Genomic DNA, 84835 nt, shown 5'->3' with positions numbered 1-84835 from the left:
AGCACGCCCCGTTTCGATCAAAGCCGAAACGGGGCGTGTTTACTTTCAATGACGGTCGATTATTAACTGCTTACAAATAAACAACTTTCATCAGATTAGAACAAACAAAAAAGCCTATCCGCACCAGCAAAATGCTGGATAAAGTCGGATGGGCTTTTTTGAAACTGTTTAAATTTTTATTGTTCCTCGTACCACTTGTAATGGAAAATTCCTGGGCGGTCAGTTCGCTCGTATGTGTGAGCACCGAAATAATCCCGTTGTGCTTGGATAATGTTCGCTGGCAATACCTCTGCACGATATGAATCATAATAAGAAATCGCGGCACTAAAGGCAGGTGCTGGGATACCATTCTTAACTGATAAAGCCACGACGTCACGAACTGAGTCTTGATAGTTCTTGGCAATATCCGTGAAGTATGGATTCAATAACAAGTTTTGTAAGTTGGCATCTTCGTCATAAGCATCCGTAATTTTTTGCAAGAATTGAGCACGAATAATACAACCTGCACGCCAAATTGAAGCAATCTTACCATAGTTCAAATCCCAATCATAATGCTTAGCAGCAAACAACATTTGTTCGAAGCCTTGCGCATAACTCATGATCTTACTGAAGTACAAAGCACGACGAACTTGTTCAATCACTGCTTCTTTATCCCCAGTGAATTCTGGTTTAGGACCGGCAAGAATCTTACTTGCCTCAACCCGCTCTTCTTTCATCGCTGAAATATAACGTGCGTAAACAGATTCAGTAATTAATGACTGGTTAACACCAACTTCAAGTGCTTCTTGTGAACTCCATTTACCAGTTCCTTTGTTGCCTGCAGCATCAAGAATGACATCGACAATTGGTTTGCCAGTGCCCAAATCATCTTTACGAGTTAAAATCTCAGCCGTGATTTCCATTAAGTAGCTTTCAAGCTCGCCTTTATTCCAGTCGGCAAAGATTTTAGCAATCTCTTCAACAGAAAGACCTAGTAACTTACGGAGAATATTATAACTTTCGGAGATTAATTCCATGTCGCCATATTCAATTCCGTTATGGACCATCTTGACATAATGACCAGCGCCATTTTCGCCGATGTAAGTAACACACGGTGCACCATCAGGAGCTTTGGCAGAAATTTGTTCCAAAATCGGGGCAACTAAATCATAGGCTTCTTTTTGACCACCCGGCATTAATGAAGGGCCTTGTAATGCGCCAAGTTCACCACCGGAAGTTCCCATGCCAATAAAGTTAATTCCAGATTTATCTAATTCAGCATTACGACGCATGGTATCTTTGAAGAAAGTATTACCGCCATCAATTAAAACATCGCCTTTATCTAATAATGGCAATAATTCTTTAATAACAGCGTCAGTACCAGCACCGGCTTTAACCATCATCAAAATCCGACGAGGTTTCTCCAATGAACCGACAAAATCTTCAATTGTATAGCTAGGAACGAGATGTTTGTCACCATGTTCTTTGACAACATCTTCAGTCTTGCTGCCAGTACGATTATAAATGGCAACAGTGTAGCCGCGACTTTCAATATTTAAAGCTAAATTCTTACCCATGACGGCCATACCAATAACGCCGATTTGTGGTTTATCCATTCAAAATGCCTCCAATAAAATAGTAGAACGTGACACTAAATTATCTGAAATCATATTCTGCTTAATATATCGGAACCGGTGCAAAAATACCAGTTCCTTTTGTTTACTGTTGTCGTGAAACGAAAACCTGAGCAAAACCACTTTAACGACGTGGTCAATCAGTAAATTCAACTCAACTTTCGTTCCACTGCCAATATATTTATACTATCAAATAACACGTCCAATTTAAAGCAAAGTGTCCGCTAAGAATCAAACCAATTCAACTAGCGAACTTGTGCAAGCCAACCTAACTAAGTCGTAACTAACTTTATTGATCGTCCTCTTGGTCGTCACCAAATAAACCTTTTAACTTTTCAAATTCAGGATTGGGTTGCTCTTTTTCTTTATCCAACTGATCGGCGTACTCATCTTCAGAAATTACTGACCAACCTTCGCCTGCAGGCATGGTTTGATTGGCTGCTTCATTAGGTGTAAAGATTTGTGTCGGAATTGCTAAAATAATATGATCTTCGATTGCTCTTTGCAAATCAATTTGATCATCCTCAATCACAATAACCGTCTCATCCATCTCATCTTGAACCTCTTGAGTTGGTTGCGCTTCTTCAAGAACATACAATTCTTCAATTGCTAAATCCACTGGTAATTCTACCGGTGCCAAACTACGCGTTGACGGCAACGTTAAGGTTCCGCTCACATGTAGATAGCTAACCCACCCTAAATTATCATTACGGACCGTTCCTTTCACCACAAATGGTGTGGCTGCGATTAATTCTGGTAATCGTTTCTGTAATGATTCGAATAAATCATCAGTTTCATCAAGTTTGATTGCTTGGTGAAGATGACGCTGTAATAAGTCTAGCGAAAGTTTTAATGCCATTGTGTGACTCCTTATTTTTAATTGATGATCGTTGATACTTAATCTTCAATCAACACTTGACGATGAAAATTCTGATCTTGCCCGGTTAATTGTTCAACTAATCGGTCAACGCGCACTTGTAGACCTAGCGCACCATCAGGTTTACCTAAGTCTGCTGTAACTTTGGTCAACACCTTAACGTCATTTTGATGATGTGCCTGATGCAAATAAGCCTGCCCAACTTGATTAAATCCTAACACACGGATTTGTGGTAAATGACGCTCGGCAGCAAGCACTTCTGAATGACGGACATTCAACAAAGTGTACAAGGCTAAGCGCCGTAGCCGTGCATAAGTATAGCGTTTTGATTTCACTTCTTGTAGAAAGTCTCTGAAATTATTGCTGGTTTGATTTTGTTGCCAGAAACGATATTCAAGCCCTTCAGACATTTGATAAATATCCGTCAATGATTCCGGCCAATTAACCGTCAATTGATAATGTAACAATGGCCACAGATCAGTCCAAGACAAGTATCTACGCGGCAATTTTGTTAAATCATCCGGAACATATTGCTGGGCCGTAGTAAAGTCACCGGCTATGAGTAATTCACGAATAGCCGTGGCACTGGCAAAACGATCACTGTTCGTTTGTAACTCATCATGAGCGGCGCCAACACGTTCAATCGGCACAAAAGTTAATGGCTGCGCCAAACGACTATTTGCCAACGCATAACTTAGCGCTAACAATTGATTAGGCTGCGTTACGCGCTGACCTAATTCTCTCTCCAGGAAATCATTCCACTGAGTAGCGTAAGTCTTCGTGTAATCAACCGTAAATTGTTGCTGCTGCAAATCTGGCGCAACTTGTTGACTAAACTTCTGATAATTAAAGTTATCTTGTTCCACGCCAAAAGCCAAATAGTTGCAACCTAATTGTTCAAGAATCGCTAAAGCACCATTTGCAAAACGATCAGCTGACTGACACGCCACGACAAAAGGTAGTTCAATCACCAAATCAGCGCCATGATTTAAAGCCATCTGGGCACGCTGCCATTTGTCCATGACGGCAATTTCACCACGTTGAACATAATTACCTGACATCACCACCACAATCGCGTCAGCACCTGTTTTTTTGCGTGCTTGAGCCAGTTGATAGGCATGGCCATTATGGAACGGATTATATTCGGCAATAATGCCACAAGCTTTCATCCTTGCTCACTTCTTTTAGCTTGAAACAACCAGCGCGGCGTTTCAGCTTGCAAGGCCTCGTCATTAAAACCACCATAAACCGCCACATCAGTAAAACCGACTTTTTCTAAGAGTTGCTGATATTGAAGAACCGGATAAGTTCGCTCATGGTGTTCCTCATGCAAGGCCTCATAACCCTCAAGTTCATCACGCCAAACAAAAAAAGTTAGATCATGCAAAACACTGTTCGGTTCGTCATCGCTGTAGCTAGACCACATAAAGGCCCAGTCTTCATCATGTTCATTATACATATACCCAGGGAAAACCTCGTTAACTTGATATAACGAATGCACATCAAATAAAAACGTACCACCAGGCCTTAAAGTTTGAAAAACCTCACGAAAACATTGTTCAACCGCACTTAAATCCGGCAAATAACACAACGAATCATCAAAACAAGTGATCAAATCAAAATCACTGACACCAACCTCAGTTAGCTTGGTCATATCACCTTGCAACCACGTAACGGCCGCTTCAGCTTGTATCCCCCGCGTTGCTGCCAATGTCAACATTTCTTCAGATAAATCAACGCCATAAGTATCCGCTTGTTCTTGTGCAAATAAAACAGCCAGATCCCCTGTTCCACAGGCAAGATCCAGCACTCTTTTATCTTTAAACGGCTGTTTAAAATGACGCCGCGAAAATTGTAACCATTGTGGATATAATGATTTGTCCATCAACAAATCATAGTAATAGGCAAACGTTTGATACATTTTACTTAATTAACTCGTGGATATCGACCATTGGTGCATCTGACCACAGTTTCTCCAAGTTATAGAATTCGCGTTCTTCTTTCAAGAAGACATGAATCACCACGTCTTTGAAGTCAATCAAGATCCATTTTGAACCTTTCTTACCTTCGACATGACCTTCAACACCTAATGCTTCAACTTGTTTTTCAATTTCTTCAACGATCGCAACAACTTGACGTTCAGAACTGGCATCCATGATCACAAAGTAATCGGCCAATAAACTAACATTGCGCATGTCAAGTGCAACAATATTTTCAGCGCGTTTATCGTCTCCTGCTTTAACGGCTGCCTCTAAAATTTCTTCGCTTTTATCCAAAAATTAATCCTCCTTGTGGATTCCTAATACATTATAAGTTTCAAAAGTTCTTGGAAAAATCTTAACTTGTTTCTCAACTAAATACAAGATCGTATGCTGCAACTCATAGGCAACAGCGGCGGCTAAACTAATCTTTAAAGCTGCGCGTGCTTCATTAACGCCTGGAAAATCGCGACCGGGTTCAACAAAATCAGCGACAAAAATAATCTTATCCAGAGTGGTCATTTCTGGATCGCCGACTGTATGTCGAGCAACAGCCTGTAAAATAGCTTCATCATAAATATGCAATTCTTGCTCGATAAAGTAGCGTCCCACCACACCATGCCAAATTGCGTTACCATAATTCAATAAGTCAGGGTCAAGATGTTCTTGCTTGATCAACGCCACAAACTCGGCATTACTCCGTTCCTTGGCATAGTCATGTAGCAGACCAGCAATACCAGCCTTGGTAACATCAGCACCGACTTCATACGCAATTGCCATCGCTTGTTGTTCAACGCGTAAACAATGAGCAGCACGCTGATCACTAAGATGTTCATGTAAAGCAGCAACTAATTCTTCTCGAGTATGAGGAACCAGTTTTTTAAATTCAAGCGGATCATATTCAATGCTCAAGATAAAGCCCCTTTTCTTTAATATAGGCTTGTACTTTGTCTGGAACTAAATAGTTAATGGGACAATGACGAGCAACTAATTGACGGATCTTGGTCGAACTAATGGCAACTTCTGGTGTATCGACCCAAATCACTGGATATTTAGCCTTAGTCGGATAACCGGGACGCTTAACGCCTACGAAAGTAACGAGTTTAGCTAAGTCATCAATTCGCCGCCAAGTCGGCAAGTAGTCAATCATGTCTGCACCCAAAATTAAATAATAATCTGCTAAAGGATGGCGTCGTTTCAATTCAACGATGGTATCATAGGTGTAACTTTTACCGCCACGAGCAACTTCCAATAAGTCCAAATCAAAACCGGCATGACCAGCAAGAGCTAACTCTAACATTGCGACGCGGTCTTGGGCGGCAATTGTCTCCTTCTCATCTTGGTGCGGTGGCTGTGCGTCAGGTATAAACGAGACTTTGGTCAACCTTAATTGAGCCATCACTTGATCCGCCATAATTAAATGACCGATATGAACCGGATTAAACGTCCCACCCATAATGCCAACAGCATGTCGTTGTAAATTAGGCGTTTGGATTTGTACCTTAGTTTGCAGCGGCGTTTTTAGTTCTGTTTGTTTCATTGGATTGCTTTCACTTCTTCAGAGAGCTTGCGATTTTTAATTTTGCTGGCGGGACGATACAAGGTTAAAACTCGTCCTAAAGATTGAACAACCGTCAAATTCGGAATAGCTTCTGTTAAGGCCTCGCCTAATTCAGGTGCCGTGGCATCTGAATTTTGCAAAATGTTGATCTTCAATAACTCATGTGTCTCTAACGTATGCACTAAATCGCTGACTAATGCATCATTAAGGCCGTTTTTACCAACGTGTAAAATGGGACGGAGCCGATTAGCTTTGGACTTCAAAAAACGTTTCTGCTTACTTGTTAACATTCAAATTCTCCTATCTAAACAATCGGTGTCCGCAAACTATAACTTACACCTTCAGGTAAAAACAAACGATACTCACTACCGGCTGGCAAGCGGAGCCAACCTAAACCAGCAATGACTAAATCTTGAGCCTCTTTAGTATGGAAGTCATGTTGCTTAAATGGTGGAAACTTATCAGGATCAGCTGGTGGTACTAATAAGTTACCCCGTTGCCGTTGGTAAAAGTCGTCTGCAGTGGCCGTCTTAGTCCGATGAACTAATAAATTATTCTCCACATAAACCACGATGCTGCTACGCTTGCCTTTCAAGAAGTCTAAGCGAATTAAACCACCTAAGAATAAAGTCTGGGGAGGATTTAATTGGAAGATTCGTGGCCGTAACTCATTTTGCGGGCTAATGTACCGCAACTCTTGGGCGCTCAAATAATGAGCCATTTGCGTGCCGTTAATAATTCCGGGGGTATCAATCAATGACTTGCCGTCAGCAAGCGGAATTTGAATTTGATCAAGTGTTGTTCCGGGGAAACGCGACGTGGTAATCACATCTTCTTGCCCAGCAGTTTGTTTAATAATTGCATTGATCAACGTTGACTTACCAACATTAGTGGTCCCGACAACATAGACATCGCGGCCTTTGCGTTCTTTTTCAATGACTGCTAATAATTCGTCAACCTGATACAACTTTTTCGCACTAGTTAACATTGTTGCAACTGGATGCAGTCCTTGGAGCGCGGCTTGTTGTTGCAGCCACGTGGTCACCTTAGTTCGTCGCACACTCTTAGGCAATAAGTCAGCCTTGTTACCCACAAGAATGACTTGATTGGTACCGACAAAACGATGTAAGCCAGGAATCACACTCCCATCGAAATCAAACAGATCAACAACATTAACGATTAAAGCATTCTGTTTAGCCAATGAATTCAATAAAGCAGTGAACTCGTTGTCATCGATGGCAACATCAGTAATCTCATTATAATGCCGCAACCGGAAACAACGTTGGCAATAAAACATGCTATTTTCTGCAGCTAGCTGTTTCTTTAACGAGCTAGCTGGGATATAGCCTGCTTCATCGGGATCGTCGCTTTGTAACTTTGCACCGCAACCGATGCAATATAAATCGTCTGTTTCAACTTCAGTCATGTAAATGCTCCTGCCAAGTGGCCTGTGGATTTTTTTGATAATAACGGTTCATGATAATATTTTCGAAGAAACGATTGAGCTTCGTCGTCCAACTATCTGTTTCAACGAATGGTCGTACCATGACTGTCCGCACGCTAGCCAAGTGACCAGCCTGAACGTCAGTCAATAATTGATCGCCCACCATAATGGTTTGTTGGGGATCTAACTTGAACTCCTTTAAGGCCCGCTCAATGCCAAAGGGCAATGGTTTCAAAGCGTTCCAAATAAACGGAATGTTTAACTTTGCCACGGCCCGTTGAACGCGTTTCTTGCGATTATTTGAAACGACAATAACTTGAATATGGTTCTTCTTCATTGTCTCCAGCCAAGCAAGCAGCTCTTCAGACGAATCCGGATCGTGCCAAGCAATCAATGTATTATCCAAGTCAGTTAAAATGGCATTGATCCGATAGCGCTTCAGCTCGGTTGGCGTTAAATTATAAATTCGATTAATTAACCAGTCAGGTTTAAAAAAAGCCATGCTCCACCTCGTTCATATCCTTTCATTATAAAAGAAAAGCGCACCAGAAACAACGGCTGGCAACCGAAGATCACAAAACGACTGATTAATTGCCAAAATAAAGCTCGTGGTATCATTCTAGACCACAAATTAATCAACACGCCGCATTAGGTTAAAATTGCCGTCATCGTCCAAAACTCGGCGCTATCAAAAAAGCAATCATGAATCAAAATTGAGCAGTTATCCGTTCAATCTAAAGTTCTTGATTGCCTTTTTAATTAAAAGTTAGTGGTATCGGGGTCTGTTGCCAACCCTGCTTGTCCTTGCAAGCTGTCGATAATCTTGATGTCAGCAGCGCTTAATTCAAAGTCAAACAATTGAGCATTCTCTTTAATACGATCAGCGTGAACTGACTTAGGTAATGGTAAGAAACCATGTTGTAAACTCCAACGCAAAACAACTTGCGCAATCGTCTTACCGTAATTATTCGCAATCTCTTGAAGCTCAGCAATTTTGAAAATCCGACCGGTACCAAGTGGGCTATAAGCTTCACTTAGTAAATTATGAGCTTCATTATAAGACGTTACTTCAGGTTGTAAGTCGCTAGGATTTAAGTAAATCTGATTGACAGTTGGTTTGACTGTCGCCGTCTTGTACAACTCATCCAAATGCTTCGCCCGGAAATTCGAAACACCAATCGCGCGAATTTTACCAGCATTAACAGCTTCTTCCATTGCACGCCAAGAATCAGCATTCGTTTCTTGCCAATGTTCTCGGAAGTCAACTGGATTAGGCCAATGAATGAGATATAGATCTAAATAATCTAAACCTAACTCCATTAACGAACGATCAATCGCTTGTTTAGCAGCTTGATAACCATGATCTTTATTCCATAATTTCGTTGTCACGAAGATTTCCTCACGACTAACGCCACTCTTGCGAATACCGCGGCCAACACTCTCTTGATTACCATAGGCAGCAGCCGTGTCAATGTGGTGATAACCAGCATTTAATGCGGCAAGTACAGATGATTCTGCAATATTTCCATCAGGTGTTTGCCAAGTTCCAAACCCGACGACTGGAATTTTAACACCATTATTTAAAGTATAAGTATCTGTCAAACTCACGCTAATTCCTCCTTACAAACGCTGAAACCGGGATAGGCTTCCAATTCCGTTCATTCATGTTGTCGTGAAATAAAGAACTGAGCTTAAACACCTGCATAACACCATTAAATTCAACCAAAAATTGCTGAAACAAAACAATGTTATTAATCAGAAAGCTCAATCCAACTTTTTCCACTTGCTATTAATAAGATTGACTTTGTCATGCTACTTGTGAACTTAGCCATTAGTCAACAAATAAGTATAGCAGACTTTCTGAAAAATGATTTAAAATTTGCAACAAATTTCAGAATTATTTAAAGATTTGGTTAGCGATTAAGCTGGTGGAACTGTTCATCCAGCCATTGCAAACAAACTGGCAAATAAGTGTCCCAAAAATCCCAGTCGTGACGACCCGTTTGTTCACGATAATCAAGCTTGTCCAAATACTGGCGCGCAAAAGTATGGAAGGTTCGATTACTCTCCAATAATTGATCTTGACTACCAATAATCTGAAATAGTGGCAACTGAGCGACACGCCGATCAGCTACGACGTTCAACAAGTTGTTGTGACTCTTCTCAAAAGTCTCGCGGGTACCAAAAACTTGTTCAAATTCTGCCGCACGATCATGCCAAGTTGAATTAATATCCAAGCGACCGGATAAACTTGCCGCGGCCCCAATGCGATCCGGATAATTCAAGGCCCATTTAAAAGCACCATAGCCACCCATGGACAAACCGGCCGCAAAGGTGTTTTGTTTCGTTAATGCCACACTAAACCAAGTTGTCAAATATTCGGGTAACTCTTTGGTCAAGTAATCCCAGTAATGATCCCCATAAACTGTATTAGCATAATAACTCCGGCCCACATCAGGCATCACGATCACAAATGAATATTTGCTGGCATAACGCGCTAATGAGCTATTCGTTAGCCAAGCGTTTTGATTATCACCTAAGCCGTGTAGTAAAAATAAAACTGGTTGATTCTTAATTCGATTAGCAGGTAAATACAGCTTAAAATCTGTGGTTTTTCCTAAACTTTTTGAAAAAAAACTAAACGTTGAAATAGCCATTGAATCACTCCCATTTGTTCTCAAGTATAGCATAAACCATATCTATTGCCGATCAAGAACCACCCACATAAAAAGCCTCCAACGTTAGAATTTTAGTCCAACATGAGGAGGCTAGTTCAAGTACCTTTATCTTTTCATCATTTAAAATATTTGCAAAATTGCCAGAACACCAAAAAGTCCTAAGTAAACATAAGTCCATGTGCGATTCCTTATGAAGAAGAAAGAAGAACCATCAACCACTTCCATGACTTGACCGGTTTCAACATCGATGTATGTTTTCTTCTTCGTGGAGATGAACCACCGACAAAATAGATAATTAATTCCTGCAGCTGCTAATCCCCACACAATCCACATCAAAAAGAACCTAATTGTTTTAGGAAACCCGATTCCCTCAACAACGCCTGATATAAACGCACCTAATACCCCCGCAAGAAGCACTAGCGCACCTTTCCCACGCCAAATTAACATTGTATTATCTCCCCCTAATGCGACTATTAATGAATAATATCTTACCCTCCCCACAAAAATATTACAATAACTTTTTTTCACCAAGATTATGTCAGCGTCATTATAACCGAGTCAACACTGATTTTGGCAAAAAAAAATAAACCGTGATCGCAATCCCGGTTTATTTTTTACGTCACTTCTTGAATCAATTAACGTCTTATTTTAAAGCAGCTTTTGCTTGATTAGCAACTTCTGTAAATGCTGCTGGATCAGTAATAGCAATGTCTGCTAACATCTTACGGTTAATATCAATACCAGCAAGCTTCAAACCATGCATCATTTTGCTGTAACTTAAGTCATTCATACGAGCTGCTGCGTTAATCCGTGCAATCCATAACTTACGGAATTCACGTTTAACGGCGCGACGATCACGGAATGCATAACGATATGAAACCATGAGTTGTGTGTGAGCTGACTTGAACAGTAAATGCTTAGCACCGCGATAACCTTTGGCTAATTTAAGAACTTTCTTACGACGTTTGCGAGTAACAGTACCGCCTTTTACACGTGGCATATTAATTTCCTCCTTGAGAACTAACTATCTTAATTTAACAGGTCACAAGTATTAACGAACTTGTGAAAGCATCTGACGAATACGACGCATGTCGCTGTTTGAAACCAAACCTGATTTACTTAATTGGCGACGTTGCTTCTTCGTCTTACCATGGAAACGGTGACTTGTGTAGGCGTGACCCCGTTTTAATGCGCCGCTTGCCGTCTTCTTAAAACGCTTAGCAGAAGCGCGATGTGTTTTTTGCTTTGGCATGATAAAATCCTCCTAAATTAATCTAATGTCGAATCAACTATTTTTTCTCGGCCTTTGGAGCTAAAATCAAGAACATGCTACGGCCATCCATCTTAGGATGAGCTTCGACGTTAGCAACGTCAGCGGCTTGTGTAGCGAATTGTTCTAACACTTTACGACCGACATCCTTATGAGTGATTGCGCGTCCTTTAAAGCGAATTGAGACTTTAACTTTGTCACCCTTAACTAAGAACTTCTTAGCATTGTTGAGCTTCGTGTTAAAATCGCCTTCACCAATTGCAGGACTTAGACGAACTTCTTTGACGTTAACCACTTTTTGCTTCTTACGAGCTTCACGGTTCTTCTTCTGTAATTCGAACCGATATTTGCCATAGTCCATGATCTTTGCAACTGGCGGTTTAGCATTAGGTGAAACTAGAACTAAATCTTGGTTCGCCTGGTCTGCTAAACGTAACGCTTCAGCCTTTAGCTTAACGCCAAGTTGAGCGCCATCTGCACCGATCAGTCGAACTTCACGTGCTCGAATGTTTTCATTGACTATTAAATCTCTTGCTATGGGAAGTCACCTCCAAAATGTAATTGATGATCATTATCATCAACCCCATGCAAAAACTGCGGGCGCAAAAGCACCCGCAGTATAAATTCATCAGCAAATTAACTAACGTATTAACCCAGAGGCTTAAAAGCATAGGTGAGAAGCGGGAACTTCTGCTTAATTCAACTTTGTTAGTATAGCAACTAACAGATTTGTTGTCAAGCGTGAATCTCGAAAAGCGCGTGGAGGGCAAACTGGGTGTCGTGTATTTAAGCGTGAATCTTGCTGCGTTGACACGCATCAATCTTCCCGTTTAAATACAAACACCCAACCCGTTGTTTTCCGCGCTCTGATTTGAAATGTGCTACGAACAACTGATGGCTAATAATTTAAGTGAAAATCTTGCTGCATTAACATGCATCAATCTTTCCACTTAAATTAATGCCATCAACCCGTTGTTTTCCGCACTCTAGTTTAATTTCTTTTCAATCCCTGAATTAGCGGCGTCTGATGAAACGCGGCTGTAGTTCGCAACGTCTGCTTCAGCGCTTTGAATGAATTCTTTCAATGGTTCATCAGCGGCATCTTGTTCACCATAGCGACGAACAGAAACGGTTTGATCAGCTAACTCTTGATCACCAACAACTAACGTGTAAGGGACTTTTTGGGTTTGTGCTTCACGAATCTTATAACCCATCTTCTCGTTACGTAAGTCAATTTTAACTCGTAAACCTTTTGCGGCCATTTGTTTTTGGATATCCTTAGCGTAATCTGAATGCAAATCTAAGTTAACTGGAATGATTTCAACTTGAGTTGGTGCTAACCAAGTTGGGAAGGCACCCTTATACATTTCCATCAAGTAAGCAATGAAGCGTTCCATTGTGCCGACAATCCCACGATGCATCATGACGGGACGATGTTCTTTGCCGTCAGCACCTGTGTAAACCAAGTCAAACTTTTCAGGCATCATGAAGTCTAATTGAATCGTTGACATGGTTTCTTCGCCGCCAAGTGCTGTTTTTGTTTGTACGTCTAACTTAGGACCGTAAAAAGCAGCTTCGCCTTCTGCTTCATAATAATCTAAGCCTAAGTCATCCATGGCGCTCTTCAACATTGCTTGGGCGTTATTCCACATCTCATCATCATCGAAGTACTTTTCAGTGTTAGCTGGATCACGATAACTTAAACGGAAAGTATAGTCGGTGATATTGAAATCATCGTAAACTTCCATCATCATCTTTAAAACGTTCTTGAATTCATCTTTGATTTGTTCTGGTGCTAAGAAAGTATGACCATCATTCAACGTCATTTCTCGAACCCGTTGCAAGCCAGATAAGGCACCTGATTTTTCATAACGGTGCATCATCCCTAATTCGGCAATCCGCACTGGTAATTCACGGTATGAACGGTTGTGATGGTTGTAAATTTGAATGTGTGAAGGACAATTCATTGGCCGTAATTCCAAGAACTCGCCATCACCCATGTCCATAGGTGGGAACATATCTTCACGGTAATGAGCCCAGTGACCAGAAGTCTTGTATAAGTTCAAGTTAGCAAGCACAGGTGTGTAAACATGTTGATAACCGTTGGCAACTTCTTTATCAATGATGTAACGTTCGATCACGCGCCGAATTGTTGCACCGTTTGGCATCCAGTATGGCAAACCAGCGCCGACTTCAGGATCAACGAAGAAAATATCCAAGTCACGGCCAATTGTCCGATGATCCCGTTCTTTAATCTCAGCACGACGTTTCAAATCCGCATCAAGATCAGCAGCCTTGAAGAAAGCCGTCCCGTAAATCCGTTGCAACATTGGATTGCTTGACTTACCTTGCCAATAAGCACCAGCAACTGATAACAATTCGTAATGCTTAAGTGGTGCCATACTCTTTAATAAAGCACGATCACCGAAACTAATATAATCGCCTAATTGATAAACGGCAATTTGGACACTATCAATGGCATTAAGCAAGGATTCTTGATAGGGATCATCTTTGAATTGAGCCAACAAATCTGATTTATCAACTAATTGACGTTCGATGGGTTGATTAGCAGAAATAATTTTTTGCATTGCTTTTTTAAGATCAGGCAATTCACTGATGGCAATCTGACCAGCGGCTCGATCAGTGTCTAAATAAAAGCCATCATCATTTGATTGATGCTCGCCAAAATGAACATCTGCATGTAACTTCTTAATTGCTGCACCTAAGACAAAAGCAGCCGTGTTCCGCAAAACTTGTAAACCTTCAGCATCGTCTGTTGTCAAAATTTTGAAGTCGCCATCTTGGTTAAGTGGTTGTTCAATATCAACCAGCGTGCCGTTTAATTCACCGGCAACGGCTTTTTTAGCTAGGCTGCTGGCAATACTCTTCGCAACAACTAGAGTTGAAACACCAGCGTCGAATTGACGAACGCTATTATCTGGAAATGTTAAAGCAATCTGTGCCATATTTTCTTCCTCTATTCTTTTTCCCACAAAAAAATCCCTAGGCAATCTAAAAATCACCTAGGGACGTTTATTTAAACGCGGTTCCACCCGAATTCAATGTACATCACTGTACATCCTCTTGACGATCGTTAATGAGATCAACCAAAATCAATTCGAAGTGGTCGCAAATTTTGAAACGGAAAAGCTTACAGCCAAGGCTTTTCTCTCTGAGCATTCCAACTAAACTTGTGGTATCTTCAAGCGTTATTAAAACACAAATATTAAATCAGTGCAAGTATCTTATCAAGATTTTTCACGATCGCTTGAACTTTTGATCAAAATACAATGATCGATCAATTAAAAATTAATTCAAGGTATTTTGACGTAAGTTAGGTCCATCCATTTGATATTCGGTCGCTAAGAATTGAATTCGTTCCATAATGCGCGCCGATTTAGTGGCATCAATTCCTTGTCCAGTTTGACTTAAGTAAGTTGCTAATTCAGTCATCGCTAAATTAGACGTGAAGCAAGTCGTCAATCTTTCCTGCATGCGATATTGTAAAATGACCCCTAAAACTTCGTCACGCACCCACGGGCTTAAGGAATCCGCGCCAATATCATCAATCATCAGGACCGGTGTCTTTTCCAAAGCTTCTAAACGTTGCCAAACTTGATGGTCATTAATCGCTTGCTTCATCTGCACGGCAAAGGTGGGAAAGTGAACCAAGGTGCTGACAATATTATTCTGCGCTAAGTTGTTGGCAATCGCACCTAATAAATAAGTCTTACCAATTCCAAACGGGCCGCACAAATATAACCCTTTAACATAAGTATTATTGTCAGGTCGTTGAATTAATTGCGTTGTCAAATCAATGGCCGCTTCAAAAGCTGGCAAACGTCCGGGAAATTGTTGATCATAATCATTAAAGCTAATATTAGCCAGATCCTTCGGCAGATTTACGGTCGTTACTCGGCTTGCTTGTTGACTGGCTTGCTGTTGAGCAACTAATTTAGCATCAGGCTGATAAACGACTTCCACGTAACCATTATTGACCCGCAAAAACGATTCATAACCAGCTGCAGAAATCGCTCCTTTGCCAGTTTGAGCATTTTTATTCGCAACATATTCGTAAATTGCTGCTGCCGATTTTTCCACGCCTGCTTCATTCAACTCACCACTGTGCGCTGCTAAAAAGGTTTGGACATCAGAATCAGCCAGTGCCTTACTAATTAACTCGCGGTAATTATGATTTAATTCTTGACGATGCAAATATTTAGTAAAGAAATCACTAATTGAGCGCATTTATTCACCCCGCTTTTGGCTGGCCTTATTTAACTCAGCCAGCTTCTTGGCAATGTTTCGTTGCTGTTTAGGATCTACTTTAGCGTCCTTCACAACTGCTGTTGTTGGTTGGTTGGCCGCCTGCTGCTTCTTCAACCAATCTGGTGTTACACCAGCTGGCTTCTGCCGTGAAGTTGCTCGCGATTTTTGTTGCAACGGTTTCTGGTCGCGTTGTGACAAATATGTGATTGCGGCTTCCGGCGTATTAATGCCTTGCTTCAACCAGTTTTGTGCCACCGTATCAATTGGTGCCATTGTCACCGTCGTATAATCGCGCACCACGACATAAATTAGAATGTTAATAGTGGCATCATTTAAAACACCGCGTTGTTGCAATTTTTTAACGTTGCGATACTCATTTTGCGCCACATAGGAATGTTGTTGCTGTTTCAAATCCCGCAAAAAATCAGCCGGTGCTAATTGTTTAGCTTGTGTTAATAAATTCTGTTGTGCAGCTGTGAAGTTCTTGGAAGTCGTATTTTGCGTTGGTGTCTGATCAGGCTGTGCTACTGCTGTTTGATCCGGATTTAATTGTTGGTAAAGCGCTAATGCCCGCTCCTCCAACATACTGAAGTTAATACGATTAGTCGCCACATTAATGCTGCGACTAATCAAACGCGCGATATCTGTTAACGAAAAGCCATAAAAACGTTGTAGACCAAAAATATCGGACTTATGCTGCGTAATTTCTGCTTCCGGAATTTGATTGCGCCCGACTAAGGCGATTAAAGTTTGCCAATCAAACGCCGCCAATTCTGCCGGACTAATTTCAGAAACAGCTGCGGTTGTTTGCGCTTGTTTAAACTTCGCGGCACCAGCCTTAACTTCCTTGGGTGGTGTTAACAAAGCGGAATCAGCCATGTGGAAAACGTCCAAAAAGCCGACGGTTAATTCCTGAGTATTACTGAGGTCAACGTCTGGTAATTGAAATTCTCGTTGTAAAGCCATGAACTTCTTACGCGAAACACGGTCCAACAAATACGTTGCTAAAATTTCTTCTTGGAAGAATTTCTCTGGTGCTAATGGTGCTAACAAGCGATAAATTAAATATTCACCCAAGGTGTCACGTTTCTGATAGGTTTTTAATAATCCACATGCTTCTAATTGTTGTCGTGATTTCAAAAAAGTCTGTGCATCCTGATCCATCAAATCAAATAATTCAAAATGAACCGAGCGTTGTGAAATTAATTGATGATCATCAACTTCATGCCAGAGGGTTAAATAAAGTGCGAATGCTTGAGCCGACAAAATGGGTTGATACAAAGCTGTAAAAACTCGCTGATTAAGGTCACTCCAGTTGGCGCCACGGACTAAAAAATAACCTAATTGAGGATCAACATTGGTTTCAGTCTTCATGCTGCTCATCCTTATCGCTTTGACCAGACTTATTCTGTTGGTCGAGATCATTTTCACGTGCCATCATTTCTTGAACTTCTTCCATAAAGACACTCATATCTTTAAATTCCCGATAAACACTGGCAAAACGAATATAAGCCACATCATCAACGCCAGCCAAATATTTCATTACTAACTCACCAATATCTTCAGAACGAATTTCATTCTCACCAGTTTGACGAATATCATGTTCAATCTTATCAACGATATCTGTCATTTGATCCATGGTCACTGGGCGTTTTTCGGCTGCACGTACTAAACCACGCATAATCTTTTTGCGGTTAAATTCTTCACGCGTACCGTTTTTCTTAACGACTAATAATGGTGTCTGTTCAATTCGCTCGAATGTGGTGAACCGATAACCACAATTCTCGCATTCGCGCCGACGCCGAATAGCACGTCCTTCATCTGCTGGACGACTATCAACAACTTTTAATGAATTATGGTGACAACGTGGGCATTGCATTCAATAAGCACCTCGATTTAGACTTTCTAACTTGTTTTCATTATACCTTAAAAAAGAAATGTGTACCAATAGCGAAACAACCACCTTCGCCATTGATACACACGTTTATTGATTTAAGAAATTTTGAAAGGCAGCACTCTGCCACAATTTAGTAAAAGTGAACGGTAATTCTGCAGTCGTCTTAGATGTGTCTAGCACAAAATCGGCTCGTGCTAATCTTTCTTCACGATCCATTTGCGCTGCAATTCGCGCCTGAGCAGCTTTTTCATCAAGATGATCACGATATTCCACCCGTGCCAATTGAACCGCTGGTTGAACATCAACGACCAACACCGCATCACATAATGGCTGATAGCCTGTTTCAAACAGCAAGGGAATATCATAGACGATTAAACACTGACCACTAGCTCGATAAGTAGCGGTTTGCCGCAAGATTTCCTGACGAATTAAGGGATGCGTCAACTCATCTAGTTTGAACAAAGCTTGAGGATCATTAAAAACCAGCTGGCCTAATTTTTGTCGATTCAAATGACCATCCGCCAATAAATAATCTTGGCCAAAAGTCGCGATGATTGCTGCTAAACCTGGTTGCTGCGGTTCCACAAGTTGATGCGCAATCAAATCAGCGTCAATCACAGCCGCACCCTTTTTTTTAAATAGGGCTGCAACGGTTGACTTGCCGGAAGCAATGCCGCCAGTTAATCCCAGGACTTTACTCATTTAGACTGCTCCTTAGCCACAGGAATCGGCTGACAATGCGGACAAAAATGAGTGCCGCGACCACCAAGTTTAATTTTTTCAATAGCGGTTCCACAACGTTCGCAAGGCTGACCGGTGCGACCATAAACATGTAGCTCGAATTGAAACTGACCGCTGTTACCATTGGCATCAACATAACTACGAATTGTCGTGCCACCATGTTCAACCGCCATTTGCAATTCGTGAATCGTATTATCATGCAGAACTGCTGCTTGTTCACGAGTAACGTCACTAGCTGGTAAAAGTGGGTTAATCTTGCTCAACCATAAAACTTCGTCAACATAAATATTGCCGAGACCAGTCACCGCATGCTGATCAAGTAAAACTTCCTTAATGGCTTTGTGATGATGCTGTAGGGCTGTATAAAATGAATCTACTTGAAATTCTGGACTAAACGGTTCTGGTCCCAAAGATTTAATTCCTGAGACTTGATTCTCTGTGCCAGTTTTAACCAGCTGCATTCGACCAAATTTACGCACATCCTGATATTGTAAAGCACTACCATCTGTTAATTCAAAAACCACGTGAACATGCTTATTCTCTGGCTCCGCCGTTTGCCGTACAAAATATTTGCCTTCCATCCGCAGATGACTGATCATCGTCAAGTTATGGTCAAATCGGAATAACAAATACTTACCGCGGCGATCAATCGTCTCAATTTTTCGTCCTCGCAACATGCTCACAAAAACTTCTGGATCACCAACAATAATTTTCCCATAATAAACATGAACATCTTTAATCGTTTTATTTTGAATGATGCCTAATAATGAACGACGAACTGTTTCAACTTCTGGTAATTCTGGCACAATTATGATCCCCTATCTCACTGCTAATGATAGTTTCTTAGCCAAGCCCGCTAAGAAACTCTGATGTTCGTGGCGGCGTCCATTCAACTGCTACTCCGCAGCTAAGGTTAACTATTTGCGCAAATCGCAAATAGTTTTGATGCTACGGACGCTGTCTATTCTTGTGGCAAAGTACGTGCCGCAAGAAACATAGCTCGACGAAGTTCGCCTAGTTGAAGCATGGCCCTATCTCACTTTTATGATAGTTTCTTAGCTAAGCCCGCTAAGAAACTTTTGTTGTTCGTGGCGGTGTCCATTCAACTTAGGCAAAATGCGCCTAGTTGAAACATGGCCCTATCTCACTGCTAATGGTGACAACGTTAATCTCACTTTTTTTACTTGGCGTCATACCAGGTTTTGCCATGGGCACTTTCGACAATTAGCGGTACATCCAAGCTGACGGCCGAATCCATGACACTTGGTACCAACTTTTCTAAAATCGGAATCTCTGTAGTTGGAGCTTCAAAAATCAACTCATCGTGAACTTGTAACAACATCTTAGCTTGTAAATTTTCTGTTTGTAGTCGCTTTTGCATATTGATCATTGCAACCTTAATAATATCGGCGGCACTACCTTGAATTGGGGTGTTCATCGCCGTTCGTTCTGCAAACGAACGTAAATTAAAGTTTTTGGAATTAATATCTGGTAAATAGCGACGTCGGTGCATAATTGTTTCCACGTACCCTTGCTGCCGCGCCAACGCAACAATATTATCAATATAAGTCTTCACGTCTGGATACTGCTCGAAATAGGCCGCAATAAAGGCCGCTGCCTGCTGCCGCGAAATGCCAATATTTTTCGACAAACCGTAATCACTAATGCCATAGACAATCCCGAAATTTGTTGCCTTGGCTTGCCGCCGCATGTCTGGCGTCACTTCACTAGGATCGCTCAACCCGAAAATTTTCATTGCCGTGTGGGCATGGATATCATAACCACTCTTGAAAGCTTCCTGCATACTTTTATCGCCAGAGACATGGGCCAAAACTCGCAACTCAACTTGAGAATAATCACTGGAAAAAATTTCCCAATCCGGATGGCTAGGTACAAACGCCTGACGAATCTTGCGGCCCTCTGGTAAGCGCACAGGAATATTTTGCAAATTAGGATCAACTGATGATAACCGACCTGTCTGGGTCAATGTTTGTAAATAACGGGTATGCACTTTATGATCCGGATGAATCACCTTCAGCAAACCTTTGATGTAAGTTGATTGCAACTTCGAAATTTGGCGATAAGTCAAAATTCGTTGCACAATTGGGTGCGCACTTTGTAATTGTTCCAACACTTCAACTGAAGTGGAATAGCCGGTTTTATTTTTCTTAATGATCGGTAAATTCAACTCGTCAAATAAGACCGTTCCTAATTGCTTCGGTGAGTTAATGTTAAATTCGTGCCCAGCATCCTCATAAATCAATGCTTCAATTTCAGAAAGTGTCTTACTAAAGTCTGCCTGCATTTGTTTCAAACGTTGGCTATCTACTGTGATTCCTGCCAGTTCCATTTGAGCAAGCACAATCGCCAACGGTGCTTCAATTTCATCATAAAGTTGATCTTGATCGTTCTCTTGTAACTGTTTCAATAATTCTGAACGTAACTGATAAATTGCCCGGGCTTTTCGTGCCAGATGCTCGCCTAACACCGCCACATCGGTTGGTGCCGCGCGCTTAGCTCCTTTACCATAAACCTCCAAGTCAGTTTGCACATCAAAATAATCATATTGTTGTGCTAAAATTCCTAAATCGTTGCTGTTATCATTGGTGTCCAGCAAATAAGAAGCCAATAATAAATCAAAGGTCATCGCTTTTATTGGAGCGCCTAACCGTTCCATTAATACCATCGTTTTTTTACTGTCAAAGACATCTTTTTCTTGTTCAGGATCTTGGAGCCAATCTTTCAACGTCGGCGTTGTCAACAGGCCTAAGTCCGTACTGTAATACCATTGTTCGTCCGTACCAAAAGCAAAACCAATCGGCATTTCCACATGATAATTATCGCCTAAAATATCAATCACAAAACTACGCCGCATTTTTTTGGCTAAAGCCGCAGCTAAATTTGCAGCTGTTAATTCCGTAAACGAAATAGCTATCATTGCGGGTGCCGTAACCTCACCATCAGTGCCAGTTTGCGGCAATTTTGCTAGTTTCGACTTAAAATTCATTTGTTGATAAAATTGCACCAGTGCGGCTTCATCAACCGGCTTGCGCTCAGTATCGGCCAAAGAAACCGTCAACGGTGCATTCACATTAATTGTGGCTAACTTTTTACTCAAGAAGGCTTGTGCTTTATCGTTGATCAAATTTTCTTTTAATTTACTCTGCTTCATTTCGTCGACATGTTCGTATAAGTTCTCAACACTGCCATATTCGGTCAGTAATTTTAGCGCTGTTTTCTCACCAACTTTAGTAACACCAGGATAATTATCTGAGGTATCCCCCATTAGCCCCTTCATATCAATGATTTGATCAGGTACTAGGCCTAACTTTTCTTGTAAGTATTCTGGCGTGTAGGCTTCGACATCGTTAACCCCTTTGCGATTAACTTTAACCGTTGTGTTGGCACTTGTCAGTTGCGTTAAATCTCGATCACCAGTCACCACAACTACCGGCATTTCACCAGCGGCCTCTTTAGCCAAGGTACCGATAATATCATCGGCTTCATAATCGGCCAGTTGATAATGGGCAATGCCATAAGCATCTAACAATGTGCTGAAGTAAGGCATTTGCTCCGAAAGTTCAGCGGGTGTTTTACTACGTGTTCCTTTATAATCATCAAACATCTTCGTTCGGAACGTGGTTTTACCCGCATCAAAAGCAACCAACACATTAGTTGGCTGCTCGCTGGCTAATAAATTATCCAACATATTGCTAAACGTGTAGAGTGCATTAGTGTGCAATCCTTCTTGATTAGTAAATTTATCCAAAGAATTGTGTAAGGCAAAAAAAGCACGAAAGGCTAAACTATTGCCGTCTAATAATAAAAGTTTTTTGGTCTGATCAGTTTGTGACATAAGAGCCTCCAAGATATTGCGTTAACTTTATTCTAGCAGAGAAAAGAATGAAACAAAAATAAACGGGCTAATTTTCTAGTTTACTTCTTCGCACTTACACAAAGTTACTCTATGCATTGCTGATAAACTAAAACTATTATTTTGTGGTTCTCCGCGCTTGCGCAAAGGTTGCTTATGGAACGTACGCGTTGCCGTGGCGGCGAAGAAATACTTTCGCTGGAACGTAGTGGGCGTCGATTTGAGCCGATTAAAAAGCGAATCGTCTCAAATGCGAGCCTTAATGTAAGCAATAAATTGCCAACATTAATGTCACTACTGAGCGGTATTTCTTCGCCGCCACTTAACAAGCAAGATGGCAACCTTTGCGCAAGCGCTGAATTGACGAGTAGTTAGATTACTCCCAAGTTTTAGAGATGTAAATTTGTAGTTAATTCGCACTAACGCACATTTATCAGTGCCGGAGGGAAATCGCGGTCAGCAGCGGCATTCTTGTTAGTGGTTTACCATTTACAAGAATGCTCGTATTTAAGACGAATGGGTTTTGATTCGGCTTAAATCGACGCTCGCAGCGTTCCACCAGCGTATTTCCCGTAGGCACGGAGAATCGCAACATCATAGTTCTAGGATTTACCGCCCTCAATAAAGCTCACATTCAAGACGAATTGTTTTTGATTCGGCTCAAACCAATGCTCGCAGCGTTCCACCAGCGCATTTCCCGCAGGCACGGAGAATCGCAACATCATAGTTTTAGCAATAACTTCCTCACAAAACACCAAATAAAAAGAATTGAAGCAACAACATACTTCAACTCCACTTGATCAGTTATTTTTCTTGATTTTTTGCGGCCCAGTAAATCTGTTTAGCTTGTTCCCACTTTTGTCGGTCTTGATCGTTAATCATGCGAATTACCTTTGCTGGATTACCACTAACAATGCTATTGGCGGGCACGTCTTTTGTCACAACAGCGCCACCACCGACGATTGAATTCTTACCAATTGTGACACCGGGTAAAATCACAGCACTGCCGCCGATCCAAACATTATCTTCAACGACAATTGGCAAACCAAATTCCAAATCTTCAATCCGAATCTCGGCAATCGTTGGATGACCAGCGGTGTAAAACCCAACTCGCGGTCCCACCATCACATTATCACCGATAATAATTTTATTCACATCGAGAAAGATGCAATCCATATTGGCGTAAAAATTCTCACCAACTTCGACATGACGCCCATAATCCACATTCAGTGGTGGATTGACATAAAGCTGGGTACCAGTTTTACCAAATAATTCCTTTTCTAGACGAATAATTTCTTGCGTGTTTTCAATTGGTGTTTGATTAATCTTCTGTGCAATTACTTTTCCTGGTTGTGAACCATGCTCTGGGAAAATATCGCGGGCCAGATATAATTGCCCAGCTAACATTCGTTCATATTCGAAATCTTGTGTCATCGCTGCTCTCCTGTTTACAATTTCAAATTTAATCCGTCGTTAATTCGATCAAGTTGCCTTCAGGATCTTGAACCACCGCTTCATAATAACCATCGCCAGTCGTTCGTGGCCCGCTCAACAAAGGATAACCATCCGCCACAAAACGAGCTGCGAGATGATCAACTGCTTCTTTATTGCCAACTGCGAGCGCTAAGTGACAATAACCTAATGTTTCGCCTGGTTGCAAGTCAACGAATTTTTTATAACAAATTTCCAAGCGACTACCTGAAGTAAATGTTAAAAAATATGACTGAAATTTTGTCTTCGGATTTTCGTACTTAGCACCACTTTTAGCATCAAAGTAATCCTCATAAAATTCACGCATCTTTTCTAAGTCGCGGGTTAAAAGAGCGACATGTTCAATTTTCATTTTAAGATACCCCATTCAGTTTAAATTCAGGATCGGACTTTCTTTTATCTTAACATGTTGCCGATTACTTTGAGAACTCAATATCGATTGATTTAATTGTCATGATAAAAATAGAACTGAGATAAAAATCCCAGTTCATTTTTTGGTGATGTTATGCGCTAAAAGTTTGAACTAAAATGCCCTAACTCAGTTTTTGTCTTGCTTTCAGCACTAACTTTATTTAATTAAATCTTTGAATGCATTCTCGTATTTTTGAATGTCGCCAGCACCCATAAAGACAATGACAGCACCCTTTTCGTTAACGAGCGGCGTCAAATCATCAAGATGAATAACTGAACCGCCGTGTTCAATCTTAGCACCCAAATCCGCACTAGAAACACTGCCTTGATGTTCACGGACAGACCCAAAAATTTCAGTCAGAAAAACTTCATCCGCTAAATTCAAACTCTTTGCAAAGCCAGGCATTAAAGCTTTCGTCCGACTATAAGTATGCGGCTGGAAAACAGCAACAACTTTCTTGTTCGGATATTTCTGCCGAGCAGCATCAATTGTTGCTTTGATTTCGGATGGATGGTGAGCGTAATCGTCAATCAATGTGTATTGACCAATATCAGTCTCACTGAAACGACGTTTAACACCTTTAAAAGTCAATAATTCAGCAGCAACTTCGGCCATGGACAAGCCTTCCAAATAGCTCACACCCACAACAGCGACACTGTTTAAAATGTTATGTTCACCAAACAAATGGATTTCAAAATGACCTAAGAGCTTGCCCTCGTGTTTGACATCGAAAGCCGAACCTAAATCAGTCCGCTGAATGTTAACAGCTTGAAAATCATCGCTATCATTCGTCCCGTAATAATAAATTGGGACATTAGCTTTGATTTGACGAACATTTTGGTCATCGCCCCAAGCAAAGATACCCTTTTGCGTCTGATCAGCTTCTGATTGAAAAGCACTAATCACATCATTAACATCTTGATAATAATCAGGATGGTCAAAATCAATGTTTGTCATAATTGTGTAATCAGGATGATAAGCCAAGAAATGGCGACGATATTCATCAGCTTCATAAACGAAGAACTTTGCATCTTTAACGCCTTTACCAGTACCATCACCAACTAAGTATGACGTTTTAGCGACACCGCTTAAAACATGTGCTAACAAACCGGTAGTACTTGTTTTACCGTGTGTACCAGAAACACCAATACTAATGTAACCCGTCAACAATTCACTCAAGAAATCAGGATAGCTGACAATTTTATCGCCTTGTTCCTGTGCAGCCACAACTTCAGGATGCGTCTTAGGAAAGGCGTTACCTTTAATATACGTCCAGCCTGGTTTAATGTTGTCCGCACTGAAGGAGTACATGGGAATACCAGCTTCTTCAAGTGGTGTTTGGGTGAAGGTGTACTGATCAATATCAGAACCTGCGACTTCATAGCCAAGGTCATTTAAAATCAAAGCCAAGGCACTCATGCCTGACCCTTTTATGCCGATGAAATATACTTTTTTATCTGCAGCCGTCATCTTATATCTATCTCCAAAAATTTATCATTATTATTTAGTAATTAGCGGAATAATCGCCGGCAAAATCAAAGGCCGCTCCAGTTTCAGTAGCTGCATCTAAGACTAAAATACCATGACGTTGAGGTGCATTCGGCAAACCTAATTCATGCGCACTGCAAATCATTCCGTAACTTGCAACACCACGTAATTTACCGGGCCAAATAATCTTACCATCAGGCATCATCGCGCCAATCCGCGCAACAACGACTTTTTGACCGGCACCAATATTAGGTGCACCACAAACAATCTGTTGTTGTTCAGTGCCCAGGTCAACTTGCGCAATGTGCAAATGATCTGAGTCAGGATGTTCAACTAACGTTTCCACATGACCAACGACAAACTTCGGTTGATTGTCAAAAGAAACAACGAAATCAAAACCAGCTTGTTGCAGTGCCGCATTAACTTCAGCGATTTGTTCCTCACTGAGAAAGATCTGACCGTTAACTGTCAACTCATGGACATGTTGGGAAGCATTAAACAAATTGACGCCAACTAATTCATCACGATCTTTTCTGATAATGCAAGTAACATCGCCTTGACTCACAACATTTTGTTCTGCGTTAGTTGCTTGTCCAGTCACCATAATTAAAACATCGCCTAAGGCCGTGGGATTGTAGCTTGAGATCAGCAATCGAAAAACTTCCTTTTCATTAATTTTCAAAAAAATAAAGCTTGTTGAAGAATCGCGGAAGATGAACTTCAACCGGACTTCAGCACGCTTTATATTGTAAGATAGTTCGCAGGTTTTTTAAAGTATTACTTCGTAAAAGCTAAACCATTAATGAAATTTTCAATTTCTTGCTTGGTTTTACGATCTTTATTTACAAACCGGCCGACTTCCTGACCATCTTGATAAGCAACAAAACTAGGGATTCCCATAATGCCAAGTTCTTGGGCTAATTCCAAATATTCATCACGATCAACTTCCACAAAGGTAATGTCAGGATATTCCGCCTCAACAGCAGGCATCGCTGGTTTAATAAAGCGACAATCGCCACACCAAGTTGCCGTGAAAAATAAAATTGTTTTGTTATGAGCAGTGACAGTGCTTAAATCTTGTTGATTAAATTCAGCTAATTGTTTCATGAAGTACCCTCCAAATCATTCTGTGATTATAATAAGCTATCATTTAGTAAGCGTCAATCAATTCGTTTCAAAATCAGAGCGCTGAGAACAACGAATTGACTGTCTTAATTTAAACGAAAAGATCAATGCGTGTTAACGCAGTGAGATTCACGCTTAAATTATGCGCAGTCAGTTGTTCGTAGCACGTTTCAAAATCAGAGCGCGAAAAGCAACGGGTTGCTGGTCCAAATTTAAGTGGAAAGATTGATGCGTGACAACGCAATGAGATTCACGCTTAAAATCACTGTCGCCAGTTGCTTTGAGCACGTTTCAAATCCAAAATACCCAAAGTCAAAATTTTTATCCCAACGTCATTATTTGCCCCCAAACGCAAAACAGCGTATCCTAGAAGATAATAATACCATTGTTGGCGGAGGAATTATCTCATGGATGAAACTACTAAGAAAATTGTCAAATATGCTAGCTTCGGATTTGTACAGGGTTTAGCAATCGGCTTAACTAGTGCCTTTTGCTGGCATCGTTACATGAAACGTCTACCTGATCAATTATTAAGCGAATTAAAACGATTATTCTTGCAAGAAGGCCCAATCGAAGGTGCTTGGATTGAATCAGCCCCGCGTTTAACAACCTTGCATAACGAACGTCGTGTTGTTTACGTCGGTGGAATTACGCGTAAAGAAAATGACAAACTGGTTCAATATCAATTCATTTTTGATGCTAAAAGCAAAGAATTACTAGAACTCGAACAAGTTAAATAGTACAGTGGCATCAAAAAAAGCGTGCGAAATCTACCACGCTTTTTTGTGTGTCTAAATAATTTATCACGTATTCACTATTTTACTGTGGATAGTGCTTCTTCGTGCCTGCGGGAAATACGCTGGTGGAACGCTGCGAGCTGACCGCAATTTCCCTCCGGCACTGACAAAAGTGCGTTAGTACGACTAAACTCCAAATCTATACTTCTCAAAATTAGTGTTCATTTAACCACTCGTCATCTCAGCGCTTGCGCAAAGGTTGTCCTCTTGTTTGTTTAGTGGTGGAAAATAAATACCGCTCAGTAGTGACATTATTGTTGACGATTTATCGACTACAATAAGGCTCGTATTTGAGACGATTTGTACTTCAATCGGCTCAAATCGACGCCCACTACGTTCCAGCGAAAGTATTTATTTTCCACCACGGCACCTCACACGTTTTATATGCAACCTTTGCACAAGCGCGCAGCAATAGTTTGATACTTTAACGCACTAAAACAGTAGCAGCAAAAATACGCGACACTTCATAAATGCAATCTAACAATTTTACTTTTCATTCACTTTAATCAATTCCACTTTTAGCGGTGTTTCCACGATAACTTCGCGGCCATCAATTAATTCGCGAATCTTTTGAAAGAGTAGAATCACCCAGCCAAATGCAGCCACAAAAGCAATAATTTCGAACGCGGTTAATGACAAATAACCGATCACTTGAAAAGCAATCTCACAAACAAACAAAAACGCACCAATAATATACGATGCAATCAAAAACTCCCGTGAAACATTGGGTAATAACCAACGAATACCAATAATTAAAATCAGAATTGAATACACCATAAACCCAGCAATTTGATCATGCAAAATATGGAAATTAGCATTATTAGGAAAAACACCGACTGCACCCAAGTTGATTGCTGCAAAAGTTAATAACCAACGCAACGTCGTCAGTCGCCAGTTCTTTGGATAAACTTGCTGCAACGAGACAAATAGATAATCAATCAAAGCGACCATAATCAAAGCAGAGAAAATCAACGTGAAGTTGAACTGCCAACTATTTTTGGCAACACTCGTTCCTAAAAAACTTAAGTTATACTGCCACCAATGATTGGCACCATTCGTAGCCATGGAAATAAACATGCCGCCAACAATCGTCACCGTAAATAGCGTCGTCAACATTTGCGAATTCAAATTGATTGCCGCTAATGCCATTAAATAATTGGTCATATAACAAAAAATTAGAAAAATAAAACTTGATGTCATTAAATCGAAAGAAACATCTGTAAAGACTTGCCCCATTAACCAAGAAATGCCAATCAAAGCCAATCCCAAGATTAGCCAAAAAGCGACCACGATTACCGGAAAATTACGCCAATAAATACGCTCTGGAGCCGCGCCACTTTTTGAACGCCGACTTTTAATAAAAAATGCCGTAAATACGAGTGTCCCCACCACGGCGTTGGCAATGATCAACCACGTCGCAATCGAATTATCACCACTAATCGGAATTTGTTTAGCCTGTTGAACCGTTCCAACAATGAAAAAAACAATTGCCGTGACAATCGCCGTAACAATCGACCACAATTGCACTTGTCGTTGCACGGCCTCACGAATTTGCGATACTGGTTCAATCGTTGCGACATCATCCTTAACCGAAATACGCACTTCTTGCCCTGGCTCTAATGACATACTTTCAACTACTTCAGGCGGCAATTCAATTTGATACTTGTTTTTTTGTTTCACTGTTATCTCCAACCCCTTTGATGCCTTTGCTAATTAATTACTGAGACCCATTTTCACCATAATCTTTATTTAGACTCTGGAAAATGTGCATCTAATGCGTAGATGACTTGCCCTTTTGCCGCAAACTTTTGCTCATATTCTGTTTCGACGTTAGTTGCCTGTCGCTCACTGTGATGTAAATCTAACGAAATGAAATCAAACAACCAATCACTAGCGTTCAAACTTTGTAACGAATATTCAAATAAGCCTTGATTATCGGTCTTAAAACGTAGTTGCCCGGCTACTAGCAGAATTTGCCGATATTGTGCCAAGAAGGTGGGATAAGTCAGTCGGCGTTTAGCGTGCCGGGTTTTCGGCCAAGGATCAGAGAAATTCAAATAAAGATTATTAACTTCCCCTGGTGCGAAAAAGTCGGTCACTACTGCACCATCACCAAGAAATAATTGTAAGTTTGGCAATTGTAGTTCAATTTGCTTTTGTAAAATCATGCCAATTGCGGCGGATTGTAATTCCATCGCAATATAATTAATTTCCGGATGAGCCTGAGCCATCCCAATAATGAATTGTCCCTTGCCAGAACCAATTTCTAATTCAACTGGTAAGTCAGAATTGGTAAACCGTGCTGCCCAATTTCCGGCCAAATTATCCTGTGGTGCTTGCACGATCATTTCTGGATGAGCTGCCATTAAGTCGGGAACCCAGGATTTATTACGTAGACGCATTATTTAATTCCTTTCTGACGCTGTTTTAAGCGTAATGGTAAATACAAACGCAATAATAAGACAAGTAATGCTAAGGATACAAGCACAATCGCAACACTCCATAAATTAACGCCTAGGCTTATCAGAACAGCCACATTATCAATGACCCATTCAACCGCCAATACTCGTGTCATAACTTGAATAAAAGCCGCTTGCTTCGTCGCAGTGGTGGTCGGAAAGATTGCGATCAACGCGTTGTGGTCAAAATGTCGGTAGAGCGGCAACAACTGATAACCGGTTAAGAACAAGAATAATAAGACGATAATCAGCAAAACCAATGGTTGTTTCACAGCGAAGATTAAGACTAGTCCGACAATACAGAAACGTAACCAAATATTGCTGTATTCTGATCGACGCATAAATGTCCGACTGAATAAAAAACGAAACGCATTATTTTGTCGACCAGCTAGCAGTTTTGTAACCGGGTCAAGCCACTTACGACGATGAACCGAGCTGCTAATTCCAGGCACATCAACAAACAAATTGTAAAAGCGATTAATGACTTCCTGCCGGCGATTTTCTTTAGCAATGGCTGCTCGCCAAACTAAACGTTGTGCTGATAATAATTTTTTAGCTTGTGCCATCAGTAAAATATCCAAGCCTAATGCCAACAGTACTAATAGCCAAGCATAGCCATAGACGCTTAGTAATAGACCAACAACAGCAATTCCCCAAAACAACGCCACTAACTGCTGTTTCTGGCGACCAGAAAAATCAAACAGTTGCAATAATTGCAGCCACAACTGAATATCTTTCAAAATGAGCAACCCAACTAGCGTCAATCCCCAGTTAATACCCGTCAATCGCGTCGCGCGCAAGGCAAAAGGTGTCAAGACACCCACCACAGCGATTAAAACAAACAACGGCAATAATAAACTGTACCGACGTGCTCTCACTAAATAGCGCTGCATTTCCTTTTCTGCCGGTAATAAGAAGATTTGATCGGCTGGTCGTAACAAAGTCGCCAAATGACCAAGAGTTAAACTAATTAATAAAACAGCAGCCACTAATAGCTGCGCCCACCATAACGGTTGCGTAATTAAACGCAATTGTTGACTATACCAATAGGCTAACGCACCAAATAAAAAAATCACGGCAATCATCAAATGATCATTAAAAACATAGCGTAAATATTTACTCTGCTCCAGCAAATGCAATCGTTGCCGCGTATGCCACAAATCGTCAAACTTACGCATCGCCATTCTCCTTTGCCATTTGCAAATAAATCTGATCCAAATTTTGCTCTGCTACGCCGAATTGCTGGGCTAATTCTGCCACCGTTCCTTGAGCACGAACTTGCCCATGATTTAAGAGAATAAAACGATCCGCCTGTACTTGTGCGGTTGCTAAAACATGCGTGGTCATTAAAACGGCTTTACCCGCAGCTTTCTTCTCAGCAATCAGGTCTAACAAGTTGTGCACTGCTAACGGATCCAACCCGGTAAATGGCTCATCAATAATCAGTAAGTCAGCTTCAGTCATGAAGGCATTAACAATCATCACTTTTTGCTGCATCCCTTTTGAAAAATGGATTGGAAACCAGTCCAGCATTTGCTCCAGACGGAAAATCTTCAACAAGCGATTGGCTTTTTCCCACGCCACTTGACTGTCTAATTGATAAGCCATCATCGTTAACTCTAAATGTTCCTTCAAAGTCAACTCAGGATACAGAATTGGTGTTTCAGGAACAAACGCGATTTGCTGCCGATAATGGGCCAAGTCTGTGAGCATTTTTTGATCATTAAGAATAATTTCGCCGCTCATTGGTTGCAGCAAGCCTAAAATATGCTTGATTGTTGTTGACTTTCCGGCACCATTTAAGCCGATTAAACCAACCACTTCACCATCGTGTACTTCAAAACTAACATCTTGCAGAATTTTCAGGTGTTGATAACCACCAGTTAAATTTTCAACTTTTAACATTTGAATTCCTTTCACGAAACCTTTAATCAGTCAGACAATCATTAATTACAGGATAACTTGCTAGCGAATCCTCGTTCAACTTTGTTTAATTTTCGATTTACTTGTATAATGATAGCATGAATTAGTGGAATTTGAGTATAACTATGAAGGTGAAATTAGATGAATGATTGTATTTTTTGTAAAATAATCAACGGTGAGATTCCGAGCATTAAAGTTTACGAGGATGACGATGTCTTGGCATTCTTAGACATCTCTCAAGCAACGCCTGGGCACACGCTCTTAGTCCCCAAAAAACATGTCCCTGATATTTTTGCCTATGATGCTGATTTAGCAAATAAGGTTTTAACTAAGATTCCTTTAATTGCTCGTGCTTTACAAGCAGCTTTTCCAACAATGACAGGTTTAAATATCTGCAATAATAATGGTGCGGTTGCCTACCAATCTGTTTTTCACTCTCATATTCATTTCATTCCTCGTTATAGCGATCAAGATGACTTCTCAATCCATTTTGGCGATCACACTGAGCAATATAACACTGAGAAGTTAGAAGCGATTGCAGCGCAAATTAGCGCCCAATTGGAGGACGATTAAATGGCAAAGTTTGGTTTTGGCAAAGGTTTATTAATTGGTGCCGTTTTAGGGACAGCGTATGTGCTGCTAACCTCTGAAAAAACTGGCAAGCAACGCCAGCAAGGTGTCACCAACTACTTCAAAGATTTAACACATGCAACCAATAACGTTGCTACCAGTGTCAAAGAATTTCAAAACGCAGTAACGAACCTGCATCATGAGGTCGAAGCAACGTTAAAACCAACGATTGCTGAAATTCAGCAAACAGCGACAGACTTTCAATTCCAAGCACAACCACGACTAGATCAAATCAATGAATCAACTGAGCAACTGCAACAAGACTTGGCACGATTCGATTCAGCAACAGACCATTCAGCTGAATAAAAACTTAATTGAAGTTGTCAGACATTATGCGCTTAAACATGGGAGAAAAACGAAACTAAGATTTTTTATTCTAGTTTCGTTTTTTTTATTGACGCGAGGATAAACAACAATAATTTTCAACAGTAACGCTGCAATTTGATCAAGCCAAACACCACTTTAGCGTGTAAATCATGGTTGGCGATACTTTACCGGTAATGAATTGATGGCAAAACTCAGTTGCGATGAAACTATGAAGATTTCGCAATGAACTCGTGAACATTTTGTTAAATTTCTAGCTGTCGTTTAAATCGGCCTATAAATGTGTTATATTACTAGAGTTGAGATTCGCGAGCAAACCAATAATATATTAGGATGTGTAAAGATAACGATGAAGAATTCTATCAAGAAAATTGTACTTGCCGCAGCTAGTTTAGTTGCCGTTGCAACATTAGCTGGTTGTAGCAGTAAGACCGTTGTTTCGATGAAAGGCGGTAAGATTACTGAGGACCAGTACTATAAAGAAATGAAGAAGTCAACTTCTGGCCAATCAACCTTACAAACAATGATCATCACTAAAGCCTTGGAAACACAATATGGCGATAAAGTATCAACTGCAAAAGTAACAAAACAATATAATGCCCTCAAGAAACAATATGGTAGCAGTTTTTCATCTGTTCTTTCAAGCAATAGCTTAACTAAGACCCAATTAAAAGACAACATTAAGACTAACCTCTTAACTGAAGCAGCCTTAAAAGATCTTAAGAAACCAACACAAAAACAACTTAAGAAACAATGGAAGTCATACGAACCAAAAGTTACTGTTTCTCACATCTTAGTTAAAACTAAGAAAGAAGCAGAAGCAATTATCAAGCAATTAGATGGCGGCGCAGATTTTGCTAAATTAGCTAAGTCTAAGTCTACTGATACTGGTACTAAAGCAAATGGTGGTAAATTAGACGCCTTTGACAATACTGACACTTCACTTGACTCAACTTTCAAGGCAGCAGCCTTCAAGCTCAAGCAAGGTGAATACACGAAGACACCAGTTAAAACTTCTTATGGTTATCATGTCATTAAGATGGACAAGAACCCTGGCAAAGGCAAGATGTCTGACCATACTAAAGAATTAACGGCTCAACTCTATGACACATGGCTATCAGATTCAACAGTTATGCAAAAAGTTTTAGCCAAAGTGATCAAGAAAGCTAATGTTGATATTAAAGATAGTGATTTGAAGAACGTCCTTTCAAGTTACGTCAGCTCATCAAGCAGCAACTAATTTTAGATAATATAAAAGAAGCGCTGGATTAATTATCCGGGCTTCTTTTTTTGTGGCTAATTTTGGCAATGTTGCTATTCTTCGTGCCTGCGGAAAATACGCTGGTGGAGCGCTGCGAGCTTGGTTTGAGCCGAATAAATGTCAAATTAACTTCAAATCCTAAAACTATTATGTTGCTATTCTCCGTGCCTACAGAAAATACGCTGGTGGAACGCTGCGAGCCTGGTTTGAGCCGAATAGATATCAAATTAACTTCAAATCCTAGAACTATTATGTTGCTATTCTCCGTGCCTACAGAAAATACGCTGGTGGAACGCTGCGAGCTTGGTTTGAGCCGAATAAATTCGTCTCAAACTCAGGCTTTCTTGTAAGTGGTAAACCACTAACAAGAATTCCGCGGCTGACCGCGATTTTCCTCCGGCACTGACGAATGAGATGTGATAGTGTGATTTAACTGCAAATTTGTACTTCTCAAAATTTTAGGGGCAATTTAACCACTCGTTAAATCGGCGCTTGCGTAAAGGTTGCCATCTCGCTTGTCTAGTGAGGAAAAATAAATACCGCTCAGTGGTGAGATTGTTGTTGCAGCTTTAGCTGTTACAACAAGACCTGTCTTGGAGCCAATTTTGTAAAAAATTGGCTTCAAGCAGTGTCCACCACGTTCCAGCGAAAGTATTTATTTTCCCTCACGATACTCGCACATTCCGTATGCAACCTTTGCGCAAGTGCGAAGAAATACCGCTCAGTAGTAACATTAATGTTGGCAATTTATTGCTTACATTAAGGCTCGCATTTGAGACGATTTGCTTTTTAATCGGCTCAAATCGACGCCCACTACGTTCCAGCGCAAAGTATTTCTTCGCCGCCACGGCACCCGCACGTTTCATATCCAACCTTTGCGCAAGCGTGAAGAAGCACAACGCCACATTCCAAATATCGACCTCAAAAGTTTCAATTAAGCTATCCGCCAAGATTTTCCTTATCTTTTGAAAGTATTTCGCTTTTTGTGGAAAAATTAACATTTCATTCAATTGCAGTTTATGGTATAAATAAACTATCAAGATTAATTATAAGTCAATTATCATGAGCTAACTTAATCTTGACCTGACCAGTGCTGATCCTCAGTCAGGCACTGGTTCTTTTTTATAAAATTTTGATATTTTAAAGTTTTTAACTACTACCATTGTTAACAAAAACGGAATTGGGATCTTGTCCCAATTCCGTTTATTTGATGTTATCGCGCAAAAAAATTGAATTTATTCTACTTTCACTTTTTAACGATTACTTTAATTATTGGGACGATAAAATTGACGATTATCTAATCCGAAAACGCGCTCGCTAAAAGTTCCTGGTTCTGTCTTCGCTACTGCCTTAGAAATCATATTAATTGAGGCATCCAGTTCATCAACGTAATGAAGCACTTCAGCTTCTAATAACTTCGGCCGCTCTGGAGAACCATATTCTAGTAGCCCGTGATGTGATAATACCATGTGTCGTAACAACACAACATCTTGATCGGTGACGTCGATTTTGAGTGACTGACAAGCTAATACAATCTCTTCATCGATCAGCACAATATGACCGATCAAATTACCTTCGACAGTGTATTCTGTCCCAATTGGACCGCTAAGCTCAATTGTTTTACCTAAGTCATGCAAAATAACCCCTGCTAACAGCAATGAATAATTTAACTGGGTATATTGTTGGGCGATCGACTTCGCCAAACGCATCATACTCAGCGTATGGTAAGCGAGTCCGCCAGCAAAATTGTGATGATTGGTTTTAGCTGCCGGATGGTTATAAAACTCTTTTTGATACTTCTGCAACAAAAAGCGGACGATCCGATTCCATTTTGCGTTTTGAATATCAAACAGTGCCTTTTGAATCTCATCTTGCATTTGTTCCGTCGACATTGGTGCTCGCGCAACAAATTGACTTGATTGAAATCCTTCGCTGGCATCAGCAAGATACAACTTAGTAATCTTAACTTGCGGTTGCCCGTTATAAAGATCACGTTGTCCTTCTAGATGAACAATATTGCCACTGGCGAAATGTTGAATATCATCATCTTTGGCATCCCAATACATACCCGAGATTTCACCGGTTTTATCCTGAAAGACTAACGAAATAAATCGTTTCCCATTTTTAGCAACGCGAACTTCAGCTTGTTTGATCATCACAACGAGTTGAAAAGATTCGCCATTTTTCAGATTAACAAGTTGTGTTGCCACTCCTGCTCACCCTTTCTAACCGCGATATAAGTCAGTGATTGGCTTAGTGACAATATTGTTAATCTCGTCCATCACGCTATTCATTTCACGTTCGCGGTCCATTAATTCTTTCATCATGTCAATCTTCATTAACTTGTCGCCTAGATCCCGCAACTTTTGAACATCATCATCAGTTACTTCTTGACCGGCCATTTGTTTCTGTTGTAATTCGCCTTGGAGTTGTTGCATTTGTTGATACATCGCATACGCAATTGGATCAGCCTTCATCTTACCAAAGGCTGCTTGTAAGGCAGCAAATTGTGGTAATTGGCGTAAAACCTCTGCCATTTCATTTGCATTATCATAAATATTAACGGTCATTTGTCTAACTCCTCTATTATTTATTGGCCAAATAGCCCTTTAACGTTATTATACCATTGATTAACTTGATCTTTGGCATTATCGAAGGATTTCCCGACATTATCGCTGAAATCTGATAACCAATTACCACCGCTTGAAGACGTCTCTGACTTCTGACTGGCAATTGTTGCTGCGTCCTTAGTCTTGAAGCTCGTCTTAGGGGTATATGGTAAGATGTTCGTCATTTCTTGTTTAAAAATACGCGGCGCATAACTCCCCGTTAAATAATGAGACTCATCAGTCTTATCATAACCAACCCAAGTTGCCACGACAATATCTGGTGTATAACCAAGTACCCACTGATCCTTAGCACCTTTAGTGGGATAGCTGTCAGGTACTTCTGTCGTTCCTGTTTTACCAGCAACGACATAGCCATCCGGCTTGGCCCCGATACCCGTTCCCTGATTGAAGACGCCTAACATCATGCTGGTCATTGTTTCGGCATTCTTTTGACTGAGGACGGTTTTCGTTTTAGTCTTCGTATTGTCCACAATTACTGCACCAGTTGCATCGACAATCTTCGTAATAAAGTGTGCTGTCGTCATTTTACCATTGTTAGCAAAAGCGGTGTATGCTTGGGCCATTTGTAATGGTGAAACACCGGTTTGCAGTCCACCTAATGCCAACGCGAGGTTCTGATCAGCTTTAGGCACATTAATGCCAAACTTTTCAACGGACGCAACACCTTTACTGACGCCAATTTGATCCAGTAACCAAACAGCAGGGACATTACGACTTTGAGCAAGTGCCTGATACATGGCTACCTTTCCTAAATATGTCCCGTCCACGTTTGTAGGATGGTAATTGTTTTTGCCAAAGGTTGTGTCCTTGTCTACTAATTCGGAATCATAGTGATAGCCATTCTCTAAAGCGGGCGTATAAACAGCTAATGGCTTGATTGCCGAGCCGGGTTGGCGTTTAGCCATCGTGGCATAATCGTAACTTCGAAATGTATGTGTTCCTCGACGCCCGACAACGGCCAGAACCCCTCCTGTACTCGGATTAACAGCCACCGAGCCTGATTGAGCAGCTACTCCATCGGAAGCACTGCTAGGGAAGAGCGAATCGTTATTGTAAGCATTCTGCATTTGAGTCTGATAATTCTGATCCAGACTCGTGTAAATCTTATAGCCCTTGTTTAAAATATCTGATTCAGAGATTCCGTAATCATTAATTGCTTCACTAATGACAGCATCAAAATAGTAAGGATAGCGATAAGAACTACTAGCTGAATAAGTATCGGTAATCGTCATGGCTTCCTGTTTTGCCGCAGCTGCCTGATCTGCTGTTAAATAGTTAGTTTGTGTTTCCAAATCTAACACCAAATTGCGACGACTAGTGGCATTTTTAGGATTCTTCACCGGATCATAGTATGTTGGATTCCGGAGCATTGCCACTAATGTCGCCCCTTGAGCGGCAGTTAGATCACTGGCATTCTTACCAAAATAGCGCTTAGAAGCATCCTGCACACCCCAAACACCATTACCAAAATAAGCATTGTTTAAATACATGGTCAAAACATCTTGCTTGCTGTAAACTCTATTAATTTCGATCGCCATGAATAATTCAGCAATTTTACGACCAAAAGTTTGTTTCTGCGTTAACAACATGTTTTTGGCTAGCTGCTGAGTGATTGTGCTACCACCGCCGCTAATCGTGCCGTGATGAATCACATAGCTCACAGCCGCCCGCGCAATTCCTTTAATACTGAAGCCAAGATTCGTGTAGAATGTTCGATCTTCTGTCGCAATTACCGCGTGCTGAATATTTGGCGAAATTTGGGAAAACTCCACAAATGTCCCTTTTTGCGAATACAAGCTACCAGCCTTGTCACCATCGCGATCAAGAATATCAGTAGTTGTTGTCTTTAATGATGCCTTTAAGTCGCCAACATTTGCGGTTTTTGCCTTAATCGTATAAAAAGCAGACACACCTAAAAAGACGAGTAAAATGACAAGAATTACCCATCGTGTTAATTCAGCATGCCGCCAAACGACTTTAAATTCCCGCCAAAATCGGCTAAGATAAGGATACTTAGTAGTTGCACCGCCAGTTTTTATGTTGTTTTCATTTCTTTTCATGATATATCAACCATCCAATTAAGCTTAATTTTACCATGAACGACCCAGATTCCATCGGACCCGGGCCGCATTTAATGCTTTTTTAGATATCAAGGGAGTTTTAATTTGCAAACAAATTTTCAAATTGTTTTACCGCAAAATTTTAATTCACTAACAATTCGCCAATTGTTACAATATTGGCTGGTTCCCAAAAAATGGCAGCACTTCTTACGGATTGAGCAAATGATTACCGTTAATGGCCGCTATCATTCTTTCAATGAATTAGTGCAGACAGGTGATCTGATTCAACTTGATTTTGCTTTTCTTCCGGCCAATCGCCAAGACTATTTAACTTCTGCGACTCAAAAGCCGGAGATTCTATTTGAAGATGCGACCACTCTAATCGTCAACAAACCCGCTGGTATTAAGACGCACCCTAATCGGCCGGACGAAAATGGTACCATGTTGAATCTACTCAAAACCAATCATTCAGATGTTTTAATTGTCCATCGCCTTGATCAACAAACCAGCGGCGCACTATTAGTCGCTAAATCAACTGTCGCTGTTCCAATCTATAATCGGCAGTTAACTAACAAAACTATGAAACGTCACTATTTGGCCTGGGTAGATGATCCTAAGCACATATTGACTACTGGCAAAATCACACTGCCAATCGGCCAGGATCCTCATGATCAACGCAAACGCTGTGTTGATCGGCTCAATGGGCTGACTGCAACTACCAATTATCAAACCGTCAAACATCAAGATGGTCGCAGTTTAGTCGCCTTAGATTTAGAAACCGGACGCACTCACCAAATTCGAGTTCATTTGGCCGCCATTGGCCATCCGATTATTGGCGACCCACTCTATAATCCCAACCCCCACTCACTAAATAATGGTCAAATGTTATTACACGGCGACCAAATCACCTTCACGCCACCATTCTCATTCACTGCTAAAACAGTTTCGGCACCACTTCCAGAATATTTTCCCAATTAAAAAAGTTGAGTATCGTCAACTTGGCTATTCCGCCTAGTGCTGACAAACTCAACTTTTTTTACGATCTTTGATGATTTAAACTCAATTAAACAAAATTATTTCGACTTAACATAATTCGTTCCGTCGGCTTTTGGCATAACAGCTTTACCTAAGAACAATACTAGGACAACAATCGTTAAGACATAAGGAGCGACTTGTAAGTAAACCGCAGGAATTTTGTCGATTCCTGGCAATTGGCCGCCGATGATACTTAAACTTTGAGCAAAGCCGAAGAACAATGCTGCACCCATCGCGCCAACTGGATTCCACTTACCGAAAATCATCGCTGCCATCGAAATATAACCTTGACCAACAATCGTTCCAGCAGAGAAATTACCAGAGATTGACTGTGCAAAAATTGCCCCACCAATGCCACCTAGCAAACCTGAAATAATGACACCGGAATAACGCAGGCGATAAACGTTCAAGCCTAATGTGTCGGCAGCCTGAGGATTTTCACCGACAGACCGGAGATGTAAGCCAAAACGCGTCTTATATAACACCCACCAAGAAAAGATGGCTACTAAAATTGCAATATAAGCCAACAAGGACGTATCTTTGAAGAAAATCGGCCCAATAATGGGTATTTTAGATAAGCCTGGGAAACTGAAATAGCCAAAGCTTTGCGCAATATTATCTGTCTGACCTTTAGCATAAATTGCTTTAACCAAGAAGACACTCAATGCTGGTGCCAATAAGTTAATAACCGTACCACTAATAATATGATCAGCACGAAAGTTAATTGTCGCCATCGCATGCAATAACGAAATTGCGATTCCCACAATCGCACCAACAACCAAACCTAGCCATGGCGTTGCTTTACCAAAGGTATCCGCGAACGTTAAATTAAACACGACCGAGCTAAAAGCGCCCATCACCATGATACCTTCCAAGCCAACGTTAACGATACCACCGTTCTCTGAGAAGGCACCACCAATCGCAGTAAAAATCAAAGGTGTCGAAAAGACAAAGGTTGAAGAAACGATTAAAGATAACATACTAACCCAACTCATACCTCTGTTCCTCCCTTCGGCTGATGAATGACTTGTTCTGGTTTGGCCCCAGCATCAGCATCTTTGGCTTTCTTCTGTTTGAACAACAAACCAATCACATAATCAATTGCGACGAAGAAAATAATAGCCGCAATCACAATATTAACAATTTCAAACGGCACTCCGGCACCAGTTTGCATGCCTAAACCACCGATCTTTAAAATACTGAATAATAACGATGCTAACAAAATCCCTAAGGCACTTCCACCACCTAGCAAAGCCACGGACATTCCATCAAACCCAATTGAAAGTGATGATGTTTGCGTGAAGAAATTCTGGTAAGTTCCTAAGCCTTCAACAACACCACCTAAACCAGAAAGCACACCAGAAATGACCATTGACATGATAATCGTCTTTTTACTGCTCATACCAGCATATTCAGAAGCAAAAGGATTCATACCAACTGAACGAATTTCAAAACCAAGCGTTGTCTTCTTCATCATAATCCAGAAGATAATAATGGCAATTAATGCCAAAAACAAACCGGCGTTAATTCGCGAACCACCAAAAGCATTTTGTAACCAGCCCATTCGCAAGGAAGCATGAGAGGTAATCGTTTGGGTAGAATCCGTGCTTGAGCGAAAACTCTTGGGCATCACATTCTGTAATAAATAGGTGCTAGTATATAACACGACATAATTCAGCATGATGGTGACAATAACTTCACTGGTTCCAAAGAAAGCTCGTAGCACACCAGGAATAGCACCAACAAAGCCGCCTGCCAAAGCACCAACAATAATGGCCAAGGGTAACAAGACGTATGTTGGCAAACTAGGAAACGCTAAGGCTACCCAAATACTGGCCACCCACCCGGCTAAGGCTTGACCGGACATCCCAATATTGAAGAAACCAGCGGAATAAGCAACGGAGAAACCTAATGCCGTAAAAATCAATGGTGTCGCCTGACGTAATGTTTCACCAATACCAGACATGCTGCCCAGTGCGCCCTGGAACATTGACGCATAAGCTTGAATCGGTGAATAACTAAAAATTAGCATCACAATGGCACCGACTAAAAAGCCTAAGAAAATCGAAATTAAAGGAACTAAAATCCTCTTGACAGGTTGACTGACTTTTAACATTACTTCACCTCCTGAGCTGCTGCTTGTTTGCTAGAACCAGCCATTAACAAGCCTAATTCTTGTTCAGTTGTGGTTTCAGGACGAACTTCCCCAGCAATTTTGCCGTCATGAAGTACAATAATTCGATCTGATAAATTCATGATCTCGTCTAATTCAAAACTGACTAATAAGATTGCTTTACCTTGATCACGTTGATCAATTAATTGGCGATGAATATATTCGATTGCACCAACATCAAGCCCGCGTGTTGGTTGGGCGACAATAACTAAGTCAGCATTACGATCCAATTCCCGCGCAACAATAGCTTTTTGCTGATTACCACCCGAAAGTTCGCCTGCTCTCAGCTGTTCGTTGGTCGTGCGAATATCATATTCCTTAATCAATCGTAAAGCTTCTTGACGCATTTCATGATAGTTTAAAATACCGTGATGACTAATTGGCGCTTGATAATAAGTTTGTAGGGCTAAATTCTCAGACAAGGACATTTGTAAAACCAAGCCATACTTCTGTCGATCTTCTGGCACGTGCGCCACACCGGTTTCCGTAATTTTACGAACAGCAGCATTGGTAACATCCTTACCTTTGATGACAACAGCACCACCGACAACCTTACGCAGGCCAGTCAAAGCTTCAATCAATTCGGTCTGCCCATTGCCATCGATTCCCGCAATACCCAGAATTTCACCTGCGTGAACTGTAAAGTCAATTCCTTTAACAGCTGGTAACCCACGGCTTTCGTTAACTTTAAGTCCCTTAACATTCAAAATTGGTGTGCCAATTTGCGCAGGTGCCTTCGGAATCTTAAAAGTAACGCTATGACCAACCATCATTTCGGCCAATTCCTCACTGGTTGTTCCTTTGACCTCAACGGTATCAATACTCTTACCCCGCCGAATAACTGTACAGCGATCTGCCGCGTGACGAATTTCATCAAGTTTATGTGTAATCAAGATGATTGACTTGCCTTCTGCGACCAAGCTCTTCATAATCTCGATCAATTCTTCAATTTCTTGAGGCGTTAAAACGGCGGTTGGCTCATCAAAAATTAAAATATTAGCACCACGATATAACGTTTTAAGAATTTCGGCACGTTGCTGCATACCGACGGAAATATCCCGTACTTTAGCAGTCGGATCGACCGCCAAGCCGTACTTATCTGAGAGCTCTTTAATTTCTTTCTCAGCCTTTTTACGATCAATCACGCCAAGATGGCTCGGCTCATTCCCCAGAATAATATTCTCGGTCACGGTAAAAGCATCAACTAACATAAAGTGTTGATGTACCATCCCGATACCCAATCGATTAGCCGCTGTGGGGCTGTCAATCTTAACCGGTTCACCATTCAACAGAATTTCACCAGAAGTTGGCTCTAATAATCCTGACAAAATATTCATCAACGTTGATTTCCCGGCCCCATTTTCGCCTAACAAAGCGTGAATTTCACCAGGTTTTACCTTCAAGTCAACTTGGTCATTGGCCTTAAAACCGCCAAAATCTTTGGTGATCTTGCGCATTTCAACTACATACTCTGACTTTGTCATTGCTACCTCACATTCCAGAAACTTACTTGTAGCTCAGAACGACCTGCTCAATCAACAATTCAGACCGATTGTCATCATTTCCCATGGAAGACAAAAACACCCCTCGGCTGCATGAGCGAAGGAGTATTTCCAGTCAGTCTATACGCTTTTACTTAGCAGGATGTTCTGGTACTGTAATTTTTCCATCAATAATTTGTTGTTTAGCTTCCTTAACAGCGTCTTTAGCTTTGGTTGAAAGTTGACCGTCAGTCAAACCAACACCATCTTGTTTCAAGCCATAAGTTAAATGCTTGCCACCAGGGAATTTACCCTTCATTGCTTGATTGGATAGATCTTCTGTGACAGCACCGACACCCTTAAGTGTTGATGTTAAAGTAAAGTTAGCTGATTTACCGTCTTTAGTTTTGTATTTACCTTCTGCGGACTGATCACGATCAACACCAATAACCCATACTTTCTTTGAACCGTCTTGATTGATTGCTTTTGCTTCTTGGAAGACACCGTTACCAGTAGCACCAGACGCATGGAAGATAATGTCTGCGCCTTGTGAGTACATACCTTGGGCAATTGACTTACCTTTATCAGGTGCGTTAAAGTCACCAGCATATTGGTTGATCACTGTAACTGATTTACCTAACTTCTTTGCACCAGCTTTAACGCCTGCTGCAAAACCAGCATCAAAACGATCAATAACGTCGCCCTTAACACCACCGATAAAACCAACTTTATTCGTCTTGGTTGTATATGCAGCGGCAATACCAGCCAAATATGATGATTCATTATCTTTGAAGGTGGCAGAAACAACGTTCTTCACGCCTTCGATTGCATCATCAATAATAACAAAGTTTGTCTTTGGTGAATCTTTTGCTGATTGCTTAATCGCTGGTTGCAACTTATACCCAATACCAAAGATTGTCTTGAATCCAGCTTGTGTTGCTTGGTTAATATTCGGAATGTAATCGGATTCGTTAGAAGATTGGAAATATTGGAATCCAGAATTACCACGAGATAAATCGTGGGACTTGCCCCATGCTTGTAATCCTTCCCACGCAGATTGGTTGAAGGAGCGGTCATCGACACCACCGGTATCTGTGATCAATGCAACAGTATGTTTGGTAGTCTCTGACTTACCTGAAGTACTTGTACCTGATTTCTTACCCGCACAACCGGCCAAGGTTAATGCAACAACTGCAGTCAAAACGGCAGTGGCGAAAACTTTTGCTTTTTTCATTTCTGTAAAGCCCTCCTAAAAAAGTTTGTTCAGCAATCTTTGGATCGTTAGAACCGAATTAATTAAGATGAGTTATCTTAGGAGACGCAACCCATGGAGTTAGGCGTGAATGATTAGCCCGCGAAATAATGCCCGGAATGTTGCGACCCAAAATGTGATAATTTAAGGCACGAACATTCTTTATCAAACTTATCAAAATAGTTGGCCTATGTCAATGTAAATGAGAGAATGAACGAACAGACAATTTTTCAGAATCTCATCATGATGTAAGGGGTTTATCAAGCCAATTTTTGAAATATTTGAAATGAAACTGTAATATCCCCGCGCCTAATTATCTCATACTCATCAAGAATAAGATAGCGCTTACTCAGAAAAATTAAAGGATTGTTTCTAAGTTTGCGCTTCTTTATAGCTACTATTTCTGACTGGTTAAAACCAATCGAAAACAAAACTATTTGTTTCCTTCTACAACTGATCAATTCAATCGAAAAGGGAATCTTTCTTTCAAGTTTTGTCATCTCAATCAATTCATGACAAACAAATAGACGACCTAGTTGAATTGATACTTCAGCTAGGTCGCCTTTTTGTTGCGTAAAGAGAAGTCAGATGCGTTTTGCATATCTTTCGTAATATCTAACACCTCATGCTATTCAGTTATCACAGCAAACATCTTTTTTCAATCCTTGTTCCTGTTTGCTGTCTTTGTTACTAACAGCTTCGTTGATCTAACGACTAAGCTGTTACTGCTTTGGTACTGCTTTCTGATTAAATCTTCGAACAACTACCGCTGCATTTTACTTTTTACTCCAAGTCCCTGCTCTAGTCAGTTCACCTGGTTCAAACACAATGATTGACTCATCATTGTCTAATCTTCTTTGAAACGTCCTAAATTCTCATTCGAACGAATCGGTCATTCACGATCTACTTAGATACTGACGATCTGTTGGATCCTAAATCTTAACTTAAGCCTTTGCACTTAAATCGTACTGCTCTAGTACACGAGAACCTTGCTGTTATGCCCTTCAGGCTCTACAGAGTATCCTCATTTGGCACCACTCAACTTTGGCCTTCGTTGAGTATCGCTTGACTAATGATCACTAGTTCTTTGTTGCCAGATCGATATATTATCCATCTAGCTGAGCATCTGCTCCTCTTTACAACTATATAGTACCAAGTTATGTAATCGATTGCAAGGAAGAAGGCTCACACTGGCAAAATCGTTTCATCTTATCAAAAATCCACAACCCAAATAAAAAGAACTGAGATTTTTATCCCAGTTCCACTGTCGATCTGCTGTTATTTCTATTGCTGTAAATGAATTCGGCCAAGTTTTTGTGCACCAAATGCCGGGCCGTATAAAATATTGGGTGTGGCACTGAACGCTTCTGAATTCGGGAAAGTCACAACTACTGTATCATCAAAACCTTGTGCGCGAATTCGATTGAAATTGGCGGTTGCGATTCGTTGACCACCAGTAACCTTTTGGCCGTGCTTAACTCGTAGGTGAAAGACTCGGCCATTCAACATCGACGTATTGAGGCCCAAATGTAGCAACACTTCAAGACCGTTCGCCATTCGAAAACCAATTGCATGTTGTGTCGTGGCAATCATCGTTACCTGTCCTGAGACCGGCGCATAAATCACATTGTCCGTTGGTTCAACAGCAAAGCCATCGCCCAAGTTCTTCTGAGCTAGTGCCGGATCATGAACTTTAATCAAATCAACAACTTCACCTTCAACCGGTGAAAAAATAACGGTTTGATCGGACTTTTTGACAAAGCCAAACTTTAACAATGCCAAGATTATTACCCCTTAGTCAAAAATAAGCAAATTTTTATTAGAGTAAACGCAAGTGATCCTTTAGATAATAGGACACAGCCTGGGCCTGGGCTGTATCTTTACAAAATGCGACCACTGTATCGTGTCCGGCAATTGTTCCTAAAATATCGGTCGGTGGTGTCTCCCGCAAGTCATCAAGTGCTGCAGCCAAGAAGTTACCATAACTAGGGCTAGTATGAATAATCACTAAAAACTCAACCGTGTCAATTGACTTGGTGACTGTTTTTAGTGCTGAAAAAAGACGGGCCTGTGCATCACCAGTTGTCTCTGTTGACAACTTCAAATAACGGGACTTACCATATTCATCGCGCATTTTTGTAATCTTCAACTCACGCAAATCACGAGATAAAGTTGCTTGCGTTGTCCGCACACCATACTCGTGTAAGTATCCTTGCAACTCTTCCTGCGTGTGAACTAAATGTTCTTGAATAATTTTTTGCAAAATAACTTGACGCTCTTTTTTCTTCATAACACTCCACCTACATTTCTATTGGTGCTTGCACACCTAACAATGACAACGCTTGTGTTAAGACTTGACTGGTTGCTTGCACAAGTGCTAACCGCGCATTCAGTTGATCATCTACAACCAAGATTTTTGAATTAGCATAATATTTATTGAAAGTTTTAGCTAAGCGTAATGCATATTTAGCGATAACTGATGGTTCATATTCACGTGCTGCTCGCAAGATCGTTGCCGGAAAATCGGCCAGCGCCTTTAACGTGTCCCACGCCGCGGGATCAACCAAGGTCAGTGTACCATTAAGATCGACATCTTGCTGAGCTTTACGTAAAATACTTTGAGCGCGGGCATTCGAATATTGGACATAAGGACCAGTTTCACCTTCGAAACGGACCACTTCACCCAAACTAAAGTCAAAACTGTCCATGCGGTCATTCTTCAAGTCGTGGAATACAACGGCGCCAACACCAACTTGAGCAGCAACTTGGTTAGCATTAGCAAGCGCTGGATTTTTAGCAGAGATTTGTTCTTTAGCTAATCCAACCGCTTCATCTAAAACTTGATCCAGTAAAACAACATTACCTTTACGCGTTGAAAGCTTCTTACCGTCTTTGGTAATCAAACCAAATGGTACATGAATAATATCATCGGCCCAATCGTCGCCCATTTTCTTCAAAACGGCTTTTAATTGTTTGAAATGTTCTGTCTGCTCACTACCAACAACATACAATGATTTAACGAAGTGGAATTTGTTGTAACGATCAATCGCAGCAGCCAAATCACGCGTGATATACAAAGTCGCCCCATCAGTCCGCTTAATTAAAGCCGGCGTCAAGTTTTCAGCCGTTAAATTAACGATTTGTGCACCTTGGCTCTTTTCTAACAAGCCTTTGGCAGCTAATTCGTCAACAACCGGATCCATTTTATCGTTGTAATAAGCTTCACCGTTAAATGAATCAAACGTAATGCCTAAACGGTCATAAATCTTTTGGAATTCAGCTAATGACAAGCCGCGGAACCATTTCCACAGATGAGTTGCTTCAGGATCACCGTCTTCTAATTTCTTAAACCAGGCGCGTCCTTCGTCATTTAATTCGGGATCTTCTTCTGCTGCTTCATGGAATTGCACGTAATACTTCAATAAATTGCCAATTGGATCAGCCTTAATCGCTTCTTCACTGCCCCATTTATGATAGCCAACAATTAATTTACCAAATTGTGTGCCCCAGTCCCCCAGATAATTGATTTTAATGGGCTGGTACCCAATTTTAGTTAGAATATTAGCTAATGAGTTCCCGATGACCGTTGAACGCAAATGCCCCATTGACATTGGCTTGGCAATGTTAGGTGACGACATATCAATCGGAACATTACCTTGTTGACCTACATTATCATCACCATAATGATTACCAGCACTAATAATCTCATGCAACATTGCTTCCGCAAACTCACCTTTATCCAAGAAGAAGTTGATGTAAGCGCCAGTTGCCGCAATTTTTTCATAGGGTGTTGGGTCAATTTGCTCAGCTAACTCAGCCGCAATTTTTTGTGGTGCGTGATGTCGCGACTTGGCCAGAATAAAAGTTGGAAAAGCATAGTCACCTAATTTCGATGTCTTAGGTACTTCAAGTAATTTTGTGATTTGTTCAGCAGACAACTCATCTGCCAAAACTGATTTTAAACTATTAACGATCGTTGACTTAATATCCAAGGTCATCCTCCTTTTTACAAACAAAAACCCGTCCCTAATTAATCAGAGACAGGAATTCCGCGGTACCATGCTAATGAATAATTGGCTAGTCAATTAAAACTGGTTAGACAGTCACTAATCCAAGGTTATCAATGAGCCGCGTTAGAATAAAAGTGTTCCAGCAAGTTTTTTAATAAACGAACAGACTGTACAATTAAATTCCCATTGCTATTGCAATTAATTTATACATTAAGTATACATACTTTAGTATCATAATGCCACAATCAGTCCATTAAATTTACAATAATTTGCAGAACTTCCTCAGTAATTATGGTTCAAATAATGGTAAGTCAATATTTTCAAAATTTTGCGGATACAAATCCGTCACAGTTATTCCTAATAAACGAATTCCCTGCGACAAGTCACCATAAGTTTGCCACAATTGCCAAGCAATTTGAAAAATCTGCTCTGCATCATGTAAATATTGGTCCTGCGATTGTCGCTTAGTTGTCGTGACAAACTCACTGTTGCGCATCTTCAAAACCAATACTCGACCATGCACTTGTTTCTGAGCTAATTCGCCGGCCACCATTTGACTAATTAAACGCAACTGTCGCTCAACCCGTTCTTCGGTTTGAATATCAGGATTATAGGTCCGCTCCTTACCAATTGATTGCCGTTCTCGCCGCTCTTGAACGCGACTATCATCAACGCCGCGAGCATGCTGATACATCACAAAACCCATTTTATTAAAGCGTCGAATCAAGGTCATTTGCGGAACTTTAATTAAATCACCGCCGGTATAAATATTCAACTCATGCAAGATCGCCTGCGTTTTTTTACCCACGCCAAAAAATTGTTCAATCGGCAAATCGTGCAAAAAAATCTGCGCTTGTTCTGGCCGAATAATTGTTCGGCCGACTGGTTTATTATGATCCGAGGCAACTTTTGCTAAAAATTTATTATAAGAGATGCCTAACGAACAAGTTAGATGCGTTTCTTTAAAAATTTGTTGTTGGATCCATTGTGCCAACTTAATCGTGTTGGTTTCGTGCTTTTTATTATGTGTCACGTCTAAAAAGGCTTCATCCAGCGAAATTGGCTCGATCATTTCCGTAACTTGGTGAAAGATCTGATGAACTTGCTGCGACACTTGGCGATAAAGGTCAAAATGAGGTGGCACAAAAACTAATTCTCTACTTGGAATCAATTTTAAGGCTTGTGCAGCCGGCATTGCTGAATGAACACCATAACGACGGGCAACATAATTAGCAGTTGTGACGACTCCATGTCCGTGATTTTTACGGGGGTCATGGGCAATGACAACGGCTTTATTTTTTAGTTCTGGATGTTCGCGAATTTCCACCGACGCATAAAAAGCATCCATATCCACATGAATAATCTTACGTTCAACATGATATTGCACCGGCACTTCCAACCATTCAGACAACTTCACCACCTCCTTTTCACTCGATAAACAAGTAAAGGAACCAGGCTAAAAACCTGATTCCTTTTACTTTGTGTCGTCACGAAACGAGAACCTAGTTTTGAGCGAGGCAATCGTCTCATTCACATTTAGTCCGACTATCAAACTAATCGAATGACATCGCTAAGTTAATCTCAAACCTAACCCAACATTTGTTTCACACTACTTACTTAACCCTGATAGATCCAATGACGGCCAGTCTTGGTTAGTAACTCGTCAGCAGCTTTGGGTCCCATAGTTCCTGATTGATAGTTAGGGAAATCTACAGTCGGTTCTTGCGCCCAGGCGGAGCGAATGGCGTCGACGAAGTGCCACGAGCCTGCCATACCTTCCCACTGCGCAAAGTTGCCCTGCTTGCCTAAGACAGCCTCTAAAAGCAAACGTTCATAAGCATCAGGCACTTGCTTTTGCTGGTCAGCATTTAGCAAGTATTGTGATTGATGAGGTTCAATTAAACTGCTTGTTCCAATTTCTTTACCATTCAACGTTAACTCGATCCCAGATTCCGGTTCTACCTGAATCGTCAACACAGGATTAACGGGTTGTTGTGCAGCAAATAATTGTGATGTGTCAGCCTTGAAAACCACGTCAATTCGTGTTTTTTTCGTGGGTAGACGTTTACCTGTCCGAACGTAAAATGGAACGCCTTGCCATTGTGGCAAGTTCAAATCAACTTCGCCAGCCACAAAAGTTTCAACAGTTGAAGTTGGCTCAATTTTGTCCTCATCGCGATATGCCACCTGCTTGCCAGCGATATCTTGACCATATTGACCACGCACAAACTTAGTCGCAACTTCTGCAGGCGTGTAAACAGGTAAGCTGGCGAAAACCTGACTTTTAGCTTGGTTAATCTCTTGATCCGCATATTTAGTCGGCCGTGGAAAAGCCAACATCGCGATAATTTGCATGATGTGGTTTTGGACCATATCCCGCAATGCACCAGCAGTTTCGTAATACCCGCCGCGCTCTTCCACACCTAGTGATTCCGCCAATGTAATCTGAATATTATCAATATAATCACGATTCCAAACGGCATCCAAGAACGGATTAGCAAACCGAATGAACGGAATATTTTGGACCATTTCTTTCCCTAAGTAATGATCGATTCGAAAGACTTGATCTTGATCAAACGTACCAACAATAGCGTTATTCAAAGCAAGCGCCGACTCGTAATCATGACCGAACGGCTTCTCAATAATCAATCGATTATAACCACCAGTACTTAACAACCGTTCAGAACGCAAATGGTCAGCAATTGTTCCAAATAATGCTGGCGCCATCGCCATATAAAACAGACGATTACCGTTGATTTGATACTTAGCATCTAATTCGTCAATTAAACGTTTTAGCGCCACGTAATGTGCTGAATCTTTAACATCGTGTGATTGATAATAGAAATGTTCAACAAAAGTCTCACGTTGCTCAACAGTGCCATCACTCAAATTTTCAAGAACGCCGGCACGGAAAAATTCATGTGACCAAGGTCGACGTGCAGTACCAATGACAGCAAAATGTTCGTTTAAAGAACCTTTTAAATAAAGTTGAAATAAAGCCGGATACAATTTACGGTGTGCTAAATCACCTGACCCACCAAAAATAACAAACAGCGTATTGTTCTCTTTAACCATTAGTTTTTGTTGACCTCTTCTAAACATATTTATACTTATATCATTTTACACTAAGTTTCCCCATTTTTTAAGCAATTAAACTTTGCATTTGTCAGTATGCTGTCGCAAATGTAAAGTGGCATGAGAATCAAATTATTGAACCTAAAAATTAAAGAAATACGCTTCGTATCTCTAAAAATATCTCAAAAAAATGTGCTGGTAATTGCTAATGTAAGCCATATTGAAATGGCAAAGCCTAGAACTGTGATGTTGTGGTTCTTCGTGCCTACGGAAAATGCGCTGGTGGAACGCTGCGAGCCTGGTTTGAGCCAAATCAAACCCAATTTGTCTCAAACTCAGGCTTTGTTGTAAGTGGTAAACCACTAACAACAATTCCGCGGCTGACCGCGATTTCCCTCCGGCACTGACAAAAGAGATGTAGTGGTATGATTTAACTGCAAATTTGTACTTCTAAAAATTAGAAGCGACCCAACCACTCGTCAACTCAGCGCTTGCACAAAGGTTGCCCTCTCGCTTGTTTAGTGGTGGAAAATAAATACCGCTCAGTAGTGACATTAATGTTGGCAATTTATTGCTTACATTAAGGCTCGTATTTGAGACGATTTGTCCTGCAATCGGCTCAAATCGACGCCCACTACGTTCCAGCGACAAGTATTTATTTTCCACCACGGCACCCGCATGCTTCACATGCAACCTTTGCGCAAACGCGGAGAACCACCACAAAACAGTTTTTGGATTGAACACGCTTGGCAAACAACGACAAAAAAATACTCCGAAAAAACCGGAGTATTTCTTTAATCACTGTTTATTTCTTGTCAAAGCTTGATTTTGTTCCTTCATATTCATCCAAGATGATTTGTTTCATATCAGCAATCAATGGCTCTTTAGGATTAGTAATCGTGCAGTTATCTTCGTAGGCTAATTCAGCTAAACGACCAGCGGCACTTGTTACTTGTTCCTTAGTAATACCTTGTGCTTTCAATGACATCTTAATGCCGACACTTTCAGCTAACTCAGTGACTGCCTTGATCAAAGCATCAACTAATTCTTCTGTTGTATTGCCTTTCAAGCCAACATAACGTGCGATTTCAGCATAATCTTCGTCAGCGCGGAAGTAATTGTACTTAGCCCAAATCTGGCGCTTAGCAGGAACTAATGAGTTATAACGAATAATATGTGGCATAGTAATCGTAATAACACGTCCGTGAGGTAAATGATACTCGCCGCCTAATTTATGAGCGATTGAGTGGTTGATGCCTAACAAAGCATTTGCAAAAGCCATACCGGCCATTGTTGAAGCATCATGCATATTAGCTCGTGCTTCTTTGTCGCCATCATAACTCTTCTTGATGTTGTCAAAGACTAACTTAGCAGCTTGTAAACTCAAGCCACGAGTATAATGTGAAGCCATTGTTGAAACAAAGCTTTCAATAGCGTGGCATAAAACATCCATACCAGAGTCAGCGACAACCGTCTTAGGGACAGTCTCGATAAATTGAGCATCAACGATGGCAACGTTTGGTGTCAAGGCATAGTCAGCCAAAGGATATTTGATACCAGTATCGCTATCAGTAATAACAGCAAATGGTGTTACTTCAGAACCAGTACCAGAAGTTGTTGGAATACATACTAATTTAACATCATCCATAGTTGGGAACTTGTAAGTCCGTTTACGGATATCCATGAATTTCTGCTTAGCACCCCAGAATGAAGCATCTGGATGTGAGTAGAATAACCACATACCCTTTGCTGCATCCATGACAGAACCACCACCGATGGCAATGACTGTATCAGGTTTAAAGGCGCGCATTGCTTCAGCACCTTTATAAACAGTGTTTGAAGAAGGATCTGATTCAACATCAACGAATGTTTGGAAGATAACTGGCTCTTGGCGGCGATTCAAAGTATCTTCTACTTTTTTGACATAGCCAAGCTTAGCCATACCTTGATCACCTACGATAAAAACCCGTTTCAAACCGTCCATTTTTTCAAGGTAGTTTACTGAATTCTTTTCAAAGTAGATTTTGGAAGGCAACTTTACCCATTGCATGTTGTTCCGACGCATTGCTACCGTTTTAATGTTTAATAAATCGAAGGCACCAACGTTATGTGATACTGAGTTATGTCCGTATGAACCACAACCTAATGTCAGTGAAGGAATCATGTTGTTGTAAAGATCACCAATACCACCGAAAGTAGATGGTTGGTTAACTAAGATACGTGATGCATGCATCTTAACACCGAACTCAATGCCTAAGTCTTCATCTGCGGTATGAATAGCGGCCGAGTGACCTTTACCACCTAATTCAAGCATTTCTTGGCAAAGTGCAAAACCATCTTCATGATTCTTAGCTTTTAACAAACCTAAAACTGGAGATAACTTCTCACGAGAAAGTGGATATTCATCACCGACACCATCGATTGGGGCAACGATTACGACTGTGTCAGCAGGAACTTTGATGTCAGCTTTTTCAGCAATTTCAGTGGCAGGATGACCAACAATCTTGTTGCTTGCTGAATGTTTCTCAGGATCGATAACGACTGGTGAGAGGCGTTTAACTTCGGCTTTATTTGCAACATAAGCATGTTGTGCCTTCAATTCAGCAACAACGTCATCGTAAATATCTTCATCAACGATAATTGCTTGTTCAGAAGCACAAACCATCCCGTTATCAAATGATTTAGAAAGTAAAACATCGTTAACGGCTTGTTTAATGTTAGCAGTCTTTTCAATATATGAAGGCACGTTACCAGGGCCAACGCCTAATGCTGGTTTACCAGTTGAATAAGCTGATTTAACCATGCCAGGGCCGCCAGTTGCAATAACTGAAGCAACGCCAGGATGATTCATCAAGGTCTGAGTTGCTTCAATACTTGGTGTTGCAACGTAAGCCAAGGCACCTTCTGGTAAACCTGCTTCTTCGGCAGCAACACGAAGACAATCTAGGGCAGCAGCAGAACTCTTTTGAGCAGCAGGATGGAAAGCAAAGATAATTGGGTTACGTGTCTTGATTGCGATCAACGCATTCATCATGGTTGTAGAAGTTGGGTTAGTTGTTGGCGTAACACCAGCTAAAACACCAAGAGGCTCTGCAATTTTAACTAATTTATGGTCTTCATCACGTTCGATAACACCAACCGTTTTATTGTTTTTAATTGAGTTCCAAATTTCTTCAGTAGCAAACATATTTTTAACAGCTTTATCTTCATAAACGCCACGGCCAGTTTCTTCAACAGCCATCTTAGCTAATTTCATATGGTCATTTAAGCCGGCAATTGCCATGTTGTGCACAATATGGTCGATTTTCTCTTGATCAAAGGTCTCTAAAATATCAAGCGCTTTATTTGCCTTTGCAACAAGTTCGTCAATCATTACGTCGACATCATTTTTCTTAGATTCAATTTTTGCCATGGGTGAATCCTCCTCAGAATTTCACAAATTAGTTATTCATTTCACAAGAACTATATTACCTTATTTCATTTAATTTGTAAAGGGTTTTCCGTGAATTCTTTCACCAATTTTTAAAATAATTTTCAAAAGCCTTAATTGGCAAGGAAATTCACCGCAAATATTTTGGAGAATAAAAAAAGAACAGGGATAAAAAATCCCAGTTCTCTTGATTTACACGGTCATGAAATGAACAGCTGACTTCAAACACCCGCATGATAATGTCTTGCTCGGTTAAAACTTGTTTGCGTAAAAGCCAGCAAACTCTATTCATTCTTCTCACTTACCCGATTGCCAAAAACGCAATTAGCTAAGTTTACTGATTATCTGAATCGTCTGCACTCTCTTCATGTGTATCAACCGTTGGTTCTTCTGAAACAGTTGTTTCTTCCTGAGTAGGTGCGACTGGTGTTGTGCCAACACCTGGCTTAACGTCACGAATAGCTGTCCGGTTGAAAGTTAATAAAATGCCATCTGCATCAATAACAACAGTACCATCGGCAGCATTGATCGTATCGATCACGCCATGAAGACCACCAATCGTCACAACGGCGTCACCCTTCTTCATGCCCTCAAGCATTGTTTGCCGTTGATTTTGTTGCTTCTTACCTGGACGAATCATTGTAAAGTACATCACAGCAAACATAATGGCAATAATAATTAAGAATGAAAAACTACCACCGGCCGGACTCGCAGTTGATGCTGCTAATAAAAGATTATTCAAAATTACACCTCGTTAATTTCATAGATTGTTAGTTATACTGTACCAAAGCAATTACTAAACTTCCAGTATCTACCCAAAAAAGTTACGTTTACAACGAAAAATCATTCTAAAGTACTACTACACCAAACCTAAAAATTACGCGCATTCGGTTTATTGAAGCCATAATTTTCGAAAAGTTCTGCTCTAAATTCAAGTAAATTATCATCCATAATTGCCTGACGAACTTGTTTCATCGTGTGCAACAAGAAATACAAATTATGATATGACGTTAGTCGCAAACCAAATGTTTCATCAGCTTTAATTAAATGACGAACATAAGCGCGACTAAAATTACGACAAGTATAGCAATCACAATTATCGTCAATCGGACCAAAATCATGAGCATATGCAGCATTTTTGACGACCAAACGACCATGTGAAGTCATACAGGTCCCGTTACGAGCAATCCGTGTTGGCAAAACACAATCAAACATATCAATGCCGCGAATAACACCGTCAATCAAAGAGTCTGGTGAGCCAACACCCATTAAATAGCGTGGTTTATGCTCAGGTAATAAGGGCGTAGTAAACTCAAGCATTTCATTCATTTCTGGTTTTGATTCACCAACAGACAATCCCCCGATCGAATAACCAGGAAAATCCATGGCTGTTAATTCGGCGGCACTTTGCTGGCGTAAATCTTTGAAGCCAGCGCCTTGAACAATCCCGAATAAACCCTGAGTACTAGGATTGCGATGAGCTTTAAGTCCCCGTTCGGCCCAGCGTGAGGTCCGTTCGATCGACTTCTTAACATAATCATGACTTTCGTAATATGGTGGACACTCATCAAAGCTCATCATGATGTCTGGCCCGAGATCATTCTCAATTCCAATCGCCTTTTCAGGAGACAAGAAAAGTTTCTCGCCACTAAGATGACTGCGGAAATGCACACCCTCTTCAGTAATATCACGGATCTTAGCCAATGAAAAAACTTGGAAGCCACCAGAATCAGTTAAAATACCCTTATCCCAATTCATAAACTTGTGCAAACCGCCAGCTTCTTTGACAATTTCTTGGCCTGGACGCAGCCATAGATGATAAGTATTCGCCAAAATCACACCGGCACCCATCTCGTCCAATTCTTCTGGTGCTAAAGACTTTACAGACGCTTGTGTGCCAACAGGCATAAACATTGGCGTCGGAAAAGTACCATGCGGCGTGATGAGTTCACCTAAACGTGCACCAGTATGTTTTTCTTTTTTGATCAAGTGATAACGGATCGGTTCTGTCATTTAATCATTCCTCTACTTAATAAACATTGCATCGCCAAAACTAAAGAAGCGATACTTCTCTTCAATAGCATGTTGATAAGCATTTAAAATATTTTCCCGACCAGTAAACGAAGCAACCAACATCACCAAAGTTGATTTTGGTAAATGAAAATTAGTAATGAAGGCATCAACGGCTTTCCATTCATAACCAGGCTTAATAAAGATATCGGTCCAACCACTATCTTCTTTTAATTCACCATTGAATTTGGTGGCGACTGTTTCCAAAGTTCGGATTGAAGTCGTTCCGGTTGCCACAATTCGGCCGCCGTTTTTGTGAACTTCATTTAATGTGTCGGCTGCTTCTTGGCTGAATTGGTAGAATTCACTGTGCATTTTATGATCTTCAATATTATCTTCCGTAACAGGGCGGAATGTTCCCAAACCAACATGGAGCGTTAAGTAGACTAATTTAACGCCCTTATCTTGAACTTTCTGCAATAATTCTTTCGTCCAGTGCAATCCAGCAGTTGGTGCAGCCGCAGACCCTAATTCTTTAGAGTAAACGGTTTGATAACGTTCAGGATCATCTAATTTTTCTTTGATATATGGTGGTAAAGGCATTTCACCTAACTTTTCCAAAATTTCTAGGAAAATACCATCGTAGTCGAATTTGATCATCCGGCCACCGTGTTCAAGTTCCTTCGTCACTGTGGCGGTTAACTCGCCATTGCCAAAAATAACCTTAGTGCCAACGCGAGCGTGACGCGCAGGCTTCATCAAAGTTTCCCATTCATCGCCTTGAGTGTTACGTAATAACAGTACTTCTTCATGACCATCAGTATCGGCTTTAATTCCGTAAATCCGTGCTGGCATAACCCGACTGTTGTTCATGACAACCGCATCACCAGGGTTTAATTGATCAATGATATCGTAGAAATGTTTGTCCGCCATCGCCCCTGTCAGATGATCTAAAACTAACATCCGTGACGTATCACGTTTTTCAATTGGCGTTTGGGCAATCAATTCGTGAGGCAAATCATAATCAAAATCTTCAGTTGTAAGCATTACTTTTCCTCTTTTATTAATTATTTTCTGGTAAGGTAATTCCTAAATGTTGATAAGCTTTCGGCGTCACCATGCGCCCCCGACTAGTTCGCTTCAAAAAACCATTCTGTAATAAGAATGGTTCATACATTGTTTCGACTGTTTCCACGTCTTCGCCAATATTAACGGCAATGGTCTTCAAACCAACCGGTCCACCATTATATAAATTAATCATCATGGTTAATAACCGCCGATCAACTTGATCTAAGCCAGAACGGTCAACTCGTAATTGGGTTAAGGCGGTTGATACTAATTCTTGGTCAATCACGTTTTGATGAGAGACCTCCGCAAAATCACGAATTCGTTTCAACAAACGATTGGCCACTCGTGGTGTTCCCCGCGCACGTAAGGCAACTTCTAAGGCTGCCTCTGGTGTAATTTTAGTTTGCAACACATCGGCAGATCTTAAGACAATCTCTTGTAAATCGTTAGCATCATAATAATTAAGCGATGCCAAAATACCAAAACGATCGCGTAACGGAGCGGATAATAAACCTGCTCGTGTCGTGGCCCCGATTAAAGTGAATGGCGGTAGTGGGAAGTGAACTGGATGCGCGGTTGGTCCTTGACCGACGATGATATCGACATAAAAATCTTCCATGGCCGAATATAAAGTTTCTTCAACTGCTCGCGGTAACCGATGAATTTCGTCAATAAACAGCACATCCCCGGCTTGCAATTCACTTAACACCGATAACAAATCACCAGCTTTTTCAATTGCTGGACCAGACGTCGTGCGAATATTAACACCTAATTCATTAGCAATCACAAAGGCCAGCGTGGTTTTACCTAAACCTGGCGGGCCAAAGAGTAAAGCATGATCCATTGCTTCTTGACGCTGCTTGGCTGCTTCAATATAAATCTTTAACTCGGTTTTAATTTTGCTTTGACCGATATACTCATTTAGATAATGTGGCCGCAGTGATTTTTCAATCGCATTTTCTGAATCATCTAGCGGTTCATCACCAATAATTCGTTCGTCGTCATGATTTTGATCTGTCATTTTGCACCTCCTCACCAGTTATCTTTAAATACGCGCTTAATCGTTTAGCGACTTAATAATTTTAACCCAGCTCGAACGTATTCGTCGGGTCCTTGCAAAGTTTGCGCTTTTAGCTTGTCTTTAATGCGTTCCAATTCCTTATTAGCATAACCTAAGGCAGCTAAGGCAGCCATCCCATCGGCAAAATCAGTATCCAGCTCTAATAAATCAGATTGTTCACTGGTATTCTTCTTCAAAACATCTTGATTGGTCACCGTCATTTTATCCTTCAGATCAAGAATAATTTGCTGCGCGGTTTTCTTACCGACGCCAGGGAACTTGGTCAAGAACTTCACATCACCGTTAACAATCGCTAGTCTTAACCCGTCTTTGTCATTAGCGGCTAAGATTGCCAGTGCACTCTTTGGCCCAATACCCGCCACACTTGTCAATTGATCAAACAAATTCTTCTCGGCTTCATCAGTAAAACCATACAGAACCTGTTCAGTATCACGAATAACTTGTTCCACATAAATTGTCGTCGATTGTCCTACGTGATAGGTATATGGATTGCCCACTAATAATTTATAACCAATATCATTGACTTCTAGAACTAAATACGTGGGTTTAACCACGGTGACAACGCCAATTAAATATTCGTACATGTCCAACCTCTTTCTTGAACCTAACAAAAATTTTAACACAAAACAACTGTTCGTGTGAACCGACTTTAGGTGCAGATTAATCAAGTCTAATTTAATCTACCAAAATTTGAACCACCTTATTTATTCACCATCCCAATGTTGATGCGGATCTTGAATTCGTTTAAACATTTTGCCTAGGTCCTGATCACTGAAATGAACTAAAACCGGTCGGCCATGCGGGCAATTAAAGGGATTTTCGGCTTGAGCCAAATCGATTAATAACTGTTTGGCTTGAGCAGGCTCTAAATGATGATTGGCCTTAATCGAACGTTTACAACTCATCATGATTGCCGTTTTTTCACGGAATTTAGTGACGGAGATATTGCCATCAGCTAAGAAATAATCAATCATTTCGGCAATCGTTGCTTCTTCTTGTCCCTCAACAAACCAAGTTGGATGTGTGTGAACGATGAAACTATTCTCCCCGAAAACTTCGAGATGAATACCCACATTGCCCAATAATGTTAAATGGGCTTTAATCCGCACAAAATCGGCGGCAGAATAATTTAAAACAATTGGAACTAACAAGTTCTGCTGATCTTGAGAAACTTTGCCAATCTCGACACGATAATATTCATATTTGACCCGTTCTTGGGCAGCGTGCTGATCAAGAATATAAAAGCCATCTGCACTTTCAGCAATTAAAAAAGTACCATGAACCTGGCCAACGTAATTTAAGTCAGGAAAACGTTGCGCCGGTGTTGGTGTTGTCGGTAATAATTCCGTTTCGTTCAACGGCTGTGTCTGTTTTGAAAAAGCTCGTGGCTGCGGATCTTGACGCACCCAATCATCCCAGCTTGCCAACTGATCTGGATCCTTGAAGATCGACTGATCTGTGTTGACTTGGGGAACTGGCTCCCATTTTGAATTGTTGGCGCTAGAAGGCACCTGATCCTTGTTAGCTGTGTTTTGACTCGACGACGCTTGAAAGGAAGTTGTCGCTTGGTCCGGCGCATTAAAATCAGCTTGATAATCTGGAAGCGTTTCTGCGATATCGTTGTGTTGTTGATATTGTTGACGTTGTGTCGCACTTGCTTGTTCCAAATCACTTTGCAATTGTTCTAAATCAACAGTAGTACGGTGACTTTGTAAGTTTTTTAGCGCATCTGGGATTAAATTCTCTTTACCTAAGGCGATCCGGACAAGCTGTGTTAATAATTTCATCAGTTCTGGCTCTTTACTCAAACGCACTTCTCGTTTCGTTGGGTGCACGTTGACATCAACTAATAAGGGATCCATTTTAATATTGATGACAGCAACTGGATAACGACCAACCATTAACTTCGATCCATAGCCTTCAATCAACGCCTTATTCAACTGGAAGTTCTTAATATAACGACCATTAATTAGAAATGATAAATAATTCTTACTGGCCCGAGTAACAGCTGGTCGCGATACATAACCATTTATTTCGAAATCTAAGTCAGAACCATTGATTGATAATAATTCCCGCGCCACACCCAAGCCATAAATTCCCGCGATTGTTTGTTGCAACTTACCATTACCAGCAGTGGTTAACATTTGATTGCCGTCATTGACTAAGGTAAACGCAATTCCTGGATAACTTAAGGCAATTCGGTTCACAATATCGGCAATATGTGACAATTCCGTCGAAACAGACTTCAAATACTTCAATCGTGCTGGCGTATTGTAGAATAAATCCCGCACGGTTAAAGTGGTGCCTTGAGGATGACCAGCAAGATGAATTTCCGATTCGTCAGGTGAAATCAGCATTTCCCGACCACTGGCTGGTTCACCAGTACTGGTCTTCAAGGTGACATGAGCAACGGCCGCAATACTGGCTAAGGCCTCACCACGAAAACCTAACGAATGAACACGAAACAAATCCTCACGAGAAGCAATTTTACTCGTTGTGTGCCGCAGAAAAGCAATTTCCAAATCGTCTGGGGCGAAACCAGAACCATTATCAATGACTTGAATTTCAGTCAAGCCAGAATCTTTGAGGAAAACTTGAATTTTCGTCGCACCAGCGTCAACGGCATTTTCTACCAACTCTTTCACAACGGAGGCAGGCCGCTCAATCACTTCTCCGGCTGCAATCTGGTTACTTAACAGTTCTGATAATTGATGAATTTTTCCCACTGATCACTCTCTGCCTCTCTATTGCTTGATTGTTTGCCTGTTTACTTGAAAAATAATGACGAAACTGGAACAAAATCTTGGTTCTTGGTGATTCTTAATGGAGGAATGATTTGAAACGTGCTGCGAAAGTCTGACAACTCCGCTTAAGCCAGCAATGAATAAGTTCAAAGAACGAACTTTTTCATTGCTTTCTTAATGCTCATTGTCAACCCGACTTTCTCCGCACTCTGATCTGAAACGTGCTCAAAGCAACTGATTGCTATGTCTAACTAGAAATCCCATCTGGGTTAACACCCTGCTGTGCTTTCTAGTTAGAGCTCCGCAATCAATCCTGTTGCTTTTCGCACTCTATTTCTTTTTGCCATTGGTTGATTAAATTTATGGCGTCGATTGGTGTGATTTGCATTAGATTTGTATTTTTAATCTCGGCGAGTAACTTTTTCGTTTCTGGTGCGGGTTCTGTTACTGGCTTAGGTTGTTGTGTTGGGTGTGTTTCTGGTTCTTCGGCAATTCTAAACAACGGTAATTGTTCGGCTGTTGGTAAATCGTTGACTAGATCGCTGCCTTCAGCTTCCAATACTTCCAGTACTTGTGCAGCATGCTGGGTCACATCATTGGGCAACCCGGCTAATTTGGCCACATGAATGCCATAAGACTTATCCGCAGATCCAGGCAAGACTTGATGTAAGAAAATTAATTTGCCATGCTCTTCAGTGGCACCGACATGCACATTACGTAATTTAGGTAAGCGGTCTGCTAATTGCGTTAATTCATGATAATGAGTCGAAAACAAAGTCTTAGCACCAAGATGATCATGAATATACTCAATAATTGCATCGGCTAAAGCAATGCCATCATAGGTGGCAGTTCCGCGGCCTAATTCATCAAACAACAGCAAACTATGACGCGTGCCATGAAGCAGTGCATCATTGGCCTCTTTCATTTCTACCATGAAGGTACTTTCACCAGATATCAAATCATCAGCCGCGCCAATTCGCGTAAAAATTTGATCAAAAATTGGTAACTTGGCGTGATCCGCCGGCACGAAACAACCAACTTGCGCCATGATGACAATTAAACCCAATTGTCGCATATAAGTACTTTTGCCTGACATATTTGGCCCGGTGATTAGCAAAATATCGGTTCCCTTATTCATCTTAACTGAATTAGGGATAAACTCATTCGCTGCTAAAACTTGTTCAACCACCGGATGACGACCATTGACAATCTCCACATCTTGACTGCGGGTAGATAATTCTGGTCGTACGTAGCGATTATTCTCACTGACAACCGCAAAGCCTTGCAAAACGTCTAAGGCGGCAATTTGTTTAGCTAATGCTTGAATGCGTTCAGTTTGCGCTTTAATTTGATCACGAACATTCACAAAAAGTTGGTATTCTAATTCTGTTGATTTTTCTTTGGCCTGTAAAATTAGTGCTTCATGATCCTTTAATTCTGGCGTAATGTAACGTTCAGCATTGGTTAACGTCTGTTTACGCTGGTAGCGATCAGTGGGCACATTATTTTTGTTGGCATTGGTAACTTCGATATAGTATCCGAAAACACGAGTATAACCAACTTTTAACGTGGAAATACCCGTTCTCTTGCGCTCATCTGCTTCCAACTGCACGAGGAAATTCTGACCATTGTTAACGGCATCACGATAATCATCAAGCTGTTGATTAAAACCAGCCTTGATGATATTACCGTCTGTCGTCGAGATTGGTGCGTCCTCGCTAATGGCCCGCTGAATTAAATCACGAATATCAGCAAGGTCATCCAACTCAATGCCTAGTTTTTGCAACGTTGGTTCTGGTAATTGTTGTAAAACATCTTTAATCAGCGGAATTTGGTTGAGTGAATTATCCAATTGAATCAGATCTCGACCATTAGCACTGCCAAAAGCAATTCGACCAGCTAGGCGCTCCAAATCATAAACTTTTTGTAAGGCTTGCTGCAAGGTCGCCCGTTCAAAATAATGATCAATCAATGTCGCCACAATTTCTTGCCGTTGTTTTAATAACTTGGCATTTAACAAGGGGCGATTCAGCCATTGCTTCAGTAAGCGTCCCCCCATCGCCGTTTTGGTTTTATCCAGCAACCATAACAACGTGCCTTCGCGTTTACTTGTGCGCAACGATTCAAATAATTCCAAATTAGCTTTAGCACTATGATTCATTCGCAAGTACTGATCAATTTCGTAGGATTCCGCTTGTTGCAAATGACTAAGTGTCCGCTTTTGTGTTTCTAATAAATAACTGATTAGAATTTTTAACGCGGCAATCTCACCTTGCTTGGTGATCTTTTGATTCACAAAATGAAACTCACTAGAATCTTGCAATGTTTTATCTCGAGAGATCATCAACCCTAGCGATTGTAACTGTTGGCGCTCTTCGGTTGAAATATTGTCATCAACGACAACTTCTTTTGTGCTCAAGTTTAATAACTCGTTGATCACTTCGTTAAAGGTGTGCAAAGTCGTCGTGCGCACTTCGCCCGTCGTTAAATCGGAATAAGCCAAGCCATAAAGCATGTTGGTTAAAGTTAAGGCAGTCAAATAGTTATTTTGTTTAGCTGTGCTCGCATTTTGATCCATCATCGTTCCCGGTGTGATCAATTGAATGACTTCACGTTTAACCATGCCTTGCGCCAATTTAGGATCTTCGACTTGCTCACAAATGGCAACTTTGTAACCTTTATCAATTAGAATATCAATATAATTTTGGGCAGCATGATGGGGCACACCGCACATTGGAATGGGATCTTTAGCACTTTTATTCCGCGCCGTTAAGGTTAATTCTAATAATTGGGAACCTTTAATAGCATCGTCATCAAATAATTCATAAAAATCGCCAATCCGATAAAACAAAAAAGCATCCTGGTAATCTTTTTTGATCGCCCAGTATTGCTGCATCATTGGTGTATCTTTGGTTGTTTGTGGCATATTGTAACGACTCCTACTCTAAAAACGGATGATCAGGATTAATTTGAATTAATTCGATTTTGCGGGCAGCATTGCGTTGTGTTGAAAAATCAATGACACAACCATTAAGTTGACCGCGACCAGTCAATGGTGTCTCAAAACGAACTGGACGATGATTCAAGAAACGCTCAATAACTTTTTCTTTGCGCATCCCGAGAATTTCATCGTAAGGACCGGTCATACCGACATCAGTTAAATAAGCGGTGCCTTGAGGTAAAATCTTAGCATCGTTCGTTTGAACATGGGTATGTGTGCCCACAACGGCTGTTACTCGACCATCGACATAATAACTCATTGCTTCTTTTTCGCTAGTGGTTTCGGCATGAAAATCTAAAAAGATATAATCACACTTGCTCTGAATTTCGGCCAAAATTTCGTCAACTTTCGCGAAAGGATCATCAATACTATCAAGAAAAACGCGTCCTTGCAAATTAATCACACCTACTGTCGTTTGATTAACTTTAGTGAGAACATAACCTTTACCCGGTGTGTGTTGGGCAGGATAGTTAGCCGGACGAATCAATTTATTAGCGTCATCAATGAATTCATAGATATCATCTTTGTCAAAGGTATGATTGCCCATCGTCACGACATCTGCACCAGCCGTCAAAATCGCCTTATACAGCGACTTCGTGATGCCTTTACCCATGGCAATATTTTCACCATTAACAATCGTTAATTGCGGACGATACTTGGCCTTTAATTTTGGCAAATAAGTTGCTAATGTTTCTTGACCAATTGGCCCCATGACGTCTCCGATAAAAATAACTCGCATAATCTACCCCTTTTCATTTAGTCATATTTTAGCATAAATTAGGTTATATTTCAGTAGTACCGCTGTTTCATAGCTATCAAATCAAATGATGACGATACCACTTCTGGCCACGAAAACGAATGAGAAAAATAAGCCCACGCAATCCCCATTCAACTGTCCAAATAATGTAAATACCATTCAATCCGAAATGCAGCACAATTCCAAAAATATAACCCAGACCAACGCGCACGATCCACATCGTGAGTAAAGAAATCGTCGTTGTAAATTTAGCGTCACCCGCTGCCCGTAATGCCGATGGTAAAATAAAACTAAGACTCCACACCAAGAAATGACCAACACAAAAAATTAGATAAATTTGAAAAATCTGCGGTTTAATTGCTGCCGACGGATTAAACAAAGCTAATCCAGGCTTATAAACGGGAATTAACAAGAGATGCGAGATGATCAACGCCAAATAACCACCAACTACAAAGGAACGCGCGATTTTACGAGCGTCAGCAATATTCCGCCGACCAACACATTGACCAACAATGGGAACTAGTGCAGTTTGCAAAGCCGCGGGAATAATTTCTGGCAATTGTGACCACGACATGGCAATAGCACTGGCGGCGATTGCTTGCGTCCCTAAACTAACAATCATCATCTGCATAATAATTTTGCCGCCGTTAAAGAAGAATGACTCTGCAGCGAAAGGAATACAAACAATCACAACGCGTTTGACCATTCGAAAGTCAATCCGTTTCATCAACGACCACTTCAACGATAACAATTCACGGTGACTGTATAACATTAATACAGCTGCACCTGCTGCTAACCAGCGTGATAGATTTAATGAGATGACTAAACCCAACACACCCATCTTAAGAAAATTAATAAAAATAAAATTGAAAATTAGATTTAAAACATTCATCGTCAATGATAATTGTAGTGAATTTTTAGTACGACCGATCCCGCGCAGACTACCATTTGTCCCTTCAACCGTTGCTTCGAAGGGATAACTAAGCAACACACCGACCATATACAGTTGAGCGTTTTTCATCACGATTGCTTCGGCATCACCAAAAAGTAACTTCAGAATAACTTGATGGCCGATCAAGAAGATGATAGCTAAACTAGTCGCAACTAAAATTGCCCCATAAAACGTTCCATTAACGACTTTACCAATCATACGATATTCTTTACGACCAAAATATTGCGAAATCAAGACCGTTCCGCCAAGACCGACCGCCACAAAAATTTGAATGAGAAAAATATTAATACTACCAACCATATTCACCGCACTTATTGCTGCTTCCCCAGATGAACTAATCATGGCCGTATTAATAAAGTTAAAAGCAATCAGGAAGAACTGATCAAAAACCACTGGCACTAACAAGGACAATACAAAGCGGTAATCAAAGCCTTCACCTGATAAATAATGATTTAAAAACTTTTTCATCGTCAACCCCACTAAAAATATGACAGTTTAAAGCTGCTGTTGCTATTATACCAATCTCCAAACTAAAATACTTTAATCGATAGCACCAGTTCTGATTTTTACTCAAGTTAGTACCAAACTGTTTATCCCGCAAACCTTTGGTCGATAGTTTGCTATAATAATCCTATGCCAGCCAAAAACAGCGTTGAGCGTGTTGTTCAATTTCTAACCGGCTTCATAATTGAGGGCAACGGGCTGAATTAAGTCATTTAAAATCAAGCCTTCAGTATCTGGCAACCGCAAATTAAAAAAGCTGCTTTTATCTCAACCTTGTCAAAAAATATTCGTAGGTGAACTTTTATGAAAAAACATGACGCTTTATTAGTTAGTTTAGTGATTTTGTGTTACATCATTTTTAGCGGCTTTTATTGGGGTGTAACACAACATGCAACTTGGATTCATCAATATGACAATCTGATTTACGGTTGGCTTAAACCTTTGCATCCTAATAGCACACCTTTCTTCACCCTCTACACCAAGATTGGCAATCCCGCGGTTATTTCCACCATCACTTTGATTGTCATCCTCGTCCTAATCGCGATTAAACATTGGCGTTGGAGTGTCTTTCTTACGATTAATATGATAATCGGCAACCTAATTAATCATCTCGTTAAAAGCATTGTCCAACGCCCGCGCCCGTCATTACCACACCTTGTTGTCGAAACAGGCTATAGTTTCCCAAGTGGTCACGCAACAGCCGCCGTCATGTTCTTTGGTAGTTTAATTCTGATCGGTCATTATTTAATTAAACAGAGATCCTGGCACCATTTGTGGATTACGCTCATGCTGCTAATGTTGTTACTACTTGGCATCAGTCGTCTTTACGTCCAAGTTCACTACCCTAGCGACGTCACAGCCGGCTTCTTATTGGCACTTGGTAATCTGACTGTCCATTGGTTAATCGCTGTTAAAACGTATTTAAAGCCCGAATTGAGTGATCAGTAAAAGGTGAACATAGCGTAACCTCTAAAAAGCATTGACATTTCTTTAATCTAAATCTAATATTAGCCCATCAATATCGTTTTTTTGATGCAAAGGAGGCATTTCATGGGTGTAAAACTAAAGGGTATCTTCACATTTAAGGTAATTATTCGAGGCTATCTATTGCCTACTTATGGTATTGTCGTGCTAATCAATTACTTCTTCTTGTTTAAGAATCATTTTCACGTTATTTCCTATGATTCTTTAAGTGCGACGTCGCGAGCCGATAATAATATTTCTGAGTGGGGGTCCATGCGACTGTCAGGCAATATTACCCGCATCAACGATCCGCTGACCCGCTGGCTACTTTTGGGAGGGATCGCAGTGGGTTTGTTGGTATTCATTTATTCTAGTGTTCAACGACACCCTGCATTTATCGCCCTGTTATTTGCTTTCGGCTGCTGGATGCCATTCATGTCGACAATGAGCGACAGTGTTGGTGGCGGTTCAAATGTTTTGAGTCGCGTATTGATTGGCATACTGATGATCATCGGTTCCGTTTTTGCCTATTTTTATTTCATCACGAGAAATTTAGAATTGGATCGTTAAAAAGGGTATCGCAAACGCGATACCCTTTTGTTGTATTGTTAAAAGCTTTTTCGTATTTCTGAATCTAAATCATTTCGTTGCAGATAGCCAGCACTAAAACTGTTATGTTGTACTTCTCCGTGCCTGCGAGAAATGCACTGGTGGAACGCTGCGAGCTTAATTTAAGCCGAATCAAAACTAATTCGCTTTGAATGTGAACTTTATTGAGAGCGGCAAGCCCTAGAACTGTTATGTTGTGGTTCTTCGTGCCTACGGAAAATGCGCTGGTGGAACGCTGCGAACTTTGATCTAAGCTGAATCAAAACCAATTCGCTTTGAATGTGGACTTTATTGAGAGCGGCAAGCCCTAGAACTATTATGTTGTGGTTCTCCGTGCCTACGGGAAATGCGCTGGTGGAACGCTGCGAGCTTGATTTGAGCCAAATAAATTTGTCTCAAATACAATCTTTGTTGTAAGTGGTAAACCACTAACAACAATTCCGCGGCTGACCGCGATTTCCCTCCGGCACTGACGAAAAAGATGTTATGGTGTGATTTAACAGTAAATTTGTGCTTCTAAAAATTAGAAGGCGATTCAACCACTCGTCAACTCAGCGCTTGTGTAAAGGTTGCCCTCTCGTTTGTTAAGTGAGGGAAAATAAATACCGCTCAGTGGTGAGATTGTTGTTGCAGCTTTAGCTGTTACTACAAGACCTGTCTTGGAGACAATTTTGGAAAAATTGGCTTCAAGCAGTGTCCACCACGTTCCAGTACAAAGTATTTATTTTCCCTCACGGTACGCGCTACACTCCGTATGCAACCTTTGCATAAGCGCGAAGAACCACAACAAAACAGTTTTAGTTACCACTATTTTAATCGATCACAATGTCATGCAAGCTTAGATCTTTTGTTTAGCCTGTCGTCCTGACCAGAAGTTAATGACTAACGCAATAATTGTCAACAACACGCCTACCCAGTAAACACCATGCATGGCATTCAACAGAACCGCTCGCAATTCTGGCAACAAGTCTGCGGAGATTTGCTTAGCTGTTTCCGGATTAATGAGTTGATTTAACATTGACAACTTCATTCGTGGATCACTTTCGATGCCTCGTGCAAACAATGCATTTTGAATGACGCCAAAAGTTGACATCATAATCGTTTGACCAAGCGTCCGCGATAATGTATTCAAAGATGTTGCGACGCCAATTTCATCAGCGGAAACCACATTTTGTACGGTAACAGTTGTCGTCGTAATCGTAACGCCAAAACCAATTCCTAAAAAGGCAGCCACTAACAAGAAAACATAAAACTGCGTGCCAATTGGTAAGAAACCTAAAATCGAAATACCGATCAAAATAATTGTGAGACTACCTGTAATAATTTGTGGTGCAGTTCGTTTCAGAATTAACTTACCAGCCATAAACGAACCCAAAATCCACATAACAGAGCTTGGGGTGACGGCAAAACCACCCATGGAAGCTGGCAAGCCTAAAATACCTTGCATCCACATCGGAATATAAACTTCAAAGCCAATTAACACACCACTGACTAACGCGGCCACCAAGTTTTGCCCTAAGAATAAATGATTTTTGAACAATTGAAGTGGGATCAACGGATCTTGAGCACGCCGTTCACAACGAATGAATAGCCAGGCGGCACCAGCGGCAATCAAGAAACGCACACCATTGACTAATAAATTCGAATCGGTTCCAATACTCTGGGCTAATAACATAAGTGATAATAGCACGACGCTTAAAGTTGCCGCGCCACCATAATCGATTGGCGCCTTTTTCGCATGGCGCTCTTCGTGGAAGAAAAATACGACTAAGAATAGCGTAATCAAACCAACCGGTACGTTAATAAAGAAGATCCAGTGCCAAGATAAATGTTGGACAATATAGCCACCCAATAACGGTGCAATAATCGAGGCAATTCCCCAAGCAGAACCGTTTAACCCCAAAACTTTCGCACGCTTTTCAAAGGGATAAATATCAGCAATCATGGTAAAAGTCATCGGTTGAATCGCACCCGCGCCAATCCCCTGTAAAGCTCGAGCCAAGATTAAGGTCAACATTGAATCCGATAAGCCGGCCAAACTTGAACCGATTAAAAAGATGACAATGCCGACAATAAAAATGGGTTTACGACCGACGCGATCAGATAATTTACCATAAATCGGCGTGGCAATTGATGATGTAAGTAAATAAATTGAAAAGACCCAATTCATCATCGAAATACCATGCAGACTACCAATAATTGTTGGCATCGCCGTTGAGACAATTGTTCCTTCAATCGCTGTCATAAACGTCGCCACAAAAATCGCAATGGTAACTAAAGCTAAATTTGTTTGTTTCTTCTTCATAATGACCTCAATTCCAAATAATGTAACTGTGACAAGAATCCCAGTTTTCTTTTTGTTGAATACGATCGTGAATTGAAAACTTAACCCTGTTCCACTTTCGACCCCAATTCAATGTTTTGACCTAAAAAAGGACCCAATTGGAATACATCCAATCGGATCGCCTCTTAAATCACTCGTAACTATTTTTTGAGAGAAGCCTGTAAAGCATGAACTTTATCAGTCTTTTCCCAAGGTAACGCGACATCTGTACGTCCAAAATGACCATAAGCAGCGATTTGCTTATAAATTGGCCGTTGTAAATCTAACATTTTAATAATACCTGCTGGACGCAAATCGAAATTGGCACGAACAGCAGCAATTAATTCCGTTTCAGAATAAGCACTCGTCTCAAAAGTATCAATATTAATCGACACTGGTTGAGCGACACCAATTGCATAAGCTAATTGAACTTCACACTTGTGAGCCAACCCAGCAGCAACAATATTTTTAGCAACGTAGCGAGCAGCATAGCTGGCAGAACGATCGACCTTAGTCGGATCCTTACCAGAAAACGCGCCACCACCATGACGAGCATAACCGCCGTAAGTATCAACAATAATCTTACGACCGGTTAACCCAGAGTCAGCAGATGGGCCGCCAATCACGAAGCGACCAGTTGGATTAATCAAGAATTTAGTTTTTTGATCAACCAATTCAACTGGCAACACTGGTTTAATAATTGTTTCAATCACATCGTGAGCCAACGTGTCCAAATCAACTTCAGGATCATGTTGCGTGCTTAAAACAACGGTATCAATGCGCTGCGGAATATTGCCAGTTGCTTCATCATACTCAACCGTGACTTGCGACTTAGCATCAGGCCGTAAATAAGGCAAGATTCCTTCTTTGCGAACTTTGGCAGTCCGCCGCATTAAAGCATGAGCTAATGAAATCGGTAAAGGCATTAATTCTGGTGTTTCATCAACGGCAAAACCAAACATCATCCCTTGATCACCAGCACCAATCTGGTCAAGCGGATCAACAGAAGCCTCTGTTCGTATTTCTACCGCATCATTGACGCCTTGGGCAATATCAGGCGACTGTTCGTCTAAAGCAACGAGTACCGCGCAATTATGGCCATTAAAGCCATATTCGCCGCGATCATAGCCAGCGTCAATAATTGTTTGCCGCGCAATTGCTTGAATATCAACATAAGCAGTGGTGGTAATTTCACCAACGATTAAAACTAATCCAGTGGTCACGGTTGTTTCACAGGCAACACGGGCTGTTGGATCTTGTGCGAGAATTGCATCCAAAATTGCGTCAGAAATTTGATCAGCAATTTTATCCGGATGCCCCTCAGAAACGGATTCTGAAGTAAAAAGATGACGATTTTTCATAATTTTCCCCTTTCAGGTTACAAGGCAGCTCCATTGCTGGACCCCATCGGAAATCTAAATGTAACTAAACTAGTTTAGCATATCCGCTAGTTTAATTAAAGGCGAATCGTTGAACAATCCGTTAAAACTTCATTGATTTCTTAGTCGCCTATTACAGAACAACAAAATTAGGTAATGTCTTTATCAATTGACCTAGCCAATAAAAAACATTACGATTAATAACATAGTTTGGAGGTCATTTATTTGAATAAACGTACAACACAAACCGCTGATTTTTTAATTCTGAATATTGTCATTGAATTAACGGGTATCATCTTGTTACCATTTTTGATCAATCACAGCTTTAAGGCAATTGCGCCACTTGATTTAGCAATCGTTGTGCTTTTCGCGTTGATCTACGTTTTCAGCACCGAATCTGCTGACTTTTGGCCCACGCCGCGTTTGATTTATCACATTTTACTATTGATACCGATTTTGTTATTGCTTTGGCAAAAAATGCTGATTATTGCTTTACTTTTGTTTATGCAATACGTTATTTATTTAATGACTGATCGTACACCTAGGTTAAACAATAAGTTAACTCGAATTCTTGAGCAAGGCGTCATTCCGTTGTTTCTGACCATCACGGTTTTAGATACAGTCGTTGAATCCATGACCATTAATGACGTTTTATTAATTGCCGGTCTTTACTTAATTAAAGTCATGTTCAGCTTTCCAATTAAGAACTTTTTAGACTTTCTCTGGCCTTTCATCGGCATCGTGACAGTTGTCCTGCTCGGGTCAACTCACTTGCTTAGTTTACCAGCAGCCATTATGATGGTGATTATTTTGTTAGCAAGTACCATTACCTATCCCAAGCGCCGTAATCTATCGAAGTTTCCGACACTATTGCTAATTACGTTAACATTGGTCAGTTTAATTTGAACGGTTAATCTTAAATACAAGCAGACCGTCTATTTTTTTCTAAGGCAGTACCAACGATTCAAAAATCAGTCACGATCAATAACTGGCTGTCCATTTTGATCAAGTAATACCGTTAGCCCGCCAGCATAGCCTGAATAATGAAAAAGATAAAGGACACCTGTTTGCGTATCCTTTAAAATCTTAGTACCACTAGCAAAAGCGGTTGTTTCGTCCGAAATAACTTGAAAACGATTCTCATTTTTACTCATAGTTTCCTCCTAATGATAGTTACTTCAACATTGTCGTACAAATTTTGCCTTGGTTACTTAAGATTATAAACCAAAAAGGAATCGGGACAAAAATCCCGATTCCTTTATTTTTAAAATGGAGGTTACAGGGCTCGAACCTGTGACCCTCTGCTTGTAAGGCAGACGCTCTCCCAACTGAGCTAAACCTCCAAGATGACCCGTACGGGATTTGAACCCATGTTACCGCCGTGAAAGGGCAGTGTCTTAACCACTTGACCAACGGGCCACTCTTTTTGCATAAATAAGTATATAAAAGAATCCTAATATGGTCAATACTTTTGCTGTAATTTTTCAGTAAAATCCTGACGAATCACTTAATTCTGTGCATAAACGGAAAAATTCTGTTCAGTCACTGGATTATTGAAACTAAAGCCATAAGCAGCATTTAATTTATTCTGGCGCGTCGTTTCGTTGTTAACTGTTTCTTTCGTTAATCCTAATTCAGACCGAATATTATCAGAGACACGTTGTAATTCAGTTGTTGCGGCAATTTGAACAGATGCTGAACCCCACCAAGCACTAATGCCTTGTAAATGATCACTTTTAATTTGTTTAGCGGCACCGCGATAATCTTTGAAAATCGCTACCATTTGGCTGAAGGTCAAATTAGTCGTGACATTGTCAGAAATCGAATCTAAGAATGTTTGGAAGTTTGCCAACGTCCCCGTAGAAACAGCTGATTTAATAATTGCTTCGATAATTTGGCGTTGACGTGTTTGCCGGCCGTAATCACCTTGAGGATCTTCATGACGCATTCGAGAATACGCCAAAGCTGCTTTGCCATTCAGATGAATTGCTTTACCCTTAGTGAAATTATAACCGCCATACGAAAAAGTCAGCGTCGGTGTCACATCAACACCACCAACAGCTTTCACAATTTTTTCAAGGCCACCCATATTGACACTGACATAATTGGTCAATGGGACATTAACCAACTTGGAGACAGAGTTCAAGGCCATTTTGGCGCCGCCAATATCATAAGCAGCATTGATTTTACGGAAGTTATAAGATGAAGTCCCCACCATTTGCGCCATCGTATCCCGTGGAATACTTGTCATCGTCATCCGTTTTGTCTTGGGATTAACGGTCACAATGATAATCGTATCAGAATTACCATTAACTTCAGTTCTGCCCTCTGCACCGGTATCGGTTCCCAACAACAGAATTGAGATTGGATCTTGACTGGCAACTTTTGAGGTTAGCGCGGCTTCTTTTTTCTTATTAACTGAAGAGTAGGTTTTATCGGCCGCGGCCTTAGTTTGCTGGTAAAGATAAAAGCCATATGCCCCAACGGCGATTAACAACACTAGCACTATGCCGCCAATAATTTTACCAAGCGGCTTTTTCTGAGAACGTCGTTTCTTAGGTAGGTAATGTTCAGGACTTTTTGTTTCATCAAGCGGTTGTTCGGTTCGTGAGTGTTTTGACATAAAAGCTCCTTGACTCATGTAATATATATTTTGAAATATTTTAACACACAATTGTGAATTAAAATTGGGCAGGTTGTTAATTATTTCTTAAATTAATTTCTTATTCTACTATTACGTTAAGAAAGTGGTGTCAAAAACTCGTTAAGCTTACCAATTAATAACGCCGCACTATTCGACCAGAAATCCGGTTAAATAGTGCGGCGTTGTTAAAAACAGTGGCACTCAAATCTTCATTATTACTTTAAAAATTATTCTTTAAAACACGTTGCATTTCGCGATCTTGTTCACGGCGTTTGATCGTTTCCCGCTTATCATACTCATGTTTACCTTTTGCAACGCCTAATAGAACCTTGGCATAGCCATGCTTGAGATAAGCTTTTAGCGGGACAATTGTTACTCCTTTATCCTGAACAACACCGGCTAATTTAGCAATCTCCTGTTTATGCAACAACAATTTACGATTGCGCAAGGGATCTTGATTAAATTGATTGCCTGCATCATAAGGACTAATGTGAACATTTTCCAACCATAATTCCCCACGACGAACCTGGGCAAAACCATCTTTTAAATTAATTTTACCCGCACGTACTGACTTAATTTCCGTCCCGGTTAGAACAATCCCTGCTTCATACGTGGCAGAGATTGTATAATCGTGCTGAGCTTTACGATTGGTTGCAACTTGATTCTTAGGTTTTTCTGCATGTTTTTTCGCCAATTAGATCACCCACTTTGTTTGCTTAACGTTTACGTTTTGTCGAATTCGATCGCGTTCCATTATTAGGTTTGCGTTCATACTTACCATGATGAGAACTCGTACGTTGTTTTGACCACGGCTCTTCTTTAGGCGCTTCTTCTTGACCAGCCACGATGAAGTCAATCTGACCCTGATCAGGATCAGCACGTAAAACTTTGATTTGGATCTCTTGACCAATCTTATAAATGTTGTGCGTCTTAGAACCTGTTAGCGTCATTTGTTTCTCATCATATTCGTAATAATCATCACGCATATTCGAAATATGAATTAAACCTTCAACCGTATTTTCCAAAGACACAAACATGCCAAATTTAGTAACGGAGGCAATAACACCCTTAAACTCTTGACCAACTTTACTCATCATGTATTGTGCTTTCTTCAAATCGTCAACATCACGCTCAGTATCAATTGAACGACGCTCTTGAGTCGACGTTTGGATGGCGACATCTGGTAACTTTTCGGCCCATTTTTCTTTAACTTGGTCGCCTGTTCCCTGGCTCATATAGTTATGAATTAAACGATGAACCATTAAATCAGGATAACGACGAATTGGTGAAGTGAAGTGAGTATAGTATGCTGCACCCAAGCCGAAATGACCCAATTGATCAACAGAGTATCGTGCTTGTTTCATACTCCGCAACAGCATTGTTGTGACCACCATTTCTTCAGGTGTTCCGACAACTTTTGCAAGCGCCTTTTGCAATTCAATCGGCTTAATATGATCAGCTTGACCATGACCAACAATGCCAAAGGCTGAAACAAATTCGAAGAAACTCTTCACTTTTTCAGCGTCTGGTGTTTCATGAACTCGATACAAGAATGGTACCTGTAACTTACTAAAATGTTCTGCAACGGTTTCGTTGGCAGCCAGCATAAATGATTCGATCATTTTCTCTGAAGTTCCGCGCTCGCGCAATTCAATATCAATTGGCCAACCCTTTTCATCAACTACGATTCGCGCTTCTGTCTCTTCGAAGTCAATTGCGCCCCGTTCATGACGTCGCTTGAACAGGATTTGATGTAACTCAGCCATATCTTCAAACATCGTCAGAAATGGCGCATATTCTTTAGAAACAGCTGGATCATGATCTTCAATAATCTTGTTAACATTACGATAAGTCATTCGTGCGTTTGAACGAATCACACTCGGAAAAATCTCATGATTCAAAACTTCACCTTGCTGATTAATCTCCATCACGCAACTTAAAGTTAACCGATTTTCACCCGGATTTAGAGAACAAATCCCGTTTGATAAACGAAATGGTAACATGGGAATGACACGGTCAGTTAAATAAGTACTCGTTCCGCGCTCATAAGCTTCCGCATCAAGTGGTGAATCTTCTGTCACATAATAACTAACATCAGCAATATGCACACCCAACTTGAAATTGCCGTTGGATAAACGTGTCAACCCGACCGCATCATCAAAATCTTTCGAATCATCACCGTCAATCGTGACCACCACATCGCTGGTTAAATCTTTCCGGTTAATCCAATCATTCGGCTGTAACTCATCAGGAATTTGCTCGGATTGCGCAATAGCATCGTCTGGGAATTCTGTCCGCACACCATGAGAATAAACAATTGACATGATATCAACGCCGGGATCATTTTTGTTACCTAGCGTTCTCATTGCTAAGCCTAACATCCGTGTTGGGAATTCATTGCTTGGATACTCTGTAATGTCAACTTGGACCATATCACCCATTTGCGGATGAATTCCAGTATCCTGAATGTAAACTGGATAGCTAGCCAACTTTTTGTCGTGACTACGAACGTAGCCAATTAGATTGGTCTTTTTAACTTGAGCATCACTATATGGTTGGAATTCACCAACTAAGTCTGTCATGCCGTGTTCAACAATTTCAATAACTTCGCCTTCAGGTCCCTTGTCATTCCAAGGATTCGCCTTCTTAACGATTTTAACCTTAACCCGATCGCCTTGTAAGGCATGCAACGTACTTTGTTTTGGAACGAAAACATCAGGAATTTCTTCTTTGTTATCTGCTTCAGTTTCCACGCGCACGAACCCGAAACCTTTGTCATTGGCGGAGAATTTACCAATAACCTCTTCAGTTGCTGGCGTTAACTTGTAACGTCCACCATTGTTAATCGTAATTAAGTTCTCACCTTCGAGTGTTGCCAGAACTTTGACGAGACGTTTAAAAGCCGACGCCCCTTTTAACTTCATCATGTCATTAATATCTTGAACATCATACTTGCGCTCAGGATTGTGCCGGAAAATTTCTAAAACTTCTGCTGTTAAATAATCTTTTTCTGTCATTTAATACCTCACTATTATTTAAATCAGTCTTCTTCTCAATACTTGCTAGCCAATATTGCAAAATTCTGGAACCGGGGCCAAATTATGATGCCAGTTATTTTGCGTCCCACTTCCATGTTTGGCAATATTGTCTAAACTTTTTGAGTGACTGATGATTGATAAATTGATTGACTTTGTGGAAATTATTCAGGTTGACACCTAACTCACACTGATGACCACTTAGGCTTAGCTAACTTCCTATAAAAAAAGCTCCTGCAATTGCAGGAGCGCATTTCGCGTTAATCGTTAGTGTGATGACAAATAAACTAACGCGAGTGCCAGTACAAAGAAAAGTATTCCTAAAACATAAGTTACTTTCTCCATTACGGCTTCAAACCCGCGTTTCTTGGTCGCACCAAACAAATCACCAGCACCGCCAGAGAGAGCGTTCAATGCATCTTGTTGCTTAGTTGGTTGCATCATTACTGCAATGATAATCAGAATTGAAACAATAATTAGTAATGTTTGAATGATGTTGTACACTTGTCTGGCCTCCGAAAACTTCTACAAAATCTTACTCATAAAACAATATCACAGTTTAGCGTTTTTTTCCAGTCCCTCATAGCTATAGCGATGAACTTTTTATAGATTTAACAACCGCCAGGGATCAAAAAAGCCTGCCACCGAAGTAGCAAGCTTTTCATAAATCAAATTATTTACTTAAGTTATAGAAACTGTGGATGCCTTTGTAAATAGAAGCATCGCCAAGTTGGTCTTCGATCCGCATTAATTGATTGTATTTAGCAATCCGATCAGTACGGCTCATTGAACCAGTCTTGATTTGACCAGCATTAGTTGCAACAACTAAGTCAGCAATTGTTGTATCTTCTGTTTCACCAGAACGGTGTGAAACAATAGCAGTGTAACCTGCTTCTTTAGCCATTTCAATAGCTTCAAAAGTTTCAGTCAAAGTACCAATTTGGTTAACTTTGATTAAGATTGAGTTTGAAACGCCCATGTCGATACCCTTTTTAAGGTAGTCAGTGTTTGTAACAAACAAATCATCACCAACAAGTTGAACTTTCTTGCCAAGTTGTTTAGTGATTTCAGCCCAATCTTCCCAGTTGTTCTCATCGATAGGATCTTCGATAGAAATAATTGGGTACTTGTCAGCTAAACCTTCAAGATACTTGATGAAGTCAGGTGTGCTGAATTCTTCACCAGTTGACCAACGTAATTTGTAAGTCTTGTCTTCTTCATTCCAAAGTTCTGAAGCAGCAACATCAATTGCAATTGAAATATCTTCGCCAGGTTTGTAACCAGCTTTTTCAATCGCATTGATTAAATATTGTAAAGGTTCTTCGTTGTTAGCAAAGTCAGGTGCAAAACCACCTTCATCACCAACTGAAGTTGCTTTACCATCAGCAGCTAACAAGCTCTTCAAAGCTTGGAAAGTTTCTGAACCCATCCGAATTGCTTCGTGAACTGATTTTGCACCAACGGGCATAATCATGAATTCTTGGAAGTCAACCTTGTTGTCTGAGTGAGCGCCACCATTAATGACGTTCATCATTGGTGTTGGCAATACATGAGCGTTAGGGCCGCCAAGATATTCATATAATGGTTGGCCTAATTCGTCAGCAGCAGCACGAGCAGCAGCTAATGAAACGCCTAAGATTGCGTTAGCGCCTAATTTACCTTTGTTGGGTGTGCCGTCTAAGTCGATCATTGCTTGGTCTAAAGCACGTTGATCAGTAACGTCCATTCCAATAACTTCTTTAGCAATAACATCGTTAACGTTAGCAACGGCTTTTAAGACACCTTTACCACCGAAACGAGATTTGTCGCCATCACGTAATTCAACGGCTTCGTGCTCACCAGTTGAAGCACCTGATGGTACAATTGCGCGGCCAAAGCCACCCAATTCAGTATAAATTTCAACTTCAACAGTTGGGTTACCACGAGAATCTAAAACTTCGCGGCCTAAAACATCAGTAATTACAGACATGTATTTTGCTCCTTTTACTTTTTTTCCGAAATAGTCGGTACAATTAGTATTTTATCAAATTTCTTAGGAAAATAACAAAGATTTACCGATTAATCTTGATAATTAACGAGGGCTAAGAATGATTCTGGGTCCATGCTGGCACCGCCGACTAAACCACCATCGATGTCAGGCTTAGCCATTAATTCCTTAACGTTGGCAGGTTTTACAGAACCACCGTATTGAATGCGAACATTCTCAGCAGTTTGTTCATTGTAAAGATCCTTGACTGTTTCACGTATTACATGACACATTTCTTGAGCTTGGTCAGCAGAAGCGGTTTTACCAGTACCAATTGCCCAGATTGGTTCGTAAGCAATAACAGTATTAGAAACTTGTTCAGCAGTTAAGCCTTCAAGAGCTGCTTTGATTTGAGCAACCACCCAGTCGCTTTGCTTGTTAGCTTCACGTGTTTCTAAGCTTTCACCACAGCAAATGATTGGTAACATGTTGTTTCTAAAGATAGCCTTAGCTTTCTTATTAATATCTTCATCAGTTTCGTGGAAATAGCCACGACGTTCTGAGTGACCGATGACAACATAGTCAACGCCCATTTCAGATAATGCTTTAGGTGAAGTTTCACCAGTAAAAGCACCTTCGTCTTCAAAGTAGCAATTCTCAGCAGCAACTTTTAAATCCGAATCCTTAGAGAACCAAACCAAAGCGTTTAAGTCAATGGCAGGAGCAGCGATAACAGCCTCTACTTTATCAGCAGCAGGTAGTTTACCCTTGACGCCATCAAGAAATGCTTGAGTTTCTTGAGGATTCTTATTCATTTTCCAGTTACCAGCAATAATTGGTTTACGCAAAATATTCACCTCAAAAATTATTTATTAGAAATAGCAGCAATACCAGGTAATTCTTTACCTTCAAGATATTCAAGTGAAGCACCGCCACCAGTAGAAATATGGCTGATCTTGTCAGCAATACCTAATTGGATAGCTGCAGCAGCTGAGTCGCCACCACCGATAATTGTCCGAGCATCAGTTAAATTGCCTAATGCACGACCAACTTCAAGTGTACCTTCAGCATAGTTGCTCATTTCGAATGCGCCCATTGGACCATTCCAAACAACTGTCTTGGCATCTTTTAAGATATCCTTGAACAAAGCAATTGTCTTAGGGCCAATATCTAAGCCCATTTCGCCTTCAGGAATATTTACGCCAACAACTTCATGCTTAGCATCATTTGAGAATTCTACAGCAGCAACGTTGTCAACAGGTAAGACGATCTTGTCGCCTGCTTTTTCCAATAATTCTTTAGCTAATTCAACTTTATCAGCTTCGAATAATGACTTGCCAATTTCGTGACCTTGAGCAGCCAAGAAAGTATAAGCCATACCACCACCAATTAAGATATGATCTGATTTAGGAATTAAGTTTTCAATAACACCAATCTTGTCAGACACTTTAGCACCACCCAAGATGGTTACAAATGGGTGTACTGGATTGTCAACGGCATCGCCTAAGAACTTGATTTCTTTTTCCATCAAGAAACCGGCAGCAGCAGGTTTGTTAGCAGCCTTCATAGCAGTTGCAATACCAACGTTAGAAGCATGAGCACGGTGAGCAGTACCGAAAGCATCATTAACATAAACGTCGCCTAAAGAAGCCCAATATTCGCCTAATTTAGGATCGTTCTTGCTTTCACGCTTACCGAAGTCATTGTCGATATCTTGGAAACGAGTGTTTTCCATTAAGATAACGTCGCCGTCTTTCATGTCATTGATGGCTGCTTCTAATTCAGCACCTTCATTGACAGGAACGAACTCAACGTCCTTACCAAGCAATTCAGATAAATGTTCAGCAACTGGGCGTAAGCTCAATGCCTTTTTATCTTCGTCGCTCTTAATACGGCCTAAATGTGAAAGTAAGATAGCCTTACCGCCATTATCAGTCACATACTTGATTGTTGGTAAAGCAGCAACCATCCGGTTATCATTGCCGATCACACCATTTTTGATTGGGACATTAAAATCAACACGGATCAAAACTTTTTTGTCTTTAACATCGACATCAGAAACAATTAATTTTGCCATTGTGGACAACCTCCAAAAGAAATTTTAAAAACTAAAAGGCGAAGGGAGTCGACCTCCCTCCGCCTCAAAAATCAACGTTTTATAATGTTGAAGTTTTAATTAAAGAGTTGCAAATTTGAGTAAAGTACGAACCATTTGGCAAGTGAAACCATACTCGTTATCATACCATGCAACAGCCTTAACTAATTGCTTGTCGCCAACTGTCGAAACTTCAGTTTGAGTTGGGTCAAAGATTGAACCATAAGTAGTGCCAACAACGTCACTAGATACGATGCTATCTTCATTGTAACCAAATGAAGGATTGTCGATAGTATATTTCTTAACAGCAGCATTCACTTCGTCAGCATCTTTAACTGGCTTGCTTAAAATAGAAACCAATTCAGTAACTGAACCATCAGGAACACCGACACGTTGTGCATGGCCTTGTAACTTACCCTTTAATTCAGGTAATACCAAACCAATAGCCTTAGCAGCGCCAGTAGAATGAGGAATTGTGTTGATTGCGGCTGCACGAGCTGCACGAACATTACCCTTACGTTCTGGGCCGTCAAGAAGCATTTGAGTTGAAGTATAAGCATGGATAGTTGTCATTGTACCAACTTCGATACCAAATTCGTTATTCAAAGCTTGAGCAAATGGAGCTAATGAGTTAGTTGTGCAAGAACCTGCAGAAACGATTGTGTCATCAGCAGTTAATTCGTCGTCATTTACAGAATAAACGATTGTCTTAAGGTCGCTACCAGCAGGAGCAGAGATCAAGACACGTTTTGCGCCAGCATCCAAATGAGCTTGTGCTTTTGCCTTTGAAGTATAGAAACCTGTACATTCAAGAACAAAGTCTACACCATCATTTTTAACCCAAGGAATATTTTGTGCTTGAGGTTCTGCATATACATGGTATGTCTTACCATTTACAATGATTGCATCTTCAGTTGCGCTGACTTCAGCATCCAAAGTACCATGAGTTGAATCATATTTAAGTAAATGTGCAAGCATAGCAGGTGAAGTCAAATCGTTAATTGCAACGACCTCGATATCACTTGATTTAGCACCAAGTTCTAAAATACGACGGAATGCTAAACGTCCAATACGTCCGAAACCGTTAATACCAATCTTTACAGTCATACAAAATTTCCTCCTTCAGGAAATAAAAATTTAAAAACTTTTTTAAAAGGTTGCCCCTTTTAAAAGCGCGTTAGCTGCGGCCTCATCAGTAATAAACCAAGTTTGATGAGGTGCATTGTGCATGTATGCTCTAATGGCCTTAGCTTTTTTAGCACCAGCCGCTATTGCAAATACATACGGTATCTCAGTAAGATCCCGAATTTGTAATCCAATTCGCGGTATCTTGTAAACAACTCGACCACTCTCATCGAAGAAATAGCCAAAGGCCTCTGCAACGGCGTGACCATGCTGTATCTCTGCTGTAACATCAGCAGGCATATGACGCCGGCTTACCATAGTCATAGCATCACCAATACTATGAACCACCACATTAGCGCTGGCAATTAAATCCAACACCGGCTTAATTGATGGCTCCTTTAATAATGGCTCATAGGTTTGTTCGCTGACATTTTCAGGCACATACAAGCTGCGATGTTCACCACCTGTATTTTGTGCCATTTTCGAACAAATCGCGTTGGCTTGAATGTCAACCCGTTCCCCTACGCCACCGCGTGCAGGAACAAACAATAGCTGCCGATTCTTCGATAAGCTTGGTGTTAACGCTTCAGCAACAGCCGCCATTGTTGTACCACCCATTGCCGCAATAACATTACGACCATCCGGCAATAGTATGGACAAGGTACTACTTAACAGTTGACCTAATCTACCAAGCACTTGCGGTTGTTGATCACTATCTCCCGATACGATCAGGACGTGATCAATCTCCAAAAGTTTTGAAAGTTGCTTTTCTTTCTGAGGAAATCCCATTAAGCTAGACATTAAGCCGTCAAGCTTAGTTAAAACTTCCTTGCCACTCTCAGTTAACACCATACCCGATTTTGACGATAATATCAATCCAGAGGCCTTCAATAAATCTGTCTCAGTTCGTAGCACGCGCTCGCTTAAGTCTAACTCTTGTGCCAACGTGCGCCGTCCAACTGGACTCAACCATTGAATTCGCTGCAAAATCAAGTAACGTTGTCTGATCGTGCTTAGAAAATCAGGTGCAATCTGATCAATCCACGTTAAGTCATTCTGCACGTCCACCAGGCCTTTCGTGGGACAGTTATAGTCCATCAGTGTCGTTTATAGACCCATCCCTTACAAAAAATAAAGAGCTCACACAAATGTGCATACTCTTACCAAGGAACAATCTCATTATAACAACACCTATTTACGTTTGCAAGAACTTCATTCGACTTTTTCACAAATAAACTTTTTCCCTGAATTGTCAAATCAAATGCAACACTAATTCCAAAAGCAAGAAATTGGTCTAGAAGGCATATCTTTAAGCTGGTG

80 protein-coding genes, 2 tRNA genes and 1 other annotated feature are annotated in these 84835 nt (G+C 40.8%); of the genes, 11 read left to right on the top strand and 71 right to left on the bottom strand.

Annotated elements, in window-relative coordinates:
- Positions 1 to 176: 176 nt before the first annotated feature.
- The 23 genes from gndA to polA form a co-directional block, all read right to left on the bottom strand.
- A complete protein-coding gene (gene gndA / locus EKM65_RS05845; protein ID WP_125606579.1) occupies positions 177 to 1595 on the bottom strand; it encodes an NADP-dependent phosphogluconate dehydrogenase in 1419 nt (472 codons plus the stop codon).
- A gap of 307 nt (positions 1596 to 1902) precedes the next feature.
- Positions 1903 to 2472: a DUF177 domain-containing protein gene (locus EKM65_RS05840; protein ID WP_125606577.1), complete on the bottom strand. Its 570-nt coding sequence runs from the start codon at positions 2470 to 2472 to the stop codon at positions 1903 to 1905.
- 38 nt (positions 2473 to 2510) lie between these two features.
- Complete coding sequence (locus tag EKM65_RS05835; protein WP_125606575.1) at positions 2511 to 3659, bottom strand: nucleotidyltransferase; 1149 nt, start codon at positions 3657 to 3659, stop codon at positions 2511 to 2513.
- Complete coding sequence (locus EKM65_RS05830) at positions 3656 to 4411, bottom strand: class I SAM-dependent DNA methyltransferase (RefSeq protein ID WP_125606573.1); 756 nt, start codon at positions 4409 to 4411, stop codon at positions 3656 to 3658. Before EKM65_RS05830 ends, EKM65_RS05835 begins: the two co-directional genes overlap by 4 nt.
- 1 nt (position 4412) lies before the next feature.
- Positions 4413 to 4766 carry a ribosome silencing factor gene (gene rsfS, locus EKM65_RS05825; protein ID WP_125606571.1) on the bottom strand — a complete coding sequence of 118 codons (354 nt, stop codon included), beginning with the start codon at positions 4764 to 4766 and terminating at the stop codon, positions 4413 to 4415.
- 3 nt (positions 4767 to 4769) lie between these two features.
- On the bottom strand, positions 4770 to 5381 hold the full coding sequence (gene yqeK, locus EKM65_RS05820; protein ID WP_225420416.1) for a bis(5'-nucleosyl)-tetraphosphatase (symmetrical) YqeK: 612 nt from the start codon (positions 5379 to 5381) through the stop codon (positions 4770 to 4772).
- Positions 5371 to 6009, bottom strand: coding sequence for a nicotinate-nucleotide adenylyltransferase (locus tag EKM65_RS05815; RefSeq protein WP_125606569.1), 639 nt, complete (start codon positions 6007 to 6009; stop codon positions 5371 to 5373). The genes yqeK and EKM65_RS05815 overlap by 11 nt, the downstream gene beginning before the upstream one ends.
- Positions 6006 to 6320 carry a ribosome assembly RNA-binding protein YhbY gene (gene yhbY / locus EKM65_RS05810; RefSeq protein ID WP_125606567.1) on the bottom strand — a complete coding sequence of 105 codons (315 nt, stop codon included), beginning with the start codon at positions 6318 to 6320 and terminating at the stop codon, positions 6006 to 6008. Before yhbY ends, EKM65_RS05815 begins: the two co-directional genes overlap by 4 nt.
- Positions 6321 to 6334: 14 nt before the next feature.
- Complete coding sequence (gene yqeH, locus EKM65_RS05805; protein WP_125606565.1) at positions 6335 to 7456, bottom strand: ribosome biogenesis GTPase YqeH; 1122 nt, start codon at positions 7454 to 7456, stop codon at positions 6335 to 6337.
- On the bottom strand, positions 7449 to 7976 hold the full coding sequence (locus tag EKM65_RS05800; protein WP_125606563.1) for a YqeG family HAD IIIA-type phosphatase: 528 nt from the start codon (positions 7974 to 7976) through the stop codon (positions 7449 to 7451). Before EKM65_RS05800 ends, yqeH begins: the two co-directional genes overlap by 8 nt.
- Before the next feature lie 257 nt (positions 7977 to 8233).
- Complete coding sequence (locus tag EKM65_RS05795) at positions 8234 to 9082, bottom strand: aldo/keto reductase (protein ID WP_318531111.1); 849 nt, start codon at positions 9080 to 9082, stop codon at positions 8234 to 8236.
- A gap of 305 nt (positions 9083 to 9387) precedes the next feature.
- Positions 9388 to 10131, bottom strand: a complete 744-nt coding sequence (locus tag EKM65_RS05790; RefSeq protein ID WP_164506841.1) for an alpha/beta hydrolase — start codon at positions 10129 to 10131, stop codon at positions 9388 to 9390.
- A gap of 141 nt (positions 10132 to 10272) precedes the next feature.
- Positions 10273 to 10599: a hypothetical protein gene (locus EKM65_RS05785; RefSeq protein WP_125606557.1), complete on the bottom strand. Its 327-nt coding sequence runs from the start codon at positions 10597 to 10599 to the stop codon at positions 10273 to 10275.
- A gap of 196 nt (positions 10600 to 10795) precedes the next feature.
- Positions 10796 to 11152: a 50S ribosomal protein L20 gene (rplT, locus tag EKM65_RS05780; protein ID WP_125606555.1), complete on the bottom strand. Its 357-nt coding sequence runs from the start codon at positions 11150 to 11152 to the stop codon at positions 10796 to 10798.
- Between the two features lie 51 nt (positions 11153 to 11203).
- A complete protein-coding gene (rpmI, locus tag EKM65_RS05775; RefSeq protein ID WP_125606553.1) occupies positions 11204 to 11404 on the bottom strand; it encodes a 50S ribosomal protein L35 in 201 nt (66 codons plus the stop codon).
- Positions 11405 to 11441: 37 nt separating this feature from the next.
- Positions 11442 to 11945, bottom strand: a complete 504-nt coding sequence (gene infC / locus EKM65_RS05770) for a translation initiation factor IF-3 (RefSeq protein WP_125606551.1) — start codon at positions 11943 to 11945, stop codon at positions 11442 to 11444.
- Positions 11946 to 12004: 59 nt separating this feature from the next.
- Positions 12005 to 12124 (bottom strand) — a sequence feature (ribosomal protein L20 leader region).
- A 284-nt stretch (positions 12125 to 12408) separates the two neighbouring features.
- Positions 12409 to 14388, bottom strand: a complete 1980-nt coding sequence (gene thrS, locus EKM65_RS05765; protein WP_125606549.1) for a threonine--tRNA ligase — start codon at positions 14386 to 14388, stop codon at positions 12409 to 12411.
- A 343-nt stretch (positions 14389 to 14731) separates the two neighbouring features.
- Positions 14732 to 15670 carry a primosomal protein DnaI gene (dnaI, locus tag EKM65_RS05760; RefSeq protein ID WP_125606547.1) on the bottom strand — a complete coding sequence of 313 codons (939 nt, stop codon included), beginning with the start codon at positions 15668 to 15670 and terminating at the stop codon, positions 14732 to 14734.
- Positions 15671 to 17065 (bottom strand): DnaD domain protein, encoded by a 1395-nt coding sequence (locus tag EKM65_RS05755; protein ID WP_164506840.1) that lies wholly within the window; start codon positions 17063 to 17065, stop codon positions 15671 to 15673.
- On the bottom strand, positions 17055 to 17570 hold the full coding sequence (gene nrdR / locus EKM65_RS05750; protein ID WP_125606544.1) for a transcriptional regulator NrdR: 516 nt from the start codon (positions 17568 to 17570) through the stop codon (positions 17055 to 17057). The genes EKM65_RS05755 and nrdR overlap by 11 nt, the downstream gene beginning before the upstream one ends.
- A 105-nt stretch (positions 17571 to 17675) precedes the next feature.
- Entirely contained in the window at positions 17676 to 18290 is a 615-nt protein-coding gene (gene coaE, locus EKM65_RS05745; RefSeq protein WP_125606542.1) for a dephospho-CoA kinase, read from the bottom strand.
- Positions 18287 to 19135 (bottom strand): DNA-formamidopyrimidine glycosylase, encoded by an 849-nt coding sequence (mutM, locus tag EKM65_RS05740; RefSeq protein WP_125606540.1) that lies wholly within the window; start codon positions 19133 to 19135, stop codon positions 18287 to 18289. Before mutM ends, coaE begins: the two co-directional genes overlap by 4 nt.
- A 374-nt stretch (positions 19136 to 19509) precedes the next feature.
- Positions 19510 to 22185: a DNA polymerase I gene (gene polA / locus EKM65_RS05735; RefSeq protein WP_125606538.1), complete on the bottom strand. Its 2676-nt coding sequence runs from the start codon at positions 22183 to 22185 to the stop codon at positions 19510 to 19512.
- Between the two features lie 174 nt (positions 22186 to 22359).
- Here polA and EKM65_RS05730 point away from each other — a divergent pair, with 174 nt between their 5' ends.
- Complete coding sequence (locus tag EKM65_RS05730) at positions 22360 to 22578, top strand: hypothetical protein (RefSeq protein WP_125606536.1); 219 nt, start codon at positions 22360 to 22362, stop codon at positions 22576 to 22578.
- A 429-nt stretch (positions 22579 to 23007) separates the two neighbouring features.
- On the opposite strand, the gene EKM65_RS05725 is transcribed toward EKM65_RS05730, so the two are convergent.
- The 5 genes from EKM65_RS05725 to EKM65_RS05705 all read right to left on the bottom strand — a co-directional run bounded on the left by EKM65_RS05725 (position 23008) and on the right by EKM65_RS05705 (position 26701).
- The gene (locus EKM65_RS05725; RefSeq protein WP_125606534.1) at positions 23008 to 23637 is read right to left on the bottom strand and encodes a sugar O-acetyltransferase; all 630 of its coding nucleotides are present in this window, start codon (positions 23635 to 23637) and stop codon (positions 23008 to 23010) included.
- Positions 23638 to 23665: 28 nt separating this feature from the next.
- On the bottom strand, positions 23666 to 24046 hold the full coding sequence (locus EKM65_RS05720; protein WP_125606532.1) for a VOC family protein: 381 nt from the start codon (positions 24044 to 24046) through the stop codon (positions 23666 to 23668).
- 216 nt (positions 24047 to 24262) lie between these two features.
- Positions 24263 to 25576 carry a UDP-N-acetylmuramate--L-alanine ligase gene (gene murC, locus EKM65_RS05715; protein WP_125606530.1) on the bottom strand — a complete coding sequence of 438 codons (1314 nt, stop codon included), beginning with the start codon at positions 25574 to 25576 and terminating at the stop codon, positions 24263 to 24265.
- A gap of 34 nt (positions 25577 to 25610) precedes the next feature.
- Positions 25611 to 26246 (bottom strand): YtpR family tRNA-binding protein, encoded by a 636-nt coding sequence (ytpR, locus tag EKM65_RS05710; protein ID WP_125606587.1) that lies wholly within the window; start codon positions 26244 to 26246, stop codon positions 25611 to 25613.
- A 125-nt stretch (positions 26247 to 26371) separates the two neighbouring features.
- Positions 26372 to 26701 (bottom strand): thioredoxin family protein, encoded by a 330-nt coding sequence (locus tag EKM65_RS05705; protein WP_125606528.1) that lies wholly within the window; start codon positions 26699 to 26701, stop codon positions 26372 to 26374.
- A gap of 425 nt (positions 26702 to 27126) precedes the next feature.
- Here EKM65_RS05705 and EKM65_RS05700 point away from each other — a divergent pair, with 425 nt between their 5' ends.
- Entirely contained in the window at positions 27127 to 27459 is a 333-nt protein-coding gene (locus EKM65_RS05700) for a hypothetical protein (RefSeq protein WP_125606525.1), read from the top strand.
- A 543-nt stretch (positions 27460 to 28002) separates the two neighbouring features.
- Here EKM65_RS05700 and EKM65_RS05695 read toward each other — a convergent pair.
- The 4 genes from EKM65_RS05695 to EKM65_RS05680 all read right to left on the bottom strand — a co-directional run bounded on the left by EKM65_RS05695 (position 28003) and on the right by EKM65_RS05680 (position 31880).
- Positions 28003 to 29196, bottom strand: a complete 1194-nt coding sequence (locus EKM65_RS05695) for an AbrB/MazE/SpoVT family DNA-binding domain-containing protein (protein ID WP_225420414.1) — start codon at positions 29194 to 29196, stop codon at positions 28003 to 28005.
- Between the two features lie 65 nt (positions 29197 to 29261).
- On the bottom strand, positions 29262 to 29918 hold the full coding sequence (gene trmB, locus EKM65_RS05690) for a tRNA (guanosine(46)-N7)-methyltransferase TrmB (RefSeq protein ID WP_125606521.1): 657 nt from the start codon (positions 29916 to 29918) through the stop codon (positions 29262 to 29264).
- Complete coding sequence (locus tag EKM65_RS05685; protein WP_164506839.1) at positions 29918 to 31153, bottom strand: ABC transporter permease; 1236 nt, start codon at positions 31151 to 31153, stop codon at positions 29918 to 29920. The genes trmB and EKM65_RS05685 overlap by 1 nt, the downstream gene beginning before the upstream one ends.
- Complete coding sequence (locus EKM65_RS05680; protein ID WP_125606517.1) at positions 31146 to 31880, bottom strand: ABC transporter ATP-binding protein; 735 nt, start codon at positions 31878 to 31880, stop codon at positions 31146 to 31148. The genes EKM65_RS05685 and EKM65_RS05680 overlap by 8 nt, the downstream gene beginning before the upstream one ends.
- 159 nt (positions 31881 to 32039) lie before the next feature.
- Between EKM65_RS05680 and EKM65_RS05675 the strand changes: the two genes are divergently transcribed.
- The 4 genes from EKM65_RS05675 to EKM65_RS05660 all read left to right on the top strand — a co-directional run bounded on the left by EKM65_RS05675 (position 32040) and on the right by EKM65_RS05660 (position 34463).
- Positions 32040 to 32471: an HIT family protein gene (locus EKM65_RS05675; protein ID WP_125606515.1), complete on the top strand. Its 432-nt coding sequence runs from the start codon at positions 32040 to 32042 to the stop codon at positions 32469 to 32471.
- Entirely contained in the window at positions 32472 to 32834 is a 363-nt protein-coding gene (locus EKM65_RS05670) for a YtxH domain-containing protein (RefSeq protein ID WP_125606513.1), read from the top strand.
- A gap of 367 nt (positions 32835 to 33201) precedes the next feature.
- A complete protein-coding gene (locus EKM65_RS05665; protein ID WP_125606511.1) occupies positions 33202 to 34092 on the top strand; it encodes a peptidylprolyl isomerase in 891 nt (296 codons plus the stop codon).
- Positions 34093 to 34154: 62 nt separating this feature from the next.
- The gene (locus EKM65_RS05660; protein WP_125606509.1) at positions 34155 to 34463 is read left to right on the top strand and encodes a hypothetical protein; all 309 of its coding nucleotides are present in this window, start codon (positions 34155 to 34157) and stop codon (positions 34461 to 34463) included.
- Between the two features lie 119 nt (positions 34464 to 34582).
- Here the strand turns inward: EKM65_RS05660 and EKM65_RS11235 are convergent, their stop codons facing one another.
- The 5 genes from EKM65_RS11235 to EKM65_RS05640 all read right to left on the bottom strand — a co-directional run bounded on the left by EKM65_RS11235 (position 34583) and on the right by EKM65_RS05640 (position 38803).
- Positions 34583 to 34738, bottom strand: a complete 156-nt coding sequence (locus EKM65_RS11235; protein WP_164506838.1) for a hypothetical protein — start codon at positions 34736 to 34738, stop codon at positions 34583 to 34585.
- A gap of 40 nt (positions 34739 to 34778) precedes the next feature.
- The gene (locus EKM65_RS05655; protein WP_125606507.1) at positions 34779 to 35063 is read right to left on the bottom strand and encodes a hypothetical protein; all 285 of its coding nucleotides are present in this window, start codon (positions 35061 to 35063) and stop codon (positions 34779 to 34781) included.
- 315 nt (positions 35064 to 35378) lie between these two features.
- Positions 35379 to 36323, bottom strand: a complete 945-nt coding sequence (locus tag EKM65_RS05650; protein ID WP_404803132.1) for a 3'-5' exoribonuclease YhaM family protein — start codon at positions 36321 to 36323, stop codon at positions 35379 to 35381.
- Positions 36324 to 36338: 15 nt separating this feature from the next.
- Positions 36339 to 36683 (bottom strand): YlbF family regulator, encoded by a 345-nt coding sequence (locus tag EKM65_RS05645; protein ID WP_125606505.1) that lies wholly within the window; start codon positions 36681 to 36683, stop codon positions 36339 to 36341.
- Positions 36684 to 36703: 20 nt separating this feature from the next.
- Positions 36704 to 38803, bottom strand: coding sequence for a PBP1A family penicillin-binding protein (locus EKM65_RS05640; protein WP_125606503.1), 2100 nt, complete (start codon positions 38801 to 38803; stop codon positions 36704 to 36706).
- 105 nt (positions 38804 to 38908) lie between these two features.
- On the opposite strand from EKM65_RS05640, the gene EKM65_RS05635 reads away from it, so the two are divergent.
- Positions 38909 to 39781, top strand: coding sequence for an RluA family pseudouridine synthase (locus EKM65_RS05635; protein ID WP_125606501.1), 873 nt, complete (start codon positions 38909 to 38911; stop codon positions 39779 to 39781).
- 95 nt (positions 39782 to 39876) lie between these two features.
- Here EKM65_RS05635 and EKM65_RS05630 read toward each other — a convergent pair whose 3' ends face one another.
- The 9 genes from EKM65_RS05630 to zwf all read right to left on the bottom strand — a co-directional run bounded on the left by EKM65_RS05630 (position 39877) and on the right by zwf (position 51829).
- Positions 39877 to 40833, bottom strand: a complete 957-nt coding sequence (locus tag EKM65_RS05630) for an ABC transporter permease (protein ID WP_125606499.1) — start codon at positions 40831 to 40833, stop codon at positions 39877 to 39879.
- Positions 40830 to 41954, bottom strand: coding sequence for an ABC transporter permease (locus EKM65_RS05625; RefSeq protein ID WP_125606497.1), 1125 nt, complete (start codon positions 41952 to 41954; stop codon positions 40830 to 40832). The genes EKM65_RS05630 and EKM65_RS05625 overlap by 4 nt, the downstream gene beginning before the upstream one ends.
- On the bottom strand, positions 41954 to 43495 hold the full coding sequence (locus EKM65_RS05620) for an ABC transporter ATP-binding protein (RefSeq protein ID WP_125606495.1): 1542 nt from the start codon (positions 43493 to 43495) through the stop codon (positions 41954 to 41956). Before EKM65_RS05620 ends, EKM65_RS05625 begins: the two co-directional genes overlap by 1 nt.
- Before the next feature lie 148 nt (positions 43496 to 43643).
- Entirely contained in the window at positions 43644 to 44726 is a 1083-nt protein-coding gene (locus EKM65_RS05615; RefSeq protein ID WP_125606493.1) for a BMP family lipoprotein, read from the bottom strand.
- A gap of 1302 nt (positions 44727 to 46028) precedes the next feature.
- Positions 46029 to 46526 carry a PTS sugar transporter subunit IIA gene (locus tag EKM65_RS05610; protein WP_164506837.1) on the bottom strand — a complete coding sequence of 166 codons (498 nt, stop codon included), beginning with the start codon at positions 46524 to 46526 and terminating at the stop codon, positions 46029 to 46031.
- 37 nt (positions 46527 to 46563) lie between these two features.
- A complete protein-coding gene (locus EKM65_RS05605; RefSeq protein ID WP_125606489.1) occupies positions 46564 to 47034 on the bottom strand; it encodes an arginine repressor in 471 nt (156 codons plus the stop codon).
- Positions 47035 to 47044: 10 nt separating this feature from the next.
- A complete protein-coding gene (argS, locus tag EKM65_RS05600) occupies positions 47045 to 48736 on the bottom strand; it encodes an arginine--tRNA ligase (protein ID WP_164506836.1) in 1692 nt (563 codons plus the stop codon).
- A gap of 307 nt (positions 48737 to 49043) precedes the next feature.
- Positions 49044 to 50165 (bottom strand): DNA polymerase IV, encoded by a 1122-nt coding sequence (gene dinB / locus EKM65_RS05595; RefSeq protein ID WP_125606485.1) that lies wholly within the window; start codon positions 50163 to 50165, stop codon positions 49044 to 49046.
- 206 nt (positions 50166 to 50371) lie between these two features.
- Positions 50372 to 51829: a glucose-6-phosphate dehydrogenase gene (zwf, locus tag EKM65_RS05590; RefSeq protein ID WP_125606483.1), complete on the bottom strand. Its 1458-nt coding sequence runs from the start codon at positions 51827 to 51829 to the stop codon at positions 50372 to 50374.
- Between the two features lie 135 nt (positions 51830 to 51964).
- On the opposite strand from zwf, the gene EKM65_RS05585 reads away from it, so the two are divergent.
- Positions 51965 to 52180 (top strand): hypothetical protein, encoded by a 216-nt coding sequence (locus EKM65_RS05585; RefSeq protein ID WP_125606481.1) that lies wholly within the window; start codon positions 51965 to 51967, stop codon positions 52178 to 52180.
- 99 nt (positions 52181 to 52279) lie between these two features.
- On the opposite strand, the gene EKM65_RS05580 is transcribed toward EKM65_RS05585, so the two are convergent.
- The 11 genes from EKM65_RS05580 to EKM65_RS05530 form a co-directional block, all read right to left on the bottom strand.
- Entirely contained in the window at positions 52280 to 52495 is a 216-nt protein-coding gene (locus EKM65_RS05580) for a hypothetical protein (protein ID WP_125606479.1), read from the bottom strand.
- A 139-nt stretch (positions 52496 to 52634) separates the two neighbouring features.
- On the bottom strand, positions 52635 to 55241 hold the full coding sequence (adhE, locus tag EKM65_RS05575) for a bifunctional acetaldehyde-CoA/alcohol dehydrogenase (protein ID WP_125606477.1): 2607 nt from the start codon (positions 55239 to 55241) through the stop codon (positions 52635 to 52637).
- A gap of 352 nt (positions 55242 to 55593) precedes the next feature.
- On the bottom strand, positions 55594 to 56001 hold the full coding sequence (yajC, locus tag EKM65_RS05570; RefSeq protein ID WP_225420413.1) for a preprotein translocase subunit YajC: 408 nt from the start codon (positions 55999 to 56001) through the stop codon (positions 55594 to 55596).
- Between the two features lie 128 nt (positions 56002 to 56129).
- Positions 56130 to 57272 carry a tRNA guanosine(34) transglycosylase Tgt gene (gene tgt, locus EKM65_RS05565; protein ID WP_125606476.1) on the bottom strand — a complete coding sequence of 381 codons (1143 nt, stop codon included), beginning with the start codon at positions 57270 to 57272 and terminating at the stop codon, positions 56130 to 56132.
- Between the two features lie 12 nt (positions 57273 to 57284).
- Positions 57285 to 58316: a tRNA preQ1(34) S-adenosylmethionine ribosyltransferase-isomerase QueA gene (queA, locus tag EKM65_RS05560; protein WP_125606474.1), complete on the bottom strand. Its 1032-nt coding sequence runs from the start codon at positions 58314 to 58316 to the stop codon at positions 57285 to 57287.
- A 16-nt stretch (positions 58317 to 58332) separates the two neighbouring features.
- A complete protein-coding gene (gene ruvB / locus EKM65_RS05555; RefSeq protein ID WP_125606472.1) occupies positions 58333 to 59358 on the bottom strand; it encodes a Holliday junction branch migration DNA helicase RuvB in 1026 nt (341 codons plus the stop codon).
- A 44-nt stretch (positions 59359 to 59402) separates the two neighbouring features.
- On the bottom strand, positions 59403 to 60002 hold the full coding sequence (gene ruvA / locus EKM65_RS05550) for a Holliday junction branch migration protein RuvA (RefSeq protein WP_125606470.1): 600 nt from the start codon (positions 60000 to 60002) through the stop codon (positions 59403 to 59405).
- 120 nt (positions 60003 to 60122) lie between these two features.
- Entirely contained in the window at positions 60123 to 62144 is a 2022-nt protein-coding gene (mutL, locus tag EKM65_RS05545; RefSeq protein ID WP_125606468.1) for a DNA mismatch repair endonuclease MutL, read from the bottom strand.
- A 325-nt stretch (positions 62145 to 62469) separates the two neighbouring features.
- On the bottom strand, positions 62470 to 65088 hold the full coding sequence (mutS, locus tag EKM65_RS05540; protein WP_125606466.1) for a DNA mismatch repair protein MutS: 2619 nt from the start codon (positions 65086 to 65088) through the stop codon (positions 62470 to 62472).
- A gap of 13 nt (positions 65089 to 65101) precedes the next feature.
- Positions 65102 to 65902, bottom strand: coding sequence for a TIGR00282 family metallophosphoesterase (locus tag EKM65_RS05535; RefSeq protein ID WP_125606464.1), 801 nt, complete (start codon positions 65900 to 65902; stop codon positions 65102 to 65104).
- A 76-nt stretch (positions 65903 to 65978) separates the two neighbouring features.
- The gene (locus EKM65_RS05530) at positions 65979 to 67340 is read right to left on the bottom strand and encodes an MATE family efflux transporter (RefSeq protein ID WP_125606462.1); all 1362 of its coding nucleotides are present in this window, start codon (positions 67338 to 67340) and stop codon (positions 65979 to 65981) included.
- Positions 67341 to 67679: 339 nt separating this feature from the next.
- Between EKM65_RS05530 and EKM65_RS05525 the strand changes: the two genes are divergently transcribed.
- A complete protein-coding gene (locus tag EKM65_RS05525; RefSeq protein WP_125606460.1) occupies positions 67680 to 68324 on the top strand; it encodes a phosphatase PAP2 family protein in 645 nt (214 codons plus the stop codon).
- A gap of 102 nt (positions 68325 to 68426) precedes the next feature.
- Complete coding sequence (locus EKM65_RS05520; RefSeq protein WP_125606458.1) at positions 68427 to 68909, top strand: hypothetical protein; 483 nt, start codon at positions 68427 to 68429, stop codon at positions 68907 to 68909.
- An 877-nt stretch (positions 68910 to 69786) separates the two neighbouring features.
- Here the strand turns inward: EKM65_RS05520 and EKM65_RS05515 are convergent.
- Together EKM65_RS05515 and metK are read right to left on the bottom strand one after the other, a co-directional pair.
- On the bottom strand, positions 69787 to 71253 hold the full coding sequence (locus EKM65_RS05515) for an MDR family MFS transporter (protein WP_125606456.1): 1467 nt from the start codon (positions 71251 to 71253) through the stop codon (positions 69787 to 69789).
- Positions 71254 to 71432: 179 nt separating this feature from the next.
- Positions 71433 to 72632, bottom strand: coding sequence for a methionine adenosyltransferase (gene metK / locus EKM65_RS05510; RefSeq protein ID WP_125606453.1), 1200 nt, complete (start codon positions 72630 to 72632; stop codon positions 71433 to 71435).
- 243 nt (positions 72633 to 72875) lie between these two features.
- Between metK and EKM65_RS05505 the strand changes: the two genes are divergently transcribed.
- Entirely contained in the window at positions 72876 to 73556 is a 681-nt protein-coding gene (locus EKM65_RS05505; RefSeq protein ID WP_125606451.1) for a hypothetical protein, read from the top strand.
- Positions 73557 to 73621: 65 nt separating this feature from the next.
- Here the strand turns inward: EKM65_RS05505 and EKM65_RS05500 are convergent, their stop codons facing one another.
- From EKM65_RS05500 to EKM65_RS05445, 12 genes are all read right to left on the bottom strand, one after another.
- Positions 73622 to 73804, bottom strand: a complete 183-nt coding sequence (locus EKM65_RS05500; RefSeq protein ID WP_125606449.1) for a DUF6440 family protein — start codon at positions 73802 to 73804, stop codon at positions 73622 to 73624.
- 116 nt (positions 73805 to 73920) lie between these two features.
- Positions 73921 to 73993 (bottom strand) — tRNA-Val (locus EKM65_RS05495).
- A 4-nt stretch (positions 73994 to 73997) separates the two neighbouring features.
- Positions 73998 to 74069, bottom strand: a tRNA-Glu gene (locus EKM65_RS05490).
- Between the two features lie 88 nt (positions 74070 to 74157).
- Complete coding sequence (locus EKM65_RS05485; RefSeq protein ID WP_125606447.1) at positions 74158 to 75273, bottom strand: LCP family glycopolymer transferase; 1116 nt, start codon at positions 75271 to 75273, stop codon at positions 74158 to 74160.
- A gap of 241 nt (positions 75274 to 75514) precedes the next feature.
- Positions 75515 to 75988 (bottom strand): SsrA-binding protein SmpB, encoded by a 474-nt coding sequence (gene smpB / locus EKM65_RS05480; RefSeq protein ID WP_125606445.1) that lies wholly within the window; start codon positions 75986 to 75988, stop codon positions 75515 to 75517.
- Positions 75989 to 76010: 22 nt separating this feature from the next.
- The gene (gene rnr / locus EKM65_RS05475) at positions 76011 to 78311 is read right to left on the bottom strand and encodes a ribonuclease R (protein ID WP_125606443.1); all 2301 of its coding nucleotides are present in this window, start codon (positions 78309 to 78311) and stop codon (positions 76011 to 76013) included.
- Between the two features lie 285 nt (positions 78312 to 78596).
- Positions 78597 to 78833: a preprotein translocase subunit SecG gene (gene secG / locus EKM65_RS05470; RefSeq protein ID WP_125606441.1), complete on the bottom strand. Its 237-nt coding sequence runs from the start codon at positions 78831 to 78833 to the stop codon at positions 78597 to 78599.
- Between the two features lie 169 nt (positions 78834 to 79002).
- Complete coding sequence (gene eno / locus EKM65_RS05465; RefSeq protein ID WP_125606439.1) at positions 79003 to 80298, bottom strand: phosphopyruvate hydratase; 1296 nt, start codon at positions 80296 to 80298, stop codon at positions 79003 to 79005.
- An 89-nt stretch (positions 80299 to 80387) separates the two neighbouring features.
- Positions 80388 to 81143, bottom strand: a complete 756-nt coding sequence (tpiA, locus tag EKM65_RS05460) for a triose-phosphate isomerase (protein WP_125606437.1) — start codon at positions 81141 to 81143, stop codon at positions 80388 to 80390.
- 17 nt (positions 81144 to 81160) lie between these two features.
- Positions 81161 to 82372 carry a phosphoglycerate kinase gene (locus tag EKM65_RS05455; protein WP_125606435.1) on the bottom strand — a complete coding sequence of 404 codons (1212 nt, stop codon included), beginning with the start codon at positions 82370 to 82372 and terminating at the stop codon, positions 81161 to 81163.
- A 99-nt stretch (positions 82373 to 82471) separates the two neighbouring features.
- A complete protein-coding gene (gene gap, locus EKM65_RS05450) occupies positions 82472 to 83497 on the bottom strand; it encodes a type I glyceraldehyde-3-phosphate dehydrogenase (RefSeq protein ID WP_125606433.1) in 1026 nt (341 codons plus the stop codon).
- Between the two features lie 42 nt (positions 83498 to 83539).
- Complete coding sequence (locus EKM65_RS05445; RefSeq protein WP_125606581.1) at positions 83540 to 84577, bottom strand: sugar-binding transcriptional regulator; 1038 nt, start codon at positions 84575 to 84577, stop codon at positions 83540 to 83542.
- Positions 84578 to 84835: the final 258 nt, after the last annotated feature.

The organism is Lapidilactobacillus bayanensis (assembly GCF_003946695.1).
GTDB lineage: Bacteria > Bacillota > Bacilli > Lactobacillales > Lactobacillaceae > Lapidilactobacillus > Lapidilactobacillus bayanensis.
The sequence above is the reverse complement of the archived record's forward strand: the minus strand, read 5'-3'. Positions and strand labels throughout refer to the sequence as shown.

Bases quoted from the DNA above. Each gene is read 5' to 3' on its own strand.
- gndA (WP_125606579.1), bottom strand. From the start codon at position 1,595: ATGGATAAACCACAAATCGGCGTTATTGGTATGGCCGTCATGGGTAAG.
- EKM65_RS05840 (WP_125606577.1), bottom strand. From the start codon at position 2,472: ATGGCATTAAAACTTTCGCTAGACTTATTACAGCGTCATCTTCACCAA.
- EKM65_RS05835 (WP_125606575.1), bottom strand. From the start codon at position 3,659: ATGAAAGCTTGTGGCATTATTGCCGAATATAATCCGTTCCATAATGGC.
- EKM65_RS05830 (WP_125606573.1), bottom strand. From the start codon at position 4,411: ATGTATCAAACGTTTGCCTATTACTATGATTTGTTGATGGACAAATCA.
- EKM65_RS05815 (WP_125606569.1), bottom strand. From the start codon at position 6,009: ATGAAACAAACAGAACTAAAAACGCCGCTGCAAACTAAGGTACAAATC.
- yhbY (WP_125606567.1), bottom strand. From the start codon at position 6,320: ATGTTAACAAGTAAGCAGAAACGTTTTTTGAAGTCCAAAGCTAATCGG.
- yqeH (WP_125606565.1), bottom strand. From the start codon at position 7,456: ATGACTGAAGTTGAAACAGACGATTTATATTGCATCGGTTGCGGTGCA.
- EKM65_RS05800 (WP_125606563.1), bottom strand. From the start codon at position 7,976: ATGGCTTTTTTTAAACCTGACTGGTTAATTAATCGAATTTATAATTTA.
- EKM65_RS05790 (WP_164506841.1), bottom strand. From the start codon at position 10,131: ATGGCTATTTCAACGTTTAGTTTTTTTTCAAAAAGTTTAGGAAAAACC.
- EKM65_RS05785 (WP_125606557.1), bottom strand. From the start codon at position 10,599: ATGTTAATTTGGCGTGGGAAAGGTGCGCTAGTGCTTCTTGCGGGGGTA.
- rplT (WP_125606555.1), bottom strand. From the start codon at position 11,152: ATGCCACGTGTAAAAGGCGGTACTGTTACTCGCAAACGTCGTAAGAAA.
- rpmI (WP_125606553.1), bottom strand. From the start codon at position 11,404: ATGCCAAAGCAAAAAACACATCGCGCTTCTGCTAAGCGTTTTAAGAAG.
- thrS (WP_125606549.1), bottom strand. From the start codon at position 14,388: ATGGCACAGATTGCTTTAACATTTCCAGATAATAGCGTTCGTCAATTC.
- dnaI (WP_125606547.1), bottom strand. From the start codon at position 15,670: ATGCGCTCAATTAGTGATTTCTTTACTAAATATTTGCATCGTCAAGAA.
- EKM65_RS05755 (WP_164506840.1), bottom strand. From the start codon at position 17,065: ATGAAGACTGAAACCAATGTTGATCCTCAATTAGGTTATTTTTTAGTC.
- nrdR (WP_125606544.1), bottom strand. From the start codon at position 17,570: ATGCAATGCCCACGTTGTCACCATAATTCATTAAAAGTTGTTGATAGT.
- coaE (WP_125606542.1), bottom strand. From the start codon at position 18,290: ATGAGTAAAGTCCTGGGATTAACTGGCGGCATTGCTTCCGGCAAGTCA.
- polA (WP_125606538.1), bottom strand. From the start codon at position 22,185: ATGTCACAAACTGATCAGACCAAAAAACTTTTATTATTAGACGGCAAT.
- EKM65_RS05730 (WP_125606536.1), top strand. From the start codon at position 22,360: ATGGAACGTACGCGTTGCCGTGGCGGCGAAGAAATACTTTCGCTGGAA.
- EKM65_RS05725 (WP_125606534.1), bottom strand. From the start codon at position 23,637: ATGACACAAGATTTCGAATATGAACGAATGTTAGCTGGGCAATTATAT.
- EKM65_RS05720 (WP_125606532.1), bottom strand. From the start codon at position 24,046: ATGAAAATTGAACATGTCGCTCTTTTAACCCGCGACTTAGAAAAGATG.
- murC (WP_125606530.1), bottom strand. From the start codon at position 25,576: ATGACGGCTGCAGATAAAAAAGTATATTTCATCGGCATAAAAGGGTCA.
- EKM65_RS05705 (WP_125606528.1), bottom strand. From the start codon at position 26,701: ATGAAACAATTAGCTGAATTTAATCAACAAGATTTAAGCACTGTCACT.
- EKM65_RS05700 (WP_125606525.1), top strand. From the start codon at position 27,127: ATGGATGAAACTACTAAGAAAATTGTCAAATATGCTAGCTTCGGATTT.
- trmB (WP_125606521.1), bottom strand. From the start codon at position 29,918: ATGCGTCTACGTAATAAATCCTGGGTTCCCGACTTAATGGCAGCTCAT.
- EKM65_RS05685 (WP_164506839.1), bottom strand. From the start codon at position 31,153: ATGCGTAAGTTTGACGATTTGTGGCATACGCGGCAACGATTGCATTTG.
- EKM65_RS05680 (WP_125606517.1), bottom strand. From the start codon at position 31,880: ATGTTAAAAGTTGAAAATTTAACTGGTGGTTATCAACACCTGAAAATT.
- EKM65_RS05675 (WP_125606515.1), top strand. From the start codon at position 32,040: ATGAATGATTGTATTTTTTGTAAAATAATCAACGGTGAGATTCCGAGC.
- EKM65_RS05670 (WP_125606513.1), top strand. From the start codon at position 32,472: ATGGCAAAGTTTGGTTTTGGCAAAGGTTTATTAATTGGTGCCGTTTTA.
- EKM65_RS05665 (WP_125606511.1), top strand. From the start codon at position 33,202: ATGAAGAATTCTATCAAGAAAATTGTACTTGCCGCAGCTAGTTTAGTT.
- EKM65_RS05645 (WP_125606505.1), bottom strand. From the start codon at position 36,683: ATGACCGTTAATATTTATGATAATGCAAATGAAATGGCAGAGGTTTTA.
- EKM65_RS05640 (WP_125606503.1), bottom strand. From the start codon at position 38,803: ATGAAAAGAAATGAAAACAACATAAAAACTGGCGGTGCAACTACTAAG.
- EKM65_RS05630 (WP_125606499.1), bottom strand. From the start codon at position 40,833: ATGAGTTGGGTTAGTATGTTATCTTTAATCGTTTCTTCAACCTTTGTC.
- EKM65_RS05625 (WP_125606497.1), bottom strand. From the start codon at position 41,954: ATGTTAAAAGTCAGTCAACCTGTCAAGAGGATTTTAGTTCCTTTAATT.
- EKM65_RS05620 (WP_125606495.1), bottom strand. From the start codon at position 43,495: ATGACAAAGTCAGAGTATGTAGTTGAAATGCGCAAGATCACCAAAGAT.
- EKM65_RS05615 (WP_125606493.1), bottom strand. From the start codon at position 44,726: ATGAAAAAAGCAAAAGTTTTCGCCACTGCCGTTTTGACTGCAGTTGTT.
- EKM65_RS05605 (WP_125606489.1), bottom strand. From the start codon at position 47,034: ATGAAGAAAAAAGAGCGTCAAGTTATTTTGCAAAAAATTATTCAAGAA.
- zwf (WP_125606483.1), bottom strand. From the start codon at position 51,829: ATGGTTAAAGAGAACAATACGCTGTTTGTTATTTTTGGTGGGTCAGGT.
- adhE (WP_125606477.1), bottom strand. From the start codon at position 55,241: ATGGCAAAAATTGAATCTAAGAAAAATGATGTCGACGTAATGATTGAC.
- tgt (WP_125606476.1), bottom strand. From the start codon at position 57,272: ATGACAGAACCGATCCGTTATCACTTGATCAAAAAAGAAAAACATACT.
- queA (WP_125606474.1), bottom strand. From the start codon at position 58,316: ATGCTTACAACTGAAGATTTTGATTATGATTTGCCTCACGAATTGATT.
- ruvB (WP_125606472.1), bottom strand. From the start codon at position 59,358: ATGACAGATCAAAATCATGACGACGAACGAATTATTGGTGATGAACCG.
- ruvA (WP_125606470.1), bottom strand. From the start codon at position 60,002: ATGTACGAATATTTAATTGGCGTTGTCACCGTGGTTAAACCCACGTAT.
- mutS (WP_125606466.1), bottom strand. From the start codon at position 65,088: ATGCCACAAACAACCAAAGATACACCAATGATGCAGCAATACTGGGCG.
- EKM65_RS05535 (WP_125606464.1), bottom strand. From the start codon at position 65,902: ATGCGAGTTATTTTTATCGGAGACGTCATGGGGCCAATTGGTCAAGAA.
- EKM65_RS05530 (WP_125606462.1), bottom strand. From the start codon at position 67,340: ATGAAAAAGTTTTTAAATCATTATTTATCAGGTGAAGGCTTTGATTAC.
- EKM65_RS05525 (WP_125606460.1), top strand. From the start codon at position 67,680: ATGAAAAAACATGACGCTTTATTAGTTAGTTTAGTGATTTTGTGTTAC.
- EKM65_RS05520 (WP_125606458.1), top strand. From the start codon at position 68,427: ATGGGTGTAAAACTAAAGGGTATCTTCACATTTAAGGTAATTATTCGA.
- EKM65_RS05515 (WP_125606456.1), bottom strand. From the start codon at position 71,253: ATGAAGAAGAAACAAACAAATTTAGCTTTAGTTACCATTGCGATTTTT.
- metK (WP_125606453.1), bottom strand. From the start codon at position 72,632: ATGAAAAATCGTCATCTTTTTACTTCAGAATCCGTTTCTGAGGGGCAT.
- EKM65_RS05500 (WP_125606449.1), bottom strand. From the start codon at position 73,804: ATGAGTAAAAATGAGAATCGTTTTCAAGTTATTTCGGACGAAACAACC.
- EKM65_RS05485 (WP_125606447.1), bottom strand. From the start codon at position 75,273: ATGTCAAAACACTCACGAACCGAACAACCGCTTGATGAAACAAAAAGT.
- rnr (WP_125606443.1), bottom strand. From the start codon at position 78,311: ATGACAGAAAAAGATTATTTAACAGCAGAAGTTTTAGAAATTTTCCGG.
- eno (WP_125606439.1), bottom strand. From the start codon at position 80,298: ATGTCTGTAATTACTGATGTTTTAGGCCGCGAAGTTTTAGATTCTCGT.
- EKM65_RS05455 (WP_125606435.1), bottom strand. From the start codon at position 82,372: ATGGCAAAATTAATTGTTTCTGATGTCGATGTTAAAGACAAAAAAGTT.
- gap (WP_125606433.1), bottom strand. From the start codon at position 83,497: ATGACTGTAAAGATTGGTATTAACGGTTTCGGACGTATTGGACGTTTA.